The organism is Pseudovibrio sp. WM33 (assembly GCF_001623165.1).
In the GTDB taxonomy this organism is placed as follows: domain Bacteria; phylum Pseudomonadota; class Alphaproteobacteria; order Rhizobiales; family Stappiaceae; genus Pseudovibrio.
Map to the genome: position 1 here is coordinate 1 of NZ_LMCK01000063.1, position 87,874 is coordinate 87,874.

80 protein-coding genes are annotated in these 87,874 nt (G+C 50.3%); 26 read left to right on the top strand and 54 right to left on the bottom strand.

The window, feature by feature from the left end:
- Positions 1-208: 208 nt before the first annotated feature.
- The 17 genes from PsWM33_RS11450 to PsWM33_RS11530 form a co-directional block, all read right to left on the bottom strand.
- Complete coding sequence (locus PsWM33_RS11450; RefSeq protein WP_063300312.1) at positions 209-1,285, bottom strand: hypothetical protein; 1,077 nt, start codon at positions 1,283-1,285, stop codon at positions 209-211.
- A gap of 461 nt (positions 1,286-1,746) precedes the next feature.
- Entirely contained in the window at positions 1,747-2,673 is a 927-nt protein-coding gene (locus PsWM33_RS11455) for an aldo/keto reductase (RefSeq protein ID WP_206599000.1), read from the bottom strand.
- A gap of 41 nt (positions 2,674-2,714) precedes the next feature.
- Entirely contained in the window at positions 2,715-3,212 is a 498-nt protein-coding gene (locus tag PsWM33_RS11460) for a hypothetical protein (protein ID WP_153039929.1), read from the bottom strand.
- Positions 3,213-3,278: 66 nt separating this feature from the next.
- Positions 3,279-3,854: an acyl-CoA dehydrogenase family protein gene (locus tag PsWM33_RS11465; protein WP_063300314.1), complete on the bottom strand. Its 576-nt coding sequence runs from the start codon at positions 3,852-3,854 to the stop codon at positions 3,279-3,281.
- On the bottom strand, positions 3,851-5,194 hold the full coding sequence (locus PsWM33_RS11470) for an ATP-grasp domain-containing protein (protein ID WP_063300315.1): 1,344 nt from the start codon (positions 5,192-5,194) through the stop codon (positions 3,851-3,853). Before PsWM33_RS11470 ends, PsWM33_RS11465 begins: the two co-directional genes overlap by 4 nt.
- Positions 5,194-5,820, bottom strand: a complete 627-nt coding sequence (locus tag PsWM33_RS11475) for a 4'-phosphopantetheinyl transferase family protein (RefSeq protein ID WP_063300316.1) — start codon at positions 5,818-5,820, stop codon at positions 5,194-5,196. Before PsWM33_RS11475 ends, PsWM33_RS11470 begins: the two co-directional genes overlap by 1 nt.
- Positions 5,817-6,671 (bottom strand): arylamine N-acetyltransferase family protein, encoded by an 855-nt coding sequence (locus PsWM33_RS11480; RefSeq protein ID WP_063300317.1) that lies wholly within the window; start codon positions 6,669-6,671, stop codon positions 5,817-5,819. The genes PsWM33_RS11475 and PsWM33_RS11480 overlap by 4 nt, the downstream gene beginning before the upstream one ends.
- Positions 6,672-6,678: 7 nt before the next feature.
- Complete coding sequence (locus PsWM33_RS11485; RefSeq protein ID WP_063300318.1) at positions 6,679-7,398, bottom strand: SDR family NAD(P)-dependent oxidoreductase; 720 nt, start codon at positions 7,396-7,398, stop codon at positions 6,679-6,681.
- Positions 7,395-7,784, bottom strand: coding sequence for a hypothetical protein (locus PsWM33_RS11490; protein ID WP_063300319.1), 390 nt, complete (start codon positions 7,782-7,784; stop codon positions 7,395-7,397). The genes PsWM33_RS11485 and PsWM33_RS11490 overlap by 4 nt, the downstream gene beginning before the upstream one ends.
- A complete protein-coding gene (locus PsWM33_RS11495) occupies positions 7,777-8,331 on the bottom strand; it encodes a hypothetical protein (protein ID WP_063300320.1) in 555 nt (184 codons plus the stop codon). The genes PsWM33_RS11490 and PsWM33_RS11495 overlap by 8 nt, the downstream gene beginning before the upstream one ends.
- Positions 8,328-8,744, bottom strand: coding sequence for a hypothetical protein (locus PsWM33_RS11500; RefSeq protein WP_063300321.1), 417 nt, complete (start codon positions 8,742-8,744; stop codon positions 8,328-8,330). The genes PsWM33_RS11495 and PsWM33_RS11500 overlap by 4 nt, the downstream gene beginning before the upstream one ends.
- Positions 8,731-9,252: a hypothetical protein gene (locus PsWM33_RS11505; protein WP_063300322.1), complete on the bottom strand. Its 522-nt coding sequence runs from the start codon at positions 9,250-9,252 to the stop codon at positions 8,731-8,733. Before PsWM33_RS11505 ends, PsWM33_RS11500 begins: the two co-directional genes overlap by 14 nt.
- A complete protein-coding gene (locus PsWM33_RS11510) occupies positions 9,245-10,483 on the bottom strand; it encodes a hypothetical protein (RefSeq protein ID WP_063300323.1) in 1,239 nt (412 codons plus the stop codon). Before PsWM33_RS11510 ends, PsWM33_RS11505 begins: the two co-directional genes overlap by 8 nt.
- Complete coding sequence (locus PsWM33_RS11515; RefSeq protein ID WP_153039931.1) at positions 10,480-11,736, bottom strand: hypothetical protein; 1,257 nt, start codon at positions 11,734-11,736, stop codon at positions 10,480-10,482. The genes PsWM33_RS11510 and PsWM33_RS11515 overlap by 4 nt, the downstream gene beginning before the upstream one ends.
- Before the next feature lie 40 nt (positions 11,737-11,776).
- Complete coding sequence (locus PsWM33_RS11520; RefSeq protein WP_063300325.1) at positions 11,777-13,048, bottom strand: beta-ketoacyl-[acyl-carrier-protein] synthase family protein; 1,272 nt, start codon at positions 13,046-13,048, stop codon at positions 11,777-11,779.
- 6 nt (positions 13,049-13,054) lie between these two features.
- A complete protein-coding gene (locus PsWM33_RS11525) occupies positions 13,055-14,194 on the bottom strand; it encodes a beta-ketoacyl synthase (protein WP_153039932.1) in 1,140 nt (379 codons plus the stop codon).
- Positions 14,195-14,197: 3 nt separating this feature from the next.
- Complete coding sequence (locus PsWM33_RS11530; protein ID WP_193778393.1) at positions 14,198-14,566, bottom strand: acyl carrier protein; 369 nt, start codon at positions 14,564-14,566, stop codon at positions 14,198-14,200.
- 664 nt (positions 14,567-15,230) lie between these two features.
- Here PsWM33_RS11530 and PsWM33_RS11535 point away from each other — a divergent pair.
- The 4 genes from PsWM33_RS11535 to PsWM33_RS11550 all read left to right on the top strand — a co-directional run bounded on the left by PsWM33_RS11535 (position 15,231) and on the right by PsWM33_RS11550 (position 19,179).
- On the top strand, positions 15,231-16,235 hold the full coding sequence (locus tag PsWM33_RS11535; protein ID WP_063300328.1) for an NADP-dependent oxidoreductase: 1,005 nt from the start codon (positions 15,231-15,233) through the stop codon (positions 16,233-16,235).
- Positions 16,236-16,345: 110 nt separating this feature from the next.
- Positions 16,346-16,990, top strand: a complete 645-nt coding sequence (locus PsWM33_RS11540) for a response regulator transcription factor (protein WP_063300329.1) — start codon at positions 16,346-16,348, stop codon at positions 16,988-16,990.
- A 125-nt stretch (positions 16,991-17,115) separates the two neighbouring features.
- Positions 17,116-18,393 (top strand): MFS transporter, encoded by a 1,278-nt coding sequence (locus tag PsWM33_RS11545; protein WP_063300330.1) that lies wholly within the window; start codon positions 17,116-17,118, stop codon positions 18,391-18,393.
- 81 nt (positions 18,394-18,474) lie between these two features.
- Complete coding sequence (locus tag PsWM33_RS11550) at positions 18,475-19,179, top strand: IS6 family transposase (RefSeq protein WP_063300331.1); 705 nt, start codon at positions 18,475-18,477, stop codon at positions 19,177-19,179.
- Positions 19,180-19,731: 552 nt separating this feature from the next.
- On the opposite strand, the gene PsWM33_RS11555 is transcribed toward PsWM33_RS11550, so the two are convergent.
- Positions 19,732-20,664: an Arc family DNA-binding protein gene (locus PsWM33_RS11555; protein ID WP_063300332.1), complete on the bottom strand. Its 933-nt coding sequence runs from the start codon at positions 20,662-20,664 to the stop codon at positions 19,732-19,734.
- Positions 20,665-21,179: 515 nt separating this feature from the next.
- Between PsWM33_RS11555 and PsWM33_RS11560 the strand changes: the two genes are divergently transcribed.
- The 5 genes from PsWM33_RS11560 (at position 21,180) to PsWM33_RS11580 (ending at position 26,014) form a co-directional block, all read left to right on the top strand.
- Positions 21,180-22,286: a tyrosine-type recombinase/integrase gene (locus PsWM33_RS11560; protein ID WP_063300333.1), complete on the top strand. Its 1,107-nt coding sequence runs from the start codon at positions 21,180-21,182 to the stop codon at positions 22,284-22,286.
- Positions 22,287-22,593: 307 nt separating this feature from the next.
- Entirely contained in the window at positions 22,594-23,691 is a 1,098-nt protein-coding gene (locus PsWM33_RS11565) for a helix-turn-helix domain-containing protein (protein ID WP_063300334.1), read from the top strand.
- 32 nt (positions 23,692-23,723) lie between these two features.
- Entirely contained in the window at positions 23,724-24,149 is a 426-nt protein-coding gene (locus tag PsWM33_RS11570; RefSeq protein WP_208994528.1) for a plasmid mobilization protein, read from the top strand.
- Positions 24,139-25,716 (top strand): relaxase/mobilization nuclease domain-containing protein, encoded by a 1,578-nt coding sequence (locus PsWM33_RS11575; RefSeq protein WP_063300335.1) that lies wholly within the window; start codon positions 24,139-24,141, stop codon positions 25,714-25,716. Before PsWM33_RS11570 ends, PsWM33_RS11575 begins: the two co-directional genes overlap by 11 nt.
- A 10-nt stretch (positions 25,717-25,726) precedes the next feature.
- Positions 25,727-26,014: a hypothetical protein gene (locus PsWM33_RS11580; protein ID WP_063300336.1), complete on the top strand. Its 288-nt coding sequence runs from the start codon at positions 25,727-25,729 to the stop codon at positions 26,012-26,014.
- Positions 26,015-26,216: 202 nt separating this feature from the next.
- Here PsWM33_RS11580 and PsWM33_RS11585 read toward each other — a convergent pair whose 3' ends face one another.
- From PsWM33_RS11585 to PsWM33_RS11605, 5 genes are all read right to left on the bottom strand, one after another.
- Positions 26,217-27,899, bottom strand: coding sequence for a hypothetical protein (locus tag PsWM33_RS11585; RefSeq protein WP_063300337.1), 1,683 nt, complete (start codon positions 27,897-27,899; stop codon positions 26,217-26,219).
- The gene (locus PsWM33_RS11590) at positions 27,899-30,346 is read right to left on the bottom strand and encodes a S8 family peptidase (RefSeq protein WP_082826978.1); all 2,448 of its coding nucleotides are present in this window, start codon (positions 30,344-30,346) and stop codon (positions 27,899-27,901) included. Before PsWM33_RS11590 ends, PsWM33_RS11585 begins: the two co-directional genes overlap by 1 nt.
- Entirely contained in the window at positions 30,288-31,334 is a 1,047-nt protein-coding gene (locus PsWM33_RS11595; RefSeq protein WP_063300339.1) for an AAA family ATPase, read from the bottom strand. Before PsWM33_RS11595 ends, PsWM33_RS11590 begins: the two co-directional genes overlap by 59 nt.
- A 159-nt stretch (positions 31,335-31,493) precedes the next feature.
- Complete coding sequence (locus PsWM33_RS11600; RefSeq protein ID WP_063300340.1) at positions 31,494-31,961, bottom strand: hypothetical protein; 468 nt, start codon at positions 31,959-31,961, stop codon at positions 31,494-31,496.
- Positions 31,962-31,963: 2 nt separating this feature from the next.
- Complete coding sequence (locus tag PsWM33_RS11605; RefSeq protein WP_063300341.1) at positions 31,964-32,353, bottom strand: helix-turn-helix domain-containing protein; 390 nt, start codon at positions 32,351-32,353, stop codon at positions 31,964-31,966.
- A 276-nt stretch (positions 32,354-32,629) separates the two neighbouring features.
- Between PsWM33_RS11605 and PsWM33_RS11610 the strand changes: the two genes are divergently transcribed.
- Positions 32,630-33,736 carry a tyrosine-type recombinase/integrase gene (locus PsWM33_RS11610; protein WP_063300342.1) on the top strand — a complete coding sequence of 369 codons (1,107 nt, stop codon included), beginning with the start codon at positions 32,630-32,632 and terminating at the stop codon, positions 33,734-33,736.
- Positions 33,737-33,936: 200 nt separating this feature from the next.
- On the opposite strand, the gene PsWM33_RS11615 is transcribed toward PsWM33_RS11610, so the two are convergent.
- The 7 genes from PsWM33_RS11615 to PsWM33_RS27330 form a co-directional block, all read right to left on the bottom strand.
- Positions 33,937-34,806: an N-formylglutamate amidohydrolase gene (locus PsWM33_RS11615; protein WP_208994529.1), complete on the bottom strand. Its 870-nt coding sequence runs from the start codon at positions 34,804-34,806 to the stop codon at positions 33,937-33,939.
- 29 nt (positions 34,807-34,835) lie between these two features.
- Complete coding sequence (locus PsWM33_RS11620) at positions 34,836-35,840, bottom strand: ABC transporter ATP-binding protein (protein WP_063300343.1); 1,005 nt, start codon at positions 35,838-35,840, stop codon at positions 34,836-34,838.
- Positions 35,837-36,823, bottom strand: a complete 987-nt coding sequence (locus PsWM33_RS11625) for an ABC transporter ATP-binding protein (RefSeq protein ID WP_063300344.1) — start codon at positions 36,821-36,823, stop codon at positions 35,837-35,839. The genes PsWM33_RS11620 and PsWM33_RS11625 overlap by 4 nt, the downstream gene beginning before the upstream one ends.
- 7 nt (positions 36,824-36,830) lie before the next feature.
- Complete coding sequence (locus PsWM33_RS11630; protein ID WP_063300345.1) at positions 36,831-37,751, bottom strand: ABC transporter permease; 921 nt, start codon at positions 37,749-37,751, stop codon at positions 36,831-36,833.
- Between the two features lie 10 nt (positions 37,752-37,761).
- Positions 37,762-38,739, bottom strand: coding sequence for an ABC transporter permease (locus PsWM33_RS11635; protein ID WP_063300346.1), 978 nt, complete (start codon positions 38,737-38,739; stop codon positions 37,762-37,764).
- A 115-nt stretch (positions 38,740-38,854) separates the two neighbouring features.
- On the bottom strand, positions 38,855-40,438 hold the full coding sequence (locus PsWM33_RS11640; RefSeq protein WP_063300347.1) for an ABC transporter substrate-binding protein: 1,584 nt from the start codon (positions 40,436-40,438) through the stop codon (positions 38,855-38,857).
- 45 nt (positions 40,439-40,483) lie between these two features.
- Positions 40,484-40,630: a hypothetical protein gene (locus PsWM33_RS27330; protein ID WP_193758237.1), complete on the bottom strand. Its 147-nt coding sequence runs from the start codon at positions 40,628-40,630 to the stop codon at positions 40,484-40,486.
- Positions 40,631-40,636: 6 nt separating this feature from the next.
- Between PsWM33_RS27330 and PsWM33_RS11645 the strand changes: the two genes are divergently transcribed.
- A complete protein-coding gene (locus PsWM33_RS11645; protein ID WP_063300348.1) occupies positions 40,637-41,563 on the top strand; it encodes a LysR family transcriptional regulator in 927 nt (308 codons plus the stop codon).
- 47 nt (positions 41,564-41,610) lie between these two features.
- Positions 41,611-42,573 (top strand): M14 family metallopeptidase, encoded by a 963-nt coding sequence (locus PsWM33_RS11650; protein WP_063300349.1) that lies wholly within the window; start codon positions 41,611-41,613, stop codon positions 42,571-42,573.
- A 41-nt stretch (positions 42,574-42,614) separates the two neighbouring features.
- On the opposite strand, the gene PsWM33_RS11655 is transcribed toward PsWM33_RS11650, so the two are convergent.
- From PsWM33_RS11655 to PsWM33_RS11675, 5 genes are all read right to left on the bottom strand, one after another.
- On the bottom strand, positions 42,615-43,733 hold the full coding sequence (locus tag PsWM33_RS11655; protein ID WP_063300350.1) for a M48 family metallopeptidase: 1,119 nt from the start codon (positions 43,731-43,733) through the stop codon (positions 42,615-42,617).
- Positions 43,734-43,735: 2 nt separating this feature from the next.
- On the bottom strand, positions 43,736-44,896 hold the full coding sequence (locus PsWM33_RS11660) for a DUF898 family protein (protein WP_063300351.1): 1,161 nt from the start codon (positions 44,894-44,896) through the stop codon (positions 43,736-43,738).
- A 200-nt stretch (positions 44,897-45,096) separates the two neighbouring features.
- Positions 45,097-46,140 carry a choline ABC transporter ATP-binding protein gene (choV, locus tag PsWM33_RS11665; protein WP_063300352.1) on the bottom strand — a complete coding sequence of 348 codons (1,044 nt, stop codon included), beginning with the start codon at positions 46,138-46,140 and terminating at the stop codon, positions 45,097-45,099.
- On the bottom strand, positions 46,137-46,985 hold the full coding sequence (choW, locus tag PsWM33_RS11670) for a choline ABC transporter permease subunit (RefSeq protein ID WP_063300353.1): 849 nt from the start codon (positions 46,983-46,985) through the stop codon (positions 46,137-46,139). The genes choV and choW overlap by 4 nt, the downstream gene beginning before the upstream one ends.
- A gap of 206 nt (positions 46,986-47,191) precedes the next feature.
- On the bottom strand, positions 47,192-48,148 hold the full coding sequence (locus PsWM33_RS11675) for a choline ABC transporter substrate-binding protein (RefSeq protein ID WP_063286302.1): 957 nt from the start codon (positions 48,146-48,148) through the stop codon (positions 47,192-47,194).
- A gap of 272 nt (positions 48,149-48,420) precedes the next feature.
- Here PsWM33_RS11675 and betI point away from each other — a divergent pair, with 272 nt between their 5' ends.
- Genes betI through betB form a run of 3 tightly spaced genes read left to right on the top strand, consistent with a single transcriptional unit; the run spans position 48,421 to position 52,220 of the window.
- Positions 48,421-49,023, top strand: a complete 603-nt coding sequence (gene betI, locus PsWM33_RS11680; protein WP_063286301.1) for a transcriptional regulator BetI — start codon at positions 48,421-48,423, stop codon at positions 49,021-49,023.
- 35 nt (positions 49,024-49,058) lie between these two features.
- Complete coding sequence (gene betA / locus PsWM33_RS11685; protein WP_063300354.1) at positions 49,059-50,708, top strand: choline dehydrogenase; 1,650 nt, start codon at positions 49,059-49,061, stop codon at positions 50,706-50,708.
- Positions 50,709-50,756: 48 nt separating this feature from the next.
- On the top strand, positions 50,757-52,220 hold the full coding sequence (gene betB, locus PsWM33_RS11690; RefSeq protein WP_193778394.1) for a betaine-aldehyde dehydrogenase: 1,464 nt from the start codon (positions 50,757-50,759) through the stop codon (positions 52,218-52,220).
- 98 nt (positions 52,221-52,318) lie between these two features.
- Here betB and PsWM33_RS11695 read toward each other — a convergent pair whose 3' ends face one another.
- From PsWM33_RS11695 to PsWM33_RS11705, 3 genes are all read right to left on the bottom strand, one after another.
- Positions 52,319-53,632, bottom strand: coding sequence for an HlyD family type I secretion periplasmic adaptor subunit (locus tag PsWM33_RS11695; protein ID WP_063300356.1), 1,314 nt, complete (start codon positions 53,630-53,632; stop codon positions 52,319-52,321).
- Positions 53,632-55,386 carry a type I secretion system permease/ATPase gene (locus PsWM33_RS11700; RefSeq protein WP_063300357.1) on the bottom strand — a complete coding sequence of 585 codons (1,755 nt, stop codon included), beginning with the start codon at positions 55,384-55,386 and terminating at the stop codon, positions 53,632-53,634. The genes PsWM33_RS11695 and PsWM33_RS11700 overlap by 1 nt, the downstream gene beginning before the upstream one ends.
- Positions 55,387-55,477: 91 nt before the next feature.
- Positions 55,478-59,017, bottom strand: coding sequence for a hypothetical protein (locus tag PsWM33_RS11705; protein ID WP_063300358.1), 3,540 nt, complete (start codon positions 59,015-59,017; stop codon positions 55,478-55,480).
- Positions 59,018-59,642: 625 nt separating this feature from the next.
- On the opposite strand from PsWM33_RS11705, the gene PsWM33_RS11710 reads away from it, so the two are divergent.
- Entirely contained in the window at positions 59,643-59,858 is a 216-nt protein-coding gene (locus PsWM33_RS11710; RefSeq protein ID WP_063294723.1) for a hypothetical protein, read from the top strand.
- A 91-nt stretch (positions 59,859-59,949) separates the two neighbouring features.
- On the opposite strand, the gene PsWM33_RS11715 is transcribed toward PsWM33_RS11710, so the two are convergent.
- From PsWM33_RS11715 to PsWM33_RS11725, 3 genes are read right to left on the bottom strand one after another with little or no spacing between them, the layout of a single operon-like run.
- Positions 59,950-60,762, bottom strand: a complete 813-nt coding sequence (locus PsWM33_RS11715; RefSeq protein ID WP_063300359.1) for a heme ABC transporter ATP-binding protein — start codon at positions 60,760-60,762, stop codon at positions 59,950-59,952.
- Between the two features lie 9 nt (positions 60,763-60,771).
- A complete protein-coding gene (locus PsWM33_RS11720) occupies positions 60,772-61,875 on the bottom strand; it encodes a FecCD family ABC transporter permease (RefSeq protein WP_063300360.1) in 1,104 nt (367 codons plus the stop codon).
- Between the two features lie 12 nt (positions 61,876-61,887).
- On the bottom strand, positions 61,888-62,802 hold the full coding sequence (locus PsWM33_RS11725; RefSeq protein WP_208994530.1) for a heme/hemin ABC transporter substrate-binding protein: 915 nt from the start codon (positions 62,800-62,802) through the stop codon (positions 61,888-61,890).
- A gap of 410 nt (positions 62,803-63,212) precedes the next feature.
- Between PsWM33_RS11725 and PsWM33_RS11730 the strand changes: the two genes are divergently transcribed.
- From PsWM33_RS11730 to PsWM33_RS11745, 4 genes are all read left to right on the top strand, one after another.
- Entirely contained in the window at positions 63,213-63,536 is a 324-nt protein-coding gene (locus PsWM33_RS11730) for an antibiotic biosynthesis monooxygenase family protein (RefSeq protein WP_057463125.1), read from the top strand.
- A 122-nt stretch (positions 63,537-63,658) separates the two neighbouring features.
- Positions 63,659-64,063 carry a MarR family winged helix-turn-helix transcriptional regulator gene (locus PsWM33_RS11735; protein WP_063300392.1) on the top strand — a complete coding sequence of 135 codons (405 nt, stop codon included), beginning with the start codon at positions 63,659-63,661 and terminating at the stop codon, positions 64,061-64,063.
- 118 nt (positions 64,064-64,181) lie between these two features.
- Complete coding sequence (locus PsWM33_RS11740) at positions 64,182-64,619, top strand: PaaI family thioesterase (RefSeq protein ID WP_063300361.1); 438 nt, start codon at positions 64,182-64,184, stop codon at positions 64,617-64,619.
- A 366-nt stretch (positions 64,620-64,985) separates the two neighbouring features.
- Complete coding sequence (locus PsWM33_RS11745; protein WP_063294718.1) at positions 64,986-65,702, top strand: GntR family transcriptional regulator; 717 nt, start codon at positions 64,986-64,988, stop codon at positions 65,700-65,702.
- A 91-nt stretch (positions 65,703-65,793) separates the two neighbouring features.
- On the opposite strand, the gene gyrB is transcribed toward PsWM33_RS11745, so the two are convergent.
- From gyrB to mtnA, 11 genes are all read right to left on the bottom strand, one after another.
- The gene (gyrB, locus tag PsWM33_RS11750) at positions 65,794-68,247 is read right to left on the bottom strand and encodes a DNA topoisomerase (ATP-hydrolyzing) subunit B (RefSeq protein WP_063294717.1); all 2,454 of its coding nucleotides are present in this window, start codon (positions 68,245-68,247) and stop codon (positions 65,794-65,796) included.
- A gap of 244 nt (positions 68,248-68,491) precedes the next feature.
- Positions 68,492-69,115 (bottom strand): LysE family translocator, encoded by a 624-nt coding sequence (locus tag PsWM33_RS11755; protein ID WP_063300362.1) that lies wholly within the window; start codon positions 69,113-69,115, stop codon positions 68,492-68,494.
- 89 nt (positions 69,116-69,204) lie between these two features.
- Entirely contained in the window at positions 69,205-69,825 is a 621-nt protein-coding gene (locus tag PsWM33_RS11760; RefSeq protein ID WP_063300363.1) for a LysE family translocator, read from the bottom strand.
- A 13-nt stretch (positions 69,826-69,838) separates the two neighbouring features.
- Positions 69,839-70,471, bottom strand: coding sequence for a LysE family translocator (locus PsWM33_RS11765; protein ID WP_063300364.1), 633 nt, complete (start codon positions 70,469-70,471; stop codon positions 69,839-69,841).
- Positions 70,472-70,638: 167 nt separating this feature from the next.
- Positions 70,639-71,769, bottom strand: coding sequence for a DNA replication/repair protein RecF (recF, locus tag PsWM33_RS11770; protein ID WP_063300365.1), 1,131 nt, complete (start codon positions 71,767-71,769; stop codon positions 70,639-70,641).
- Between the two features lie 120 nt (positions 71,770-71,889).
- The gene (gene dnaN / locus PsWM33_RS11775) at positions 71,890-73,008 is read right to left on the bottom strand and encodes a DNA polymerase III subunit beta (protein ID WP_063286480.1); all 1,119 of its coding nucleotides are present in this window, start codon (positions 73,006-73,008) and stop codon (positions 71,890-71,892) included.
- A gap of 347 nt (positions 73,009-73,355) precedes the next feature.
- A complete protein-coding gene (gene dnaA / locus PsWM33_RS11780; RefSeq protein WP_057463134.1) occupies positions 73,356-74,822 on the bottom strand; it encodes a chromosomal replication initiator protein DnaA in 1,467 nt (488 codons plus the stop codon).
- A 176-nt stretch (positions 74,823-74,998) separates the two neighbouring features.
- Positions 74,999-75,433, bottom strand: a complete 435-nt coding sequence (locus tag PsWM33_RS11785; RefSeq protein ID WP_063300366.1) for a rhodanese-like domain-containing protein — start codon at positions 75,431-75,433, stop codon at positions 74,999-75,001.
- Positions 75,434-76,113: 680 nt separating this feature from the next.
- On the bottom strand, positions 76,114-76,380 hold the full coding sequence (gene rpsT, locus PsWM33_RS11790) for a 30S ribosomal protein S20 (RefSeq protein ID WP_057463136.1): 267 nt from the start codon (positions 76,378-76,380) through the stop codon (positions 76,114-76,116).
- 178 nt (positions 76,381-76,558) lie between these two features.
- Positions 76,559-77,332 carry an enoyl-CoA hydratase gene (locus PsWM33_RS11795; protein ID WP_063300367.1) on the bottom strand — a complete coding sequence of 258 codons (774 nt, stop codon included), beginning with the start codon at positions 77,330-77,332 and terminating at the stop codon, positions 76,559-76,561.
- Between the two features lie 90 nt (positions 77,333-77,422).
- The gene (gene mtnA / locus PsWM33_RS11800) at positions 77,423-78,529 is read right to left on the bottom strand and encodes an S-methyl-5-thioribose-1-phosphate isomerase (RefSeq protein ID WP_063300368.1); all 1,107 of its coding nucleotides are present in this window, start codon (positions 78,527-78,529) and stop codon (positions 77,423-77,425) included.
- A gap of 238 nt (positions 78,530-78,767) precedes the next feature.
- Between mtnA and PsWM33_RS11805 the strand changes: the two genes are divergently transcribed.
- Both PsWM33_RS11805 and PsWM33_RS11810 read left to right on the top strand, forming a co-directional pair.
- Entirely contained in the window at positions 78,768-79,622 is an 855-nt protein-coding gene (locus PsWM33_RS11805; protein WP_063300369.1) for a GNAT family N-acetyltransferase, read from the top strand.
- A gap of 233 nt (positions 79,623-79,855) precedes the next feature.
- Positions 79,856-80,275, top strand: a complete 420-nt coding sequence (locus PsWM33_RS11810) for a PaaI family thioesterase (RefSeq protein WP_063294708.1) — start codon at positions 79,856-79,858, stop codon at positions 80,273-80,275.
- 64 nt (positions 80,276-80,339) lie between these two features.
- Here PsWM33_RS11810 and PsWM33_RS11815 read toward each other — a convergent pair whose 3' ends face one another.
- A complete protein-coding gene (locus PsWM33_RS11815) occupies positions 80,340-81,263 on the bottom strand; it encodes a LysR substrate-binding domain-containing protein (protein WP_063300370.1) in 924 nt (307 codons plus the stop codon).
- A gap of 310 nt (positions 81,264-81,573) precedes the next feature.
- Here PsWM33_RS11815 and amaB point away from each other — a divergent pair, with 310 nt between their 5' ends.
- The 3 genes from amaB (at position 81,574) to PsWM33_RS11830 (ending at position 85,683) form a co-directional block, all read left to right on the top strand.
- Positions 81,574-83,112, top strand: coding sequence for an L-piperidine-6-carboxylate dehydrogenase (gene amaB / locus PsWM33_RS11820; RefSeq protein WP_063300371.1), 1,539 nt, complete (start codon positions 81,574-81,576; stop codon positions 83,110-83,112).
- A 12-nt stretch (positions 83,113-83,124) separates the two neighbouring features.
- The gene (locus PsWM33_RS11825; RefSeq protein WP_057463143.1) at positions 83,125-84,324 is read left to right on the top strand and encodes an acyl-CoA dehydrogenase; all 1,200 of its coding nucleotides are present in this window, start codon (positions 83,125-83,127) and stop codon (positions 84,322-84,324) included.
- Between the two features lie 174 nt (positions 84,325-84,498).
- Positions 84,499-85,683, top strand: a complete 1,185-nt coding sequence (locus PsWM33_RS11830; protein ID WP_063300372.1) for an NAD(P)/FAD-dependent oxidoreductase — start codon at positions 84,499-84,501, stop codon at positions 85,681-85,683.
- Between the two features lie 10 nt (positions 85,684-85,693).
- Here the strand turns inward: PsWM33_RS11830 and PsWM33_RS11835 are convergent, their stop codons facing one another.
- On the bottom strand, positions 85,694-86,617 hold the full coding sequence (locus PsWM33_RS11835) for a LysR family transcriptional regulator (protein WP_244276688.1): 924 nt from the start codon (positions 86,615-86,617) through the stop codon (positions 85,694-85,696).
- A gap of 73 nt (positions 86,618-86,690) precedes the next feature.
- On the opposite strand from PsWM33_RS11835, the gene PsWM33_RS11840 reads away from it, so the two are divergent.
- Positions 86,691-87,674, top strand: a complete 984-nt coding sequence (locus PsWM33_RS11840) for an aldo/keto reductase (RefSeq protein WP_063300373.1) — start codon at positions 86,691-86,693, stop codon at positions 87,672-87,674.
- The last annotated feature ends 200 nt before the right edge of the window (positions 87,675-87,874 follow it).

Here is an 87,874-nt window from a genome sequence, read left to right on the forward strand (position 1 = left end):
AAATGATGATGCCGGATCAATTTTGAACGCTCATTGACATACTTCGGAGAAGGTTTAGCTTGTCAGCGGTGGTTTCGCTAAACCAATCTTTATGATGAGTTAATTCATGCACAACAAACGCTGCAAGCCCACCTGCACCGATAAGCAAACTCTCTGATAAACAAGGTACACTTTGCTTTGCAAATCGCACCAAGCGAGACTTATTGCATCAAAAATAGTTTTGTAGTGTGCCGCGACGGCGTACATCAAGAGTAATGCAGTGCCAGCCACCTCCAAAAGTCTTTCCATGTCGATAACGCAACGGAATAACATTCAGATTTTTCTGCTTTTCAAGAATTTTTATGAGCTCAGTTTGCCCAGCTTCGACAACAACGTTGTGTGGGTCAATACTGAACAGGTTAAGTCCAATCCAGTCTGAGCACCATGGATATTCCAAACCGTAAATCTGCTCTGGTGGAGTTGAAGGTGCCTTAATCATCTCCCAACTTTTAAATTGCTCGGGAATATTGTCCTCATTTACCAAATGCGGATTGACTAAAATCCGGCCCGGGCCAATAGGTATCATAGTCGTATCTATGTGATCCGGACTCACGGAAATAGAGTGAAGCCTGAACGTGTCACCTAACAACCGCTGCATCCAGTCCATACCTGCTAAATTTCCACTGATATTGGTGTTGTAGAACAGGTCTTCACCGATGCGAAGAATGTTGGCAGCGTCGAAAATGGGTTCGACCTCAGTGATAGACGGCTGGGTGTCGGTTGAAGGGATTAGATAGGCATCATTTAGTAATCTAGGTTTAGGCGCGGAGATCCAATTACACCCCGATCGGAAGTACTCAAGGAGCAAATCCTTATATGCCAGTGTTTCGCATTGACGGGATCGACAAACCATCGGAGTCTCGATGAGCTTATCCCCCACGACAATCATCGAGTCGCGGGGCATAAGCGCGTTTACGCTTTCCGTCGACCAATATGGGGTAGCTATTCTTTTACTGTAGTCGATTTCAGCGGGCCTACGTACCGTTACATTGAAAGATTCAAGTAGGTCCACAAAGTTGGCGATATCTTCTTCAGTCTCTTCAATTATTTTTTGAGGCACCGGTCCCACGCGATGCTCTGATTTTTTTACAGGCCACCGGAACAGGTAAAAGGATTCTTCTAATTCCGGAATATAACCGCCTTCAATCGAACCAACAATAACCTCTTCAAGAGGATCCCAGTCGTTAAATGAATTCACGGCGGATACGGTCTCTGTTGCGGTGTAATTTCTATCAATGATATTCATAAAGTATCCTTTTGACTGAGATTAAAGTAAGTTGGCCGTGCGTATTTCTACCAATCACCAAGCACGCACGACGGTAGTTAAAACGCCAAGCCATTAGCAAAGCGGTGATGAAAAACGAATGGAGGGACCAGTCTATATATCTGAAACTCTGCCCTGCCGGCCCTGCAGATTCGAGAAAATTGGAAGAACTGCCGCCCCCCATGGCAATGAGTACCGGGTCAATTTCATCTTGGGTAGCGTGTAGGCCTCGGTTTGGAATTGTTTGGCTGCGCACAAAAATAAGGAACAATTCAAAGAGAAAAATCCTGGCAAAGAGCCGTGAGAAACCTTTGCAGAAATTACGATTAGCCCACAGGACATGTTGGCAATTCGAGATCATTAAACTTGCCGCCTGCTATGCGTTCCCTGCAACCATCCGTATCAGTCATAGTGTATGGAAATACCGTTGGTAGAGCGCTGATTTAATCTAATTTATCGATATGAGCAGATGTCAGAGTGATATCGGCTGCTGCCAAATTGTCTTCGAGCTGAGCCATAGTGCGTGGTCCTATGATAGGGATAACTCCCTTGGTCATCGACCAGGCTATAGCAACCTGACTTGGTGTTAGATGGCATTCATTTGCAACTTCAAGCACAGCATTGATTACTGCTGTTTGTTTGGTGTCTTCCTCGGCTACAAAGCCCAAACCGCCGAAGGCTTCATGGCGACCCGCTTCTCCATTCCTGTATTTACCAGTAAGCACGCCCCCGCCGAGAGGGGACCATGTTGTCAAGCCCAGCCCAAGGGCCTGTGCCATGGGGAGGAACTCATACTCCATGGATCGACGCAGGACGCTATGTTCAACTTGTATGCCTGCTAATGGGGTGTAACCGCGCCAGTCGTCAAGGGTCGCGGCATGGGCCACGCGCCAGGCGGGAAAGTCAGATAATCCAGCGTAGAGAATCTTGCCTGCGCGGATAAGATCCTCAAATCCGCGCATGATTTCATCGGTTGGGGTGACTTCATCCGGGTAGTGTACCCAGTAAAGATCAATGCGGTCCGTTTTGAGGCGCTTAAGGCTGGCCTCAAGCGAGGTAACCATGGCCTTGCGGCTGTTGCCTGTCACCAAAATGCTTGCATCCGGTGTGGCCCACTGCGAGAATTTGGTGGCCAGTACAAACTCTTCACGTCGCCCTTCCAGCAGTTCGCCTAGGTATTCTTCTGACTCGCCGTATTGATAGCTATCTGAAGTGTCTATGAAATTGCCGCCCTTGCGCGCATACTCATCCAACATACGTCGTGCGTCTTCTATATGGGCTCCATGCTGCCAACGACGGCCAAAGTTAAGTGTCCCCAAAGCCAGTTCAGACACGCGCAGTCCAGTACGGCCGAAAAGTTTGTATCGCATTTGTCTCCCTTTCGATTTTCAGTTTAGTGCGTGTTTGACGTCTATGAGGGCAATGGATATGACCATGGCATATCCGGGTTGAGGAGCATAAAGCCAGCATCTCGAGCTCCAGAGGTCTGGTTGACCGCAACATGTTGAGTACCGGCTTTCACATCCTGATAAAGACGCCCACTTGGGGACTTTTCGGACAAAATGCTGCTTCCAGATGCGCCGTACAGACGATCCAATGCAGACAATATAAGCTTAGTCGTCAATGTATTGTGAGCTCGATTGCGAATGGCGACATGACGAGGGATGCTCTTGTCGCGTTTCAGACAAGCTTCGGTTATATTTACATCGCTCTGAATAAGCTGCCACGCCGCGTCAATTTCAGACCAACAGGTTCCAACAAGGATCTGAAGATGTTCGCCGCCTACAGGCCGGTCTTCGCCTTCAGGCTGCTGATCTTGATGAAAGGTGATAAAATCCTCAATAATTCCTCTTGCAGCGCCTACCAGTACAGAGCTTTGAGAAAAAGGAGCGGTCGATCCGATTATCATTGGGAAGGTGGTGGTTCGGTACCGTGGGACAAGCACATCCTTAGCTATCAGAGACTTACTGCCGGTTCATGCCAATCCCCGGGTAAACCAATCATCTTTGATTTGAAGATCCTTCATAGGCACCAGGAACAGACGCGGTCCCGGCCCTGTGTCATTGTCCGGTGCAATGCTTCCCACAATCGCCCAGGTTGAATGATCGCAACCGCTTGAGAAGGGAAACTCACCATTGAGCACATACCCATCTTCCGTGGGCTGCGCCCATCCTTTTAGGAAAAGCGCGGAACAGGCGAGCGCTTCTGGGCCTTCCCCCCAAACATCTTCCTGAGCCTCCAGGCAGAACTGGTTGGCAAGATCATCCGCATGGCCTGCCAGAACCGCATAGACCCAACCTGTTGAAGCACAGCCCTTGGAGAGAGTTTCAACAAGCTGATAGTGCTCGGCTGCGCCAAGACCACTACCACCCCAACGCCTGGGTTGGCGAACCTGCATGAGGCCGCTTTGCGTAAGGGCTGCGATAATCTCGTCTGGTACACGGCGCTCACGCTCTGTCACTTCCTGCAAATCACGCGCGCGGCCCGCAATTCTTTGTGCATCCTTTAATAATTGTGAGAAGGAAATTGATGATTTTTGATGAATGTTCATTTCAGTTCTCCAAGACGATCAAGGGTCTTTGAGGCGGCAGATAATTTTGTTGGCGCGTTGATCCATTCAGCCATTGCGCCGACTTCATATTGTTTTCCATTGAAATACTGATTGAGGATGTAATCGAAATCCCAGACATCCTTAAAAAGCTGGCTAAGGCTCGCATTGGCAAAAAAGCCACTGGCCGGGGTGTGCACCTCATCTCGAGTTTGTGGGAATGTCTCGCCCGCCTCAAACGTGATGGACTTGGCGATTAAACTGGAATTTGAGCTAATGCGCTCCATCAGAGAGGGCTCGATGGTATTCAGAACACCGGCTTCTTCAGCCGCGATAAAGGATCGCAGCCCATACTTACGAAGACGACCTGAGCGCAACGGCGTGTCACTAACAAAATAGCTTTCATAAAGCGAGCCCAGCAGGTCATTTTCGTAGCACTCGGCAAAAAGGCTCGGCGACAGGGAGCCGTGCAGCCGAGCCCCGACCTCAACCATGAAACAACCTTGCGCGCCATCAATAAACTCCATGTGCGCGGAGCCCTGACGCAGACCAAGTGCATGACAACAAGCAACGGCTTGTGCAATGAGTGACTCAAATTTCGGATCGCTGGGATCTTCCATTACCAGGAAACGTTTTACATTGGGATAGGACCAATAACCCAGATCAGAAAGGCGAATGTAGCGACTGATCGCAGCAACGACGATTTCGCCATCGCGCGCAACCAGATCGACCACATACTCCAGCCCTGAAATATATTTTTGAACGACAAATCGATGGTTCTGCTTCCAGGTGCAATTGAGCTCCCCCCAGGCCAGATCAGCGATTGCCGATTCTAAAGCTGACAGATCCGCGCAGTAGTGAAGTGCCTCTCCTCCAGCAGCATCGTGTGGTTTTAAAACATAAGGGCCAACCCCAAGCGTCTCCTCTATCTCAGAGGATTTGGTTTCGGGGCCAATACTCATGCTGGAGATACTAGGCAGGCCAACCTCGGCAAGGCGGTTTTGCATGGCTTGCTTATCACGACGATAGTCTATCGTTTCAGGGTCGTTGCCCGGCAATCCGTAGTAAGCGCTGATCTGATCAGCACTTTCAACGCCAAGCTCACCACCTGGAATAACAGCATGAAATGGACAGTCATTGGGCGGCGGTAGATCATCTTTACTCATAATAACGCCAGCATAAAGGTCTACGTCGAAGTCTCGCCCTCGGCTCTTAACAGTGGGTGGAAGCTTATTGACCTGATCCATGTCGATATAAGCATAGCATTCCACACCCCGTTCAATGAGATATTTTGCAAGCATATTGTGGTTAACTACAGGGTTGGTCAGAAGGCAAATCGGCATTACTTCTCTCCAATTGAAACAGTAATGAGTGGTCGAGAGCTATAAGCTGCTATGGCAGCCTTACATCCATTGGGAGCAGCTATGTTGCGGGTGCAACAGGTGGGATGATTTCTCAAGCGCAGACCTGCCCGCCACTCTTCCTGGCTTTCTGGCTCCATCCAGAAACGAGATAGATCAGTTGCAACTGACCCACCGAAGTACTTAAGAGCAGCTTCAATCTGAACCCATTTGCTCACCGGATCGCTTTGAGGATCAATCAACTTGTGTTCGGCAAGTGCATTTACGCGGTCGGACCAGCCTTTACGGCGGGAAGTTGTTTCAATGTCAATGCCGACAGATCTTTCAGAAAGAGCTGCTGCCCCCCAGTATTTCGTGTAACTTAAACTGATATGAACTTTGCCCAGTGGCGATATTAAGTAAGGCTTCCCAGTAGGTTGATGGTTTAATTCCAACCTATCCGGCGTCAAACGAAAGGCCCGGTGAAAGAGATTTTTCAGAACCTTTACCGAAACAGATCTGCGGTCTTTCCGTATCTGTGCAATGCCCTTCGGTTGCCCACATCTATTGTGACGCAACGGATCCATCGGAAAAAACGTATACCAAACTCCCCCCTTATCAGTGCTCATATGGTGGGCTCCAAGGCTGGTAGTCGGGGAGGAGAATGGACGAAGTCCTCCTCCTCTATAATGATAGAAAAGTGCGTTTCCAGCAGGGACACCAAATGCGCGCGAGTTTCTATGCGCTGCCGCGTTTGAGTGGCACCCTCAATCTTGATTAAAGCGTTGTTCCGTATAAGAAGGCCACCAGTCAGGCTGGGTCTGCTAACAATTAGGTTTTGAGTGAATTGAGATTCTGGCGAAAGGGAATTATAAAAATTCACAGGGCCGAAATCTTGCAGATCATAAGTGCGCAGATCGAATCTATAGATGGGCTTCCAGATCTCTCCTGAAAGGCGTGTCAGAGTATAAAACTCGCCAGTTCCCTTTTTAATTTTGAAGGGATACGCCCCCAGTTGCTGTACCAGATCCGGCTCGATTACTATGGGCTGAGCAGGGCCAAATACGCCATATCCTGCATCACACAGCCAAGTTTGTCCTTCCATTTCAACATAAAGGACCATGTGAGAACGCGGGCTCGGCGCTCCATCAGCACGGGCAATACGAGCCATGCCCAGTCGCGAAGAGACACCCAGTTTGTCCAACATACTGTGCAGGATCGCATTTTGCTGGGAGCAACCGCCGCCACGACCTTTGTGCAAGAACTTGTTCAAGATGGTGTCGAGATTGACCGTGGGAGTTGTTCCGAGGAAATAGTCCATCATATCGAAGGGAAAAGTGGAGATGTGCGCAAGAAAGAGTTGCGCGAGTCCCTCAACACTATTGATCTGAGGCGACTGCCAACCGACCCTATCGCAGTATGTGCTCAGCCAATCAACCGAGCGCCTTGCCGGCGGAGTTATATTGAAGAGAGCATCCATGGAGTTCTTAAACCTGCTCTCCATTACCAACAACAAGGACCGATCCCGTTGTGTTCGTACGCCGCGTGGCCAGATCTACCGTTACACGCGCCACCTCATCGGCTGAAAGGGCTTTTCGCGTTGGAATTTCCAGCAAGATTTCACGTTTTTTAGAACCGGCGAACGATTCGAAAAGCTCGGTTTCGACAAAACCCGGAGAGACGCAATTGACATAGACATTAAAACGCGCGGCTTCCTTTGCCAGTCCCTTGCAAAAGCGTTCAATAGCGATTTTGGAACACCCATAGGCGCTGTTTCCGGCCTTCACCTTATGAGCGGCACTGGAGGACAGGCAGATAATGTTCCCCTGACGCTTTGCAATCATGTCATCCAGAAAGGCATGGGTGAAGTTCACAGTACCCATAAAGTTATTCGCCATCAATTTGGCAATGCGCTCACGTCCTCCCTGAAGGAGGAGACCATCTTCGACAATGCCAGCATTATTGACCAGAACTGACGGAACACCGCGCTGTATAATGCTGTTACGAAAGGCCTCGACCGCTTCATAATCGGCACTGTCGACCTTCACAGTTTTAATACGCCCACCCCACTGTTCCTCCAGTTCACTGGCCGCTTTACTGTTTGAGAAATAGGTCGCGATCACATCGACATTTTGCTTAACAAAGGTTTCCGAGATCTCACGACCAATCCCTCGGGTGCCGCCGGTCACAATAGCGAAATTTGTCATGCTGCTTCCAATCTTTGCTCAACTAAAATGAGGGAACCCTGTGTGCTATGCCCCTGGGGATTTGAATAGCGAAAGAACAGGTTGAACTGCCCGTTTTCTGGTAGGGCTTCCAGGCGCAGGTCCAGCTCCAACCTCATGCCGGGAGTAACTGGAAATCTAAAATTCGCGCGCTCTACTAAGTCAACGTCATACTTGGTTGACTGCCATTTTTCCGTTTGGTCAAGAACCAGTCCAAGTAGGCAAGCCCCTGGAACTATGGGCATATTGGGAAAGTGGATTTTAAAGAGGTCGGCCTCACCACTGATCTGAAAACCAAGTGTGATGACCTTTGGTTCTGGGTTCTTTTGCCAAAGAAGGGTAAAGAGCTCCCGCTGTCCATCATACATCTGAGCCAGCCCTTTTTTGCAGATAGTAATCGGGGTATTGATCTGGAATCACAAGGCCAATGGCAATTAAGCTATTGCGCGTTAAGGCAAAAATTGGCCAATAGTCGGGGAAGCTAACCGCAAGCACTGAGAGGATAAAGCTTGACAAAAAGATCAGCGTCCACATGAGCGTCAAGTGATAGTTGATCGTGAGAAAGATCTCTTCAGCCCAGAATTCTTCCGGGGTGCGTTCTCGGGCATATTGCAACGTGTATGGTTTCCCAATGAACAGAGATCCCGACGCAACCAGAGTGTAAATGGCCGAGATGAGGAGCAGCGGATGCTCAAAGAGCCATGAACCGCCAAGCATATAATGAAACGCTGGCACGGCGAGGAAGAAGACAATAGCCGTCCAGTCTATAAGGAATCCACGGCGAAGATTATCAAAGCTTACGACAACGGTAAGGGCCAGACAGGCATATGCGGCGAGCACAACGTCGCCCAAAAAATAATCGATCAATGAGGGATAGGCAGCCCAGACAATAAAAGGCTTTGCAATACTTATCATTGCTGTCCCTCATCTATACAGGCCACAATGATGTTTCCACCAAAGCTTGTAGGGCTTTTATCAATACGTTCGCCGCGCAGGCGCACTTGATAAAAACCACCAAGCTGAGTGGGCTTTGCAAATACCCGGTGCGTCTCATGCAATCCACCCAGCCGTACCGCGCGAATGCTCGCGGGAATGTACCGCTGGTTTGCTCGTACTTTATCTTGAAACGTCCTTCTCACGGCTTGCACAGCCAGCTGATTAAGAAGTTCGACAATAATTGTAAAATCACCATATTGATCACAAAGATCCTGTCCCCGCGACATATCCAACCGGATTATGAGGCCCTCTTCCGCGTCCTGTTGGAAATCCATGGGGCATAGGTCGAGATAGTGGCGACAGATCGTGTCAATAACATCAACAGTTGTCATGAGAAGATCTCCCGTCAGACACAGCTTCAAGTTGTTTTGCGATGGTAAAATGCGACAAGCCACGGCCAACGAAAAAACCGACAATAAGTCCCGAAGTCATGCTGTCCCACATGAGGAACGAGGGGAGCTGGGTCCAATCAGCCCCAGATGCCGAAGCGTAGCCAAGCCAGTATTTGGTGAAAAATCCCGCTCCACTAACCCCCAGAACGCTCAGCCCACCTGGGGTGATTATAAGATCCCCTTCCCGGCGCAGCCGAGGGGCTTGAGGAAACCAATAAACAAGTGCCGTCGCAATCAGGATACCCAGCGTCCAGCCACCAAGAACAGGGAGCGAAAATCCACTGTAATAGGTGACAAGCACAAGGGAGATGACAACGATAATGATCGGGGTGCTCAGCAAATGGTAGAGACGGCTGCGCTTTTCAAAACAGGAGGCGAGCCCAAAATAGAGGACAACCGTATATAGCGTATAGACCCAGTGCGGTGTGCTCCGCAGAACCTCAAGCATGATCAAATTGCGCCTCGCGTCGATGGTCTATAACCGGATTTGCTTTTGTCCTCCAGTTCATGACCAGTCCCTCGCGCCCAACTACCCGGGTCAGAACCGTTCCCCGTTCAATCCCCTCTGCAATCTCGTTGATTGCATCAAGTGCCTGATGGGCTTTTCCTGTATTCGCACTGTCCTGCGAGCAATCAGCATCCAGTGCAAGAGTGAGGACATCGCGGCCCTGATCATCAGTGTCGAGAATAATCTGAATCCTGTCAATTAAGCCCAATGCCTGTTCTACGGTGCGCTTGATCCTGTCAAAACCCACCGCATTGCCTGCAATATTGAAGCTTGTGTCAGAACGATCGCCAAGAATCAGGCCATGACCAGCCCCTTCCTGATAGGGCGCCAGAAGCTTTCCTTTATCGCCAATCTTATAGCGAATAACAGGAACTTCAGGGCTCGTCAGAACCGTGACAAGAACGTTATCATCTTCATCTGTCTCGAAGAAATACCAGTCATCAAGAAGCTCATGAACGCCTGCGGGCATAGTTGGCGTATGCACGCCGGCAAAGCCGTATTCGACAGCGCCAAACATGCTGAAATAGGTCGCGTCAGGCCAGACTTTTGCAATCAGTTCCTGCTTGGTCGGGTAAAAATGTTCGCCCGTGTAAACGATCTTGCGGATATCCAGTTCCACTCCATGCTCTAAGGCTTGCTTAGCAAACTGCACAACGCTCGAAGGCGCTCCCATGACCGTATTCAGGCCAAATTTTTCAAAGATCTGGAAGTAGAAGGGATCAGAGCCTATGGACTGTAATTGGCCAACAGGTAGAATTGTAGCGCAGATAGCCTCCAGGAAGCGATTTGAACCTTCATAAAGGACCCCCAATCCACCAGGCGTATATAGGTTTGCGACAGTGTCTTCCGACGTAAACACATTGCGCATGAGATAACTCATTAACTGGTAGGCATAGGTTCCCTCTGAGGCATCCCCCCAGATCCGGTGGCAAAGGACCAATGGCGTGGAGGTGGTGCCGGAGGTACTGATGATGTAACCACCCTTGAAATAGCCCTTTTCGATAAACCTCTCGCTGATCTTGCGCAGGTCTTCCTTGGAACAGGGGGGATATTGGGCTTGCAAGTCCTCAATGGAGTTAACCTGAGGGAGTTCAGGCATGCGGCCTGTCTCATTGTATGCCCTGATCATCTGGTTAAAGCGGTCTTTATAGAAAGGGGTCACTCGGGTCATGCGCTTTCCAACTCCTTGCCCATGGTTGCGTTGTCTCGAAGATCAACAATGTCCGGGCGCTTCGAACGGTTTGTAATGTGAATGCTAGCGCGGTCGCGCACCCTCAGTTCAACCACGCCACGGCCCACATCCCACCGGATGTCTTTCATGGAATGAACAGCCTCCCAGACGCCTCGGCTCACCTCTCCATTTTCTGGAAAATCGTGATCAAGTACGACCGTGAGCACATCCTTTCCATCTGTGGCGCTATGCAGATGCAGTTGAATTTCTGCGTTTCTGGCCATATCCGGGAGCGTGGCAGACCTTATGGTTTCGCAGACTGCTTCATATCTGAGCATTGCATCTCCGAGGTTGAAGAAGCTATCACTTCGTCCATAAAGAGCGAGCTGAGTGCTCCCCCCCTCTCCCGTGACCAACGTCCCCCGGTCGCCAATTTTGTAGCGAATTATGGGAATGAGCGGACCTTTGAGATCCGTGACATAAAGATTGCCGTCTTCATCAGTTTCCAGAAAGAACCAATCTTCAAACACGTAATGATGGCTAGCCGAAAGGTTAGGATGGCCAACACAGGCTAATCCGAACTCCGTGGCGCCATAGAGGCTGTAAAAGTCAGCTTCCGGCCAGATGCTCTTCACGAGGTCGCGCTTGGCGGGATAAAAATGTTCGCCAGCATAGACGAGCTTTTTTATGGGAAGGTTAATATTGTATTTCTGGGCGGTTTTGGCAAAGGCAATAAGATCGCAGGGAGAACCAACCAGCGTGTTTAATCTCAAGCGCTCAAACAGTTCAAAATGCGTATAATCATTGGTCAATGAGTCCAAGCGACCGACAGGTAGAACGGTGCACCCCATCGGCTCAAGTATCTTACACATGCCTTCGTAGAGTAGTCCTAAACCGCCAGGAAAGCAGAGATTTGCGACGACATCCCCTTGAGCAAAGACATGTTCGATAAGATAATCGAATAACTGCTTTGGATAGGTATTGTCAGAAGTATCCTGCCAGATGCGGTTTACAAGCACCAACGGCGCTTGGGTGGTGCCGGAGGTTGTAACCACATAGGAGTCTGCAAACTCTTGCTTTTCCACCACGCGCTCGCTCATGGCACGCAGGTTGTCTCGTTCAGATAAGGGGTATTTTGCGCAATACTCTTCGTAGTCGGAAACTTCAGGGTAATCGCCTGGCATTCCACTTTCACGATAGGCGCACACCATCGTGTTAAACTTCTGTGTATCGAATTTTGAATGTGCTATCACGTATCATTCCTCATCTTGACTCAGGCGAACGAGGGAGACCTTAGGCCGCGTAGGATTGCAGGATCACGGTTGCCGCAAGTCCGCCCATCCCGAAGGAGTTCTTAAGGACTGTTTGCGCGGCCATTTCCCGGCTTTCACTGACCACATCCACGTCGCACCTGGGATCCTGGCTCTTGAGATTGATAGTGCCCGGTACAAACCCTTCCTGTGAGGAGATCAGGGTGTTTAGTGTTTCCATAGCTCCGGCAGCCGCAATCATGTGTCCGTGTAAAGACTTATTTGCGGTAACGGGGACTCTGTGATCAAACACATCATTAATCGCCTTGGACTCGTGAAGGTCGTTTAGTTGAGTGGATGTGCCATGGGCATTCACAAGATTAATCTGGTCCGGCGTGATGCCTGAATCTTTGATAGCTCTGCGCATGGATAAGACCATATCGAGCGAGTCAATGTGAGGCTTAACGATATGCTGGGCATTCAAGCTTGAGCCGTACCCGAGAATCTTCAGCAAGGGCTTTGCCCCGCGTTGCTCAACCGCGCTTTTCCTTTCAAGCACGAAGAAGACAGCCCCTTCAGCAGGGACGTAACCCGAGCGCCGTTGATCAAAGGGTCGGGAGCGTTCTTCGGGCGGGACCGTTCCGTCAGTGACAATCACATCAGCCGCTTCCAGGGCGATGAGATGTTCCGGTGAAATTTTGGCGGTCACGCCGCCAACAACGACGGCATCCAAACGGTTATCCTGCAGCGCGTGGAAGCCTGACCCAATCGCTTGCAGCGATGCAGAACATAGCCCAAGATGACAGAAAGCCGGGCCGGAAAACTCAATTGTTTCGCGAACTTGCTTGAGCGCGGTAATGGGCGAGTAATTGAGAAAATCGCTGACGCGGAAGTGGCGCTCCATCACCGCCGCACGTTCATCAAGGCTTGTGGCGTCCGGCTCCCCTTCCACGACGCAGTTTATCGTTTGCACAATATCCGCGACAGGCTCATCGACGCCCAGATAACACCCGATCCGCGCGGGGTCATACTGCTCAAGAGCGTATCCAGGATGAGATTTGAGCGCACTCAGAGCAGTGCGGGTATAAAGACTGTCACCGATGACTGGCTTTCCCCGGTGAGGCCAACGAATCTTTTCATTCCCAAGTTTAGGAATAAAAGCGTGCTTGCTTTTGAAGGATCCGGTATCATACTTTTTAATTTCGCGGATACCAGAGTGCCCGCCTCTTAGCGCGGACTTTATTTCTTCGTAACTTGATCCGATCGGTGTTACACAACCAAATGCACTGATAACGATATCATCTTGCTTTGCCATGAATGGTCACGCCGCCTTCTTTGTTAGTGGTATCGCTTCATTGCGTTTCTCAAAGAGCATCGCGCCTATTCCGGACGATGATCCAACCCCATTGAGAATGACAGGTCGTTCCAAAGGAATTGATGGATCAAGAAGGGTGAAGACGAGATCAATGAGGTTGTTGGGCTGACCGGTGTAGCCGACATATTTCTTATAGCTGAACGTCAAAGGGTTATTAAAAAACTGGTTGATCGCAAAATGTTCATCTTCACCTGCTTTTGCGATACCGTTGTCATAACAAATGACAATCGGTGAAGTTCCTGCAAGATCGGCAAATGTTTGACGATAAAAGTCTATCCAATCTTCTGAGTTTGCATGCATTTTATCGCTGTATCGGCTATGCACCCGCTTTATGACCGCCAGAGGTTGAGCGTTGCGCGCTTCTACCTGCTCCAATGGTTCCATGACCACTGAAGCCGCGCCCATGCTTGGCACGATACCGTCATCATGGGCTTGGTTACGAACTAAACCCATCTTGGTGAAGGCTAACCTATTGTCCAGACTATTCATATTGCCATAGGCGCTTAATACTGCGCCTTCAATTCGGCCACGAGATATCGTGGCGCATGCTTCTTCAAGCATGCATATCCCGCCCAGGGACATACGCTGAAACGGATAGCCACCACCCCGAAGTTTGAAGTACTTCGATATGTGGTAGAGCACACTCGTCGGCAGCCTTTTGAAAAGAGCCAGTGGATGGATAGCCGTTCGTAGATGCCCTATCTCAGAGAGCACGTCTCCAACTTCAGGCTTGGTTTCGCGCTCACAATTGTGCACCAACTGCCATAGTTCGGCTGGAAACTCACGTTCTCGTTCAGCGCTTGTGTAAACAGCCATATTTTCGCGCTGGTCTTCTCCAATCGGAGAGACTGCCTCTGCGATCTCGAAGGCATCTATAGCGCTTTGCAGGCACTGAGCCGCAGGTTCCGTAAGAATAGATCGATCTTCTCGCGCTAAATTACGTACCACTTTGCGTTTAGCAGTTCCGAGCTCCTCAAAATCACTTGCGGATGGCATCTGTGGGTCAGATGACAGAAGCTCAGGAATGTTTTGTGTCTTGACCTGACCACAAAACACACCCCCTCCGGTAATTGCGATTCCAGACACAGCTCACCCATTCATGATTTGGGCTACGCGCTTGGACAGCACGGCCGGAGTAAAGAATACAACGAGCTCATTTGGCATCATTGGATCAGAGTCGGGGCTAATCTCCAATAGATCGCAAACTTGGTTCCAGCCGGCACTGGTCCACTTATCGCCAACGAAGTATTCTTCCTTGGTCATCATTGCATCAAAGGGCCAAAGATTTTCGGGGGTTATTTTGTCAGATATCTTACTCTTCAACTCAAAGCAAAGATCTATGTAATCAATAGAACTAAATCCGTGATCACCCAAAGGTGCATCATCACGGAGGTCTTCCAACTCATCAATATACAAAATATCTGCCGCAATCTTTTTTAATTCTTCCAGATTACCCACCGAGCAAACCTCCATTACATCAAGACGTAAAAGCTAATACTTCGATCACATAAAACTATATGCATAATAGTCGCGCGCCATTTGACCTAAAAGACGCCAAGATAATTTATTATGATTACCATATGACATTCTGAACTACATGATTTGAATTATTGAATACTAGACGCAAATTTTTAAAGGGGTGAAGACCCCCCTTTTTATTGAATTTAAGAAACGTATCATTACTACAGGTTGTGAATAAAGCTGCTGAGCATGTAGGGACTTAGATCACTGGATTTGCATCTCAGATCCTGAATTTTGAAGGGCAAACAATGAATATTGAAGTTTACAGCGACTATCCCAATCAGCAATTTGAGGCCGCATTTGCGAAACAATTTTCTATTGTATTAGTGCGCCAAAAGGGGCTCGTGTGGTCACCTTCGTCTGCTATGCGGGGATGATGTACATGGCCGCCATCTCAAACGATGCCTAATCGCGCAAAATGTAGCCGATACTGGATACTTTGGGCCAATTTTACTCGAAAATAGTCATTAGATGGTCCTGTGAAATTCCACACCGATGGCTGGCAGCCTGTTAGGCAGGCCTGAGCGATTACCCTCAATTACAATACCCTGAAAGCCAGCCTCTCAAATGATTTATACTTTTAAATTGGAGTACCTACCAAGTGGCAATAAACCAACAGCTCTGCTTGCAACGCAGACCTTCGGGAGAGGTCTGTAAGGAGGACTTTTTCCTCAGAGAAACCGATATCCCAGATTTAGAGGATGGACAGTTCCTAGTTCGGAATGAATATATTTCAATTGATCCTGCCATGCGCGGTTGGATACAAGATCAGGAATCCTATTTCCCTCCTGTCCAGCTAGGTGAACCTATGCGAGGATTGACGGTTGGTCGAATCGAAGCGAGCCGCCACCCTTCGTACTCAGTTGGCGACTTAGCTACCGGTATGCTCAATATGCAAACCTATGCGATTTCAGATGGATTCCAGATAAGGAAAGTTGATCCCGATATCGCGCCTCCGCCTGCGTGGCTTGGAGGGTTGGGCATGCCAGGTATTACGGCATACTTTGGATTGTTAGATATTGGCCGGCCTATGAAAGGTGATACTGTTGTTGTATCAGCAGCTTCGGGAGCGGTTGGGTCAATTGTCGGGCAAATCGCCAAGAACCTGGGTTGTCGAGTAATCGGTATCGTCGGCAGCGATAAAAAATCCAAATACATCGTAGAGGAATTAGGATTTGACGCGGCAATAAACTATAAATCAGAACCAATAGGATTAGCGCTATCTGATCTTTGTCCGGAAAAAATCGACGTTTACTTCGATAACGTTGCAGGAAAAGCTTTAGATAGCATTTTGCCGTTCATGAAGAAATTTGGTCGCATTCCACTTTGTGGAATGATTTCTATTAAACCGGGTGAACCTGCCAGACTAGATAATTTTTTCGCACTCATCTCTAATAGCATCCGGCTGCAGGGCTTCGTCATGTCAGATTATGTGCCAAAGATCAAGATGGCGGTTGATGAACTAAAGGCTTGGCATCAATCAGGGCAACTGATCTTCAAGGAAGATGTTCGAACCACACATCTGGAGAATTTTCCAGAAGTCATCAATGACCTATTTTCAGGAAAGAATGAGGGCAAGCTTGTAATGAAACTAAGTAATGATTAATATATCTCATCATTGGGAATGTATTTAAAAAATATTACACAACGTCAATTGACTAAGTGATTTTTATTATTATTAGTCTTCAGACTATTTATATTAATTCAGAGTATAATATGACGATAGAATCGCAAGTCAGGAGAATATTAGTTATAGATAGCCAAGACTTGATGCGTCAGGCGATTGTTAATGAGTTCAAAGTTATCTTTGATAACTGTTTGGTCTTTGGTGTTCAAACTCCCGATCTCGCTAAAAGTCTACTTTCAAAATTGTCATTCGATCTAATTTCGATTGAACCAGGTTTATCTGAGACTGATCCCACATCAACGACACATAGGTTGGCGATGATAGCAAATATCGTCGCCAACTCATCAAAATCAAAACACCTAGTAATCACTGCCAATGAAAGCGAACAGGAAGCAAAGGCCTGCCAACAGATTGGTGTTATTGGATATGCAAGCAAGGTTGGATTAACACGACGCACATTCAAAGACCTTATACATAAAATCAATCAATTAGAATTTGTTAGATACATAACGCATCCAACTGCGGATGAACTGGACATCTGTTCCGCCGCGTTAACACCACGTGAGCAAGAAATTATAAGCTTAATGTTTGCTCGTTCTCCTGGAGTTAAACGAAAAGATGTTTATGAGCAAATGGGCGTACGCTGCGGCATTGACGCCTGTTCCGTTGAAAAGTACTTCAAGCAAGCTCGCACTAAATTACAGAAAAATGGCACTTTGCCGAGTGGGTTATAGGTAATATGAATTTATTATCTATTATATAGTGTAATTAATACTTGTTACACTTAAAAAGTGCAGTGTCGCTTTAATACTGTCCCGACTTAACAGTTTTGTAACTTTCCGTTGCTGAGAAAATTTAAATGCAAAATGAAAAGATGAACTCGTCAATATTGCCACTGTTCAGGATTTCCGCTTTTCGACGGTTTTTCGGCGTATTGGTTCCTGCAGCCTTTGCAGACTGGATAGATCTGATCGCCATACTGGTACTCGTCAGTTACACATGGGAAATGGGCCCTGCGGAGATTGCATCAGTAACGCTTGCGGCAACTTTACCGCGTGTGATCTTCGGCATCCCGGCTGGTGTACTGGTGGATAGAATTGGCGCCGGGCCGGTGCTAATGGCTGGCTTGGTCATGCGCGCGGCATTCATGGTCGCAATGTACTTTTTTGCCGTTAGCATTATACCCCTCGTTGTTCTGGTGCTGCTAAAAGCAGGCGTCGCATCGGCATTTATGCCCGCTCAGCAACTGGCGCTTAAAAAGGTTGTTCCGCAGAGCATGCTGACCCAAGCAGTAAGCGCCGATCACTTTGTCCTTGAATCGACAAAGATTTTCGCACCTATCTTAGGCGGTGCTCTGCTAACGATCTGGAGCCCTCATCAGGTGTTCCTGTTAGGAGCTTTGTGTTTTGCAGTCGCCTCTCTTGCATGCGTGGGCCTTCTTGGTGCTTTGAAACCCGAAAAAAGGGATGTGGAGGGTGAACAGGAGCAGGCAAAAAGCAGTGCGTTGGCTGAAGCGGTAGAGGGCCTTCTTTGTGTGTTGCGAACCCCTCAGTTGTTGTTAAGCGTGGGGTTGATGTGCCTGTTTATTTTCAGCGTATTTTTGTACGAGGCGGTGCTGCTTCTACTTGTAAGGGAAACGGGGCAACCAGCAGCTTCAGCCGGGCCTATCATGGGATCTCTTGGGCTTGGCGGTCTAATAGGAGCCTATATTGTAGCAAAAGTTGGAGACAGAACAAACTTGCAACTGCTTATGGTTCTTGGACTCTTTTTCTCAGGCTTTAGCACAGTGCTTGCAGGTTGGCTTCCCTTCACTACAGAACCCGTCGGCCTTAATATGCAAATGGCACTTTGGTTTGTGATTGGGGTCGTCGGTAGCTTTATAACGGTCCCCTATGGCGTAATTATTGTGAAGTCAACACCAGTTGACCTTCTGGGCCGCGTTTCGTCAGTGGGGGAAATGCTACAATCCGGGATAACCTTAGTTGCTATTCCGATTGGAGCAATCTTTGCGGAACAGTGGTTTGTTTCCATGCCGTTTTTTGTCGGTGGAGTGGTCATGGTTGCCGGTGCTCTTGCAGGGTTCGGGGTTTACTTAAGCCTATCCCGCGTATCAGTAGAAGAAGGCTCTATGGGGTAGTGTCCGGAAGGGGGCGAAATACGGCTTTGTTGCAAGTTTGAGGCACTGCTTGCATGATCCCTACGTTGTGGGGGATTTGCAATGTCAGAGTTCAAGTATCGTCAGTTTCAGGGAGAGATCATTCTTTGGGCCGTGAGATGGTATTGTAATTATGGCATCAGCTACCGTGATCTTGAGGAAATGCTGAGTGAGCGCGGCGTTGATGTTGACCACACGACCCTCTACCGCTGGGTTCAGCATTACGCGCCCGAACTAGAAAAGCGCACCTTGTGGTATCAGAACCACCTATCTTTTTCCTGGCGGGTAGACGAAACATATGTGCGTGTCAAAGGGCACTGGAAATACCTTTACCGGGCCATCGACAAGCATGGAAAAACCATTGACTTTCTGCTCTGCTCCCGCCGTAACACTGCTGCTGCCAAACGGTTTTTAAGCAAAGCTCTCCGGCGTTCGAAGCATTATATCCCTGCTAGGATCAACACTGATAAGAACCCGGCCTATGGGCGAGCCCTTGCCGAGCTCAAGGCCGAAGGAAAGGTGCCCGAATTTGTTGAGTTGCGGCAAGTTAAATATCTAAACAACAGGCTGGAGAGCGATCATGGCAAGCTCAAACGGCTGATTAAACCAACGCTCGGCTTCCAATCGATGCGAACAGCAGCAACAACCATTAAGGGTTTTGAGGTTATGCGCATGTTCAAGAAGGGGCAGTTTGATGGCTGGATTAGATCTGTCGGAGGTGGGGCCGAGGTTTCCTTTATCAACCGGCTCTTTGGAATTCACGCCTGAATTGCGCCTGGGGGAAGGCTATTTGTGTCTTCACTCAACAGATGCAACAGAGCCCTTTATATTGGGAATCAGGGTAGGCAATTTGACAATTCCTGCGTCGTATACAATCTGAAATTGATTCTATCCCAAAACACATCCATTTAGCTACCCACTAATGCTCCAAGTCCCCCTTAGGCCTTTGGCTGTAAGCTCGAAACTTTTGAGGACCGCACGCGAGAATTGATGTTTCTGCAGGGATAGGAATGCTTCATTTAAGAAGCAGGACTCTCAGCCTAGATATACTTCGTATTTGCAACCTCTGAGCATCCGGTTGTACACGCCAGAACCTGCGACTGACTACCGTTTCGGTTGGTAACTCACAATAATCATTCGTTAAATATAAGATTCAATTTCTAATACTTATACCTTTAATTTAACGCATTACGAGCAACTATCCCAAAGGCGGAAAGTCACATCTCCGCCAATGGAACATACCCAATTTAATTGATCCGATGTATTCCATGTAAATGCATTCAATAGAACATCAGTCATACTGTTGAAATCTATTACCGCTTAAGTTTCAGAAGCTATACGCCACTGCTCCGCCTCTATCATCTTTGTGAGTTTTCCGCTTCTTATATCTTCCAACTCATTTCTTAACTTATCGTCATCCATTATGTAACGATGTACACTTTTGCAAAGCTCAGCATACCCCTCCCAGCAGTCAGGTCGACGCTTTTCAGATGAGATCAACTCAAAATCCCACCAATCGTCGAACCAATATGACCGCCTTGATTTTTTTAATGCTGCCAACGGATGTGCATCCCCACGCACGACTTCATTAAATAAACTGGATTCCATCATATAACTATGCGTTTTGGTCAAATTGGCGGCATATAGAAGCCTACAAGCATTTGCAAAAGAGCCGAGTGCGTAGAGTCCTCCCACCTGCAAATTCAAACTCAAATTCATGTTAGGATTCAAAAGCTTCCAGTTTCGATTAGTGAACTTTTGGACGATGCAGACTTCGCCGTATTGACTATCGCTTCTTATCAAAAAGGTTGTCTCAGCCATTTCTCCCATCAGTTGAAACACCAGATCTATTCCATTGTCATTGACTAAAGACACCTCAAATGGTTGCCCAACCCCATGTTTAAGCCATTTTGCATTCACCTTCATGTATTCCGCAATCTTGTCTAGCAGCTCAAACGAGGCCTCTTCGCGCCCTGCAAAGACTTGCTCTAGCCGTGAAGGCGTATCCTCCCCCACACCCTCTGCCAAAATAGACACAGAGATTTGATCGCTGCCCAACACCTCCTGAAGTTGCTCGAGCAACGATTTGAGCCGTCCCACAACCCCGGTTAAAAGTGAAACTTCTAGTCTAGAAACAATCTCTGCATTGATCGATTGGCTGTTCTTCGCTGCCGCACTAGCGATACTTTCGTGAAGCTGGGTGGGCATTCTAAGCATGAAGCCCTTGAGTGATTTTGAAGTGTCTTTTGCCATACAGGCACATTAATAGCGTTCAACAGATTTCTCAATGATATCATTTTAGTTTCATTGACACTAAAATGATATCAAACTAACCTGTGCTAAAGGAAACAGGAAAAATCACAATGCGTAAGAGCGATTGGCCTCGCACTCTAATTCGAATTCCACCTGACACCAAAAAATTTCTCCTCGCACAAACAGAGAGAAATGCTTCTTCAGTAAATAGCGAGATTGTCCGCTGTATTCGGCATAGAATGGATGATCTGGGCCGAGCGGCCAATAACAACTTGATGCAATCAGACGCATTAGGAAGGAGGGAACAAGATGACCACTTTAAACCAACTACCTAAAGCCCTCACGGAAGCAAAAACAGTTCTTGAGTGGGTATCAATCTTTGCAGCAAAGGGTGTCAAAGTATCACCCCGCCAACTCTCCTCTCGAGCTCGTAAACTCGGTGCATTTTATCAGTGCACCCGGCCAATGCTTTTGCATCCTCACCATATTGATCAAATTTTGCTGGACTCTCAAGAATGCCGCTCAGACTACAGAAACGCTCCGACTCAGCCAAATGGTATCTTCGAGGCAAAATCGACGAGATCCCAGAAGGCAAAGACTACTATCAAAGTACTGGAAAAACTGAAGAAGCGGATGCAAGAGCCTACATAGAGTTTTTTAAAAACCGCGAAATTTTGAAATTCCACGGCGTTGCAGAAGCCGAAGAAAAATTTACATTCGCAGATGCGACTGATCTTTATAAACCGACCCCAGAGTTTGCAAAATATCTATACAGAATTTTGCCTCATTTGGGTGACGTTCCTGTTTCCGGAATTTCTGGGAAAATGGTTCGAGATCTTGGCCCACGATTAACCCCCGATAATTCAACAGCAACATGGAGTAAACAGTTCATCAAGCCCATCCGAGCTGTGATCAACAACGCTCATGATCTAGGAAAATGCAGTCCCATTAAGATTAAAGGATACTCTGATCAAGAAACAGAGGACCAGGACACACTGCGTGGCAAGCAAAGCGGTGTGGAGAAAGTTCCAGGAGACTGGCTCTGGATATTCCTTTTTAAAGAAGAAGCACCTCAGCGTATTGGATTATTAGCCCAGTTCATGTTTGAAACAGCCGCTCGGATTGGGCAAGCAGTTGCTTTAAAGCCTGATGATCTCAAGTTAGACCAAAACATCATCATGATGCCCGCGTCAAAAGGCTATCGAAAAACTGAGGTCAAAATATCCGATGAGCTTTGCGCTGAACTCAAGTCGCTAAAGCCTCAACGCCCCAGAAAATCAGGTAAGCCAAATCAAAAGCGGCCCCTACTTGCCTTTGGGTTTGCATCCCGTAGCAGCATATATCGAACTTGGAAAGACGTTTGCGATAGCGCGTGCATCGACCGTCGAATGCCTCACGCGGCGGGCAGGCACGGATTTGCCACCGAGATGCTCAATCGCATGGGGATTGACCCACATACAGTCGCTAAGCTTGGTCGCTGGAAGGACGTCAAACTCCTGTTCGATACCTACGGGCACTCAGAGGACGGAGAAAGAAAAGTAATGGATGCTCTTCGTACAGGGCGCGTACAGGCTCTAAGAGATTTACGAGATAACGCATTGAATTTAAATAAGGAATCTTAACTTGAAAATTGCCCTCCGAAGGCAGAGGCCATAGGTTCGAATCCTATCGGGTGCACCATATTTCACCAGCAAAATCAGCATGTTATACAAAATCGCATTTAGCGACATTTGAGCATTGTTCGCAGTATGTACGCGAAACGACATTTGTTCCGCATTTGTCCATACCTAGAAGTGTACACAAAAAATCCGCCGAAGGGGCTGCCACCCCGTTCGACGGATACTTTGAATTTGCAATTGCAAAAAAAGCTTACCGCATAGCTCTGCTCAATTCAACAATTGAAGCGTATCTCCTTGATGGAGGTACAGCATGAGCCTCACTCTCACTCACAACGGTTTGCCAGAAGACGCCGCTCGCGCTGATGTCCTCACTCTCATAGATAAGTTCGGCCCAGCAGCAGGCCTCAGCGGTACAGACATCAAGGTTCTGAAGCACTATGTACTCAAAGTCCGCGATGACGATTTTCTGAAAGGCCGTATCTGCGCTGTTTGGCAAAGGCTTCCAGTAACCGCAGAGGAACTCAACCTCAACGAGCGAGCAATCACTCGTGCTGAAAACAGGCTCATTAAATCTGGTTGGCTTCTTAAGACCAATGCGTTGAGAAGCCGTCGCGGTGGCTTTCGGCAAAAAGCAGGTGAACAAACCATCATCTGGGCTGCTGGTATAAACCTTCAACCTCTCATAGATCATAAGATCCCCGAGCTTTTTCAGTTAAGCAAGCAGCGCGAAGCAGCAAAACTCGAGCTCGAAGCGCTGCACTCGGAAACGAAGCTTCTTTTTGGTGAGATCCGCTCCCTGAACTGCTCTGAAGCCCTTAAGCGTGCCCTAGCCATTTTACCATTTGGTCGCCTATCCCGTGTGCGAGCTTTGGCAAAGCTCCATCAGATTAAAACAGCTCTTTCTTCCCTTCTGTCATTTTTCAAGAAACGCTCTGTTGGAAATCCTGTTGAAGAGAGACAGCTGGGACAGACAAAAGCGCCGTCCCGGACGGACAAAATGTCCGCACGATCTAACACTATTCAAAAACCACATATTCAAAATAGTAGGCCGAGTACTGTGCAAATCTCGCTTCGGCGATGCTTAGATCACGCACATCCTGATGTGCTTGAAAACATGCGTATCTTAGGCGGGTATACACAGGCAAACCTCATCGAAACAGCGAACCTATTTAGGCAAGAGCTTTGCGTAAGTGATGAGCTTTGGAAGCAAGCCTGCCATCAGTTAGACCGTGTTACAGCATCAATACTGGTTTCGCTCATCTACCGAAATCATCGACTCCCAATTGAGCATAGAGCCCACGCACGGAATGGCGGCGCTTGCTTCAAAGAGCTAGTCCGAAAAGGCACTTCAGAGCCTCAAAGCCTTTCCCGCTTCCTCTTCAAAAACCTTGAAAGCGTGGAGGCTTGATGATGAATGAGTTAGCGAGAGCAAGGCGACCCATGTCATACGACACAGGACCTTGCGAGGGGTGGCAAGCCTCCCCTTCGAACCCCACGAAAGCGGCGAAACGCCACCTCACAGAGACTGTAGTTCTGCGTTGTACGGCAGAGGAAAAGAAGCAGCTAAAGCGTTGTGCATCTGAGGCAAACATCACCGCTTCAGAATTGCTCAGAGCAACGCTTGGCCTCGTCAAACCAAGTCGGAAGCGTGTTGCTCCTAAAGCTGATCCTCGCCTTGTCTCAGAGCTCAGCCGAATAGGGTCAAACCTCAACCAGATTGCACGAGCGGTGAATGCTACCCAAGCAGCAGGAGAAGGACGTCGACTGGATGGCTTGCTGATCGTTGAACAGCTCACAACCATTGAACGACAGCTTGGAGAACTATTAAAGCAACATCAGAGTTCGGAGACTGCAGATGCTGATTAAGTTCTTCAAGAACGGTCAGGGTGGCGGCACGGCTCCTGTTGAGTATCTCATCGCAGATAAAGTACTCGCCTATGACGACAACCGAAACCTGCTGCGCAATGCATTCGGGAAATCGCTTTTGAAGAAGCGCGACCCATTGCCTGAGGTTCTTGTTGGCAATCCAGAACACACCAAGCTTCTCATTGATGGAAGTCGCCACAAGTGGAGCTATCGCGCTGGGGTGTTGAGCTTCGATAAAGCGGACAACCCCACCGAAAAACAGCAACGCGATACCATGACAGCTTTTGAGAAACTGGCCTACGCGGGTTTGGAGCGAGATCAATACGATATTTTGTGGGTGCGTCACACCCACGAAGACCGCATTGAACTGCATTTCTGTACGCCCCGCTCGGAACTGAGTACCAGGAACAGTCTCAACATTGCTCCTCCCGGCTATATCAAAGCCATGGATGCCCTTCGTGACATGCTCAACAAAGAGCATGGTTGGGTTGATCCGCAAGACCCATCCCGCGCTAGAGAAACCAAACACATCTCAGAGCAAAAGGAACGCGCCAGTAGCCGCAAGGAAATCCAGTACTGGTTGGAAGACCAGATTGTTGCGGGGCGCATCAACAACCGCCCTGAGATGATTGAAACTCTTCAAAGCGCCGGGTTTGAGATCCCACGAACTGGCAAAACCTATCTTACTGTCAAAGATCCAGAAACAGACATCCGATGGCGTCTGAAAGGAACTCTCTTTCATGAAGGATGGACCCGTGAAAACACCGCTCAGCGAGCGCTTGAAAGCCAACATGCAAGACGCACAGCAAAGCCGAGCCGACTTGATGACCTCAGCCTCAGCGAGCTTCGAGAGCGATATCAAAGCCATGTTGACAGACGCTCAGAATACAATCGCGAGAGATTTGGCCGCGCAGCACAGAGCCATCAGCAACGACATCGAGCAAGAGCTAAAGGACTTGAGAGGGCAGTTGAAGCTGCATCACCGCCTTCGTCGTTGGTCACCTCTCCTACTCCTGTTAGCCGTCGGATTTTCTCTGTTTCTGACCCTCAGCCTGACGTGGCTTTGGGCAACCAACTACCAACAATGGCAGGTCGCTCAAAAACTGGAGAACGTGTTTTTGGACAGCAGCAGCGGATACTTGATGATCAACCTGAAGAACGGCAGCCTCGCCCGCTGCGACCCCAGCCCCAACAAAATCACCTGCAAGGACATACTGAGATAATCCATGGAAACCCTAAGCCCACTGGAGCGCGAGCTCCTCGCCTACGTGAAGCAATTAACCGAAGCGTCGGAGCATTCCAACACCGTGCTAAGCGACTTGGAGAAACGTTCGACAGGTTTGCTTACTCAGCGCCTGGACGGCCTGGAGGCCTGCTTGAGCGCCTCAATCAACTTACAGACTCAATTCAACGCGGGCTTAATCAGCTTGCTGACAGAACCAGCGAGCTTCGACGAACATACCAGATCCCTCAACAAGACCATGACTTCAATCGAAAGCATTCAGAGCAAGTTAAACCGCAACGCTCACTGAGCCGTTGCACGCAAACCAACGAAATGGAAAGATAAGGAAAAACCAATGACCAATGAAACTTTACAAAGAACCACCTACAGCCCAGCTCAAGCGCGAGCAGCTGGAATCAAAATGGCAGATTACCCTTTTGACAATGCGCCTGGAGGCGAAGTTGAAGCGATTTTTATTGCTGCTGTTTGGGGTAGGAACACTGCACTCCGCTGCCTCTTCGAGACGGAGGATGGGTTGAAGTTCTCTGTTAACACTTATCAGAGAAGAGAATACAAGCTAGAAGGGGGGCATGAAGTAATGAGGTACCAAGAGGTTGGCACCAAAATCCGCCTTAGATTATAGCATTAAGAAATTATACCATTTGGCGTAAGCAACAGCTTATTAGGCCCTGACTTTCTAGCTTATCGTGCAATACAGCAAATCGGTTTCCAACTTGCTCAAAAGAGTGGGGTTGTATGGCAAAGCATTGCCATACAACCCCTTTAACGAGCGCGATAATGGCGCCCTGCTCTACCTTCTAGTAGAGCAAGTTTGCACATGGTAGTCAACTATGGTTTTCAAGGAACATATCTTGCCCATTACTTTGATGGGCGATTGTCTTTCTCTTGAGGAAGCAATGTATCCAAACGGCTATGGGAGTTATCAAAATCATAAAAATGACAATAGAAATTGAGGATAATATTCCCATTAAAACAAGGTTTAAGAATATCAAAAACAATAATGATAAGCTGGTAGCCCAGAAACCCCAAGAAGATTTCCTTTGCTGATGCACTTCGAACTCAGGTAAATCACCAGTCATGACAGATTGATAGATAGCGCCAATTACTGTTTTGTTTGCATAGTAAGAAGTGTGTGAAGCAACCGGATGCGGAAAGCCTGAAGGCAAGGTTTCTACGTTTACGACAGCGTCTTTTCGCTCGTTTGCACTTTTTCGTAAGGAGAAGATTGGTGCGCTGATTGGGTCGAATTGAGACCAAAAGTTAATAATTTTAGTTTGGCCTTTTTTATCAACGTTCCAAAAGGGAGGAAGAGAAATAGAAAGCCGTTTTTCTTCTGAAATTCGATTATAGCGATGCGAAATAGATCTATCAGCTTGAAATCTATTAAAAATATGCTCGATCGGAGAACCCAGTGTAAAAATATAGCTTACTTTATCTAAATCTGAAATACCAAGTCCAACACTTATTCCTTGCAATTTCGAGGCCTTTATCACTCCGCCGAGTCGGAGAGTTGCTTCAACTGCAATACTGCTTCCCAGACTGTGGGAGACTATTACACACCTGTCGCAATCTGTATTTGAAACCACATGCTTGAGCAGGCCTTGAACATATTCAACAACATTTTCCCTTGTCTTGAACTCTGCATTCTCTTCTGACTGCATAGTCCAATTGATAATATCCAAAATGTACTTGCTCCAATTACCCCACGAGAAGACAATTGAAACTAAGCCAACAACGCACACAGCTGCTAATGATAGATCTATGAAATCGCTGTGAAAAATTTCATTACTGCGCAATAACCCGTCAAAAATCACGAAAATCGAAATGACACATGCGCAAATAGCAAGAAATAGTAACATGGAAGACAAAAACATTTTCAGTGTGGACCATAGGAGTGTCCTCAGAACATGTTGCTTCCATTCCTTTGCGGCACCCAAGATTTCTGGATTTCTAGTTGCTCTTGGATCCAAAGTTAAAAAACTATAAAAATCTCTAAACGTTCCATCTGGATAACGCCTTCGGGCATCCCACTTCTCAAAATCCCTATATAATTCTTCTAAAAATTGAACAGTTCTAGGACGTTTGCTCCCGAGAAAATCTTTAAAAAGGATATTAGTTTTAATCGCGGGATATGATCTCCAGCTGCCTCTGAGCACGCTGAATGCGTGCAATAGTCTAGTAAAAATCCAGATCAAAATTGAGAAAATATTTGCCCGAGAATGAGCCGCTGGAACCCAATACCCTTCATACACCCTGATTTTCTTATCGACTCTAGGATTTCCATCCGCTTCCATAATGCGCTTAAGCTCTACGAACGAAGTAGTTTCAAATGTCTCTGCGGCGCTCACTTCAGTAACGTACTTAAACCCTCTAGGTTTTCCGCTTTGTTCTTTACTCTGAGTTTGACCATAACGATCAAAATAATCTAGGAAGTTACTAACTGATGCATGCCGCTGTGGAGCGCCAATACCGTGCAGAAAAATTATTGCAGTATGTTTCTTGGACATTAGACCACCACAGAACTAAGCAAATCAATTTGCGACTTCACTGCAGTGTACAGATCAATATCGACATCACCGGCATCAATTTCAACGATCAAAGCAAATCGTGCGTGTCTGTTTTCTGGGTCGGTAACGTTCTTCAGTTTCCACCAGCCTTGAACCGGATGGATTAGGATGTGATTTTGCCTTGCTAGGTCAGAAGCTGGAGCTACAAATTCATCAATTTGAATTGACCCAACATCTCTTCGATTAGAGCCGAAAATCCAGTTGTCTTCACCATCCACCCGTTCTGCGTCTTCTAAAGCACTAATCCGAGCCCAAAACTCTTCCTTATCTTCGTCAGGACGACTAACCTTGAACCTCAAATTATGTGAGGCATAGCCATATTTGGTGCCACGTGCTGTTTCAGATGGATTCGGTTCAATGAACGTACTCAGAGTGACCCGCATTCGAACTTCGTGGCTACCTAACTTCCGAAGTTCTTCAACTGGCCAAGGTAATGAGAAACACTTCATCTCATTGTGTTTATTCAGTGCATTAGGGCTGTCACCGCTGCGGTACGGCTGTATTGCATCCTGAGCAAGCAAAACTAGAGAATTAGACGCGCTACGTCTCGCCCGCTCTAGATTAGGGGCCCCATAGCCATAACGTTGAAACAGGACTTCAAAATCACCTTTTGCAATATTGCGATCATTTGGCAGGTGTGAGCGCATTTGCTCAGTCCAGCGAGCTGATGAAATATAGAGGCCTCGAATTGTTTCGGGCCAGAGTTCTGGATATTCACTCCAAAGTTCAGCGATTTCCTTTGCAGCAACAGCGGTCGCTCCACTCGTCTCGCCGCATGTCGTGAAAGTTCTATTTGGGAAATTTCTATCTGTTGTCAGCATCGACAAACTGTGATGCTTCATTGGAGTTTGCGTCTCACCATAAGACACCCAATTCCCTCCTTCCAAAACAATTTCAGGCTTCAGAGGCCAATGAGAGCTCCAGCTGGCAGTGCGTGAAGAAGGTGAAAGATCCCCGGGCTCTGCTACCGGACTGCCAACTTCACCAGCAGGCAGTGTTGCGCGCGTAGTATAAGCGCCCACACTGATTGCATTCCATGCTTGTGCTGGCGACTCAATCTCATTTTCTAGATCGTCACATACGGGTAGGTAATTCCGCCCTATAAACTTATTCTGATCTGAGTTGCCTGCTGAGATAACAAAAAGTCGGCGATTGTCGAACTCACCACCCACCCCACTTGATAGTTGGTCTATGGCAGATGACCACGACGTTGGGGCGCCATCATGAGGAGTATCATCTTCGGTGGTACTAGCCATAGCGAAAACTCGCCGTCTTTCGCTTTGGACCTCAACAGCATTCACACCTTGCTCAGTAACCGCGCCGAGAAGAAAGTGAGGATTACTGCCTGTGTCAGGAATGATCTTCACTGACTCTAGATGATTGCTTACGTAGAATGGATAGTTGTTTTGCAAGGGATAAGCCAGATCACCGTATGTTGCCAGCCCGGCAAGCTTTGTCCCATGCCCATGATTATCTTCGACACCCCATTCGAGTTTGGCTGCATGTCGGTTCGAAGGATGTAAGATTGGTTGAAGTAGCGGATTTGACCGACTTACGCCTCGATCCAGCAATGTAACGAATGTTGCTTGCTCAGGCTCAGAAAAGTAAGACTGCGCTTGTAAGCTCTCACTCCAGTCATTTTGCTCATTGAAGTCTAAATCATCGAAAAACGATGCTGCAACTGCAGGGACAGCAAGTGACTTGACACTACCGAGATGCCGAACTGCGTTGGCAAGTGCTTCGATTGAAGCCGTCACATTCACCACTATGTCTTCTGGAAATTCAATTCTGTCAGAAACGACATGGACCCCATAGTTCTCAGCACGTTCAAAGAAGGTATGCGCCATTTCTCTATCAAGCCAGACTTCCCAACTAACCTGCCCGTGTGCAGTTGGAAACTTATCCAAAGAGCTAGTCCAAAGAGCTTTTAGGCCTGCCTCCGAAATCTCAGAGATGCTTTGCACAAAATCTGCATTGTAGGGTCGCGTGGATATACCATCTCGCCCTGTGCGATCTCTATTTTCGAAGTCTTCGACTTTTCGACGAAGATTGCGAATTCCCAGTTCTGATCCATACACGACCGCAGAAGTATACTCTGATCCGGTCTCGTCTTTATGCTCTTCCAAGCGAAGCAGCTTTAGACCGCTCGCATCCAGCGGATCTGACTTAAACGGTTCATCGTGTCGACCTACGAACTCGAGATAGACTCCAGGCAAGTCATTGTTACTTAGATCTGGAAATCTATCTAATTGAGATAATAATCGCCTTGCATGGCCGCGACGATCAATAACATCTGAAGCGCGATCTCCGCTTCCTCCTCCCCTAAACCTATAAGGTCTTTTTTCTGCCGGAAGAGGAATTATCAGATGAGGTAGCTTGCGGCTCATGAATGTGCGTTCCCAAAGAATGCAATTTTCTTCGCCGCTCCATTGAGTTTAAGAGCTGCGAAGTTTCAATGTAATTTTTGTCCAACAATACAGAGCGACGAGCGGCGTCTTCAGCAGCAACGACAACATCTGCAACAGATAAACTTTTAGCTGCATTAGACACATTTTGCCAGTCTACGTTGTGCGTATCAAAATTCAATAAGCGTTTTTGAATAGCCTTTTCGACAGCTTCTTTACTCGGCAATTCGTAGGGAAGAACCAAATCGAACCGCCGCAAAATTGCCCGATCTAAAATTTCAGGTAAATTTGTTGTCGCAATAATCAATGATGGCCCGGTGTCTTCATCCAAGTATTGAAGGAAGGAATTTAGGATTCTTCTAGCCTCACCAACATCGTTTTCAGAACTACGAGTAGCAGCAAGTGCATCGATTTCATCAAATAGATAAACACCGCGAGTTGTTCTCACGGCATCAAATATCATTCTCAACTTCTGCGCTGTTTCGCCCATAAACTTAGTAATGAGCCCATTTAACTGCACTGAAAACAGAGGGAAATTGAGTTCACCAGCCAAGGCCTGCGCACTAAACGTTTTCCCAGTTCCCGGAGGGCCTGATAGCAGTAAACGTAGTCTCGGCCGAAGCCCCTTCTCTTCTAGCCTCTCAGTGAGGTGAACTTCCGCGACTATATGGTCAAGTTCTTCGGCCAGAAAATCTGGCAAGATTAGATCATTCAGCCGATACGATGGATAGCTAGCACTGAGTAGACCCGCTAAATCGCCTCTAGGCTCAACCAGTGTTGTAAGATTTGAGGAGGACTTAGTCTTCGGCTGTTGGGCTGCCTCAGCCCACTGTCTAAGCTGCTCAGCTAAACGATTATGGCCTTTTTGCTGCTCCGTCGCGGCAAGCTGCATCGCGAGATCAAAAAAGCGATCTTGATCCCCTTCAGCATGGCTCTTTACTAGCCCAATGAGGTGTTTAGCCGTTGCCATTTTCTGAAGCCTTAAAACATGATTGGGGCTGACTATATGAAACGAAGCAGTTTATAAAGTTAATTCTACAGCGAACACGAATGGTTTCAAGGTAGGCAATAAGATTGAGCAACACCAACATCAATTGATTTTGCAACTGTTCCAAGCGCACCTACAACGCTAATTCACGTTGCTTTTGTAGCGCTTTAGATCTGCTGGGATGAATTGCCATTTTTTCTTGAGTGGGGTTTTTACACCCTTGTCGCGTTTCCCTTGCCAATAACCAATATTTTCCTCCACCCGTTGAATAAGGAAGCCTAGGCCAAATACCAAGAAGCTTATTACTCCCATGCTAAATAGATAGAAGAAATCGACATCTGCAAAGCCATTCATCATAGCTGCAAGAACAATAACAGGATAAAAAGCAAGGCAAACGAATATCAGTTTTATGCGTATGGCATAGTGTTTCCAAAAACTTACAAAATGTGAGAATAGAATGTGGGACCGGAGAATTTCCATATCTTCTTTTGGGAAAATGAGCTTACCCTTTTCAATGCGCAGTCCATATTTCTCAAGCAAATCTCTAATTTCTTGATTTGCCTTAGCAATAACTAGCTGTTCTTCTATTCCAATTTCATTATCTCTCATATCTACCCCGTCCTTTTCAAATCTGTATGGCCGCTGTCGATACGATCGTTCTCAGTAAACCGCTGCTCAAACATTTTGCAGATGAGTTGCACTTCTTGGTCAGGGTCTGGTTTGAAATCAAACTCATCAATGACTGCTCTTGCTGCTTGAATTGCCGAAACCACCAAGTGTGTCGGGGGCTCATTCCGCATGCCGCCAATCCCCAAAAGTAGCCAGTTAGGGGATATTGAGTATCGTTCCGCCAACTGAAGCAAAATTGATGTTGGAACAACCTGAGATCCCTTTTCATAAGTTTTGTAAGCGGTGCCAGACACACCTAATTCCTCAGCAAATTCCAACTGTCGTTTATCCAAGTTTTTTCTGACCACCAACAAACGGTTGTGGATCTCCATATTACCCCACTTGCTAAATAGACTAATATTCGCCTATTTATATTATTAAGCGCATATTTATCCTATTCTGCTATTTTTTGTCCAAAAATTCAAGGCAAAGGAGACCGTAATGTCTTTGGAAACCCCAAAGGAAGCAGCTGAACGAACAATTTTCACCGAGAAACGTATTCGGTCTTGGATCACAAACCGCCAAGTCCGTTACGTGAAGCTTGATGGGAGTCTCTTCATTCCAGAAGGTGCAATTGAAGAGTTAATTGAAAGAAATACTATCGAGCCATGCCAAGACCAGCAAAACCACCACACCTCAAAAAGCCTTCGGGCCGAGACATTTATCACATCGTCTACCATTGCCACGAAACCGGAAAACGACGTCTCAAGTCAACAAGCACTGCGGACCGCTATGAAGCTGAGGAGAAGTTCGAAGACTTCCTAAGAGAGCGAAGGGCTTCGCGCACAGGTCAGCCTGTTGCGCCTCACAGGCTCAAAATTGCCCAAGTTTTAGATGATTATGCTGAGTTTAAAATGGGGGCAAAATCAGCCGGGCGCTTAAGTTACTCCATTCAGAAATTATTGGAACATTGGAAAGACCAAACTGTCGATCAAATAAATGATGTATCAGTCCGTAAGTTCTGGAAAGATAGCCCAAGGAAGCGCAGCTCATGTCGACGCGACCTCAATGACTTAAAGGCTGCTGTTAATCACTCTTCAGCGATGAAGCGCCTTATTCCGTTCGATTTTCCAGCACTACCCAAAGGAGGCCAGCCAAGACAGCGCTGGCTAACTCAGGAGGAGTATGTGCGACTCTTTTGGGCAGCCGGCTTTGAATACCGAAGTAAATTCACTCTTCGGCTGTTTTTGTTGATCGCCTATTACACAGGAGCACGAAAAGGCGCAATTATGGAGTTAGAATGGAGCCAAATCGACTTCGAAACTGGAATGCTCAACTTCAATAAGGAAGGGGCAGAGTTTGATGATGAGGAAGATGAAGAAGGAGGCAAGCCTAGAGCTCACATTCCAATGCCTCCTGAGCTTGAGCGACACCTGAAACGACGCTTTGACAAATATGGCTCTGAAACGAATTATGTCTTTCACCAAAAGCATAAACCGAAGCAACAAGTAAAAAGCATCAATAAGAGCTTTAGAAAAGCGGTCGAGAGAGCTGGTTTGCAGCTAACTGGAAAGCTCCGCGTCACACCCCATACTTTAAGGCACACCCGCGTAAGTCTCCTCGTACAGGCGGGCGAGAAGATACAGGACGTTTCTGAATATATGGCAATGAGCTTCCAGACACTTGAGAAAGTCTATGCTCATCATAACAAAGATCATATCAAAGAAATGGCAGCTCGCCTCGGACGTTCGCAGAAAGTTCGCAATAAGATATGAGAGAGGAGGGAAAAGAAGGAGTAATCGGGCAAAAATGGATAATGCCTGAAACTAAAAATTCTTTAAAATCAAGGAGTAATAATATGACACGATCCTCCGAAGGCAGAGGCCATAGGTTCGAATCCTATCGGGTGCACCATATTTTTCCATTATGATTGCCGCGCTATATCTCTTAGTTCCGCTCTACAAAGTTTGTTAAGTTAAACGGGCTGCTGGATTTTTTGTTTTGTGAACTCGGAGAGGCGTTTCAGGAAGGTTCCCAGGTCTTGTTGGAGATTGTTGAAGTTTGAGTACTTTTCGAGTCTTACTTCGCTCATGTAGAGGCCGCGGCTGACTTCGATCTGGAGGGAGTGCCAGCCTTGTTGGGGGCGGCCTGTGTGAATGACCAGTTCTGCGCCTTTGTAGGGATCATTGATCTTCACCTCATAGCCAAGGTTCGTGAGGATTTCCCAAGCTGTGTAGATGTATTCGCGGTCGCAGGTGGTGCCATCCCGATCGCTCAGGGTGATGTCTGGCCGCTTTTCGCCTGCACCAGTTTCGTGCATGACGGTGGAGACCGCCTGCATGCTGTGGCAGTCCAGATGATAGGCCACACCGAAGCGGGCGTGGGCTTGCTCCATCAGGCGGGTGAGTGCGTCGTAATAGGGGGTGTAATAGGCGTCTATGCGGTTTTCGATCTCCGCAGCGCTCAACTCACGATCATATAGCGGACCGCTGGTGGGTGGGGCTTCTGTCCAGATGAGGCCTTTGCCGAGGTTACTGCGGAAATCGGGCTTTGCTGCTCGTGTCCAGCCTTTGATAGTGGCCGGATCAATGTTGTCTGCGCGGCGGTTTGGGTCGATGTAGATGCGAGGAAAGAGCGCCTCGAGGTAGGTTCCGCCAGTTTCAGCCGCCTTTTCAAAGAGTTCGTGGACGTATCTGTCCTCTGCACATTTGTAGCGGCTGGCGGGTACGCAAGGGCGGAAGTCCGCCGGGTAGATCTCTCCTGAATGAGGAGAGTCCACCACCAGCGGGTTGGTCAGTTCTGCGGGTCGATGGATGTTCAGCACGTTTTCGATGGATTGGGGCAATGTGTTTCTCTCAAATATTTTTGGTTTAACTAGGCATCATTGAGGTGACAGGCAGAGACATGACCGGGAGCAATTTCCCTCAGGGTTGGCTGCTGCTCTGTGCACCGTTTGGTGGCAAATGGACATCGCGGATGGAAATGACATCCGCTTGGTGGGGCCAGTGGTGACGGGATTTCGCCTTTGATCGGCTCATACACCTGCTTGCGGGCATCAATACGCGGGACTTCGCGCAGTAAGGCCTGTGTGTAGGGGTGGTTTGGTCTGGCAAATAACTCATCAGTTTTCGCGATCTCAACTACGCGGCCCAGATACATGATCACCACACGGTCGGAGAGGTGCTCCACCACGCCAAGGTCATGACTGATGAACAGATAGGTGAGGCCGAGTTGTGCCCGCAAGTCCATGAAAAGATTGATGACCTGCGCCTGAATGGACACATCAAGCGCTGCAATGGACTCATCACAGACAAGAAATTCCGGGTTAACTGCTAAAGCGCGGGCGATGCCGATACGTTGGCGCTGTCCGCCGGAGAATTGATGCGGATAACGGGTTTTGAAATCCGGATCCAAGCCGACGCGGAGAAGCATCTGGTCCACGTAGTCTGAGAGGTCTGCCTTTGAAACTAGGCCATGGACACGGGGCGCTTCGCCGATGATATCACTCACCCGTTTGCGTGGATTGAGGGAGGACATGGGGTCCTGAAAGATCATCTGCACCTTGAGCTGGGCGTTTCTGGCATCTGTTCCGGAAAGCTGTTTCACGTTATCTCCGTGGAACTGAACAGTGCCGTCGCTGGCCTCGTGAATGCCAGCCACCACGCGGCCCAGCGTGGATTTTCCGCAACCGCTTTCGCCCACAAGGCCAACCACCTCTCCCGGTGCGATGCTGAGCGAGACATCATCGACCGCGTGAACCACCTGCTCCTTAAGACTGGAACCGAAGAAACGAAGTGTTTTCTCAGCAAGGTCCAGCTTTTTGGTGAAGCGCTTGGAGACGCCTTGCAGCTCGATGACCGGAGTTTCCAGAAGCGTCATGCCATTTCCTCCTGCTTTACAGGATGGAAGCAACGGACTTGCCTTTCCTCTCCTAACTGCGTGATCTCTGGCGTGGCGACCAGACAATCACTCTGTTTTGCCGAGCAACGACTGGAAAAGGCGCAACCAGCGGGCAAGTTGAGCAAAGAGGGTGTCATGCCGGGGATCTGGTAGAGTTTGGCGCCGCGTTTGTTTCGGCTTGGGACAGATTCAATGAGGCCCTTGGTGTAGGGGTGCAGTGGTGCGTCCAGCACTTCATCAATGCTGCCCTGCTCCACAATCCGCCCAGCGTACATAACGGCGATCCTGTCTGCCAAACCGCTGATGACAGCCAGATCATGCGTGATCCAGATGAGGGACATGCCGGTCTCGGAACACAGTTTGCGGACCTCGTAGAGGATCTGTGCCTGAATGGTGACGTCCAGAGCTGTTGTTGGTTCATCTGCGATGATCAGATCCGGCTCGTGCAGCAATGCGATGGCAATGGCAACGCGTTGGCGCATGCCGCCTGAGAACTGGTGCGGGTAGGACGTGAGGCGTTCATCCGGTGAAGCGATGCCGACGCGGACGAGCGCTTCACGGCAGCGTTCTCTGGCCGCTTGTTTGGATATGTCCTCGTGGGCCTGAATGGCCTCAATCATCTGCGTGTCGATGCGCAGGACAGGGTTGAGGGTCATCATGGGGTCCTGAAAAATCATAGCGATCTTCTTGCCCCGCAGCTCGCGCCACTGTTTTTCGTCTTTTCTGGCCAGATCATCTCCATTGAGGAGGATCGAGCCACCAACCACCCTGCCTGGTTCATCCACCAGACCGATGAGCGAAAAACCCATAACGGTTTTGCCAGAGCCACTTTCACCCACTAGGCCCAGGATTTCGCCGGGTTTGACTGAAAAACTGACATCATCAACGGCTTTGACAACACCTGCCTTGGTGAAGAAGTGGGTTTTGAGGTTTTTGACTGTGAGTGTGTTTGGCGTGTTCATATTATCCTCACTTCCTCAGGCGCGGGTTGAGGACATCACGCAGCTGATCGCCCACCAGATTGATGGCAACCACGGTGACAAGCAGGGCTATGCCGGGGAAGATTGAAATCCAGTATTTGCCGCTGATTACGTACTCAAAGCCATTAGCAATGAGCAGGCCGAGAGATGGTTCTGTTTGCGGCAGGCCAACACCGAGGAACGACAGGGTTGCTTCCAGCGCAATGGCGTGGGCGGTCTGAACCGTTCCCACCACAATGAGTGGTGGCAGGCAATTTGGCATGATGTGCAGGAAGAGCACGCGGGCATGACTGAGGCCAAGGCAAGTGACGGCTTCCACGTACTCCTTCCCACGTTCAACAAGGGCTGTCCCCCTCACCGTACGGGCGTAGTAGGCCCATTGCGCTACGACGAGGGCGAGGATGATTTTGTCGACGCCTTTGCCCATCAATGCCAGCAACATCAAAGCAACCAGAGAGGCTGGGAAGGAAAGCTGCAGGTCTACGATACGCATGATGAAGGTTTCTGTACGGCCTCCAACATAAGCTGCGATCAAACCGACGGACATGCCGATGATGAGTGCGATGATGCCGCTGGTGACACCAACAGAGAGCGAGATGCGCAGGCCGTAGAGGATTGCAGAGAAGAGGTCACGCCCTGCCCCATCTGTGCCAAGCCAGAAGGTGTACCCGTCAAAGCTTTGCTCTCCTGGCTCCATGCGTGCATCCAGCACGCTGACTTGGGCAAGGTCATAAGGGTTTTGCGGGGTGATCCATGGGGCAAACAGTGCGGCCATGATGATTGTGAACAGCAGGAGCGCAGCGACGACGGCAACTTTGCTCTCAACAAACTCTGAGAGGAAGCGGCTCATGGGAGTATCGCCAGAAAAGAGCTGCTTTCGTGGTGGTTTGAGGCTTGTTTCTATGGTCATGAGATGCCCCTTAGTTCGTCGCATCCTGAAGCCGCACGCGCGGGTCCAAAATGGAATAGAGGATGTCAACAATGAGGTTGATGACGACGAAGAGCACCACGATGATCATCAGGTAGGCCACGATGATCGGGCGATCGAGCTGCTGAATGGCATCAATGAGCAGCTTGCCCATGCCGGGCCAAGCAAAGATGGTTTCTGTAACTACCGAAAAAGCAATGAGAGAGCCGAATTCCAAGCCGAGGACTGTAACCACGGGGATCATGATGTTCTTGAACAGGTGCACCATAACAATACGGTTGGCAGACAGACCTTTGGCGCGAGCGAATTTGATGAAATCCATATGCATGACCTCCCGCACCCCTGCCCGTGTCAGGCGGATCACCAGTGAGATTTTCAGGAGTGCAAGATTAAGTGCCGGGAGAACGATGTGAGAGAAGCCATCTGCGGTGAGGAACGAGACCTGCATGCCGAGCACCGAGATGGTATCTCCACGCCCTGTGGCGGGCACCCAGTCGAGCATCACGGCAAAAAGCATGATCATCATGATGCCTACCCAGAATGTGGGTAGCGAAAAGCCCAGAATTGAGCCACTCATGATGAGGCGTGAGGAAATGGCGTTGGGACGCAGCCCTGCATAGAGGCCGAGCGGAATTCCGATGATTATGGCCATGAGGAGCGCCATGAAGGCGAGCTCCAGCGTGGCAGGCATACGCTCAACAATGAGCTTGAGCGCAGACTCACCAAAGATAAAGGAGGTGCCCAGATCTCCTTTAAAAGCATTGCTGACGAAGACCGTGTATTGCTGCCACACAGGCTTATCGAGGCCGAAGTCGCGGATGACGCGCTCAATCTCGGCCTGATCCGCATCCGGTGCGACCAGCATATCGATGGGGTCCCCCACCACATTCACGCCAAAGAACACAATGACGGACATAGCAATCATGACTATGCCACTTTGCATCAGGCGCCTGAGAACGAAGACAGACATGTCTTTAAATCTTTCGCAGGTAAAGCCAACCCATTGAAATAATTGAGATGTGTGTTGGCCTTAGAAAAGAAAAAGACCGGCATAAGCGCTATGCCGGTCTTTTGTTTGCGTGCGATTACTCAGCGGATACGCCCCAGGACAGGGTGTATTCATCCGTGCGAGGCAGGTACTCGAGGCCCTTGCGGGTTGCCCAAGTATTCACCTGATAGTGCAGCGGAATGATCGCCTGATCGTTGATGGCGATCTCGGTTGCTTTTGCGAGCAAGTCCTGACGCTTTTCATCATCGACAGTTGCCAGAGCTTCTTCAATCATGGCGTCTACTTCAGCATTGGAGTAGCGGCCACGGTTGGAAGAGCCGAAGCCCTGGCTCTTGTCGTAGGTATGGATGAGAGAACGCAGTGGCGACGATGCTTCGCCAGAACCAGCGCCCCACCCCACGAGAACCATTGAGAACTCGGGCGTGTTGTTTGGTCCACCACGAGATGCACGCTTGAAGTAGACAGACCGCGGCATGGTCTCCACATCGGTTTTGATGCCAACGCGGTTAAGCATCTGTGCGATAGCTTCCACGATCTTGGCATCGTTGATGTAACGGTCATTCGGGCCGTGGATGCGCAGTTCGAAGCCATCACCAACGCCAGCAGCAGCCAGCAGCGCTTTCGCGCCCTTTGCATCGTATTCGACCGGCTTCAGGTTTTCGCTGACACCAAAGAAGCCATCCGGCAGAAGCTGGCCTGCTTTAACAGCGACACCTTCCATCACACGTTCAACGATCAGATCACGACTGATGGCCTTGGAGATCGCTTCACGAACACGCTGATCCTTCAGCGGGTTTTTGATGGCCCCACCGCCCATGGCTTTCACGAACGGGCTGTCGTCACGGTCATGATCCAGATGCAAGTAGATGACGCGGTTGGATGGCCCCTGCCACAAGGAGACTTTGTCGTTGCTGCTTAGCACTTCAATGTCGGTTGTTGGGACGCCGTTGATTAAGTCAACATCACCAGCCAGCAAAGCGGCCACGCGGGATGGGCCGGATTTGATTGGCTTGAAGGTTACCTTGTCCCACTTTGGCTTGTCGCCCCAGTAATCCGGGTTTGCTTCCAGAACGATGCGGTCACCCGGCACGTACTCAGCATACTTGTATGGGCCTGAGCCAACCGTTGCCTTGCCGGAGTTGTACATCTCGGTTGTTGCATCAGTGCCCGCTTCTACAGAGATGATGCTGACGGTTGAAATGTCATTAGGAACAAGCGGATAAGGCTTTTCAGTCACGATATGGACTGTGTAGTCATCAATCTTTTTGACCGTTTTGCCTTTGGTGTAGGTGGCAAAACTGGATGGTGAGTTTGGCACATTTGGTGCGCGCTCAAATGAGAACACCACATCATCTGCATTGAACGGATTGCCATCATGGAACACCACGCCTTCACGCAGTTTCAGTTCCCATGTGGTGGCATTAATTGGCTTCCAGCTGGTTGCGAGGCCAGGCTGCAGCTGCTGTTTTTCGTTTTGGTGAATAAGGCGATCGAACATATGATAGGCGATCATATTGTTCGGGCCCAGATTATGGTAGTGCGGGTCGATCGCGCTTGGCTCTGACGACAAGCCGATCGTCAGATCTTCAGCAGACGCTATTCCACCCATAAGCAACATGGCACTTGCTGTTCCAGCAAACCATTTGTGCAGCTTAATCATTGCTGCTCCCCCCTCAAAATTTTCGTTCCCTCTGGCGATTAAAATTCATTCGCCCAGTAACAAACCCGCTGCTTCTTTATATGAGTGTGCTTCTGCCAAAACGGGCAAATCACCGGTAGAGCTTTGCGGTTGACTTAAACCGTAGTATGTGTTTTCAACATTGTCATTCAAAATTTTATAATCAAAACGCATAGAACTATGTCAGATACCCCTACACGTCCCCGTCTCAGCCTGCGCGAGTTTGAAGTTTTACGCGCTGTCATCAGCGTTCGCAAAACAACTGCCGCCGCTGCTCGCCTTGGTATTTCGCAACCAGCAGTGAGCCGCGCGATCAAGCATCTGGAGGAACGTCTCGGCAAAACGCTGTTTAATCGGGAGAGCGGTCGGCTTGTGCCAACCTCTGATGCTTTGGCTCTGAATGAGAAGCTTGAACCTGTTTTTGAGATGCTGGCGGGGATTGAGAACGAGACCTTCGTTTCTCAGCACAGCAGCAAGCCGCTGCGCCTTGCTGCGCCGCCAACGATCTCACACCGTTTTCTGCTTGGCGTGATGGCGGCGTTTATCAAGGCTTATCCAGGGCAAAAGGTTGAACTGGAGATTGGTACATCCTCTGACGTTCGCAATCATGTGGCCGAAGGGCATGCCGATCTGGGGATCACTGACGGGCTTTCCAAGCACGCTGGATTAACGCTGGAACCGCTGCGTTCTGCCATTGCGCATGCAGTTTTGCATCGAGACCATCCCCTTGCCAGCAAAGCGTTTATTGAGCCCGAGGACTTTGACGGGCAGGACTTCGTCGCCCTCACCCGCCGGTTTCCCGTGCGGGCGATTTTGGAGCGCATGTTTGCGGAACGGGGAATTCGGCCTAATATTGTTGCCGAATCTTCTACCGCCGTCTCCGTGAGTGAGCTGGTGCATGCAGGTGTTGGTGTTAGCGTCCTCAACCCGTTTCCTGTGGCGCGAAACCATCCAGAAACGCTGGTTTTTCTACCCTTTAAGCCGCGTATTTCCTACCTCAACGCCTTCATATTGCCTGCAACGACACCGAGCACTCCGATCGCCAGAAAATTCATTGAATTTACGCGCGCCTTTGAGATTGAGGACCCATATTCAACACCAGCTTAGATGCGTTTTGAGGCTGGTGTGACCTTTGCTTTTCAAGGACCATTGCCATGATTATTGAAAGTACAGCTTACCCTATCGAAATCGATTTCCCTGATATCCTGCCCTATAAAGTCGGCAATACCGGAGTGGACTGGATCACCACGTTTGATTCCGGCACAGCTGGCCCTCATGTAATGATATCTGCGCTTGTGCATGGCAATGAGCCGTGTGGTGCGGTTGCTCTGGATTGGTTGTTCAAGCAGGAAGTTCGCCCTGTTCAAGGCAAGCTGAGCTTCGCTTTTATGAATGTGGCGGCTTACAACTCATTTGACCGGAATGACCCAACTGCTTCGCGGTATCTGGATCAGGATTTCAATCGTGTCTGGCAAAACGGATCGCTGAATGGCCCTGAAGTGACGCGCGAGCTGGAACGAGCACGCGAAGTGCGTCCTGTTGTTGAAACCGTTGATTACTTGCTCGATCTGCACAGCATGCAGCACAAAAATGCGCCGCTGATGCTGGCTGGAGACCAAGAAAAAGGCCGAGCTTTAGCCAAGCAAGTGGCTGATCCTGAGTGGATTATCTGCGATTCCGGCCATGAGGAAGGCAAGCGGCTGCGTGATTATGATGGGTTTGGCGACGCAATGAGCCCCAAGGCTGCGTTGTTGCTGGAGGCAGGGCAACATTGGGAAGCTGCGGCTGGGCCTCGTGCTATTGCGGCGTGTATTCGGTTCCTGAGTGCAACAGAGTGTGTGCCTGCTGATTTTGGTGAGGCGTTTCTTGCAGAACAGCCGCCACTGGTTCTGCAAAAGACGATAAAAATCGTGGCACCTGTTACGGTTCAGCATGAAAATTTCCGGTTCAGCGATGATTACCTCGGGATGGAGGTGATTGCCGAGAAAGGAACTGTGATTGCGACGGATGGAGACACGCCAGTCACAACACCGCATGACAGCTGCGTGCTGATTATGCCAAGTCGTCGGTTACTGGTTGGGAAGACTGCCGTGCGCCTTGGGAAGCTGTTGAATTAAGAGTGCTTTGGGGCTGGGAATCTGGTTCCCAGCCACGCAATTTAAGCGCTTAACTCTGCGGTTTCAGAGCAGATATTCTTCAAGCTTTCCCATTGCCATTCACTGAGAACGGGCGTTTTCTTTGCCTCTGGGTCGGCAAGCTCATTCAGCGCATCCACGCGCTCTTGTGTTGGCGGATGGCTGGAGAGGAAGCCCAGAGCCTGTGTGAGAGCATTGGCTTCACTGTGCTCTGCTGCGATCTTTTCAAGGAAGCTCGCAAGCCCGGTGGAATCTACGCCTGCGTTTTCCAGCATCTGAACAGCGAAAAGGTCAGCTTCACGCTCCATATCTCTGGAGTAAGAGCTGTCGAGCATAGACTCCCCAACACTGGCAACGATGCTGCCGCCGGTGAAGTCTCCGATGAACATGGAAAAGACAATACCCGTGCCCGCCACGTTGATGAGCTGCTGCATGGAGTGACGGTGTTTGACATGGCCAAGCTCATGCGCCAGCACGGCGGCCAGTTCGTCAGGACTGTCAACCACTTCCAACGTTTTGGAGAGAATGGTGATCCTGCCGCCGGGAAGGGCGAAAGCGTTGGGTATTTTGCTTTCAACCACTGTCATCACCGGGTCAAACGGCAAGTCCATGCCCTTTGTGAGGCGCTTTGCCATCCGCTCCAAGGCAGCCTGACCCGTTGAGGCTTTACAGATTTTCTCTTCACTCAAAGCCGGGATCAGTGTTTCTTCAACGCTCTTGCCAAGTTCCGCTTCCCAGGACTTCGGCACGTTGTGAACCGCGTATTTGGAGAACGTAGGTAAAAAGTAAATCAGCGCAAGCGCAATCAGGGCGATGGATGCCAAGCTGCCAAACACGATTTTCTTTGTGTTTTCACGCTTTGGAAGCCCCGCCACCAAACGAATTTTGCGCTCAACGGATTGCGCGGTCTCTGTATTCGTAATTTTGACGTAAGCGGTGCTTGTCGGCTTGTTCAGCTCTACCACCATGGCGGTTTGAGATGTCCAATCACAGAGCAGCTTTGCAGCGGACCAGCGCGCATATTCCTGATCGCCTGCCAGATCTGTCAGGACCATCTCATCATAGTCAAACCAGATCTGACAGTTGCGTACAGCGGCAGACGTGCCATCAAAGAACTCAGCGTTTCCAAGCAGTAACTTCATGGTCAGATAACTTCAAACCCTGCATCAAGCGTATCAGCAAGCCCCATGCCAACTGCATTTTCCAGATCACCAGCAGCAATCGCATCCTTTACGCTGTGGGCGTTGATGACCACCATGCTGCTCATCTTCCACTCAAACAACATGACTTGAAGGACCATCATGTTGGCGAACAGAAGCACTCCATAATAAAGAGCAAAAATTGGCAAGAAAGCCAGACTGAAAAAGCCACTCTGTGGCTCTAGCTGGACTCCAACTGTTACAGCCAGAAGAGTACCAACTGCACCTACAATTGAGATACCCACGCCAACAATCACACCATGAATGATATAGGCGCCGTAGAACTTGGAAGCTCCGATATAACTCTCGAAGCCGGTATCACCAATCTTTGTGGAGTTGGCCTGAAGACGGAAGATTCTCGCCATGGCAAGAGGCCAGAGGACCATAGACAACAGAACTACGAGCGGTAGGAAGGCGAGGGCTTTACCTTGTGTATACACCGCCGCAATCAAGATAAATGCGACGGGCAACAACGTGATGGCATAAACAGGTATCAACGCATCAAAATAGCTCTTCGCTTTTGCAGAATAACTGAACCGCTGGTTCCCAAAGTAGCTGGCTTCTGCCAGCATTCTGTCCAGTTTTGCCATGCGCCATGGCAGAGCAATGCCGAGAGTGATGACTGAGAGGATGGTCCAGAAGAGCCATGCGCCCACATAACGCCATGCAGAGCCTTGCATGTGGAAGCGAATTCCGCGCCAGCTTGTGCGGGTTAGCAGGTATCGGCGGCGGCGGAACAGTGCGTATGGTGTCAGCAGAAAACCAACAACAAACATGATGCCGAAACCAACGATTGTTGCAATAGGCCCCATGAACTGGAGACCGAAACCGAGCGCATAGAACGGTATTAGGATTGCCAGAGCAATCAGGAAACCAATGAAAAGCTCTTTACCCGTGCCATGGTAGCGAAGATGATCACCTTCGAGGTGGGTCGCGGACCAAAGAGATCTGCGCAGGCCCGTCATCGCCCAGAAGCGGTAAATACCCAGCGTGGCAACCGTTAGAGTGACCCATGCCATAATACGTCCGAAGAACGAACCGCCAGAAAAGAGGATATAACTCCGCTTTGGTGAACCCGGATTTCCCTGAGCAACTTCAATAGTCATGGCACGATCCAAAATTTTTAAATAAAAACGTCTTTCTCTGTAATTCCACTCGTCAAAATATGCAAACACTCGAAAGCTGAGTGAGCACTATTCTTCTAAAGCAACTCTTAGGCCGCGAATGCCTGAAGATTTCTTAGGTTAACGAAAACAGGCGCATCTTTGCAGATGCGCCTGTCTAGAATCGATGAATGTTCTTCGTCCTAAACGAAACAGTCCATGATTTCCTGTTCGCGAATGATGCCGACCGGACGGTCTCCGCGATAAACCGCGATTGGACCTGCGCTGTGGCGTTTCATTTCAATCACTTCGCGGATCATCTGCTTTGCTGTGCACTTTGGCATCTCTTCAACGCTCACGATCACATCAGCACTCATCTGCGAGAGATCAGTCATGATGTCTTCAGCATGCAGCACATTGAGCGGGTTCATGTGGGCGACGAAGGACTCAACATACTCATCCGCTGGTTTCTTCACAATTTCCTGCGGAGTACCGATCTGCACCACATGACCACCTTCCATGATGGCGATGCGGTTGCCGATTTTGGCAGCTTCGTCGAGATCATGGCTCACGAACACAATGGTTCTGTGCAATCTTTCCTGCAGTTCCAGCAGCTCATCCTGCAGACGGCTGCGAATGAGAGGATCGAGTGCAGAGAACGGCTCATCCATCAGCAGGATTGGAGCATCTGTTGCAAAGGCACGCGCCAGACCAACACGCTGCTGCATGCCACCGGAAAGCTCATGCACGTATTTGTCGCCCCAGCCGCCAAGACCAACAAGCTCCAGTTGCTCTTCGACACGTTCAAGGCGCTGGGTCTTAGGAATGCCGGAGAGTTCCAGGCCGAAGCCAACATTGTCTCGCACAGTGCGCCAAGGCAATAGGCCGAACTGCTGGAATACCATGGCAACACGTTCGCGGCGCAGTTTACGCAGGCGCGAGGTAGAGCAGGTGGTTGGGTTTACTTGTTCACCGTCGTCAGCAACGAGCACTTCACCACGGCAGACCTTGTTAAGGCCATTGATAGCGCGGAGCAGGGTGGATTTGCCAGAACCGGACAGGCCCATGAGAACGAGAAGCTCTCCTTGCTGGATGTCGAAGGTCGCATTGGCAACACCAACCAGCTGGCCGGTTTGTTCCTGAATCTCAGCGCGGTCTTTGCCTGCATCAATCAGGGGCAGGGCAGCATCGGGCTGATCACCAAAGACGATGGACAGGTTTTTGAAGGAAACAACAGGATTGGTCATTTTTTACTGCCCTTTTCTTCTGAGCTCTTGAAGAAACGGTCAAGCACAATAGCAATCAGCACGATTGCAATACCAACCTCAAATCCTTTTGCGATATTCACTGTGTTCAACGCACGAAGTGTTGGAACACCAAGGCCGTCCGCGCCGACAAGGGCAGCGATCACAACCATGGACAGTGACAACATGATGGTTTGCGTCAAGCCAGCCATGATGTTTGGCAGCGCATATGGCAGCTCAATTTTAAAGAGCTTCTGCCAGTAAGTGGCGCCAAAGGCTTCACCGGCTTCGAGCAGGTGCAGCGGCGTGGAGGCAACACCAATCTGTGTCAGGCGGATTGAAGCAGGCAGGGCGAAAACGACGGTTGAGATCAGGCCCGGAACTACGCCAAGACCAAAAAGGATCAGCGCAGGGATCAGATAAACAAACGTAGGAATTGTCTGCATCAAGTCCAGCACAGGGCGTACCCATGAGAAGAACTTAGGGTGATGCGCGGAGTAAACGCCGACAGGAATACCAATCAACATACAGATAAAGGTGGAGCTGAGGATCAGCGCCAGCGTTTCTGTGGTTTCATCCCAATAGCCCTGATTGATGATGAGCAGCAGGCTCACCGCAACAAACGCTGAAAAGACGAAGGACCTTCTGACCACAAAGGCCAAAGCTGTGGCAATGACCACAATGCCGAGCGGGTGAGGGGCTTGTAGAACCCATAGTACACTGTCGATGAGCCATTCGATTGCAACGGAAATCGCATCGAAAAAGCCACTTGCATTGTCGGTGAGCCAGTCAACTCCCCACTTGGCCCATTTGCCGATGGGTAGTTTGTGCTCTGTTAGCCACTCCACGGGAAACCTCAGATTTTGTTATTGTGTGTCAACGCGTTAACGTCATTTCATTTGTAGGGCAGGATACAAAATTATTGGTACCGACAAGCAGCTTGCCCCAGTGCGCAATGGTTATTCCAGGTGCCGGAGTGTTCTGGAATAATGCGCTAAGAGGCGGACTGCGAGTGTATCGCATCCGCCTCTCAATTCATGCTCGGTAATGACCCTTAGAGGCCGAATGCAGTCTTTGCAGCAGCAAGACCGTCTTTACCGTCAAAAGTAGTTACGCCAGCAAGCCATTTATCAAGAGCCTCAGGGTTCTTCTTGATCCATGCTTTTGCTGCGTCTGTTGGCTCTTCACCGTCGTTCAGAATACCGTTCATGATCTCGTTCTCCATCTGCAGGGAGAAGGTGAGGTTCTGAAGGAATTTGCCCATGTTCGCACACTCAGCAGAGTAACCTGCGCGGGTGTTGGTCAGAACGTCAGCGCCACCGAAGTTTGGACCGAAGAACTCGTCACCACCGGTGAGGTACTCCAGCTCAAAATTGGAGTTCATTGGGTGCGGAGCCCAACCGAGGAAGACGATGTCCTGGTTCTTGCGAGTTTTACGCGCGACCTGGGACAGCATGCCAGCTTCAGATGATTCGACGAGGTCGATTTTGTTGAGGCCGAACGCGTTTTTCTCGATCATATCGAGGATCAGACGGTTACCATCGTTGCCTGCTTCAATGCCGTAGATCTCGCCATCAAGGTCTCCAGAGAATTTTGCGATGTCCGCAAAGTCCTTCAAACCCTTGTCATAGGTATACTTAGGAACAGCCAAAGTATACTTGGCGCCAGTCAGGTTGGTTTGAACAGTATCAACGGTGCCAGCTTCGCGATATTTCGCAATATCAGCTTCCATTGTCGGCATCCAGTTGCCAAGGAATACATCAATATCGTTGTTTGCGAGAGACGCATAAGTGACTGGAACGGAAAGTACTTTTACGTCTGTTTCGTAACCGAGCGCGTCCAGCACAGACGTTGCTGTGGCGGTGGTTGCGGTGATGTCTGTCCAGCCCACGTCGGAGAAGCGTACAGTTTTACAGGCTTCCGCTTCTGCGGCGAGAGCTGACCCAGTGATTAGTAATAGTACTGAAGCAGAAGTAGAAAGTTTCTTTATCAGGCCACTAGCAACACTCATGTAAATCTCCCCAATTTCGATATTTATTTAATAGAGCCGTAGAATTGTGCAGAAAACATGTCCTAAACACTACCTAGACGACAATTAAATTTTCAAATTCCTTCGTTCACTAAAGCTAATAAACACCCGATGGACTAAAGGCAACCTCTCCGTCAGATATTAATTACGATAAATCTGAGTACAATACTTTTCAAAAGCTCCGAAATGTTCTAAGAACTATTTTTATTGATTGAACGTTCAATAAAAATAATCTTGGAGTGAGTTCGGCACAAATGCCTAAGGTCGGAATGGAAGAGGAACGCAAAACCTCGATAATTATGGCAACGATCAAAGCGATCCATGAAAAGGGGTACGCAGCGACAACAATGGCAGATATTGCCAAGAATGCCGGCGTTTCGACGGGCCTGCCACATCACTACTTTGGCTCGAAGGCAGCTGTCTTCAACGCGACCATAAGCTTTTTGCTGACGGACTTGAGCAAGCAATCCCGCAAGCGCTTGCTGAAGACGAAAACCCCTATGGAGCGGATCGATGCGATCATCCATACCAACTTCAGCGATGAGCAGTTTCAGCCCTCCGTTATCTCGGCGTGGTTTGCGTTTTATGTGGTGGCACGAACGGAACCGGGAACACGCCGGTTGCTTCAGATCTACCACCGACGGCTGATCTCGAACCTCACTGCGGAATACCACCGCGTCACAGATCGAGAGACGGCGATTACAGCGGCAGAAGGTACAGCTGCGATGATTGACGGGCTCTGGCTGCAATGCGTGCTAACGACAAACCGACCTGACGGGTCACCGGCAACAATGCTGGTTCAGGACTACGTGAAGAAATGTTTCGACAGCTTTGAAACGACAGAAACTACACAATAATAACTGGAATACGGCTTCAAGCCCAAGAGAATACAATGACTGCAGATTTCATTATTGTAGGCGCCGGCTCTGCTGGATGCGCCCTGGCAAACCGTCTTTCTGAAGATCCCCAAAACAAGGTGGTTTTGCTGGAGTTTGGTGGTACGGATATCGGTCCGTTTATCCAGATGCCCGCTGCCTTGTCCTATCCCATGAACATGTCCCGCTACGATTGGGGCTATGAGAGTGCGCCTGAGCCGCATCTGGACGGGCGTAAGCTTGCTTTGCCACGCGGTAAGGTGATTGGTGGCTCTTCCTCTATCAACGGCATGGTCTATGTGCGCGGTAATGCCTGCGACTTTGACAGCTGGGAAGAGATGGGGGCGAAAGGCTGGGGTTACCAGAACGTTTTGCCTTACTTCCAGCGCCTTGAGAACACCGAAGTAGACGGAGACTGGCGCGGGAAATCCGGCCCGCTCTACGTCTCTCGCGGTACACGCTGGAGCCCGCTTTACGATGCCTTTGTACAGGCTGGTGAAGAGGCCGGTTACGCCAAAACTGACGACTACAACGGTTATCGCCAGGAAGGCTTTGGCGATATGGAAATGACGGTTCACAATGGCCGTCGCTGGTCCGCTTCCAACGCTTATCTCTGGCCAATCAAAGGCCGTGAAAATCTGGAGATCATCTCCGGCGCGCACGTCAATCGTATTCTCATGGAAGGCAAACGTGCTGTTGGCGTTGAGTATGTACGTGGCGGGCAGGTACATCAGGTCAAATGCTCCCGCGAAGTGGTCGTTTCTGCGTCTTCCATCAACTCACCAAAGCTGCTGATGCATTCCGGCATCGGTGATGCGGCGGCTCTGTCTGCTCTGGGCATTGATGTGATTGCAGATCGTAAGGGTGTTGGTGCGAACCTTCAGGATCATCTGGAACTCTATATTCAGCAGGCATGTACTCAGCCGATTACGCTCTACAAGCACTGGAATCTGATCTCTAAAGGCGTGATCGGAGCTCAGTGGCAGCTGGCAAAATCTGGCCTGGGCACCACCAACCACTTTGAAACCTGTGGATTTATTCGCTCCAAAGCGGGCGTGATGTACCCTGACATTCAGTTCCACTTCCTGCCGTTTGCGGTTCGTTATGACGGGCAGGCGGCAGCTGAAGGCCACGGATATCAGGTTCATGTTGGCCCGATGCGCTCCAAATCTCGCGGTGCGGTGACGCTGCAATCTGCGGACCCAATGGACAAGCCGAATGTGCTGTTCAACTACATGAGCCATGAAGACGATTGGGAAGATTTCCGCCAGTGCATTCGCCTGACACGTGAGCTCTTTGCTCAGCAGGCCTTTGATCCATTCCGCGGCAAGGAAATCCAGCCAGGCAAAGACGTTGAAAGCGACGATCAACTGAATGCTTTCATCAAAGAACATGTCGAGAGCGCGTTCCATCCGTGCGGCACCTGTAAAATGGGTGACGCGAATGACGAAAGTGCTGTGGTTGACAGCGAATGTCGTGTGATTGGTGTTGACGGTTTGCGCGTTGCGGATAGCTCCATCTTCCCGCAGATTACGAACGGAAACCTCAATGCACCTTCCATCATGGTTGGTGAGAAGGCTGCAGACCATATTCTCGGAAAAGGTATGCTTCCTGCCAGTGATAAGCAGGCGTGGGTTCACCCGAACTGGCAGAACGAACAACGGTAAGTGTTGGATTAAGAAATGACGAAAACAGATAACCTGACAAATGCATCCCTGCGTGCGCAGCCTGGTGGTTCTCACTTTATTGGCGGCACTTACGTTGAAGATACGATGGGGGAGGAGATCCTCAGCCTTTATCCAGCAACACAGGAAGTGATTGCGCGGGTTCACTCCGCAACACCGGCAATCATCACCAAAGCTATTGCATCCGCACGGACGGGCTTTGCGATCTGGCGTTCCATGGCACCTGCTGAGCGCTCCCGCGTTCTGCGTAAGGCTGCTGACCTGATGCGTGAACGTAACCGTGAGCTTTCCGAGCTGGAAACGCTTGATACGGGTAAGCCGCTACAGGAAACTTTGGTAGCTGACGCTGCTTCTGGTGCTGAAGCGCTGGAATACTTCGCAAGCGTTGCTGCAACTTCTAACGGTGAGCACATCGATCTGGGTGGCTCTTACGCCATGACCAAGCGCGAGCCACTGGGTATTTGCCTTGGCATTGGCGCTTGGAACTACCCAATCCAGATTGCTGCATGGAAAGCTGCTCCGGCGCTGGCTGCTGGCAATGCGATGATCTTCAAGCCATCTGAAGTGACTTGCCTGTCTGCGCTCAAGCTTGCTGAGATCTTCCGTGAAGCTGGCCTGCCGGATGGTGTATTCAACGTGGTGCAGGCAAACCGTGAAGCGGCTGCTTCTCTGGTATCCCATCCTGAAATTGCCAAGGTTTCCCTGACAGGTTCCGTGCCAACAGGTATGAAGGTTGCTGAAAAAGCAGCTTCTCAGCTGAAGCACATGAGCCTTGAGCTGGGCGGCAAGTCTCCGATCGTGATCTTTGAAGACAGTGACATCGACAATGCCGTTGCTGCGGCGATGAATGCTAACTTCTATTCCACCGGTCAGATTTGCTCCAACGGCACACGCGTGTTCGTGCATTCTTCCATCAAAGATGAGTTCCTGAAGCGTCTGAAAGAGCGGACCGAGAAGATCCTTATTGGTGATCCGCTGAATGAAGACACACAACTTGGCCCGCTTGTCTCCAAAGCTCAGCTTGAGAAAGTGATGGACTACATCGCGATTGGCCAGAGCGAAGGTGCGGTTCTCTATGCTGGTGGTGGACGTCCGCAGGTGGCCGGCCTTGGTCGCGGCCTGTTTGTTGAGCCAACCATCTTCACTGAAGTCAAAGACGACATGCGCATTGCTTGCGAAGAGATCTTTGGTCCTGTGATGTGTGTGCTGGACTTTGATGATGAAGCTGATGTGATCCGCCGCGCCAACAACACCGAGTTTGGTTTGGCTGCTGCTGTGTTCACGAAAGATATTCAGCGTGCCTACCGTGTGATTGATCAGTTGGAAGCTGGCACTTGCTGGATCAACAACTACAACCTGACCCCGGTCGAGATGCCATTCGGTGGCTTCAAGAACTCCGGCATTGGCCGTGAGAATGGTCAGTGGGCGCTGGATCAATACTCTCAGGTTAAGAGCATCTATGTAGAGATGGGTGATGTTGAGGCTGGCTGGTAAACAGCCTCAACATCAATGTGAATGAGCAGAGTAGGGGCATTTGTTCGCGTATCTTTATCCGAAAACCGGTTTCCATTTTTCGGCGATACACGGCGTCCCTACTCACGCATTGCGTGGGCGATCTGATCGACCATTGGCTTCATGATGTATGAGATCACCGTGCGGTTTTCTGTCTGAATGAACGCCTCGACCGGCATACCCGGCACCAGATTTTTACCACCCAGTTTGTCCAGCTGATCTTCTGAGATTGTCAGCTCTGCCATATAGAAGCTGAGACCGGTTTTGGGGTCTTCCAAAAGATCAGGTGAGATCGTCTTCACTTCTGCTGTCAGCTCAGGTGTTGTGCGTTGATCAAAGCTTGGCAAACGGATCGTTGCTTCCTGATTGGGCGTCAACTGATCCACATCGATTGGCTGCACCTGCGCTTCAATCACCAGAACGTCTTCACGTGGCACAACTTGCATCAACACCTCACCGGGAGCGATAACACCACCGATGGTGTGAATGGTCAGGTCGTGCACCGTGCCAGACTGAGGTGATTTGATTTCCATGCGCATCAGCTGGTCCTGTGCAGCAATCTTCTTTTCTTCAAGCTGGGCAACCTCTGCCCGGACTTGCTGAAGCTGTTCCAGTGTCTTTGTCAAAACGTCTTCTTCGATCTGCATGATCTGGATGTTACGCTCTGCGATGGCTTCTTCTGTCTTAGCGACCTGAGCTATGAAGTCCCCATATTCACCCTGAAGCTTGGTTTTTTCGCGCTTGAGGGCTGTGACACGTGACTCTGTGACCAGTCTTTTGGCCAGCAGCTTGTTGAGGTCTTCCAGTTCGCCATCGATCAGGCTGATCTCGATTTCTTTGGCATCTCTTTGTTGAGACAGTCCATCAATTTGCTTTCTATACTGCTGAATCTGAGCACGCATCTGGTCCTGTCGGCCACGCAGGTTCTTGGTCTTCGCAACCATCATCCGGCGTTGCCCTTCCTGAATGGTGTTCAGGACCTGAGAATGTGCATCATCTGTGGCTCGTGTTGAGAAGAGTATTTCTTCTTCTCCATCACGTTCTGCGATCAAACGGGCTTCCTGCGAGTAAAGATTGTCGAGCTGTTTGGTCACGACAGCAAGGTTGGCGCGGGTCACCGTGTCATCAAGGCGGAGCAGGGTGTCTCCCGCATCAACGGTATCCCCATCAGTCACCATGATGGAGCGGACAATGCCGCCTTCCATGTGCTGCACATTCTTGGTGTTGGTCTCAACGACAATGGTACCGGGAGCAATAATTGCGCCGCGGATTTCCATCAGGCCGCCCCAGAGGCCTACGCCTCCAACAAGGATAACAACCAGAAGACCAGCGCAGATCAGATGGAATCTAATGCTACCCTTAATCTGTTTGTCACTTTCAGAATGATTATACATTATGCTGCTCCTCGTTTGGCAGGAGCTTTAATTGCTGCTTTTTGCGGGACTTGCTGAGTTTGAACCGGGGTTACAAGTTGCTTCATAACCTCATCTCGCGGACCAAAGGCAGCTTGTCGGCCATCATTGAGCACGAGTACCTTATTAACCGCCGCAATCGCACTTGGACGGTGGGCAATCACGATGACGATCTTACCTCGGCCCCGCATCAGTTTGATCGCATGGGTCAGACAGGCTTCACCTTCAGAATCCAGGTTGGAGTTAGGCTCATCCAGAACGATGAGGAAAGGCTCACCATACATGGCACGGGCGAGGGCGATGCGCTGACGTTGGCCGCCAGATAAGGCATAACCACCACTACCGATAATCGTGTTGTAACCATCCGGCAGGCCTGTGATGAACTCATGGATACTGGCAATTTTCGCAGCTTCGATGACGTCATCAGGATTTACATCTTCCTTGAAGCGGGAAATGTTCTCCGCAACCGTGCCATCAAACAATTGAATGTCCTGCGGCAAGAAGCCAACAAATTCACCGATGCGCTCCGACGTCCATTGATCAAGCTCTGAGCCATCAAACCGGATTGATCCTGTCAGAGCATTGGTGATGCCGACAATCGAGCGAGACAAGGTTGATTTGCCAGAACCGGACTTGCCAATAACGCCAAGACCTTCGCCAGCCGCAAGACTAAACGAGATGCCTTGCACGATTGGCTGACGGATACCAACCGGACCACATGCCACACTGTCCAGATCAACCTTCTGATGCGGAAGGGGCAGTTCCATCACGTTGTTGGTGTCATCTTTATTTTCGACTACCTTGCGCAAACGGGCGAGGCCTTGTCGGGCTGCCAGAAAACCTTTCCATTGGGAAACAGCTTGCTCAACGGGAGCTAAAGCACGGGAAGACATGATTGATGAGGCAATCATGACACCAGAGGTGACCTCTTGCTGGATGACCAACCATGCGCCCATGCCAAGCATGGCGGACTGCAAAATGAAGCGGAAGGTTTTGACGGCTGTTGCGAAAAAGGCAGCTCGGTCACCTGCTTTGCGTTGCTTGACCAAGTAGGCATCATTGCCCTTGTGCCATCTGTTCTTCATCGTCTCCATCATGCCCATTGCCTGAATGACTTCAGCATTGGAACGACTGGCTTCAACAATAGCAGAGCGGCGGTTTGTTTCAGCTGCAGCCTCACTCGAAGGTCTGCGGGAGGTAAGTTCATTCAATCCAACCAGCGCACAAATGACCAACGCACCACCGATTGCCATCATGCCAAGATAGGGATGGAAGAGGTACACGATACCGAAATAGAGTGGCATCCACGGCAAGTCGAAGATGGCGGCAGGGCCTGGGCCTGAAAGGAAACTGCGCACCTGATCCAGATCCTGAACCGGGCGCATCTTTGCACCTTTGGGGCCGAGAATAAGTGGTAGGCTCGTTGAGATCTCGTAGGAAACACCAGAGAGCTGGGCATCTACACGTTGCCCAAGACGGGACAAAACACGACTGCGGAGTGTTTCCAGAATTCCATAGAAAAGAAAAAGGACACCAACAAGAGTTGCCAAAACGACGAGCGTTGGAACCGATCCACTTGCCAGCACACGGTCATAGACCTGCAGCATAAAGAGTGGTCCTGTCAGCATCAAAATATTCAACAGCATGCTGACGCCACCAATTCCAACCAGTGCGGACCTTAGAGATCTGAATGCACTGGTGATTACAGATTCTTTCTGTCTTTGGCTGTCGGGCATAAGCTTTCTCTCAATTGCTTTGGGAATTAAAGCAAGAAACTCCCTCCCGGTATTCACCGGGAGGGAGACGTTCTTTTGATTAGCTCATCAATCAGATCAGGCTATCGTCCTGATTAATCGAATGCATCTGATCTACAACTCCGCCGTCTTCAGTTACTATGGTGTTGAAGTCGTCAGCTTCGAAGTTCTCCGCAGAGAGGTCTTCCACGTTAATGCCGTTCAAGGTGTAGGTGTGGCCACCATTGTCCAAAACCTCGATCACAACACTGTTGTTCTCTTCCGTGATCTGAACCTGTGATGCATTCAGATTACCAAAATCAATGGTGTCGGTTGCAGGGTCGAAGTTTGTGATGACTTCTTCTGATGCCCAATCCCAATTGATCTCAACGGTATCGCCTCCGATTGCTCCATTGCCGTTGGCCGCAGCTGCAAGAGCTGGTTCAGGAGCATTCTGAGTCTCACGAGGACCATTTTCCTGTTCAGCGTCCTGAGCAGGAGCGGCAACCGCATCATCATCTCTGTCATTGGAAGCAGCTGCTTCCTGTGCAGTGGTCGATGCTTCAGGAGCCTCTGGAATGTAGGTTGTCTCCACATTTTCTGCTTCGGACTGAGTTCCCACATCTGCCAGATTTTCAGCATTGGCGAGTAAGTCATCAATCTTGGCCTGAGCAGCCGCATCATTTGCGATGATGCTGTTTGCTGTCAGATCGGCTACGACAATACCAACCAGCAGAAGTGACCGACCACCGTTACCCGGCAGAGTGAACAACACACCATTGTCGGTCTGTTCCACTTCGAACTGGTCACCGCCAATCCAACCGATGTTCACGGTATCCTGTTCCGGGTTGAAGTTTGCAACTTCTTCCTGCTTGCCCCACTGCCAATCCAGTGTGAACTCACGAGGTGAACCATCGCCCGGATCAACTGGGTCAACCGGATCCACTGGATCTACAGGGTCGACCGGGTCAGGATCTGGGGTTGGGTCTGGGTCCGGAGTTGGGTCGACAGGTGGCTGTGAACCTTCACCGCTGAGCAGATCAAGGATTTCCTGCAATGTAGATGGATCTTTGATGTCGAAGTTATCGGCATTCAGATCCTCAAGGAACACACCTTCCAGCAGAAGGGTCTGTCCACCATTTGATGGCAGGGAGATCACAAGACCGTCTTCAGATTCTGTGAAGCTGATCTGGTCTGAACTGATCCAACCAATACTGATCTTATGATCCGCTGGGTTGAAGTCGGTGATAACGCTGTTTTCACCCCAAGCCCATGTGAACACGACCACACCATCACCAGGAACCTGACCCGGAGTGCCTGTACCCGGATCAACAGGATCAACCGGATCGACTGGATCAACTGGGTCCGGATCTGGATCAGTTGGGTCGACTGGATCAACCGGATCAGTTGGACCGAAGTCACCCGGTCTGGTCTGGTGGCCATCCGTTGTGTCGCCAGCTGGTGCTTCCGGAGTCAACAGGTCTTCACGGCTGACGAGGGTCACGTCATCCTGATCAAAGCCGAATGGAACTTCAAGGTTATCTTCCATGACCTGATCGAAGTGGAATTCCAGCTGACCTGGGACCAGATTATCAAGGGAAATGCCTTCGAACAGGAAGCTCTGACCACTTGGCAGAGTAGAGATCAGCAGGCCGTCGTCAGTTTCTTCAACGCTCAGACGCTCACGTGTACCGTAGTACAGGAAGCTGATCTTCATGGATGATGGGTCAAAGTCAGAGATAACTTCGTGTACGCCGTACTCATGAGACCGGATGTAGACTGTGTCGTCTTCGCGAGGGCCCACGCCTTGTTCCCAAGAGACCACGCCACCAAGATCTTGACGGAGGTGTTCATTGCCGACCACTCCGAAGTCTGAGATGTCGACATCCTGATAGGTGACGCCCTGCACAATTTGTGCAGAAGAGCTCCACGGGCTGTCGAGAACAATTTCACCAGCAGGAGACTTGGTCACGATGAGGCCGTGAACAGATGTTCCGCCGAAGTCCAGCTCGTCCCTATCAGGATCAAAGCCAACGATATCGTCTGCGTTTACGTCAGCGCGGAACTTGGAACCACCTTCATCGGTCGTGCCGGTGACTGTTGGTGGGTTTGAACCGTCGTTGTCATAAACAAGCTCGTATCCGCCACCCTGACTTGGGTCCGGCACTTCAACGGTCTCGCCAATGGCAGAGACAACTTCGTTGAACGCAGACTGTTCTGCGACAGAGAAGTTTGCCAGAGACAGATCGGAGAGTGTCACACCCTGGAAGATGGTGGTGGACATGATGTTACCGAACTGATCAGTGATCACGATGCGGACTGTTTGTCCGAGTGCGTCACCGCTTTCCTCGAAGATCTCGAACTGTTCGCCAGTCACACCTTCCAGAATATGGATCATGTCAGAGGATGGATCGAAGTCTGCGATGACCTGAGACTCACTGTCCAGACCGAGCATATACATGTCGCCAGTATGGCCACCATGCCCATCATCGCCATCGCCTGGATGACCATGACCGTCATCACCGTCACCTGGATCAACCGGGTCAACGGGATCCACAGGGTCTACCGGATCAACAGGATCGGTTGGTTCTTCAGGCTGAGTGTTTCCGCCAACAAGGTCTCTGATCAATTCAGCTGCTGATGCATCCTGAATGGAGAAGTTTGCCAGTGTCAGGTCAGCAAGTGCAACTCCGGCCAGGAGCAGCGTCTGCCCGCCATTGGACGGAATAGAGAAGAGCACACCGTCTGGTGTCTCGGTCACTTCGAGCTGGTCAGCACTGATCCAGTCAACGAAGATCACGCCGTCTTCAGTGTCAAAGTCGTTGACGACTTCCTGTTCACCATATGACCATGTGACCACCACATCAGCATCTTCTTTTGGAACGCCAACGCCTGGCAGAGGGCCGTTCAGGCCTTCTTCGCCAGTCAGACGATCCTGGAAGTAGTCGATTGCTTCATCAACAGTTGGGCTTTCAAAGCCGCCAAACTGCTCAACATACTGCAGAATAGAGGTACCGTATTCGTCCTGCGAAACGTTGCCGCCCTGCAGAAGAGCAAGTGTACCGTAAGCGCCACGCAAGTGGGCAGCAGCCAAAATACCCGTCAGTGTGAGGGTTACGCTGACATCCTGACCGTTCTGCTCGTAGGTGAAATCCTGTCCAATAAAGTCGTCCAGTGACTGGCCGCTGTTGGACAATCCATTTTCAATAATCTGGAGATTGAAGCCAAATGCTTCTTGAACGGCAACTTCCTGTGCTTCAGGAGTCATAAACTCTTCTAGTGAGTCGACGCCATTTTTGCCGGTCCAGGTGCCATCCCAAGTGTTGGTGGCTGCGCCGTTGCCGTAAAAGACGTCATCATCATAGTAACCCAGATCGATAAGCAGAGCTTCACCGAACTGGTAGCCGACGAACCCAAGTGAGTTGGTGGAGCGATAAGACATCGCACTCCATTGGTCGTCGTTCAGATCCCCCCAACTATCATACTCTGGAAAGAAGTCTTGCACCGGACCGCCTGCCCATTCGTTGAGCTGCCAATCCTGAATTCTGCCGTCGTTGTATCTTTCGCGATCCCAACCGGATTCGAAAGCCCGCAATGCGTCACGGAATTCGTCATATGTGCCACGATAGTCCATTGTATTCCCTCAATTTTTATTGAGAGGTTCCAGACAACTCCGAAATTAATGGAGCAAGCCGAATTGCTAAGGTCCGGAAGGCTCACCGAGCCGCTCTCGTTAAAAACGAACGCTGATGCGATCTGACTGCAATTTTGTTCTTTGCGTTTCCAACAGCGCATTGTTTGCAGTGCATCTGATCGCTTCCGCGTTCGACGAGGCTGATTTTTCTGGAAATTGGGGCCAAATTTCGAAAGAAAAATGGAGTATTTATTACAGACGATTTTAAAAAAATCTCTGCGAATCAATGTTTTACATCACAGAATACCGTTTTTAGAATCTGACGTTTCTGTTTTCTCTCAGTATTTCCGCGGCTTAACGATTCTATAGATTTAGAAAGATCTTTGGTATTTTATTGGCGTTTAAGGTGCCTTATTTGCCTTATTTGGCTCGTATTACTTTAGGATATCTACCTACACATTCTTGTGAATTATGCGGATATCACACGTGCTGCACGCACCATCAGGCTTCCGACTCAAAGTGCCTAAACAATCCCTAAAATTCTACCCGCATACATTGCTGATTCTAGCGATCGGCATTTGCCTCCAAAATGAGAATGGAGACTAGTTCATTCTGGGAGGAAACTATGGCCACGATCGCTATAAGCATGGCTTTGGCTCTGTGCTTTACGTCCATTGCCCTTTTGTTTCTTGCCGTGAAAAACAGGTGGTCTGCCCGCTCTAGGGTTCTCAGGCGTAAAGCACCGATCAAAGGCGAGTTTTCGCTTCATCCGCTTAATCTCATCAATGAGGAAGAAGAGAAGATCGAGAAAAAGCGCCTTAAGCGGCGGGACGATCTTTAGGGTGCTTGCGTCGGGGCTGTTTAAACAGCGGAATAAACGGTCTGCGCCACGCATCCGGGAACGCAGGCCGCAAAGCATAATTATGCTGTACTTAGGACGGGCGTAGCTCTGACCAAGACTTGCCGAGATTCTGACCCTTTGCCAGATGGCCCCACTTGGTTTCCAGCATTCGGTCATCAAGGTGGTAGACCGAGCGGAGCAGGTCGGTTGTCACAACATCCTGCGGCGTACCGTGCGCAACCAGATTGCCGTGGTTCAGCACGAATATCTTGTCGGCATAGACGCAAGCCAGATCAATATCATGAAGGACTGCGATAACACCGCCACCTTCATTGGCGTACTTACGTCCTGTCTCCAGTACGTCGATCTGGTGCTTTAGATCCAAACTCGCGGTCGGTTCATCCAGAAACAGATAGTTGGCACGGCCATTTTGTCTTGGTTCCCAAACCTGACAGAGCACACGAGCCAAATGAACACGCTGTTTTTCGCCGCCGGACAGTTCCTGATAGTATCTGTTCAGGTAGGACGTCAGACCGACGCAATCCAGAGCTTCCAGAACGCGCGGGCGTAGTTGCTTTGCGCTAAGGCCGTGTCTGCCGGAGACCAGACCCAGCATAACAACTTCCTCGACTGAGAATGGAAAGGATAGCTGTGAGCTTTGAGGCAACACCGCACGGCGGCCTGCAAGCTCAACCGCCGGGACTGACCAGATAGACGTGCCATCCAGTATTACGTCGCCTTCAGATGGTGACAGATCGCCCGTCAGGCATTTGAGAAGCGTCGACTTGCCTGCACCGTTGGGACCGATGATTACCGTCAACTCTCCCGGACAACTGCGGAAGTAGACGTCTCGGAGCAGTTTTTTTGTGCCAATGCTTACTGTGATGTTTATTGCCTCAAGCATCTGAGATCCTCACAATTGGACGTGGTTTTTGCGACCAAGCAGGATGGAAAGGAACACAGGCGCGCCAATGATTGCTGTGATGATGCCGATTGGCAGTTCGGCGGGCGCGACCACCGTTCTGGCGACAACATCCGCGGCAACCAATAAGGATGCACCGAGCAATGCGCAGGAGGGAAGGAGGAAGCGGTGGTCTGGTCCAATCACCAGTCTCAAGACGTGGGGCACGACAATCCCAACAAAACCAATTGCACCAGCCGCCGCAACTGAAGCTCCGGCTGCACCTGCAACCAGAACAATGATCAAACGCTTGAGATGCTGTGTGTTGAAGCCAAGATGAAAGGCTTCAGCCTCACCCAACAAAAATGCATTCAGGCCCTTTGCGATGAATGGGAGAGAAACGAGCACAGCCAAAGCAAAGGGAAGCGTGGACCAGACTCTTGGCCATGTGGAACTTCCCAGTCCGCCCATGCCCCAGAATGTCAGGTCTCTGAGTTCTGCATCTGTGCTGCCAAAAACGAGAAACCCAGTTATGGCACCAGACAATGCGCCAAGTGCAATACCTGCCAGCAGCATGGTCGCGATGGAGGTTTGACCTCGACGGGTTGCGACTTTGTAGAGCAGGGTGGTTGTTGCGGCACCGCCGACAAAGGCTCCCCATGGGAGAAGGTAGACCGAATAGTGATCTAAAATCCATGCAGGCAAGCTGGAGGACAGAGTGATCACGCAGACTGCTGCGAGGGCTGCACCAGATGAAACCCCCACCAAACCCGGATCGGCGAGAGGATTTCGGAACAGACCCTGCATCATTGCACCGGAGGCAGCAAGAGAGGCGCCGACCAGACATCCAAGTACCGTTCTTGGCATCCGAATGTCCATCAGGACGACTTTGTCTCGGAGAGTGAGCGCTGTTTCATCACCAAAGAGCCAGTAATTAACTGCGCCGAATATGTGTGAGACAGATACCTCAGTTGGCCCAATAGCCAGCGATACGAAGCAGATAATCAGGAGCAGCACCGTTAGTGCCTTAACAGCGTACTGCTGGCAGAATTCTCGGCTTGTTCTTGCATGGGTTACGGGTGACTTGAACGCTTCGGACAGTGTCATCTCACTCATTGCCACCTCACCTCACGACTTTGCGTCAGGTTTAGCTGCGATTTTCACAAAACGATCACTCAGATCGCGAAGGGCTTGCGCTGTGCGAGGGCCAAAGCCAAGGAGGTAGACGCCGTCCATGACGATGAGATTGCCGTTTAAACCTGCTGGGGTGAGGTTGAAGCCTGGCTCTTTGAGAATTGCTGACTGACCGCTTGAGCCCGGACGAGACATCATCATCACAACATCAGGAGCTGCTGCAATCAACGCTTCTTTGGAGACTGGTTTGTAGCCGCGCAGGTTTGCAAACACGTTGGTTGCGCCAGCCAATCCGATCACGGCATGAGCACCTGTTTCGCGGCCTGCGACCAGCGGCTTTCCACCGCCCTCAGAGATGACAAAGACAACTTTGAGCGGTTTGGCTTGCTGATGTGCGTAGGCAATAGCCTCATCAAGATCTGCTTTGACTTTCGTTTTCAGTGCTTTCGTTTCGTCTGGAAGCTGTAATGCGTTTCCGACAATATCAATTTTCTCAAGAATGCCTTCCGGGGAATAAACTTCTTTCACTTCCGTCAGCTTCATGGAGGCTGCTTTGAGGACATCCACCGCTGTTGGCGGGCCAGAACCTTCCATCATGAGGATATGATCTGGATTGGCTGCGAGCACCCCTTCTGCACTGAGAGCTCTCATGTAACCCACATTGGGAAGCTTTTTTGCCTCCTCCGGATATAGACTTGTGGTGTCGACAGCGGCCAACCTATCCTGAGCTTCAAGAGCGTAGACGATTTCTGTCAGCGAGGACCCGATCGAGATAATGCGCTGATCTTTTGGCAGGTCTTCAGCTTGGACCTGACCAATGAACATTCCAAAGAACAAGCTCAGGAGCGCAGCAGCTGCATAAGGAAGCATGAGAGAAAATGAATCGAGGGCTCTGGTTAGAACACGCATGGTAGCACCCATTTGAGAGGAGGTATTTCATTCCTTCGGGCATGAGTGGCTTCTGGCTTCCCAAATTCGCCCAGTTCGTAAAACGCTATCTTTCAAAATAACATGAGTGAAATACTCATATTTATTTATCGGGTCAATCTCTAAATTGAACTAGGAGGAAGACAGGCAAATATAAGAAATAATACTTGACTATTAAATTCATATTTTTCTACATACGCAGGTCGAGAGCCTTTTAAGGCGCATCGTTAAGACCATTTTGCCAGCCAAGCGGTTTAAATCGCTAGCCAGCCTCCGCATACCCCTCCCATTCCTATTGTGGTATGTGTTTTGAGAGTGGCTCTGAAGACCTGAAACTTTGCTGAGCTTTTGACTGGAAAGGCTCATGTACTAATTGGCTAAGGAGTTCCGGCGTGTACATTGCAATGAACCGTTTCCGCGTGGTGCGGGGCAAAGAAGAAGAGTTTGAAACCGTTTGGAAAAATCGTGAGCGTCACCTGAGCTCCGTTCCCGGCTACATCGAATTTCGTATGCTCAAAGGCGAGACAGCTGAAGACCATACCCTTTATGCATCCCATACCACCTGGGATACCTATGAGAATTTTGTCGGCTGGACGAAGTCTGAAGCGTTTGCGTCTGCTCATAAAGGCGCTGGCACCCGCATGAACTTCTATCTGGGCGGCCCACACTTTGAAGGCTTTGAAGTCATCCTGACCGAGACCCGCGAAGTCGCTTAAAGCCTTCCTGACTGGAAGCTGCAACTTGCTGTAGCTTCCTTTCTCCCCCTTCCAAAGTATCAATTGTGCCGTTATATTTTGTGTGCAAACTATTTGTATGCAAAATTTATGGAGTGTCTGTGATGCGCTTAGATAATTGCATTTTTTATCTGCTTTCCCGCAGCGCCAGAAGTGGTGCGCGGTTTTATAAGAAGCAACTGGAAGAACTGGGCCTCACACCGGTCCAATCCATTGTGTTGCAAGCCCTTGCTGTTCAGGACGGATGCACAACGTCTCAACTGGGCAAGGCTGCCGAACTGGACAATGCAACACTTACCGGTGTGCTGGACCGGCTTTGCCCCGCCGGGTATTTGGAGCGCAGAGCAAGCCCGGAAGACCGGCGGACCCAGCATATTTTCCTCACCAAGCAAGGTCAGGAAGTTTCCGAAATTCTTGACAGTTTAACCGAAGATGCAAACGCCAGATTTCTTGCGGAGCTGAGTGATCGTGAGAAGGACGATCTCAAGGCGCTTCTCACCCGGCTTTAGGCTGGGCACCCAAATTCATTAGAGCATTGTTTTCATCGCGTAATCTGATTGAACACCTGCAGTCACTTACAGGATTACGCCTTTATCTCAAAGATTTTCAATAGGACGGATTGAAAAGATGGACGTAAAAGTGATGTCAGGACTGGAGTTCCTGAAAGCCATGCAGAAAGCTGGCAATCGCCCGCCAATGGCGGAAACCATGAATGTAGACCTTGATTGCATTGAGGATGGTCTGGTTCGTTTTAAATGCATGCCAACGAATGATCATCTCAATCCGGGTGGTACAGTGCATGGCGGCTATGCTGCGACGGCGTTGGATTCTGTCCTTTCTCTTGCGGTTCAGACCAAGCTCAAAGACGCCTTCAATTTCCGCGGCACCTCAGAACTCAACGTCAAGTACATACATCCCATTAAGGTAGGGCAGGTTCTATACGCTGAAGGCCGCGTGGTCAGCATGACACGTCAGACCGGGATCTCTGCCGGAGAAATCGTCGACGAAGAAGGCAAAATTTACGCCTATGCTTCTGGAACTGTGATGATCAAACCAGAATCTTGATCGCATAGTTTTGGACAGGAACACATAATCGCCTCTATGTGCTCCTTCTTTTGTGGACAAATTAGCTGGCTAAATTAATTTATTTTTGTCTGCTATATTTTCGGTTCCATTAGTTGAAACTCTTCAAAACTGCCAATTAATTAGAATTTATAGCCTTGAAATTGTGTCTTTTTATTCGATTAAATAATACTTACAATGAAGGACGCAACAATACGCCCTACCCCATAGGAACTATATTTTACAATTGCACGTAACATAGTTTACACGCTATACGTGCTTATGGTGTTCCTGTGATGAGAAATCCGAAGCTATTTAGTGTAATGTGCTCTCGGATTCGTCTCTATCCAAAAAAAAGCGCTTTCTGTCATGCTGCACTCGATCTCGGACCGCTCCCTCGTTTCTCGCTTTGGAATTTCTCCCTGGTCATCCACCAGTAATCGTAAAAGTGACGCTGTCTATCTTTACCTGGAAGAACAGATCATCGTTGGTGCTCTTAAACCTGGTGAAGCAATTGCCGAACAGACGGTAGCTGATGCGTGTGATTGCGCGCAAGGAACTGTACGTGAGGCCTTGCTTAAACTTCAGCAATCCGGCTTGGTGGTACGGCACGACTACAAAGGCACTCGCGTTGCGGGTATCAGCCGCGCTGAAGCTGTCGAGATTGTCAAAATCCGCATGCAGCTGGAAGAGCAAGCCGGACGAATGATTGCCTCTAACATTTCAAGTGAGACGCGTGACCGGCTCTTTGAAATTCTGGATGCTATGTGTCAGGCAGCCGATGACAACGAGGTGTTTCTTTGCAGCGCTTATGACCGCCTCTTCCATGCAACTCTATTCCGTCAGGCAAACTTGCGCGGACTAGAGCCTATTCTGGAACGGTGCGCACTCCATATGCATCGTGTGACACTGTCACACCGGGATATTCCACTCAATGGTGAAGACATCCATGAAAAGCATATTGCGATCATCGAAACGCATTGCAATGGCACGCCTGAAGAAGCTGCCAACGCTGCGCGAGGGCATGTAAGCTTCCTGTTTGACCGCTGGATGTCAGAGCACACCTTCCTTAGTCTTTCCATTTAGACCGTTGCCAGCTTTCCGCTGGAGCAACGCATAAAAAAAGCCGGAGTGCAGAAGCATCCGGCTTTTGTTGTTTCTTACGCTTGTGCGTTGCTTAGACGTCGAGGTTCGCAACGGATAGAGCGTTGGTTTGAATAAAGTCGCGACGCGGCTCTACTTCATCACCCATCAGCTTGGTAAAGATGTCATCCGCGGCATCCGCTTCTTTGATCTTCACCTGCAGCAGAGAGCGTACATTCGGGTCCAGCGTAGTTTCCCAAAGCTGTTCTGGGTTCATCTCGCCCAGACCCTTATAGCGCTGCATGGAGATGCCACGGCGCCCTTGCGCATAAACAGCCTCCAGAAGGGCTTGTGGGCCGCGAATTTCGACAGATTTGTCTTTGCGCACCAAGGATGCGGCCTTGTGATAGACCTCATCCAGATGCTTAAAGTAGCTGTCAAGGCGACGCGCATCTGCAGAACCGAGTAGGGCAGCATCGATTGTAGTGACTTCTTTCACGCCGCGAACAACACGGTTGAAGATGAGATCACCCTCTTCAGTTGCTTCACCTTCCCAACCACGCTCAAACTCGTCAGCCAGAATATCCAGGCGACGCGCGATGTAAGCAGCAGCTTCCTGCGCTTTTTCGTGGTTGTGCAGATTGTCGGAGTTCAGCGCACCAGCAATTGCAGCCTGCTCGACAACAGCTTTGTTGTAGCGGGAATGCAGACCGTTGAGAACGTCAGAGATTTCACGGGCCTCGTTCACAACGCTGCGCAGGTCTTCGCCCATGCGCACTTCGCCGCTTGCAAGGCTGAGTGACGTTTCATCCAGGCCACTGCCTATCAGGTACTCTTCAAAGGCCGCTTCATCTTTCAGGTACTGCTCGGACTTGCCGCGCGTAACCTTATAAAGCGGAGGCTGAGCGATATAGACGTAGCCGTTTTCAATCAGATCAGGCATCTGACGGAAGAGGAAGGTCAGTAGAAGCGTACGAATGTGCGCGCCATCGACGTCCGCATCGGTCATGATGATGATCTTATGGTAGCGGAGTTTTTCGAGGTTGAATTCCTCGTTGCCGATACCTGTTCCCAATGCAGTGATGAGCGTGCCGATTTCCTGCGAGGAGATCATTTTATCAAAACGTGCGCGCTCGACGTTCAGGATCTTACCCTTCAGCGGCAACACAGCCTGATTTGATCTGTCACGGCCCTGTTTGGCAGAGCCACCCGCGGAATCACCCTCCACTATGAAGAGTTCAGCTTTAGAAGCATCGCGCTCCTGACAATCGGCCAGCTTACCGGGTAGAGATGCGATATCCAGTGCGCCTTTGCGGCGTGTGAGCTCGCGAGCTTTACGAGCAGCTTCGCGAGCGCTCGCAGCTTCCACCACTTTGGAAACAATGGACTTTGCCGGGGCCGGGTTTTCTTCCAGCCATGTAGACAGCGCTTCACCAACGAGGTTCTCAACCACCGGACGGACTTCTGAGGAAACCAGCTTGTCTTTTGTCTGGGAGGAGAACTTAGGATCCGGCACTTTTACAGAAAGCACGCAGGACAGGCCTTCGCGGCAATCTTCGCCAGTTGGGTTTACTTTCTCACGCTTCAAGATCCCTGATGAATCTGCGTAGCCGGTCAACTGACGTGTCAGAGCGGCGCGGAAACCAGCAAGGTGCGTACCACCATCACGCTGTGGGATGTTGTTTGTGAAGCACAGAACGTTTTCGTGATAACTGGAGTTCCACCACATCGCCACTTCTACAGTGATGCCGTCTTTTTCGGCAATCATTGTAACAGGCTCTTCGATGAGTGGGTGCTTGGCACGATCCAGATAACGAACGAAAGCTTCCAGACCGCCTTCGTAGTAGAGCTCTTCAACGCGAGGCTCAACACCACGATTATCTGTCAGGATGATACGGGCACCGGAGTTGAGGAAGGCCAGCTCGCGCAGGCGGTGCTCAAGGGTGTCGTAATCAAACTCAATTTTGGTGAAGGTTTGAGGAGATGGGGTGAAGGTCACCTCAGTACCGGATTTACCCGGAGCGTCGCCGACAACTTTCAAAGGAGCTTCAGCCTCACCGTGATGGAAGCGAAGGAAGTGTTCTTTGTCATTGCGGAATACACGCAGCTCCAATGTGGTGGACAGTGCGTTCACCACAGAAACACCCACACCATGCAGACCGCCGGATACTTTGTAGGAGTTGCTGTCAAACTTACCACCAGCGTGGAGCTGGGTCATAATAACTTCAGCCGCAGAAATTCCCTCTTCCGAGTGAATGTCTACCGGAATACCGCGTCCGTTATCGGTTACCGAGACAGAACCATCAGCGTTCAACGTAACGGTCACATAATCAGCATGACCGGCCAGCGCTTCATCGATGGAGTTGTCGACAACCTCATAGACCATATGGTGCAGGCCCGAGCCATCATCGGTATCACCGATATACATGCCGGGGCGTTTACGTACAGCATCCAGGCCTTTCAGCACTTTGATGGAATCTGCACCGTATTCACCTGCGCCATTTTCCTGCTCAGGTCCGCCATTTTCAGGGGTCGACGTTTCGCTCATTCGAATCACTTCACACAACGGTTTTCATTAGGGTTCATGTTATAATTGGTTGGGCAAATGGTTCAAGCAATCTGGGAGTTTAAGCGCTCGTAAACCAAGGGAAATATTGCATAAACACTATTTTTAAGGGGGGATAATTTCCTTAGCGTGCATCCCATGGATTTGCTTGCACGATTAGCACCCCAAGTTTTCATTTTTGTGCCTGGCATTTTCTGAAAATTGAAACGACTTATCGGTGATATTGCTACCGTGTAATCATCAGTACTGCGATGCCGAGAAGTCCCAGAGAAGCTAGTCGATTAATCAGGTACATCGTCTTTTCTGACCTCAAGAACTGGCAAAATTTGACTGCCAGAAATGAATAGGCACCGTTGATGATCAGTAAGATGGCTGACAGCACAGCGGCGAGTTCAACAAAGCCCAGCAGGCTCATTTCCTCAACGCTGACCAAATTGGGCATCAGCGCGAGGTAGAACATGATTGCCTTGGGGTTTGACAGGTTGAACAATAGCCCAGCAAACAAGGATGTCTTCGCAGAAGATTGTGGTGGGATTGAGTTGCTGTCATCCTCAGAAGGAGCTGTATTTGCGCTCTTCCAGATGCCCCATGCAATGTAGGTGAGATACGCAGCACCTAACCACTGCAACGCCACGAAGGTTCCAGAAAAACTGCTCGCAATTGCCGCTAATCCCAATGCAGCCATGGAGAACCAGAGCAGATCACCGCTCAACAGCCCCAAACAGAACAGTATTGCACCGCTGCTGCCAAAGCTCATAGCGCGGGCGATGATTGCAAAAACGGCAGGGCCGGGAATGATCGCTAATGTGAAAAGCGTGCCACCAAACAGGGCAAGGCTGGTTACATCCATAAAACTGCAGCGGTTCTTTCGTGGTGACGAGCACTTTCAGTTTACGGCGCCGCAGTCTTCCGCAAGCGCCGTCTCAAAGAGCAGATTGCTCAGCGGGTCACCATGGTTGCTGCCACGCCGACCATTACCACGCTGGAACTTCGGTTCAGCCGCTGGAATGCTTTTTGCGACGAAATCAGCTTCTTTGCAGAGACCGCCAAATAGGCATAGATGCCGAAGACGATGAACAACACACTGGCCATGGTTGCTGCCAGTTCCCAATAAGCCAGCAGGTTGATCTTATCCATGGGCACGATGTTCGGCATCAGCGCCATATAAAAGATCACGACCTTTGGGTTGGACAGGTTCATTGAGAGACCAGCAAGCAAGGCTGTAAAACGTGAGGACGCCTCTACAGCTGTATCACCATCTTGCGTTGGGGATACGCCTTTTGAGTTCCACATCCCCCAGGCGACGTATAGCAGATAGGCGGCTCCAACCCATTTGAGCGCCATGAAAATGATCGCATAATTGGTCGCAATTGCTGCCAGCCCCATGATTGCAAGCGTGAACCAGAACAGATCACCACAGATCATACCGACAACGAACATAGGTGTGCCACGCATGCCTTGTCCGAAAATACGGGCAAGCAAAGCGGCGATACCGGGACCCGGTGTGATGGCTGCAGCGAACAAGGTTCCTGCAAAAAACAAAAGAACTGCCAATTCCATTTTATTGCTCTTCTTATCGCGCCACGATTGCGGCAGCGGTGCCAAACATTGCAACACTCGCGCTCTTATTCAATCGAGACACGGCTTTTTCTGAGGTCAGGAGGCTTCGTGCCCGTACGGTCACACCAATATAGATTGCAAAGACCAGTGACAACACGGCAAGCGTAACAAACATCAACTCAACCAAGCCAATAGTTGTGATGGTTTCCATAGGCACCACGCTTGGCATCAAAGCCGCATAAAACAGCAAGCCTTTAGGATTGGAAAGCGTGATCAGCATGCCGGAGACAAGTGTTTTGGCACTGCTTTTGGTGTTTTGCGTTATGGCGGCGGTGCCTTCAGTTGCCTGCGCTGTCTGGAGACCACTGGCACGCCAGAGCTTCCAAGCCAGAAACAGCAAGTAAGCAGCGCCTGCGTATTTAACGATGGTGAACGCCAGTACATAAGTACTCGCCAGTTTTGCGAGGCCCAGGATTGCCAGAATAAACAGACACATGCTGCCAATCAGCATGCCAGAGACGAATGTGAGTGTACCTTGCAACCCAAAACCGAGTGTACGCGAAACCAGTGCCGTAATCGCAGGGCCCGGTGTGATGGCAACAACAAATAGAGTTGCCCCAAATACGAGGAGAATTTGCAAGTCCATGGGGGTCACTTAGGTCAGAGATAGAGCGCTTAACGCAGTTTGCGTATTCTCATCGGAAAGCTTGTCTCTGCTTTTCCAGAATACCGCCCAAGACTAATCACAAGGATATTTCGCTGACAAGCGAGATAAAAGTGGCTTGCCTTCAAGCCAGCTCAATGATGGCACTTTTAACTTAGCGTGATACCACCGTTTGCAACCTCAAAAATCTGTGCGGCACTTGGCAGGTCTTTGAAGAGGTTTTCGTCGGTGCCAGTCATGAAAACCTGACCGCCCAGAACTTCCAGCCGTGTAAAGAGAGCTTCGCGGCGGCCCGGATCCAGATGGGCGGCGACTTCATCCAGCAGCAGGATCGGGGTCATGCCGGAAATCGATGAGGTGAGGTCTGCATGTGCCAAAACCAAGCCAATCAACAGCGCTTTTTGCTCTCCAGTTGAAGCTTGCGCGGCAGGCATTTGCTTTTCGCTATGGACCACGTAGAGGTCAGAGCGGTGCGGACCATCCAGAGTACGCCCTGCGGCACGGTCGCGGAAGCGGCCTTCCACCAGCAAATCCCGATAGCAATCTTCCCGATCTGAAGCGCTCATGCCGATGGTCGCGGTTTCAAACGCGCCTTGCAGGTGGATTTCTGCGGACGGGAAGGGGAGGCCGAGCTGCTTTTGTGCTTCCAGTGTTTTGGCCAGCAAACTCACGGTTTCACTACGAGCCAGAGCGACAGCGGTGCCCAGTTCAGCAACCTGCGCTTCGATGGCATCCAGATATTCGGGTGTTCCGCCCTCAGACAACAGGCGATTTCGCTGGCGCAAAGCTTTTTCAAAGCTTGCAACCATTCTGCCATGAGACGGATTGAGGGAGAGGACCAGACGATCGAGAAACTTGCGTCGATCAGAGGCTGAGCCCGTAAACAGGCCATCCATGGACGGGACCAGCCACAAAACACGAAGGTATTCCAGAAGAGCTTCGGAAGAACGAGCTTCTTCGCCATCAATGCGGACGCGGCGTCCCGGTTCTCCGGCAGTTAAACCTGTACCGATGCGGGTCTCACCAAATTCTCCATCCAAGATCGCGCTGACAGCCCAGCCGCCAGATCCATCGGCGCGGGCTATATCACCCAGTGTTGCGCGTCGGAGACCACGACCAGCGGAGAGAAAGGAGATTGCTTCGAGAATATTGGTTTTGCCTGCGCCGTTATCGCCAACAAAAGCGACCATTCGGCTGTTCAACTCAACGCTCGTTGCGTTGTAGTTTCGAAAATCCGTTAGCGCGAGGCGATTAAGCGCCACAGGCACTGGATCCGACATTCAGGCTCTCTTTGGTTACATGAATTTTGAGCATATTCTCATCCGAAAATTGGCTGCTATTTTTCGGGAATATGTAGCAGAAGAAAAAATGCCCCCGGCTTAGGACCGAGGGCAAAACATTTAAACGCGCATTGGCATCAGCACATAAAGCGCTTCATCACTGCCTTCATCGCGAACGAGGGTCGGAGAACCGGAATCTGCAAGCGTAAAGAGAGCGGAATCTGCTTCCAACTGAGCTGCGATATCCAACAGGTACTTGGAGTTAAAGCCGATCTCGAATTCTTCGTTGTCGTACTCAACTGCAACTTCTTCAGTCGCAGAACCAGAGTCCGGGTTGGTGACCGTCAGAACGATCTTGCCTTCGCTCAGGGACATTTTGACTGCACGGCCACGATCAGATGCAATGGTGGATACGCGATCAACGGCTTCCTTGAAGGCATCACGATCAACGCGCAGTTCCTTGTCGTTTCCTTTTGGAATGACGCGCTCATAATCCGGGAAGGTTCCGTCGATGAGTTTTGAGGTCAGGATGATATCACCAATGGTGAAACGGATCTTGGTTTCAGAGATCTCAACTTTGATCTCAACTTCCGGATCATCCAGCAGCTTCTGAATTTCGCCAACGGTTTTACGCGGTACGATGATACCAGGCATACCCTCGGAGCCTTCCGGCGCCTCAAGCTCAGCCTGAGCGAGGCGGTGTCCGTCCGTTGCGACAGCGCGGAAACGCAGGCCTTCTCCGATATCCAGAGAGTGCATGTAGATACCATTGAGGTAGTAGCGGGTTTCTTCCGTAGAGATCGCAAACTGAGTGCTGTTGATCAACTTGCGGATGCCACCGGCGGTCATGGTGAAGCTGTGAGTGAACTCACCAGCAGTCAGATCAGGGAAGTCGGTGACTGGCAGGATTTGCAGCGCGAAGCGGGAGCGCCCGGCGCGAATTTCCATAGTGCTGTCATCACCAGACGTTTCCAAAACAACCTGAGAACCATCTGGCAGCTTACGCACGATCTCGTAGATCATGTGAGCTGGCACTGTGGTTCCACCTGGCGTTTCGACCATTGCCGCGATGCTTTCCACGACCTCAAGATCCAAATCTGTTGCCTTGAGCTTGAGGTTGCCACCTTCAGCCTGCAGCATCACGTTGGAGAGGATCGGAATGGTGTTCCGCCGTTCCACCACACGGTGTACGTGGGTCAGAGACTTCAAAAGCTCGGTCCGCTCAAGTGTCACTTTCATGCGAAACGTCCATTCTTCTGGGCGGAGCATCGCGCCGGTGCAGCGAACTCCGCGAATTACTAATACAAATTGCCCAGTTTCAGTACAGAGGCCCACTTGGTCTGCACTTGCCCACTATGCCGAGTTTAACCTCGTGCAGGGTCGTTCAAACTGCACGTTTAGCTCGCAAAATGCAAGAGGGGCGCTGCAAGCAGCGCCCCAATAATCACCAAATTCCTGCATGGAGTCCAGATGGCTCCGTGTAGAGGACGCTTATCAGAGCACGTTGCATTCACGCATCGTGCTCTAAGTTCTTTCCTTGAGCTCATTCAGATCATTTGATTGAAGCCAATCAAATGGAATGCACTCTAGGCGTCCAGCATACGCTTCAGCAGCTCCAGCTCCTGCGCAAGACCGTTATCTGCCTTGGAGAGCTCTTCGATTTTACGAACTGCATGAAGTACTGTTGTGTGGTCACGATTGCCGAAGCGACGACCGATCTCTGGCAGAGAACGTGGGGTCATCATCTTAGCGAGATACATAGCGATTTGACGAGGACGCACGATGGTGCGTGTCCGGCGTGCAGAAAGCAGATCTGCTTTTGTGACGTTATAATGTTTTGACACAACGCGCTGAATGTCTTCGATTTTAACGCGGCGCGGTTCAGCTGCACGGATGAGATCACGCAGAGTGATTTCAGCCATTTCCAGAGTTACCGGAGAGTTTGTCAGCTGATTATGCGCAACGAGACGGTTCAGAGCACCTTCCAGGTCACGACCTGAAGAGGTTACGTTACGAGCAACGTAGTCCAGAACGGCCTCCGGCACAGTGAAGTTCGGGTATGAGCGCTGCTGAGCACGCATACGATCTTCAATGATAGCGCGACGAAGCTGGAAATCTGGTTCGGAGATATTTACGACCAGACCACCTGCCAAGCGGGAGCGAACGCGATCATCCAGGCTTTCCAATTCAGCCGGAGCGCGGTCAGCTGCAACAACAACCTGACGAGCACCATCAATCAATGCATTAAGAGTGTGGCAGAACTCCTGCTGCACCTGCTTGCCGTGAAGGAACTGCATGTCATCGATCAGAAGAAGATCGATAGAACGTAGAGTTTCCTTGAAGGACATTGCAGATTGCGCCTGAAGCGCGGCAACGAAGCGGTACATGAAATGCTCTGCAGTGAGGTACAGAACGCGGCGACCAGCCATACGGGCCTGATTTGCAATCGCCTGCATCAAGTGGGTCTTACCAAGACCTACAGAAGCATGGAGGTAAAGCGGGTTAAAGGTTACGACACCGCCGCCTGCAACTTGCTTTGCTGCTGCAAGAGCCAGAACGTTGGATTCACCTTCAACAAAACTTTCGAAGACGTATTTCGGATCGAGGGATGCCCCTTCGAGTACGTCTTTAGAGGAAAGGTCGGAACGACCACCTCGACCGCCCATCATAGATGGCATTGGGGACGTTGCGCGCAGACCAACAGGATCATTTACCTGAATTGGGCGCATATCAGTCTTACCACCCAGTGCTGGGCGTGCAGCTGGCTTAGCCGCTGCAGGACGGGGACGAACGGCACCGCGAACGGTGAGCTCGATCTTATGAATGTCATCACATTCATTTTTCCAAAGTCCCATCAGACGCTCTGAATAATGAGACTGAATCCATTGCTTCAAAAACCGCGTAGGAACAGACAAACGAACGGTGCCGTTGGTGTGCCCTTCCATGTCTACACGTGCAAACCAGCTGGAGAATACATCTTCACCCAACTCAACACGTAGACGTTTCTTAACGCGATCCCATTGCTCCGGCCCTGGAGCTTCCTGAACGTGCATGCTCGCCTCCTTGCAGCCGTTGAGTATTCCGCCACAGATACTCAACCATCAAATCTATTGCGCTCATTTCGAGCTTTGTTGAACCAGACGCTTTTTTATTTCGTTGCCATTAGACAAAAACATCACATCGGTGTGGCGCCCACACACCGTTGCTAAATTCTAATATTTCTTGGGAGCTATCCTTGGCTCCACGGAAGACCTTGAGCCTTCCACCCAGAAACCGAGCCTCGATGACCTTCAGCATCATGACCGCCTTCAAAGCCGTCTGCCACGTTGTAGCAGTTTTTATAGCCAAGGGCTGTCATCGCGATCGCTGCTGCCTTACTCCGAACTCCAGAGCGGCACAAAAAGAAGATTGCAGCGTTTTGGTCAAGTCCTTTTTGCGTCAATGCGTCAGAAAGTTGACTCGCAAAGCCCTCATGAGGGCCATTGGATGGGAAACCCTGCCATTCAGCAAGGATGACTTCCTTCTCCAATTTGGAAAGATCCGGAATGCCTACGAAGGTCCATTCAGCGTTGGTTCTTACATCTACAAGAATTGCAGAACCATAAGCTTTAAGGCTCTCGAAAACTTCCGTTACGCTTCGATCACCTGCATAGGACTCATGCATAGATACTTCCATTTACTAACCTAGACGCATTACGTTTGCTCACCCAAATGAGTAAGCCACTATAAAAAGACTCAAAATCGAAATTCAAGAAAAATCAGAAGGAAAAGCAACAATAGCAGCAAAATGACGCAACAACTCTAGTAGTCTAAATTGCAATTACTATAAAATGCAACGCCTAGACTTTACGCCATCTAACCAGCTTTGCCCGACCCTGGTTCGATTCTTCTAACTTGTATGCTGGGATCGGGTAGCAACCCGACTTCTTCTTGACCATACACAGCCGATTTTGGTCCCGCAATAGCGGAAAGTTTACAAAACGCAAATGCCCTTTCTGTGACGCAAGGTCAAGCTCATATGTCGTCAACGGCTAAGTTCGGCAAAAAGCAGTGAACTCAACAACTTTCTCGATATGCGCTTGGTTAATGGTGGGCCCGGGAAGCGAATAAAAAAAATTTATCCGGCCATCTCTTGACTCACCAAGAATCTGCTCATTTCAACTGTGACAATTTTAACCTAGAGCCAATCCATTGTTTTTTAAGGATTTTCCTTGACAGGCTCCGAGACTAGTCCACAGGCTATCCGCCGTGAAAATGCCCCAGTTTTATCCTAGGGTAAGCTTATCCAGCTAACAAAAAAGCCCGGCCATACGACCGGGCTTTTTTAGTCCAAAAAAAATTGGATTAGGCGCCGAGTGCCTTAATGCGGGCATTCATGCGGGATACTTTGCGAGACGCAGTGTTCGCATGCATAACGCCTTTAGTAGATGCACGCATGATCTCAGGCTGTGCAACTTTGAATGCTTCGTTAGCAGCTGTCTGGTCACCCGCGACAATTGCTTCTTCCACTTTACGAACGTATGTACGTACGCGGCTACGGCGAGCCTTATTAGTGGCCGTCTGGCGAGCAATTTTACGTGCCGCCTTCTTGGCCGAAGGAGTGTTGGCCATGGGCTCTGTCCTGATCTGTCAGTAAGAACTGTTTTCAAATCGCGAACGAGACCGCCCAAAGCCGCCCCGATCAAACGAATTCAGTGACGAACAAAATCCGCCTCTGGTTGTGGAGCGCTTATAGTTGGGAGTCTGAGCCTCGTCAACGAAAAAAGGTGTAGACCTGCCTAAAAACGGCTTATCCGTCTTCGAATTCAGGTTTTCTCTTTTCTATGAATGCCTTCATACCTTCTTTTTGATCGCTGGTTGCAAACATAGAATGGAACAAACGACGCTCAAAACGAATGCCTTCAGCAAGTGTTACTTCGTAAGAACGGTTTACACTTTCCTTCGTCATCATAACAATTGGAGTCGAGAAACTTGCAATCTTTTCAGCAGCTTTGATTGCTTCAGCGACCAGATCCTCATTTGCGATAACACGAGAAACCAGACCGGCGCGCTCAGCCTCTAATGCATCCATCATACGGCCTGTCAAGCACATTTCCATTGCTTTTGACTTGCCAACAAGCCTTGTTAATCTCTGTGTACCACCTGCACCTGGCATAACGCCAAGTTTGATCTCTGGCTGACCGAATTGCGCAGATTCTGCTGCCAAAATGAAATCACACATCATGGCAAGCTCACATCCGCCGCCCAGCGCGAAGCCTGCGACCGCTGCGATGATTGGTTTACGCTTTTGCGCGATCTGATCCCAGCTGGTGATGAAGTCCATCAGATAGGTCTGCGGATAGTCGTATTCTGCCATCACTTTAATGTCAGCACCCGCCGCGAAGGCTTTCTCGGAGCCGGTGATGACTGTCGCGCCAATTTCAGGGTCACGATCAAATACGTTCAGTGCTTCATCAAGCTCAGCGATCAGGTCGCTGTTCAATGCATTCAATACTTTCGGGCGATTTAGCGTAATCAGGCCAATCTTGCCGCGTGTCTCAACCAGAATATTCTCGTAGGACATATGTCCCTCCCAATAAAATCAACTTGGATTTCTGCCCTAACATTGAAGAGTGATGGCTTAGCGGCAAGGTATCCGTTTGTCTTAGTTCTATCAGGCGTCTGTGTTTGCCCGCTCTGGAAACAGCGCTGCGAGCCCTTCTTTGCTTGCTGCACAGGCACCGCGTTCAGTGATCAGGGCGGTGACGTTTTTTGATGGCGTCACATCAAACGCGAAGTTGGACAAAGGGGTCTCTGGCGGGCAAATGCGCACTTTCTCAACCTTACCGTCCGCGTTTTCGCCTGAGATCCACGCGACCTCTTCGCCGCTGCGTTCCTCAATCGGAATTTCCTTCAGGCCATCAGCAACAGTCCAGTCGATGGTTGAAGAGGGCAGAGCCACGTAGAATGGGACGCCGTTGTCATGGGCTGCCAGCGCTTTGAGGTAGGTGCCGATTTTGTTGCAGACATCGCCGTGTGCAGTTGTTCTGTCTGTTCCCACGATGCAAAGATCCACCATGCCATGCTGCATGAGGTGGCCACCTGCATTGTCGACAAGCAACGTATGAGGCACGCCGTGCTCTCCCAGCTCCCAAGCGGTCAGGCCTGCGCCCTGATTGCGCGGGCGGGTTTCGTCGACCCAGACATGGACCTTGATACCCTTGTTATGGGCCTGATAGATCGGAGAGGTAGCTGTCCCCCAGTCCACAGTCGCCAGCCAGCCAGCATTACAGTGGGTCAGGATGTTGATGGTCTCGCCCGGGCTCTTTTGCGCGGCGATCTCTTCAATCAGCTTGAGGCCGTGCTTGCCGATGGATTCGTTGCAGGCCACGTCCTCATCCGAAATCTCGACGGCCCGCTTCCACGCGGCTTCCGCTCGTTGCTCTAATGGTAGATCTGAGAGCAAGTTTTGCATGTCACTCAGCGCCCAGCGCAGGTTGATCGCCGTGGGGCGAGTTGCGTGGAGCACCTGCCACGCATTGCTTAGTGCTGCATCGCTTGGGTCCCGCGCCATTTCCAGTGCAACGCCGAAGGCGGCTGTTGCACCGATCAATGGGGCGCCTCGAACCCACATATCCTTGATGGAAACCGCTGCATCTTCCAGATTGCGCAGTTCAACCTCGACAAAACGATGGGGGAGGCACGTCTGGTCGATGATCCCGACAGACTTTCCAGCTTCCAGCGGCCAAATGGAACGGTATGCTTTACCATGAACCTTCATCGCGACGTCTCCTACCCATGTATGCGGTTTGTGCGTCAGATTATCGGATTTTTCGGTGGCTCCATCTGCATTTTATCGCGTCCGGATTCTTTTCCTCATAAAGTTCTGTAGTCCGCAGTTTCCGCATGGTCCAATTAGATGAAAGCCTTTCATCTCCTCTTTAACCATACTGCGCTACGTTGACTCTCTTACGTCTGTTTACACCTCAACTTTGCCGGGTTGATGAAAGAGGCTTCCGATGGCTCCGCTGGACACTGAAATTCGCGTTATGGATGAAGATGGTATTCTGACCATGCTGGATTGGGCCGCCCAAGAGGGGTGGAATCCAGGTGAGGATGATGCACCATCTTACTATGCGGCGGATCCCGGCGGTTTTCTTGGCTGCTATCTAAACAATCAGCTGGTCTCGATGGTGTCTGCCGTTCAATACGGTGAGGCCTTTGGTTTTCTCGGCTTTTACATCTGCCATCCAGAGTTTCGCAGGCAGGGCCATGGGGCTGTCATATGGAATGCCGCCATGAAACGGCTGGAAGGGCGGACGATTGGCCTTGATGGCGTGGTGGCAGAGCAAGACAATTACGCCAAGTCCGGCTTCAAGCTCATTCATCAAAATATGCGCTACAGCGGCATATCTGATGTCACCATGCCTATGGATCAGCGTATTTCCATCATCGGCAAGGGCATTTTGCCGAGCATTATAAAATATGACCGCAACTACTTTCCGGCAGAGCGCTCCGCTTTTCTGGAACGCTGGATAGAGCCAATGAACCCTATGCGCCGGGGCCTCTATCTGGTTGAAGAGGGAATTGTTCGCGGTTACGGCGTTATCCGTGCGGCCCGTGATGGGTATCGCATTGGCCCAATGGCCGCTGAAACTCCAGAAGGGGCTGACCTGCTGTTCCGCGCCCTTGCTGGCAGCGCCAAAGGGCAGATGATCAACATTGATCTGCCTTTGCCTAATGAACAAGCCGTGGAACTGGCAGAGCGCTACGACCTATCACCCGTGTTCGCTACCGCCAGAATGTATAAGGGCCAGGACCCTAACCTCCCCCTCGACAAGATCTACAGCTTTGCGAGTTATGAGCTGGGGTAGAGGTGGCTCACAAAGCTCTAAACTCCGAATTCCGAATTCCGAACTTAAGAAACTGCACAGCGCATAGCATTCACGAAGAAATTCTGCTTGTTGCACGTGCTTGACGACAGAAACTAGTGATTGTCTAATCAATATTCGAAGCTTTTGTCTTCTTGTTTGGGCACCTTGGCCAGTCTTCATTTTGACTGATCCAATTGTTCCTATTAGGCAATAGTCAACGGAGAGGGGAAGACATGGGAAAAGGCATTTTTCAGAAAATGTTGGATGGCGAACTTCCACTACCAAGAGCCGCTGCAACTCTGGGGGCAAAGATCATAGAAGTTGATCCGAGTGCAGGCACATCTATTATCAAATTTGATGGCAAAGAGGAATTCACCAATCCTGTAGGCAATATACAAGGCGGGTTTCTGGCAGCAATGCTGGATGACACGATGGGCCCTGCTTTAACTGCAATGCTGGATGAGAACGAATTCGCCCCCACTTTAGAACTGAAGATAAACTTCATTGCCCCAGCACGCGTCGGTCTCCTGACTGGTTTTGGTCATGTGATCTCTAAAGGAGGAACCGTATGTGTTCTTGAGGGAGAGCTGAAACAAAATGACAAACTGATCGCTCGTGCCTCTGCAACCGCCCTGATACGGAAAATTAAATAATGAAGCCTGAACCTTGTACAATGAGTGGTCTCAACTCTTGAATGGATAAAAAGTGCTCCATTATCTACTGCGGTAACAGCGTCTCCCGGTCCAACTGCTGTTCGTGGGCTTCTTCCTGGAGCCATGCTTTGAAGGACTTTACGACTGGGCGCAGGGTTCGGTTTTCCGGGTAGACGAAGTGGTAGGCGGAGGAGAGTTTTAGGCTGATGTCGAACAGGCGGACCAGTGTTCCTGCGGCGAGCTCTTCCTCAATGAAGAACTTTGGCACCAGTGCTACGCCCAAGCCGGAGGCGGCTGCCTGTGAGATCATGGTGAACTGATCAAAACGCGGGCCCTGAAAGGCGCCGTCTGTTTCTACACCTGCCAGCGAGAACCATTTTTGCCATGCATCTGGCCGTGTTGACTGGTGCAGGCGCATAACATCAATCAGATCTTCCGGCGTACGCAGGCTGTGTCTGTCGCGAAATGCTCTAGAGGCAACTGGAATGACCTCTTCCTGAAACAGCGGCTCCGCAATGGCGCCTGCCCAGACAGGTTCGCCATAATGGATGGCGCCGTCGAACGGCTCTACCGAGAAATCGAATGGGCGTAGTCTGACGGAGAGGTTGAAGCTGGCTTCCGGATAGCGCTCGTGGAAACGGGGAAGGCGACGGGCGAGCCAACGCGTGCCGAAAGTTGGGAGTACGGCGACGTTGAGCACATCCTCACTGCCTGCAAAGGACATCACCTGACGGGTGGCGCTGGTCATCTTTTCCAGCGTGCCGCGGATGTCGTGCAGGTAGATACGCCCAGCATCTGTCAGAACAATCCGCTGGCGAATCCGTTTGAACAGCTCAACACCCAAGCGGCCTTCCAAAAGGCGCACCTGTTTGCTGACTGCGCCTTGCGTCAGGAACAATTCTTCAGCTGCACGCGTGAAACTGCCGTGCCGCGCTGCGCTTTCGAATGCGATCAAACAGTCTATCGGGGGGATAAAACCACGCTTCATCCTGACCTCTCATGATGCCGTGGACAGCTCGAAACATCTGAAATCGCGAGGTTAGGCACAACCAGCACGAACAAATTTCGTTCTATCTGGCATCATCTCCTTCTTAAAACAGGACCTTAAACAGGTCGCCACCCATAATTATCTTACTGATTTTAAGCAGTTTTCTTCGAGACGCAAGATCAAGACGAAATTATCAGTCATTCCATATGCGAATGAATAATGGAAAAGACGTAGCTTTTACCCGTGAACAGGACAAGAGAAACTCTGCTCAAATTTCGAACTGACTGTTTCTAACTCTTTGGGGGCTTCAATGACCGTAGGTCTGGATACCGCGCAATTCGCAAAAGAAACAATTGAACTCATGGAGCGTATGGGTGTTGCCCGCGCTGCTTTGGAAGGTGGCACACTTGCTGCGACTTCTCCAAACTCCGGTGAAACACTGGCGATGATCAAAGAAGACAGCGCCGCGGAAACCACCGCTGCAATTGGTCGTGCTCACGATGCTTTTAAAGAGTGGCGCAAGCTGCCTGCACCTCGTCGTGGTGAGCTGGTTCGCCTGCTGGGTGAAGAGCTTCGCACTTATAAAGACGACCTTGGCAAGCTGGTGAGCCTTGAGGCAGGCAAAATCACCTCTGAAGGTCTGGGCGAAGTTCAGGAAATGATCGACATCTGCGATTTCGCAGTTGGTCTTTCCCGTCAGCTGTACGGTTTGACCATCGCGACTGAGCGTCCGGGTCACCGTATGATGGAAACCTGGCACTCATCCGGTGTTGTTGGTGTGATCTCCGCGTTCAACTTCCCGGTTGCGGTTTGGTCCTGGAACGCGGCGCTTGCATTCGTTTGTGGTGACTCCGTTGTTTGGAAGCCATCTGAGAAGTCTCCTTTGACAGCCATGGCATGTGCTGCGCTGTTTGAGCGTGCAGTTGCCAAGTTTGGTGATGATGCACCGAAGGGCTTGCTGGAAGTTATCGTAGGTGGCCGTGAAATCGGTGAGACACTGGTCGATGACAAGCGCGTGCCTGTTATCTCCGCGACTGGTTCCACTCGTATGGGTCGTCAGGTTGGTCCGCGTGTTGCAGAGCGTTTCGGTAAGTCCATCCTTGAACTGGGCGGCAACAACGCAGCAATAGTGACCCCGTCTGCTGATCTGGATCTGACCCTGCGCGGCGTAGCCTTCTCTGCAATGGGTACTTGTGGCCAACGTTGCACTACTCTGCGCCGTCTGATCACGCATGACAGTGTTTATGATGCACTGATCCCACGTCTGATCAAGGCGTACGCTTCTGTGAAGATCGGTATCCCAACCGAAGAAGGCACGCTGATCGGTCCGCTCATCGACAAAGACGCTTTCGACAACATGCAGAAGTCTCTGGAAGCTGCGAAAGCTGCTGGCGGCACCGTGCATGGTGGTCAGCGCGTGATGGCGGATGAGTATCCTGATGCTTATTACGTTCAGCCTGCAATCGTTGAAATGCCTGGTCAGGTTGGTCCTGTGCTGGAAGAGACTTTTGCTCCGATCCTCTACGTCGTTCGCTACAGCGACTTTGATGAAGCGATTGAGATCCAGAACGGTGTTGGTGCTGGTCTGTCTTCTTCCGTCTTCACCAAAGACGTCGGTGAAGCTGAAACCTTCGTTTCTGTTGTTGGCTCTGATTGCGGCATTGCAAACGTCAATATCGGCCCGTCCGGCGCTGAAATCGGCGGCGCATTCGGTGGTGAGAAGGAAACTGGTGGTGGCCGTGAAGCGGGCTCTGATGCCTGGAAGGCGTACATGCGCCGCGCGACCAATACCATCAACTACTCTGGCGCCCTTCCATTGGCGCAGGGTGTGAAGTTTGACGTTGAATAAGGAATTTTGAGCATGAGTAGTGATCCAACCGGCGGAGGCGTCTTCAATTGGGAAGACCCGTTCCTCATGCGCGACCAGTTGAATGAAGACGAAGTTCTCATCATGGAAAGCGCGCGTGCCTACGCTCAGGAAAAGCTTCTGCCACGTGTGATGGAAGCTTACCGCGAAGAGAAGACTGATCGCTCCATCTTTAACGAGATGGGCGAGCAGGGCCTACTTGGCGTGACCCTTCCAGAGCAATACGGTGGTTCAGGCGCCTCTTACGTGGCTTATGGCCTTGTTGCCCGCGAAGTAGAGCGCGTGGACAGTGGTTACCGCTCCATGATGAGTGTGCAGTCCTCGCTGGTGATGTACCCAATCTACGCCTACGGCTCTGAAGAGCAACGCATGAAGTATCTGCCGAAGCTTGCTTCTGGTGAATATGTTGGCTGTTTTGGTCTGACTGAGCCGGATGCAGGGTCTGACCCGGCTGGTATGCGCACCCGCGCTGTGAAGACCGAGAGCGGATACCGTATTACTGGTTCCAAGATGTGGATCTCCAACTCTCCAATCGCAGATGTGTTTGTGGTTTGGGCGAAGTCTGAAGCACATGACAACCAGATCCGCGGTTTCGTTCTTGAAAAGGGTATGGAAGGTCTTTCAGCCCCTAAGATTGAGGGCAAGCTTTCCTTACGTGCTTCCATCACCGGTGAAATCGTGATGGACAACGTGGAAGTGGGTGAAGATGCTCTGCTGCCTAACGTTTCTGGCCTGAAAGGTCCGTTCGGCTGTCTGAACCGCGCTCGCTACGGCATCTCCTGGGGTGCGCTGGGCGCTGCGGAAGATTGCTGGATGCGTGCTCGCCAGTACGGCATGGATCGCAAGCAGTTCAACCGTCCTCTGGCACAGACACAGCTGTTCCAGAAGAAGCTGGCAGACATGCAGACCGAGATTACCCTTGGTCTTCAGGCTTCCCTGCGTGTTGGCCGTCTGTTTGACGAAGGCCGCGTTGCTCCTGAGATGATTTCCATCGTGAAGCGCAACAACTGCGGCAAGGCGCTGGATATCGCGCGGCAGGCACGTGACATGCACGGTGGTAACGGCATCTCCGAGGAGTTCATGGTGATGCGCCATGCTCAGAACCTTGAGACCGTCAACACTTATGAAGGTACGCATGACGTTCACGCCCTTATTTTGGGTCGTGCGCAGACTGGCCTTCAGGCTTTCTTTTAAGCCCTGATTAGCATTGTAATCTCGTGAAAGTGCTGGGAGGCCTTTTTTGAGATTACGCTTGATGCTCTTGGGAGGCGTTTCGTCTCCCTTTTAGACCGGCGCTCGCAAATACCCGCCTAATTGTTTCGGGCGTCGGTTCTTACCCTTTTCATTTCTCAGTATTCAGGTGTGACTATGGCGATAGCTTCAGTGGATGTTGCTATTATTGGGGGGGCTGTCATCGGATCATCGGTGGCGTACCATCTTGCACAACGCGACGACTTCAAGGGTAGCATTGCGGTCTTTGAGAAAGACCCGTCTTACCAACATTGCGCTTCGGCGCTTTCTGCCGCTTCTATTCGCCAACAGTTCTCCTCTGCCGTGAACATCGACATTTCGCTCTATGGCATCGATTTCCTGCGCGATATTGGCAGTCTTCTGGAAGTTGATGGCGAACAGCCACGCATTGACTTGGTTGAGGGCGGTTATCTTTTTCTCGCAACGCCAGACAAGCGCAGCATTTTGGAAGAGAACCACGCGCTTCAACAGAAGATGGGTGCGGATATTGGGTTTTTGGATGCTGATGCGCTGAAAGCCAAATTTCCGTGGCTCAATGTCTCTGATCTTTCTGCTGGCTGTCACGGCCTGTCCGGCGAAGGCTGGTTTGACGGTTATGGCCTGATGCAGGCGTTTCGCCGCAAAGCGCGCTCCCTGAACGTGCCTTATGAGCCGTATCAAGTGGTTCATCTTGAAAAGATCATGGGGGGCAGCTGGATTTTGACGCTCTCCAACGGAGAGCAGGTGGAAGCTGGTGTTGTGGTGAATGCAGCTGGGGCGTCAGGTGGTACTCAGATTTGCATGGAAGCTGGCTTTGATGCTCCAGTGCACTCCAAAAAGCGCATGATTTTCACCTTTGAATGCCGCGATGAGGTTTCTGGTCTGCCGTTGCTGGTTGATCCAAATGGCACCTATGTGCGCCCTGAAGGGACAGGCTTTATCTGCGGCAGCTCACCGGATGAAGAGCAAGATCCGGATTCCTTTGACTATGATGTCGATTATTCCTTCTTTGAGGAACACCTTTGGCCAACACTCGCCAATCGCATTCCTGCATTTGAAGCCATCAAGCCCGGCGCCGCATGGGCAGGGCATTATGATGTGAACCTGTTCGATCACAACGCATTTACGGGTCCGGTGCCTGGCATTGAAGACTTTTACATCGCGCTGGGCTTCTCCGGTCACGGCCTTCAGCAAAGCCCGGCGGTGGGACGCGGCCTTGCCGAACATATCGTAACAGGCCGCTATGAAACGCTGGACCTTTCTGAGCTTGGTGTTGAGCGCCTGACCGCAAACAATCCGCTGATTGAGCGGAATGTGGTTTAAGAAGAGCGGCCTACTGAGGTGGGCCGCTTAATCTGGCTCGGTTTTTGATGATCAGGTCGGCGAGGAAGTCTGCCATGACGCGCATTCGGGGGGAATGGGCGAGATCAGAATGCATGACCAGATAGATTTGTTGATCAACGCCGATGTTGGCTTCCACGCAGACAAGCCCGGCTTCTGCTGCAAGGAAGTGAGGGAGAACCGCAAGACCGAGCCCGGCTTTGGCAGCGACCACTTGCGTCGCGAGTGATGAGGTTAAAACTGCAGGCTCGCGGCCTTTTAAAGCACGTCGAATCCATTGTGCTGCGGCAAGGTGAGCCTGCGCTTCACTCCAGGATATGCAGTCATCGTCCTCATAGCTCTCAGGCTTTTCGAGTTCGGTCCGCTTGAGCAGATATTCTTTGCTTGCATAAAGGCCGAAGCCGAGCGTTCCCAAGCGACGAAGTGTGACATTGCCGCTTTCCGGTTTCACCATCCGTATGGCGAGATCTGCATCACGGCGGTGCAGGTTCACTGAGTTCACGTCGGTCAGGATTTCGATGTGCAGGTCCGGATAGCTGGTGCGCAGCTCGGGCAATGCAGGCAAAATCAGGTGGGTAGCCATGTTTTCTGCTGTAGCTAGGCGGAGTTTTCCGGAAATCCCAGCCTGGGCCTTCGCTTCTGAAGCAAATGCCGAGGCCGCTGCTTCCAATGCTTCAGCCTTTGCCAGCAGGTCGCGGCCATCCTCTGTGAGCTGATAACCGGATTGATGCCTTACGAACAAAGGTATTTTCAGCGTTTCTTCGAGGCGATCAACCTTTCTCGACAGGGTTGCGACACCGATGCTCAGGCGTTGAGCAGCGGCGCTGAGCGTTCCTGTTCTCGCGACAGCGAGGAAGGCTTTCGTATCGTCCCAGACGAGATCATGCAGTAGCTTATTTCCATTATTGGAAATCAACTTTCCATTTTTGCTCGTATTTTCCATCTTTGAAAGATGGCAAGTATTCAGCAGCAACACAAGGAAGCTTCTGATGAAAACTCGCCAACTTGGATCTAAACTTAACGTCTCAGCGCTTGGTCTGGGCTGCATGGGGATGAGTGAGTTTTATGGCTCACACGATGACAGCGTGTCCTTGGAGGTGATGGCACGAGCCGTTGAACTGGGCATAAATTTCTTCGATACGGCTGACATGTATGGCCCTCACCACAATGAGGAGCTGATTGGCCGTTTTTTGAAGGAAACGAAAGCACCTCTCAAGATCGCAACAAAGTTCGGCATCAATCGGAAACCCGGCGAATACAAGCGGACGATCGAGAATAGTCGGCAATATGCGCGGCAGGCTTGTGAGGCCTCTCTGAAGCGTTTGGGGCTTGATTACATTGATCTTTACTACGTCCACCGCGTTAACCCGGAGCAACCCGTTGAGGATGTCATGGGCGAGCTCTCCCGCCTGGTTGAGGAGGGTAAGATTGGCAATATCGGGCTTTGTGAGATCAACGAGAGCACGCTGCGCCGGGCGCATGCGGTTCATCCAATTGCAGCTGTTCAGACAGAATACTCACTGTGGTCTCGTGACGTCGAAAACGCGATCTTGCCTGCATGCCGTGAGCTTGGCATTGGGTTTGTCCCTTACTCTCCTTTGGGGAGAGGGTTCCTGACGGGTAGTGTGAACTCAGAAACGGAGTTTGAAGAGGGCGACTTTCGCGCGAATCTGCCAAGATTTTCGAAAGCCGCACTGCTCGTCAATGAGGGCATCAGGAAAGTGATAACAGAGGCCGCACACCAGAAGAAATGCACACCTGCACAGCTCTCCCTCGCGTGGTTGCTGGCAAAAAGGAACGATTTCGTGCCAATTCCGGGCACGAAGAGACTGAAGTATCTGGAAGAGAACGCTGCTGCCACTGACATTGAGCTGTCCACAGAGGAGGTGCACGCACTGGAAGATGCGATTGCACGCATCCCTGTAGCGGGCGAGAGATACACTCCGGAAGGTATGAAGGGCGTTAATGCCTAAGCAGGCTTTCAGAGCAACACTGAGTAATCCATAAAACTTATTCCCCTCCCAGTTTTCTCCCATACTCTGAGAGACATGCCCACGCAACGGGCTGCTGGCGGACCGTCCGTCGGTGAGGCGTGGGCTGGGTGGGGCTATTGGGAGAAGTAACGTATCTTTCCAGTGGTCCGGTGAACCGAACTTCAAACGTGACCGCATGG

What these genes read in the sequence shown, in the direction of transcription:
- PsWM33_RS11495 (WP_063300320.1), bottom strand. Translation starts at nt 8,331, where the DNA reads ATGATAAGTATTGCAAAGCCTTTTATTGTCTGGGCTGCCTATCCCTCA.
- PsWM33_RS11540 (WP_063300329.1), top strand. Translation starts at nt 16,346, where the DNA reads ATGACGATAGAATCGCAAGTCAGGAGAATATTAGTTATAGATAGCCAA.
- PsWM33_RS11580 (WP_063300336.1), top strand. Translation starts at nt 25,727, where the DNA reads ATGACCAATGAAACTTTACAAAGAACCACCTACAGCCCAGCTCAAGCG.
- rpsT (WP_057463136.1), bottom strand. Translation starts at nt 76,380, where the DNA reads ATGGCCAACACTCCTTCGGCCAAGAAGGCGGCACGTAAAATTGCTCGC.
- PsWM33_RS11545 (WP_063300330.1), top strand. Translation starts at nt 17,116, where the DNA reads ATGCAAAATGAAAAGATGAACTCGTCAATATTGCCACTGTTCAGGATT.
- PsWM33_RS11705 (WP_063300358.1), bottom strand. Translation starts at nt 59,017, where the DNA reads ATGGACTATCGTGGCACATATGACGAATTCCGTGACGCATTGCGGGCT.
- PsWM33_RS11840 (WP_063300373.1), top strand. Translation starts at nt 86,691, where the DNA reads ATGAAAACTCGCCAACTTGGATCTAAACTTAACGTCTCAGCGCTTGGT.
- PsWM33_RS11630 (WP_063300345.1), bottom strand. Translation starts at nt 37,751, where the DNA reads ATGACCATAGAAACAAGCCTCAAACCACCACGAAAGCAGCTCTTTTCT.
- PsWM33_RS11490 (WP_063300319.1), bottom strand. Translation starts at nt 7,784, where the DNA reads ATGTATGATGGACAGCGGGAGCTCTTTACCCTTCTTTGGCAAAAGAAC.
- PsWM33_RS11475 (WP_063300316.1), bottom strand. Translation starts at nt 5,820, where the DNA reads ATGAGCACTGATAAGGGGGGAGTTTGGTATACGTTTTTTCCGATGGAT.
- mtnA (WP_063300368.1), bottom strand. Translation starts at nt 78,529, where the DNA reads ATGAAGGTTCATGGTAAAGCATACCGTTCCATTTGGCCGCTGGAAGCT.
- PsWM33_RS11645 (WP_063300348.1), top strand. Translation starts at nt 40,637, where the DNA reads ATGTCAGATACCCCTACACGTCCCCGTCTCAGCCTGCGCGAGTTTGAA.
- PsWM33_RS11610 (WP_063300342.1), top strand. Translation starts at nt 32,630, where the DNA reads ATGCCAAGACCAGCAAAACCACCACACCTCAAAAAGCCTTCGGGCCGA.
- PsWM33_RS11600 (WP_063300340.1), bottom strand. Translation starts at nt 31,961, where the DNA reads ATGAGAGATAATGAAATTGGAATAGAAGAACAGCTAGTTATTGCTAAG.
- PsWM33_RS11755 (WP_063300362.1), bottom strand. Translation starts at nt 69,115, where the DNA reads ATGGATGTAACCAGCCTTGCCCTGTTTGGTGGCACGCTTTTCACATTA.
- PsWM33_RS11815 (WP_063300370.1), bottom strand. Translation starts at nt 81,263, where the DNA reads ATGAAGCGTGGTTTTATCCCCCCGATAGACTGTTTGATCGCATTCGAA.
- PsWM33_RS11725 (WP_208994530.1), bottom strand. Translation starts at nt 62,802, where the DNA reads ATGCGTGTTCTAACCAGAGCCCTCGATTCATTTTCTCTCATGCTTCCT.
- PsWM33_RS11460 (WP_153039929.1), bottom strand. Translation starts at nt 3,212, where the DNA reads ATGATAATCGGATCGACCGCTCCTTTTTCTCAAAGCTCTGTACTGGTA.
- PsWM33_RS11585 (WP_063300337.1), bottom strand. Translation starts at nt 27,899, where the DNA reads ATGTCCAAGAAACATACTGCAATAATTTTTCTGCACGGTATTGGCGCT.
- PsWM33_RS11565 (WP_063300334.1), top strand. Translation starts at nt 22,594, where the DNA reads ATGAGCCTCACTCTCACTCACAACGGTTTGCCAGAAGACGCCGCTCGC.
- PsWM33_RS11620 (WP_063300343.1), bottom strand. Translation starts at nt 35,840, where the DNA reads ATGACGCTTCTGGAAACTCCGGTCATCGAGCTGCAAGGCGTCTCCAAG.
- PsWM33_RS11765 (WP_063300364.1), bottom strand. Translation starts at nt 70,471, where the DNA reads ATGGACTTGCAAATTCTCCTCGTATTTGGGGCAACTCTATTTGTTGTT.
- PsWM33_RS11500 (WP_063300321.1), bottom strand. Translation starts at nt 8,744, where the DNA reads ATGACAACTGTTGATGTTATTGACACGATCTGTCGCCACTATCTCGAC.
- PsWM33_RS11595 (WP_063300339.1), bottom strand. Translation starts at nt 31,334, where the DNA reads ATGGCAACGGCTAAACACCTCATTGGGCTAGTAAAGAGCCATGCTGAA.
- PsWM33_RS11650 (WP_063300349.1), top strand. Translation starts at nt 41,611, where the DNA reads ATGATTATTGAAAGTACAGCTTACCCTATCGAAATCGATTTCCCTGAT.
- PsWM33_RS11635 (WP_063300346.1), bottom strand. Translation starts at nt 38,739, where the DNA reads ATGTCTGTCTTCGTTCTCAGGCGCCTGATGCAAAGTGGCATAGTCATG.
- PsWM33_RS11480 (WP_063300317.1), bottom strand. Translation starts at nt 6,671, where the DNA reads ATGGATGCTCTCTTCAATATAACTCCGCCGGCAAGGCGCTCGGTTGAT.
- PsWM33_RS11715 (WP_063300359.1), bottom strand. Translation starts at nt 60,762, where the DNA reads ATGCTTGAGGCAATAAACATCACAGTAAGCATTGGCACAAAAAAACTG.
- dnaA (WP_057463134.1), bottom strand. Translation starts at nt 74,822, where the DNA reads ATGCACGTTCAGGAAGCTCCAGGGCCGGAGCAATGGGATCGCGTTAAG.
- PsWM33_RS11785 (WP_063300366.1), bottom strand. Translation starts at nt 75,433, where the DNA reads ATGCATGAGTCCTATGCAGGTGATCGAAGCGTAACGGAAGTTTTCGAG.
- PsWM33_RS11455 (WP_206599000.1), bottom strand. Translation starts at nt 2,673, where the DNA reads ATGCGATACAAACTTTTCGGCCGTACTGGACTGCGCGTGTCTGAACTG.
- PsWM33_RS11520 (WP_063300325.1), bottom strand. Translation starts at nt 13,048, where the DNA reads ATGGCAAAGCAAGATGATATCGTTATCAGTGCATTTGGTTGTGTAACA.
- PsWM33_RS11465 (WP_063300314.1), bottom strand. Translation starts at nt 3,854, where the DNA reads ATGAACATTCATCAAAAATCATCAATTTCCTTCTCACAATTATTAAAG.
- betI (WP_063286301.1), top strand. Translation starts at nt 48,421, where the DNA reads ATGCCTAAGGTCGGAATGGAAGAGGAACGCAAAACCTCGATAATTATG.
- PsWM33_RS11560 (WP_063300333.1), top strand. Translation starts at nt 21,180, where the DNA reads ATGCCGCTCAGACTACAGAAACGCTCCGACTCAGCCAAATGGTATCTT.
- PsWM33_RS11830 (WP_063300372.1), top strand. Translation starts at nt 84,499, where the DNA reads ATGGCGATAGCTTCAGTGGATGTTGCTATTATTGGGGGGGCTGTCATC.
- PsWM33_RS11575 (WP_063300335.1), top strand. Translation starts at nt 24,139, where the DNA reads ATGCTGATTAAGTTCTTCAAGAACGGTCAGGGTGGCGGCACGGCTCCT.
- PsWM33_RS11485 (WP_063300318.1), bottom strand. Translation starts at nt 7,398, where the DNA reads ATGACAAATTTCGCTATTGTGACCGGCGGCACCCGAGGGATTGGTCGT.
- PsWM33_RS11555 (WP_063300332.1), bottom strand. Translation starts at nt 20,664, where the DNA reads ATGGCAAAAGACACTTCAAAATCACTCAAGGGCTTCATGCTTAGAATG.
- PsWM33_RS11450 (WP_063300312.1), bottom strand. Translation starts at nt 1,285, where the DNA reads ATGAATATCATTGATAGAAATTACACCGCAACAGAGACCGTATCCGCC.
- PsWM33_RS11810 (WP_063294708.1), top strand. Translation starts at nt 79,856, where the DNA reads ATGGGAAAAGGCATTTTTCAGAAAATGTTGGATGGCGAACTTCCACTA.
- PsWM33_RS11505 (WP_063300322.1), bottom strand. Translation starts at nt 9,252, where the DNA reads ATGCTTGAGGTTCTGCGGAGCACACCGCACTGGGTCTATACGCTATAT.
- PsWM33_RS11605 (WP_063300341.1), bottom strand. Translation starts at nt 32,353, where the DNA reads ATGGAGATCCACAACCGTTTGTTGGTGGTCAGAAAAAACTTGGATAAA.
- PsWM33_RS11700 (WP_063300357.1), bottom strand. Translation starts at nt 55,386, where the DNA reads ATGCCCGACAGCCAAAGACAGAAAGAATCTGTAATCACCAGTGCATTC.
- PsWM33_RS11660 (WP_063300351.1), bottom strand. Translation starts at nt 44,896, where the DNA reads ATGACTATTGAAGTTGCTCAGGGAAATCCGGGTTCACCAAAGCGGAGT.
- PsWM33_RS11805 (WP_063300369.1), top strand. Translation starts at nt 78,768, where the DNA reads ATGGCTCCGCTGGACACTGAAATTCGCGTTATGGATGAAGATGGTATT.
- choV (WP_063300352.1), bottom strand. Translation starts at nt 46,140, where the DNA reads ATGACCAATCCTGTTGTTTCCTTCAAAAACCTGTCCATCGTCTTTGGT.
- PsWM33_RS11735 (WP_063300392.1), top strand. Translation starts at nt 63,659, where the DNA reads ATGCGCTTAGATAATTGCATTTTTTATCTGCTTTCCCGCAGCGCCAGA.
- PsWM33_RS11590 (WP_082826978.1), bottom strand. Translation starts at nt 30,346, where the DNA reads ATGAGCCGCAAGCTACCTCATCTGATAATTCCTCTTCCGGCAGAAAAA.
- PsWM33_RS11740 (WP_063300361.1), top strand. Translation starts at nt 64,182, where the DNA reads ATGGACGTAAAAGTGATGTCAGGACTGGAGTTCCTGAAAGCCATGCAG.
- recF (WP_063300365.1), bottom strand. Translation starts at nt 71,769, where the DNA reads ATGTCGGATCCAGTGCCTGTGGCGCTTAATCGCCTCGCGCTAACGGAT.
- PsWM33_RS11720 (WP_063300360.1), bottom strand. Translation starts at nt 61,875, where the DNA reads ATGAGTGAGATGACACTGTCCGAAGCGTTCAAGTCACCCGTAACCCAT.
- PsWM33_RS11795 (WP_063300367.1), bottom strand. Translation starts at nt 77,332, where the DNA reads ATGTCCTACGAGAATATTCTGGTTGAGACACGCGGCAAGATTGGCCTG.
- betA (WP_063300354.1), top strand. Translation starts at nt 49,059, where the DNA reads ATGACTGCAGATTTCATTATTGTAGGCGCCGGCTCTGCTGGATGCGCC.
- amaB (WP_063300371.1), top strand. Translation starts at nt 81,574, where the DNA reads ATGACCGTAGGTCTGGATACCGCGCAATTCGCAAAAGAAACAATTGAA.
- PsWM33_RS11470 (WP_063300315.1), bottom strand. Translation starts at nt 5,194, where the DNA reads ATGCCGATTTGCCTTCTGACCAACCCTGTAGTTAACCACAATATGCTT.
- PsWM33_RS11510 (WP_063300323.1), bottom strand. Translation starts at nt 10,483, where the DNA reads ATGACCCGAGTGACCCCTTTCTATAAAGACCGCTTTAACCAGATGATC.
- PsWM33_RS11550 (WP_063300331.1), top strand. Translation starts at nt 18,475, where the DNA reads ATGTCAGAGTTCAAGTATCGTCAGTTTCAGGGAGAGATCATTCTTTGG.
- PsWM33_RS11695 (WP_063300356.1), bottom strand. Translation starts at nt 53,632, where the DNA reads ATGTATAATCATTCTGAAAGTGACAAACAGATTAAGGGTAGCATTAGA.
- PsWM33_RS11745 (WP_063294718.1), top strand. Translation starts at nt 64,986, where the DNA reads ATGCTGCACTCGATCTCGGACCGCTCCCTCGTTTCTCGCTTTGGAATT.
- PsWM33_RS11625 (WP_063300344.1), bottom strand. Translation starts at nt 36,823, where the DNA reads ATGAACACGCCAAACACACTCACAGTCAAAAACCTCAAAACCCACTTC.
- PsWM33_RS11655 (WP_063300350.1), bottom strand. Translation starts at nt 43,733, where the DNA reads ATGAAGTTACTGCTTGGAAACGCTGAGTTCTTTGATGGCACGTCTGCC.
- PsWM33_RS27330 (WP_193758237.1), bottom strand. Translation starts at nt 40,630, where the DNA reads ATGCGTTTTGATTATAAAATTTTGAATGACAATGTTGAAAACACATAC.
- gyrB (WP_063294717.1), bottom strand. Translation starts at nt 68,247, where the DNA reads ATGAGCGAAACGTCGACCCCTGAAAATGGCGGACCTGAGCAGGAAAAT.
- PsWM33_RS11710 (WP_063294723.1), top strand. Translation starts at nt 59,643, where the DNA reads ATGGCCACGATCGCTATAAGCATGGCTTTGGCTCTGTGCTTTACGTCC.
- PsWM33_RS11825 (WP_057463143.1), top strand. Translation starts at nt 83,125, where the DNA reads ATGAGTAGTGATCCAACCGGCGGAGGCGTCTTCAATTGGGAAGACCCG.
- PsWM33_RS11640 (WP_063300347.1), bottom strand. Translation starts at nt 40,438, where the DNA reads ATGATTAAGCTGCACAAATGGTTTGCTGGAACAGCAAGTGCCATGTTG.
- dnaN (WP_063286480.1), bottom strand. Translation starts at nt 73,008, where the DNA reads ATGAAAGTGACACTTGAGCGGACCGAGCTTTTGAAGTCTCTGACCCAC.
- PsWM33_RS11570 (WP_208994528.1), top strand. Translation starts at nt 23,724, where the DNA reads ATGTCATACGACACAGGACCTTGCGAGGGGTGGCAAGCCTCCCCTTCG.
- PsWM33_RS11760 (WP_063300363.1), bottom strand. Translation starts at nt 69,825, where the DNA reads ATGGAATTGGCAGTTCTTTTGTTTTTTGCAGGAACCTTGTTCGCTGCA.
- PsWM33_RS11675 (WP_063286302.1), bottom strand. Translation starts at nt 48,148, where the DNA reads ATGAGTGTTGCTAGTGGCCTGATAAAGAAACTTTCTACTTCTGCTTCA.